The sequence below is a fragment of the Spirillospora sp. NPDC048823 genome, assembly GCF_043198445.1.
In the GTDB taxonomy this organism is placed as follows: Bacteria; Actinomycetota; Actinomycetes; order Streptosporangiales; family Streptosporangiaceae; genus Spirillospora.
The window spans coordinates 55921-168768 of the sequence record NZ_JBICUT010000004.1; the positions used below are offsets into that span (position 1 = coordinate 55921).

104 protein-coding genes, 2 tRNA genes and 1 pseudogene (2 of these 107 cut by a window edge) are annotated in these 112848 nt (G+C 70.8%); 44 read left to right on the top strand and 63 right to left on the bottom strand.

Going from position 1 to position 112848, the window contains the following annotated elements:
* From ACGFK0_RS11130 to ACGFK0_RS11160, 7 genes are all read right to left on the bottom strand, one after another.
* Positions 1–310: the 5' portion of an ATP/GTP-binding protein gene (locus ACGFK0_RS11130; protein WP_392903034.1), read on the bottom strand. It extends 308 nt beyond the left edge of the window; 310 of the gene's 618 nt are visible here — the first part of the coding sequence; it begins with the start codon at positions 308–310; the stop codon falls past the left edge of the window.
* The gene (locus tag ACGFK0_RS11135; RefSeq protein ID WP_392903037.1) at positions 300–758 is read right to left on the bottom strand and encodes a DUF742 domain-containing protein; all 459 of its coding nucleotides are present in this window, start codon (positions 756–758) and stop codon (positions 300–302) included. Before ACGFK0_RS11135 ends, ACGFK0_RS11130 begins: the two co-directional genes overlap by 11 nt.
* Positions 745–1233: a roadblock/LC7 domain-containing protein gene (locus tag ACGFK0_RS11140; protein ID WP_392903040.1), complete on the bottom strand. Its 489-nt coding sequence runs from the start codon at positions 1231–1233 to the stop codon at positions 745–747. Before ACGFK0_RS11140 ends, ACGFK0_RS11135 begins: the two co-directional genes overlap by 14 nt.
* 46 nt (positions 1234–1279) lie before the next feature.
* Positions 1280–2731 carry a sensor histidine kinase gene (locus ACGFK0_RS11145; RefSeq protein WP_392903042.1) on the bottom strand — a complete coding sequence of 484 codons (1452 nt, stop codon included), beginning with the start codon at positions 2729–2731 and terminating at the stop codon, positions 1280–1282.
* Between the two features lie 101 nt (positions 2732–2832).
* The gene (locus ACGFK0_RS11150) at positions 2833–3723 is read right to left on the bottom strand and encodes an SAM-dependent methyltransferase (RefSeq protein WP_392903045.1); all 891 of its coding nucleotides are present in this window, start codon (positions 3721–3723) and stop codon (positions 2833–2835) included.
* 61 nt (positions 3724–3784) lie between these two features.
* Complete coding sequence (locus tag ACGFK0_RS11155) at positions 3785–3922, bottom strand: hypothetical protein (RefSeq protein WP_392903047.1); 138 nt, start codon at positions 3920–3922, stop codon at positions 3785–3787.
* The gene (locus tag ACGFK0_RS11160; protein ID WP_392903050.1) at positions 3919–4146 is read right to left on the bottom strand and encodes a hypothetical protein; all 228 of its coding nucleotides are present in this window, start codon (positions 4144–4146) and stop codon (positions 3919–3921) included. The genes ACGFK0_RS11155 and ACGFK0_RS11160 overlap by 4 nt, the downstream gene beginning before the upstream one ends.
* Before the next feature lie 519 nt (positions 4147–4665).
* On the opposite strand from ACGFK0_RS11160, the gene ACGFK0_RS11165 reads away from it, so the two are divergent.
* Positions 4666–6054, top strand: a complete 1389-nt coding sequence (locus ACGFK0_RS11165; protein WP_392903052.1) for a hypothetical protein — start codon at positions 4666–4668, stop codon at positions 6052–6054.
* On the opposite strand, the gene ACGFK0_RS11170 is transcribed toward ACGFK0_RS11165, so the two are convergent.
* Entirely contained in the window at positions 5996–6571 is a 576-nt protein-coding gene (locus ACGFK0_RS11170; protein WP_392903054.1) for an NUDIX hydrolase, read from the bottom strand. The genes ACGFK0_RS11165 and ACGFK0_RS11170 overlap by 59 nt on opposite strands.
* A gap of 385 nt (positions 6572–6956) precedes the next feature.
* Here ACGFK0_RS11170 and ACGFK0_RS11175 point away from each other — a divergent pair, with 385 nt between their 5' ends.
* Positions 6957–7613 (top strand): hypothetical protein, encoded by a 657-nt coding sequence (locus ACGFK0_RS11175; RefSeq protein WP_392903057.1) that lies wholly within the window; start codon positions 6957–6959, stop codon positions 7611–7613.
* A gap of 614 nt (positions 7614–8227) precedes the next feature.
* Positions 8228–10594 (top strand): tetratricopeptide repeat protein, encoded by a 2367-nt coding sequence (locus tag ACGFK0_RS11180; RefSeq protein ID WP_392903059.1) that lies wholly within the window; start codon positions 8228–8230, stop codon positions 10592–10594.
* Positions 10595–10859: 265 nt separating this feature from the next.
* Here ACGFK0_RS11180 and ACGFK0_RS11185 read toward each other — a convergent pair whose 3' ends face one another.
* The 5 genes from ACGFK0_RS11185 to ACGFK0_RS11205 form a co-directional block, all read right to left on the bottom strand.
* Positions 10860–12041, bottom strand: coding sequence for an SMI1/KNR4 family protein (locus ACGFK0_RS11185; protein WP_392903061.1), 1182 nt, complete (start codon positions 12039–12041; stop codon positions 10860–10862).
* Positions 12042–12541: 500 nt separating this feature from the next.
* Entirely contained in the window at positions 12542–14020 is a 1479-nt protein-coding gene (locus ACGFK0_RS11190) for a hypothetical protein (RefSeq protein ID WP_392903064.1), read from the bottom strand.
* Between the two features lie 23 nt (positions 14021–14043).
* Complete coding sequence (locus tag ACGFK0_RS11195; protein ID WP_392903066.1) at positions 14044–14427, bottom strand: hypothetical protein; 384 nt, start codon at positions 14425–14427, stop codon at positions 14044–14046.
* Between the two features lie 119 nt (positions 14428–14546).
* Positions 14547–15317 carry a hypothetical protein gene (locus tag ACGFK0_RS11200; RefSeq protein WP_392903068.1) on the bottom strand — a complete coding sequence of 257 codons (771 nt, stop codon included), beginning with the start codon at positions 15315–15317 and terminating at the stop codon, positions 14547–14549.
* Positions 15318–15323: 6 nt separating this feature from the next.
* Positions 15324–15491: a hypothetical protein gene (locus tag ACGFK0_RS11205; protein ID WP_392903071.1), complete on the bottom strand. Its 168-nt coding sequence runs from the start codon at positions 15489–15491 to the stop codon at positions 15324–15326.
* A gap of 87 nt (positions 15492–15578) precedes the next feature.
* Between ACGFK0_RS11205 and ACGFK0_RS11210 the strand changes: the two genes are divergently transcribed.
* On the top strand, positions 15579–15746 hold the full coding sequence (locus ACGFK0_RS11210) for a hypothetical protein (RefSeq protein WP_392903074.1): 168 nt from the start codon (positions 15579–15581) through the stop codon (positions 15744–15746).
* Between the two features lie 126 nt (positions 15747–15872).
* Here ACGFK0_RS11210 and ACGFK0_RS11215 read toward each other — a convergent pair whose 3' ends face one another.
* Genes ACGFK0_RS11215 through ACGFK0_RS11265 form a run of 11 tightly spaced genes read right to left on the bottom strand, consistent with a single transcriptional unit; the run spans position 15873 to position 26531 of the window.
* The gene (locus tag ACGFK0_RS11215) at positions 15873–16706 is read right to left on the bottom strand and encodes a hypothetical protein (protein WP_392903076.1); all 834 of its coding nucleotides are present in this window, start codon (positions 16704–16706) and stop codon (positions 15873–15875) included.
* Between the two features lie 52 nt (positions 16707–16758).
* Positions 16759–17583 (bottom strand): hypothetical protein, encoded by an 825-nt coding sequence (locus ACGFK0_RS11220; protein WP_392903078.1) that lies wholly within the window; start codon positions 17581–17583, stop codon positions 16759–16761.
* A 38-nt stretch (positions 17584–17621) separates the two neighbouring features.
* The gene (locus tag ACGFK0_RS11225; RefSeq protein ID WP_392903080.1) at positions 17622–18431 is read right to left on the bottom strand and encodes a hypothetical protein; all 810 of its coding nucleotides are present in this window, start codon (positions 18429–18431) and stop codon (positions 17622–17624) included.
* A 40-nt stretch (positions 18432–18471) separates the two neighbouring features.
* Positions 18472–18873: a DUF4913 domain-containing protein gene (locus tag ACGFK0_RS11230; protein WP_392903083.1), complete on the bottom strand. Its 402-nt coding sequence runs from the start codon at positions 18871–18873 to the stop codon at positions 18472–18474.
* Between the two features lie 57 nt (positions 18874–18930).
* On the bottom strand, positions 18931–20736 hold the full coding sequence (locus ACGFK0_RS11235) for a type IV secretory system conjugative DNA transfer family protein (protein ID WP_392903085.1): 1806 nt from the start codon (positions 20734–20736) through the stop codon (positions 18931–18933).
* Positions 20733–22154 carry a hypothetical protein gene (locus ACGFK0_RS11240; protein WP_392903086.1) on the bottom strand — a complete coding sequence of 474 codons (1422 nt, stop codon included), beginning with the start codon at positions 22152–22154 and terminating at the stop codon, positions 20733–20735. The genes ACGFK0_RS11235 and ACGFK0_RS11240 overlap by 4 nt, the downstream gene beginning before the upstream one ends.
* 44 nt (positions 22155–22198) lie before the next feature.
* On the bottom strand, positions 22199–23674 hold the full coding sequence (locus ACGFK0_RS11245; protein WP_392903088.1) for an SCO6880 family protein: 1476 nt from the start codon (positions 23672–23674) through the stop codon (positions 22199–22201).
* Positions 23664–25061 (bottom strand): hypothetical protein, encoded by a 1398-nt coding sequence (locus ACGFK0_RS11250; protein ID WP_392903090.1) that lies wholly within the window; start codon positions 25059–25061, stop codon positions 23664–23666. The genes ACGFK0_RS11245 and ACGFK0_RS11250 overlap by 11 nt, the downstream gene beginning before the upstream one ends.
* Positions 25061–25792, bottom strand: coding sequence for a hypothetical protein (locus ACGFK0_RS11255; RefSeq protein WP_392903092.1), 732 nt, complete (start codon positions 25790–25792; stop codon positions 25061–25063). The genes ACGFK0_RS11250 and ACGFK0_RS11255 overlap by 1 nt, the downstream gene beginning before the upstream one ends.
* Positions 25789–26097, bottom strand: coding sequence for a hypothetical protein (locus ACGFK0_RS11260; protein WP_392903094.1), 309 nt, complete (start codon positions 26095–26097; stop codon positions 25789–25791). The genes ACGFK0_RS11255 and ACGFK0_RS11260 overlap by 4 nt, the downstream gene beginning before the upstream one ends.
* Positions 26094–26531, bottom strand: a complete 438-nt coding sequence (locus ACGFK0_RS11265) for a hypothetical protein (protein ID WP_392903096.1) — start codon at positions 26529–26531, stop codon at positions 26094–26096. Before ACGFK0_RS11265 ends, ACGFK0_RS11260 begins: the two co-directional genes overlap by 4 nt.
* Positions 26532–26777: 246 nt before the next feature.
* On the opposite strand from ACGFK0_RS11265, the gene ACGFK0_RS11270 reads away from it, so the two are divergent.
* From ACGFK0_RS11270 to ACGFK0_RS11295, 6 genes and pseudogenes are all read left to right on the top strand, one after another.
* Positions 26778–27086, top strand: a complete 309-nt coding sequence (locus ACGFK0_RS11270) for a helix-turn-helix domain-containing protein (RefSeq protein ID WP_392903098.1) — start codon at positions 26778–26780, stop codon at positions 27084–27086.
* 30 nt (positions 27087–27116) lie between these two features.
* Positions 27117–28094 (top strand): C40 family peptidase, encoded by a 978-nt coding sequence (locus tag ACGFK0_RS11275; RefSeq protein ID WP_392903100.1) that lies wholly within the window; start codon positions 27117–27119, stop codon positions 28092–28094.
* Positions 28095–28108: 14 nt separating this feature from the next.
* Positions 28109–29026: a phosphoadenosine phosphosulfate reductase gene (locus ACGFK0_RS11280; RefSeq protein ID WP_392903103.1), complete on the top strand. Its 918-nt coding sequence runs from the start codon at positions 28109–28111 to the stop codon at positions 29024–29026.
* Between the two features lie 144 nt (positions 29027–29170).
* The gene (locus tag ACGFK0_RS11285) at positions 29171–29377 is read left to right on the top strand and encodes a helix-turn-helix domain-containing protein (RefSeq protein WP_358464976.1); all 207 of its coding nucleotides are present in this window, start codon (positions 29171–29173) and stop codon (positions 29375–29377) included.
* Between the two features lie 175 nt (positions 29378–29552).
* The gene (locus ACGFK0_RS11290) at positions 29553–29831 is read left to right on the top strand and encodes a hypothetical protein (protein WP_392903105.1); all 279 of its coding nucleotides are present in this window, start codon (positions 29553–29555) and stop codon (positions 29829–29831) included.
* A gap of 761 nt (positions 29832–30592) precedes the next feature.
* Positions 30593–31234, top strand: a pseudogene (locus ACGFK0_RS11295) (tyrosine-type recombinase/integrase); the annotation flags it as partial.
* Between the two features lie 154 nt (positions 31235–31388).
* Here ACGFK0_RS11295 and ACGFK0_RS11300 read toward each other — a convergent pair.
* A tRNA-Ser gene (locus tag ACGFK0_RS11300) sits at positions 31389–31477 on the bottom strand.
* A gap of 150 nt (positions 31478–31627) precedes the next feature.
* A complete protein-coding gene (locus ACGFK0_RS11305; RefSeq protein WP_392903107.1) occupies positions 31628–32050 on the bottom strand; it encodes a hypothetical protein in 423 nt (140 codons plus the stop codon).
* A 189-nt stretch (positions 32051–32239) separates the two neighbouring features.
* On the opposite strand from ACGFK0_RS11305, the gene ACGFK0_RS11310 reads away from it, so the two are divergent.
* Positions 32240–32312 (top strand) — tRNA-Arg (locus ACGFK0_RS11310).
* 468 nt (positions 32313–32780) lie between these two features.
* Here the strand turns inward: ACGFK0_RS11310 and ACGFK0_RS11315 are convergent.
* The 5 genes from ACGFK0_RS11315 to ACGFK0_RS11335 form a co-directional block, all read right to left on the bottom strand.
* Positions 32781–33086: a hypothetical protein gene (locus ACGFK0_RS11315; protein ID WP_392903109.1), complete on the bottom strand. Its 306-nt coding sequence runs from the start codon at positions 33084–33086 to the stop codon at positions 32781–32783.
* Between the two features lie 205 nt (positions 33087–33291).
* On the bottom strand, positions 33292–34647 hold the full coding sequence (locus ACGFK0_RS11320; protein ID WP_392903112.1) for a sensor histidine kinase: 1356 nt from the start codon (positions 34645–34647) through the stop codon (positions 33292–33294).
* Positions 34644–35321, bottom strand: coding sequence for a response regulator transcription factor (locus ACGFK0_RS11325; protein ID WP_392903115.1), 678 nt, complete (start codon positions 35319–35321; stop codon positions 34644–34646). Before ACGFK0_RS11325 ends, ACGFK0_RS11320 begins: the two co-directional genes overlap by 4 nt.
* Positions 35322–35381: 60 nt before the next feature.
* Positions 35382–35873, bottom strand: a complete 492-nt coding sequence (locus ACGFK0_RS11330) for a DUF5666 domain-containing protein (protein ID WP_392903117.1) — start codon at positions 35871–35873, stop codon at positions 35382–35384.
* A 69-nt stretch (positions 35874–35942) separates the two neighbouring features.
* Positions 35943–36083, bottom strand: a complete 141-nt coding sequence (locus ACGFK0_RS11335) for a hypothetical protein (RefSeq protein ID WP_392903119.1) — start codon at positions 36081–36083, stop codon at positions 35943–35945.
* 43 nt (positions 36084–36126) lie between these two features.
* Between ACGFK0_RS11335 and ACGFK0_RS11340 the strand changes: the two genes are divergently transcribed.
* Both ACGFK0_RS11340 and ACGFK0_RS11345 read left to right on the top strand, forming a co-directional pair.
* Positions 36127–37470 carry a flavin monoamine oxidase family protein gene (locus tag ACGFK0_RS11340; RefSeq protein WP_392903120.1) on the top strand — a complete coding sequence of 448 codons (1344 nt, stop codon included), beginning with the start codon at positions 36127–36129 and terminating at the stop codon, positions 37468–37470.
* 59 nt (positions 37471–37529) lie between these two features.
* Positions 37530–39230 (top strand): hypothetical protein, encoded by a 1701-nt coding sequence (locus ACGFK0_RS11345; RefSeq protein ID WP_392903122.1) that lies wholly within the window; start codon positions 37530–37532, stop codon positions 39228–39230.
* A gap of 111 nt (positions 39231–39341) precedes the next feature.
* Here ACGFK0_RS11345 and recQ read toward each other — a convergent pair whose 3' ends face one another.
* Positions 39342–41198 (bottom strand): DNA helicase RecQ, encoded by a 1857-nt coding sequence (gene recQ / locus ACGFK0_RS11350; RefSeq protein ID WP_392903124.1) that lies wholly within the window; start codon positions 41196–41198, stop codon positions 39342–39344.
* Positions 41199–41243: 45 nt separating this feature from the next.
* Positions 41244–41903 carry an HAD family hydrolase gene (locus ACGFK0_RS11355; protein ID WP_392903126.1) on the bottom strand — a complete coding sequence of 220 codons (660 nt, stop codon included), beginning with the start codon at positions 41901–41903 and terminating at the stop codon, positions 41244–41246.
* A gap of 200 nt (positions 41904–42103) precedes the next feature.
* On the opposite strand from ACGFK0_RS11355, the gene ACGFK0_RS11360 reads away from it, so the two are divergent.
* Positions 42104–42574: a hypothetical protein gene (locus ACGFK0_RS11360; protein WP_392903129.1), complete on the top strand. Its 471-nt coding sequence runs from the start codon at positions 42104–42106 to the stop codon at positions 42572–42574.
* A 48-nt stretch (positions 42575–42622) separates the two neighbouring features.
* On the opposite strand, the gene ACGFK0_RS11365 is transcribed toward ACGFK0_RS11360, so the two are convergent.
* From ACGFK0_RS11365 to ACGFK0_RS11380, 4 genes are all read right to left on the bottom strand, one after another.
* Positions 42623–45304: a hypothetical protein gene (locus tag ACGFK0_RS11365; protein ID WP_392903132.1), complete on the bottom strand. Its 2682-nt coding sequence runs from the start codon at positions 45302–45304 to the stop codon at positions 42623–42625.
* Positions 45305–45385: 81 nt separating this feature from the next.
* Positions 45386–46366 carry a cation diffusion facilitator family transporter gene (locus ACGFK0_RS11370; RefSeq protein WP_392903134.1) on the bottom strand — a complete coding sequence of 327 codons (981 nt, stop codon included), beginning with the start codon at positions 46364–46366 and terminating at the stop codon, positions 45386–45388.
* 140 nt (positions 46367–46506) lie between these two features.
* Entirely contained in the window at positions 46507–47523 is a 1017-nt protein-coding gene (locus ACGFK0_RS11375) for a hemolysin family protein (RefSeq protein WP_392903137.1), read from the bottom strand.
* Entirely contained in the window at positions 47511–48947 is a 1437-nt protein-coding gene (locus ACGFK0_RS11380; RefSeq protein WP_392903140.1) for a hemolysin family protein, read from the bottom strand. The genes ACGFK0_RS11375 and ACGFK0_RS11380 overlap by 13 nt, the downstream gene beginning before the upstream one ends.
* A 342-nt stretch (positions 48948–49289) precedes the next feature.
* Between ACGFK0_RS11380 and ACGFK0_RS11385 the strand changes: the two genes are divergently transcribed.
* Genes ACGFK0_RS11385 through ACGFK0_RS11415 form a run of 7 tightly spaced genes read left to right on the top strand, consistent with a single transcriptional unit; the run spans position 49290 to position 58712 of the window.
* Positions 49290–50504 (top strand): hypothetical protein, encoded by a 1215-nt coding sequence (locus ACGFK0_RS11385; RefSeq protein WP_392903144.1) that lies wholly within the window; start codon positions 49290–49292, stop codon positions 50502–50504.
* Positions 50501–53104, top strand: a complete 2604-nt coding sequence (locus ACGFK0_RS11390) for a tetratricopeptide repeat protein (RefSeq protein ID WP_392903146.1) — start codon at positions 50501–50503, stop codon at positions 53102–53104. The genes ACGFK0_RS11385 and ACGFK0_RS11390 overlap by 4 nt, the downstream gene beginning before the upstream one ends.
* 2 nt (positions 53105–53106) lie before the next feature.
* A complete protein-coding gene (locus tag ACGFK0_RS11395; protein ID WP_392903149.1) occupies positions 53107–54219 on the top strand; it encodes a protein phosphatase 2C domain-containing protein in 1113 nt (370 codons plus the stop codon).
* Complete coding sequence (locus tag ACGFK0_RS11400) at positions 54216–55529, top strand: VWA domain-containing protein (RefSeq protein WP_392903152.1); 1314 nt, start codon at positions 54216–54218, stop codon at positions 55527–55529. The genes ACGFK0_RS11395 and ACGFK0_RS11400 overlap by 4 nt, the downstream gene beginning before the upstream one ends.
* 5 nt (positions 55530–55534) lie before the next feature.
* The gene (locus ACGFK0_RS11405; protein ID WP_392903155.1) at positions 55535–56359 is read left to right on the top strand and encodes an FHA domain-containing protein; all 825 of its coding nucleotides are present in this window, start codon (positions 55535–55537) and stop codon (positions 56357–56359) included.
* Positions 56356–57870, top strand: a complete 1515-nt coding sequence (locus ACGFK0_RS11410; RefSeq protein ID WP_392903157.1) for a hypothetical protein — start codon at positions 56356–56358, stop codon at positions 57868–57870. The genes ACGFK0_RS11405 and ACGFK0_RS11410 overlap by 4 nt, the downstream gene beginning before the upstream one ends.
* Before the next feature lie 14 nt (positions 57871–57884).
* On the top strand, positions 57885–58712 hold the full coding sequence (locus tag ACGFK0_RS11415; RefSeq protein ID WP_392903160.1) for a glutamate ABC transporter substrate-binding protein: 828 nt from the start codon (positions 57885–57887) through the stop codon (positions 58710–58712).
* A 1-nt stretch (position 58713) separates the two neighbouring features.
* Here the strand turns inward: ACGFK0_RS11415 and ACGFK0_RS11420 are convergent, their stop codons facing one another.
* Positions 58714–59103, bottom strand: coding sequence for an STAS domain-containing protein (locus tag ACGFK0_RS11420; protein WP_392903163.1), 390 nt, complete (start codon positions 59101–59103; stop codon positions 58714–58716).
* 368 nt (positions 59104–59471) lie between these two features.
* Between ACGFK0_RS11420 and ACGFK0_RS11425 the strand changes: the two genes are divergently transcribed.
* The 7 genes from ACGFK0_RS11425 to hisC all read left to right on the top strand — a co-directional run bounded on the left by ACGFK0_RS11425 (position 59472) and on the right by hisC (position 64927).
* The gene (locus ACGFK0_RS11425; protein WP_392903166.1) at positions 59472–60143 is read left to right on the top strand and encodes a lysophospholipid acyltransferase family protein; all 672 of its coding nucleotides are present in this window, start codon (positions 59472–59474) and stop codon (positions 60141–60143) included.
* 85 nt (positions 60144–60228) lie between these two features.
* Entirely contained in the window at positions 60229–60921 is a 693-nt protein-coding gene (locus ACGFK0_RS11430; RefSeq protein WP_392903169.1) for a hypothetical protein, read from the top strand.
* A 129-nt stretch (positions 60922–61050) separates the two neighbouring features.
* Positions 61051–61233 (top strand): hypothetical protein, encoded by a 183-nt coding sequence (locus ACGFK0_RS11435; RefSeq protein WP_392903172.1) that lies wholly within the window; start codon positions 61051–61053, stop codon positions 61231–61233.
* A gap of 93 nt (positions 61234–61326) precedes the next feature.
* Positions 61327–62670, top strand: a complete 1344-nt coding sequence (locus ACGFK0_RS11440; protein ID WP_392903176.1) for an SPFH domain-containing protein — start codon at positions 61327–61329, stop codon at positions 62668–62670.
* 114 nt (positions 62671–62784) lie between these two features.
* Entirely contained in the window at positions 62785–63462 is a 678-nt protein-coding gene (locus ACGFK0_RS11445; protein WP_392903180.1) for an NUDIX domain-containing protein, read from the top strand.
* A 49-nt stretch (positions 63463–63511) separates the two neighbouring features.
* Positions 63512–63793, top strand: coding sequence for a DUF6401 family natural product biosynthesis protein (locus tag ACGFK0_RS11450; protein ID WP_392903183.1), 282 nt, complete (start codon positions 63512–63514; stop codon positions 63791–63793).
* Positions 63794–63847: 54 nt separating this feature from the next.
* The gene (gene hisC, locus ACGFK0_RS11455; protein ID WP_392903186.1) at positions 63848–64927 is read left to right on the top strand and encodes a histidinol-phosphate transaminase; all 1080 of its coding nucleotides are present in this window, start codon (positions 63848–63850) and stop codon (positions 64925–64927) included.
* Between the two features lie 52 nt (positions 64928–64979).
* Here hisC and ACGFK0_RS11460 read toward each other — a convergent pair whose 3' ends face one another.
* Positions 64980–66308, bottom strand: a complete 1329-nt coding sequence (locus ACGFK0_RS11460) for a transcriptional regulator (protein WP_392903189.1) — start codon at positions 66306–66308, stop codon at positions 64980–64982.
* Between the two features lie 813 nt (positions 66309–67121).
* Positions 67122–68408, bottom strand: coding sequence for a UDP-N-acetylglucosamine 1-carboxyvinyltransferase (gene murA / locus ACGFK0_RS11465; protein ID WP_392904038.1), 1287 nt, complete (start codon positions 68406–68408; stop codon positions 67122–67124).
* 272 nt (positions 68409–68680) lie between these two features.
* On the opposite strand from murA, the gene ACGFK0_RS11470 reads away from it, so the two are divergent.
* Positions 68681–69724 carry a suppressor of fused domain protein gene (locus ACGFK0_RS11470; RefSeq protein ID WP_392903193.1) on the top strand — a complete coding sequence of 348 codons (1044 nt, stop codon included), beginning with the start codon at positions 68681–68683 and terminating at the stop codon, positions 69722–69724.
* Between the two features lies 1 nt (position 69725).
* On the opposite strand, the gene ACGFK0_RS11475 is transcribed toward ACGFK0_RS11470, so the two are convergent.
* The 4 genes from ACGFK0_RS11475 to purD are packed head-to-tail and all read right to left on the bottom strand — an operon-like array spanning position 69726 to position 74270.
* Positions 69726–70508, bottom strand: coding sequence for an MOSC domain-containing protein (locus ACGFK0_RS11475; protein ID WP_392903195.1), 783 nt, complete (start codon positions 70506–70508; stop codon positions 69726–69728).
* 28 nt (positions 70509–70536) lie between these two features.
* Positions 70537–71847, bottom strand: a complete 1311-nt coding sequence (gene purB / locus ACGFK0_RS11480) for an adenylosuccinate lyase (RefSeq protein WP_392903196.1) — start codon at positions 71845–71847, stop codon at positions 70537–70539.
* Positions 71840–72985: a low temperature requirement protein A gene (locus tag ACGFK0_RS11485; RefSeq protein ID WP_392903198.1), complete on the bottom strand. Its 1146-nt coding sequence runs from the start codon at positions 72983–72985 to the stop codon at positions 71840–71842. Before ACGFK0_RS11485 ends, purB begins: the two co-directional genes overlap by 8 nt.
* 37 nt (positions 72986–73022) lie before the next feature.
* Positions 73023–74270, bottom strand: coding sequence for a phosphoribosylamine--glycine ligase (purD, locus tag ACGFK0_RS11490; protein ID WP_392903201.1), 1248 nt, complete (start codon positions 74268–74270; stop codon positions 73023–73025).
* A gap of 324 nt (positions 74271–74594) precedes the next feature.
* Here purD and ACGFK0_RS11495 point away from each other — a divergent pair, with 324 nt between their 5' ends.
* Positions 74595–75680 (top strand): magnesium and cobalt transport protein CorA, encoded by a 1086-nt coding sequence (locus ACGFK0_RS11495; RefSeq protein WP_392903203.1) that lies wholly within the window; start codon positions 74595–74597, stop codon positions 75678–75680.
* Between the two features lie 20 nt (positions 75681–75700).
* Here ACGFK0_RS11495 and ACGFK0_RS11500 read toward each other — a convergent pair whose 3' ends face one another.
* The 6 genes from ACGFK0_RS11500 to fbaA all read right to left on the bottom strand — a co-directional run bounded on the left by ACGFK0_RS11500 (position 75701) and on the right by fbaA (position 80562).
* A complete protein-coding gene (locus ACGFK0_RS11500) occupies positions 75701–76540 on the bottom strand; it encodes a glycerophosphodiester phosphodiesterase family protein (protein ID WP_392903205.1) in 840 nt (279 codons plus the stop codon).
* Between the two features lie 5 nt (positions 76541–76545).
* Complete coding sequence (locus ACGFK0_RS11505; RefSeq protein WP_392903208.1) at positions 76546–77829, bottom strand: adenylosuccinate synthase; 1284 nt, start codon at positions 77827–77829, stop codon at positions 76546–76548.
* A gap of 126 nt (positions 77830–77955) precedes the next feature.
* The gene (locus ACGFK0_RS11510; RefSeq protein WP_392903210.1) at positions 77956–78375 is read right to left on the bottom strand and encodes a DUF3151 domain-containing protein; all 420 of its coding nucleotides are present in this window, start codon (positions 78373–78375) and stop codon (positions 77956–77958) included.
* A gap of 35 nt (positions 78376–78410) precedes the next feature.
* Positions 78411–78935, bottom strand: coding sequence for a GNAT family N-acetyltransferase (locus ACGFK0_RS11515; RefSeq protein ID WP_392903213.1), 525 nt, complete (start codon positions 78933–78935; stop codon positions 78411–78413).
* Between the two features lie 57 nt (positions 78936–78992).
* Entirely contained in the window at positions 78993–79442 is a 450-nt protein-coding gene (locus tag ACGFK0_RS11520) for a winged helix-turn-helix transcriptional regulator (RefSeq protein WP_392903217.1), read from the bottom strand.
* 97 nt (positions 79443–79539) lie between these two features.
* Positions 79540–80562, bottom strand: coding sequence for a class II fructose-bisphosphate aldolase (fbaA, locus tag ACGFK0_RS11525; protein WP_392903218.1), 1023 nt, complete (start codon positions 80560–80562; stop codon positions 79540–79542).
* 173 nt (positions 80563–80735) lie between these two features.
* Here fbaA and ACGFK0_RS11530 point away from each other — a divergent pair, with 173 nt between their 5' ends.
* Positions 80736–81461 carry a DedA family protein gene (locus ACGFK0_RS11530; RefSeq protein WP_392903221.1) on the top strand — a complete coding sequence of 242 codons (726 nt, stop codon included), beginning with the start codon at positions 80736–80738 and terminating at the stop codon, positions 81459–81461.
* A gap of 60 nt (positions 81462–81521) precedes the next feature.
* Positions 81522–81941 (top strand): RodZ domain-containing protein, encoded by a 420-nt coding sequence (locus tag ACGFK0_RS11535; protein ID WP_392903223.1) that lies wholly within the window; start codon positions 81522–81524, stop codon positions 81939–81941.
* Here ACGFK0_RS11535 and pyrE read toward each other — a convergent pair.
* A complete protein-coding gene (gene pyrE / locus ACGFK0_RS11540) occupies positions 81938–82474 on the bottom strand; it encodes an orotate phosphoribosyltransferase (RefSeq protein ID WP_392903225.1) in 537 nt (178 codons plus the stop codon). The two genes, ACGFK0_RS11535 and pyrE, sit on opposite strands and share 4 nt — an antisense overlap.
* A 138-nt stretch (positions 82475–82612) precedes the next feature.
* Here pyrE and ACGFK0_RS11545 point away from each other — a divergent pair, with 138 nt between their 5' ends.
* Entirely contained in the window at positions 82613–83140 is a 528-nt protein-coding gene (locus ACGFK0_RS11545; RefSeq protein WP_392903227.1) for a hypothetical protein, read from the top strand.
* Between the two features lie 12 nt (positions 83141–83152).
* On the opposite strand, the gene ACGFK0_RS11550 is transcribed toward ACGFK0_RS11545, so the two are convergent.
* The 4 genes from ACGFK0_RS11550 to ACGFK0_RS11565 form a co-directional block, all read right to left on the bottom strand.
* Entirely contained in the window at positions 83153–83797 is a 645-nt protein-coding gene (locus ACGFK0_RS11550; RefSeq protein WP_392903229.1) for a tol-pal system YbgF family protein, read from the bottom strand.
* 80 nt (positions 83798–83877) lie between these two features.
* Positions 83878–85305 carry an NYN domain-containing protein gene (locus ACGFK0_RS11555; RefSeq protein ID WP_392903231.1) on the bottom strand — a complete coding sequence of 476 codons (1428 nt, stop codon included), beginning with the start codon at positions 85303–85305 and terminating at the stop codon, positions 83878–83880.
* Between the two features lie 483 nt (positions 85306–85788).
* Positions 85789–87417, bottom strand: coding sequence for an alkaline phosphatase D family protein (locus ACGFK0_RS11560; protein ID WP_392903233.1), 1629 nt, complete (start codon positions 87415–87417; stop codon positions 85789–85791).
* A 73-nt stretch (positions 87418–87490) separates the two neighbouring features.
* Complete coding sequence (locus ACGFK0_RS11565; protein WP_392903235.1) at positions 87491–88474, bottom strand: NAD-dependent epimerase/dehydratase family protein; 984 nt, start codon at positions 88472–88474, stop codon at positions 87491–87493.
* Between the two features lie 106 nt (positions 88475–88580).
* On the opposite strand from ACGFK0_RS11565, the gene ACGFK0_RS11570 reads away from it, so the two are divergent.
* The gene (locus ACGFK0_RS11570) at positions 88581–89288 is read left to right on the top strand and encodes a hypothetical protein (protein WP_392903238.1); all 708 of its coding nucleotides are present in this window, start codon (positions 88581–88583) and stop codon (positions 89286–89288) included.
* Positions 89289–89336: 48 nt separating this feature from the next.
* On the opposite strand, the gene clpB is transcribed toward ACGFK0_RS11570, so the two are convergent.
* The 5 genes from clpB to dnaK all read right to left on the bottom strand — a co-directional run bounded on the left by clpB (position 89337) and on the right by dnaK (position 96248).
* A complete protein-coding gene (gene clpB, locus ACGFK0_RS11575; protein ID WP_392903241.1) occupies positions 89337–91934 on the bottom strand; it encodes an ATP-dependent chaperone ClpB in 2598 nt (865 codons plus the stop codon).
* Between the two features lie 31 nt (positions 91935–91965).
* Positions 91966–92412, bottom strand: coding sequence for a heat shock protein transcriptional repressor HspR (locus ACGFK0_RS11580; RefSeq protein ID WP_392903242.1), 447 nt, complete (start codon positions 92410–92412; stop codon positions 91966–91968).
* Positions 92413–92417: 5 nt separating this feature from the next.
* Entirely contained in the window at positions 92418–93596 is a 1179-nt protein-coding gene (dnaJ, locus tag ACGFK0_RS11585; RefSeq protein ID WP_392903246.1) for a molecular chaperone DnaJ, read from the bottom strand.
* 139 nt (positions 93597–93735) lie between these two features.
* Positions 93736–94389, bottom strand: a complete 654-nt coding sequence (gene grpE / locus ACGFK0_RS11590) for a nucleotide exchange factor GrpE (RefSeq protein WP_392904041.1) — start codon at positions 94387–94389, stop codon at positions 93736–93738.
* Positions 94383–96248 (bottom strand): molecular chaperone DnaK, encoded by a 1866-nt coding sequence (dnaK, locus tag ACGFK0_RS11595; protein WP_392903249.1) that lies wholly within the window; start codon positions 96246–96248, stop codon positions 94383–94385. Before dnaK ends, grpE begins: the two co-directional genes overlap by 7 nt.
* A 327-nt stretch (positions 96249–96575) precedes the next feature.
* Here dnaK and ACGFK0_RS11600 point away from each other — a divergent pair, with 327 nt between their 5' ends.
* The 7 genes from ACGFK0_RS11600 to ACGFK0_RS11630 all read left to right on the top strand — a co-directional run bounded on the left by ACGFK0_RS11600 (position 96576) and on the right by ACGFK0_RS11630 (position 105923).
* A complete protein-coding gene (locus ACGFK0_RS11600) occupies positions 96576–99944 on the top strand; it encodes a S8 family serine peptidase (RefSeq protein WP_392903251.1) in 3369 nt (1122 codons plus the stop codon).
* A 191-nt stretch (positions 99945–100135) separates the two neighbouring features.
* Positions 100136–100780, top strand: coding sequence for an RNA polymerase sigma factor (locus ACGFK0_RS11605; RefSeq protein ID WP_392903253.1), 645 nt, complete (start codon positions 100136–100138; stop codon positions 100778–100780).
* Positions 100777–102012, top strand: a complete 1236-nt coding sequence (locus ACGFK0_RS11610) for a hypothetical protein (RefSeq protein ID WP_392903256.1) — start codon at positions 100777–100779, stop codon at positions 102010–102012. Before ACGFK0_RS11605 ends, ACGFK0_RS11610 begins: the two co-directional genes overlap by 4 nt.
* 164 nt (positions 102013–102176) lie before the next feature.
* A complete protein-coding gene (locus ACGFK0_RS11615) occupies positions 102177–102728 on the top strand; it encodes an RNA polymerase sigma factor (protein WP_392903258.1) in 552 nt (183 codons plus the stop codon).
* Between the two features lie 16 nt (positions 102729–102744).
* Positions 102745–103965, top strand: a complete 1221-nt coding sequence (locus tag ACGFK0_RS11620) for a CU044_5270 family protein (RefSeq protein ID WP_392903260.1) — start codon at positions 102745–102747, stop codon at positions 103963–103965.
* 186 nt (positions 103966–104151) lie between these two features.
* Positions 104152–104715 carry an RNA polymerase sigma factor gene (locus ACGFK0_RS11625; protein ID WP_392903263.1) on the top strand — a complete coding sequence of 188 codons (564 nt, stop codon included), beginning with the start codon at positions 104152–104154 and terminating at the stop codon, positions 104713–104715.
* 2 nt (positions 104716–104717) lie between these two features.
* Positions 104718–105923 (top strand): hypothetical protein, encoded by a 1206-nt coding sequence (locus tag ACGFK0_RS11630; protein WP_392903265.1) that lies wholly within the window; start codon positions 104718–104720, stop codon positions 105921–105923.
* Between the two features lie 118 nt (positions 105924–106041).
* On the opposite strand, the gene ACGFK0_RS11635 is transcribed toward ACGFK0_RS11630, so the two are convergent.
* Together ACGFK0_RS11635 and ACGFK0_RS11640 are read right to left on the bottom strand one after the other, a co-directional pair.
* Complete coding sequence (locus tag ACGFK0_RS11635) at positions 106042–107619, bottom strand: 3-hydroxyacyl-CoA dehydrogenase (RefSeq protein ID WP_392903267.1); 1578 nt, start codon at positions 107617–107619, stop codon at positions 106042–106044.
* Between the two features lie 75 nt (positions 107620–107694).
* Positions 107695–107949 carry a hypothetical protein gene (locus ACGFK0_RS11640; protein WP_392903269.1) on the bottom strand — a complete coding sequence of 85 codons (255 nt, stop codon included), beginning with the start codon at positions 107947–107949 and terminating at the stop codon, positions 107695–107697.
* A 184-nt stretch (positions 107950–108133) separates the two neighbouring features.
* Between ACGFK0_RS11640 and ACGFK0_RS11645 the strand changes: the two genes are divergently transcribed.
* Positions 108134–109342, top strand: a complete 1209-nt coding sequence (locus ACGFK0_RS11645) for an acetyl-CoA C-acetyltransferase (RefSeq protein ID WP_392903272.1) — start codon at positions 108134–108136, stop codon at positions 109340–109342.
* On the opposite strand, the gene ACGFK0_RS11650 is transcribed toward ACGFK0_RS11645, so the two are convergent.
* Positions 109339–109935, bottom strand: coding sequence for a TIGR03086 family metal-binding protein (locus tag ACGFK0_RS11650; RefSeq protein ID WP_392903274.1), 597 nt, complete (start codon positions 109933–109935; stop codon positions 109339–109341). The genes ACGFK0_RS11645 and ACGFK0_RS11650 overlap by 4 nt on opposite strands.
* A 299-nt stretch (positions 109936–110234) precedes the next feature.
* On the opposite strand from ACGFK0_RS11650, the gene ACGFK0_RS11655 reads away from it, so the two are divergent.
* Both ACGFK0_RS11655 and ACGFK0_RS11660 read left to right on the top strand, forming a co-directional pair.
* Positions 110235–112382: a (Fe-S)-binding protein gene (locus tag ACGFK0_RS11655; protein ID WP_392903277.1), complete on the top strand. Its 2148-nt coding sequence runs from the start codon at positions 110235–110237 to the stop codon at positions 112380–112382.
* A 178-nt stretch (positions 112383–112560) separates the two neighbouring features.
* On the top strand, positions 112561–112848 hold the start of the coding sequence (locus tag ACGFK0_RS11660) for a ZIP family metal transporter (protein ID WP_392903279.1). The gene runs 462 nt beyond the window's last position; 288 of the gene's 750 nt are visible here — the first part of the coding sequence; its start codon is at positions 112561–112563; its stop codon lies beyond the right edge, outside the window.

Here is a 112848-nt window from a genome sequence, read left to right on the forward strand (position 1 = left end):
CGACGACCAGGTCGTCCCAGGTGAACCAGAACCGGTCCTGACCCGGTGTGCCGAACAGGTACAGCACCATCTGCTGTTCGCGGAAGGTCAGGCGGCCGAAATCCAGAGCGACGGTGGTGGTGGCCTTGCGCTCCACTCCCGCGAGAGAGTCGATTCCGTCGCTGACCGCGGTCAGGTACTCCTCGGTCGTCAGTGGCTCGATCTCGCTGGCCGCGCCGATCATCGTGGTCTTGCCGACACCGAACCCGCCACTGACGATGATCTTCACGGTGACGGGGCCGCGCCCGACGAACCGCATGTCAGGCGACATCGGACAGCCTCGTCTCCAGACCCGACCGCAACGCCTCCAGCAGCTGCAGATGGTCGGGCGCTTCGGGGCCGGGAAGTGCCATGACCAGCGCACCGGAGACGATCAGATCCGACAGGACGATCTTCGTGGCGTGGATGGGAAGGCCGATCCGGGCGGAGATCTCGGCGACCGAACATGGCTGGGTACGGCACACCTCGACGGCCTTAGCGGCCTCGGGCGCCAATCCCTTGACGCCTACAGGATCTGCGACCTCCAGCAGGGTGACCAGCCGCATCGAATGCTGTGGGCGGGTGCGGCCGCCGGTGATCGCATAGAGACTCACCTCTTCGGCGTCGTAGGTGACCCATGCCTGATCCCGGCCGGACGACCATGCCGGGTTCTCTACCGAGCGGGCTGGCGGTTGCCGTGGATCACAGCCTGCCGAGGCCGCCATGTCACCGGACGCCATCAGTGCTCTCGCCGCTACGAGTGGCGGTGACCAAATGGTCGGCCACGCTCTTCACCAGGAGGCCCATCTCGAATCCCACAGTGTTGGGGTCGGCGTCCGGGTGGGCCAGGACTCCCAGGACGCTGCCGACCAGGCCGATCCGGTCGCTCGTCTGTCCCGCCACCGCGTGGTCGGCGCTCATCACGAACACCAGGACGCCGTCGTCCTCCACGACGGCCTGCCGGAACCCGCCGGACGCCGACCCGCTGATGGGACCGGCGGACCGAGCCAAGGAGTGCAGGCTGGCCATCCACGCGGCCGCCTTGTCCGCCTGGTCGATGTCCAGACCGGAGACCGCCATCTTCAGGCCGTCCCGCGACACCAGCAGAGCGCCGCTGACCCCGGCCACGCGCTCGACGAACCTGGTCAGCAGCCATCCCAACCCGTCATCGACCGGGGCCACGGTGGCCGGCGCCAGGGGCTCGTGCATCGTCATGTCTGTCTCTCCATACGTTCGAGAAATCCGAGACCGAGGCTGCTGGTCAGTCGATCTCCGGCTCGTTGGTGTGCGGCGTGTTCTGCTGTCGGTCGTCCTTCGCGTCCCGGACACCGGCTGTGAAGGCTCCCATCAGGCCCGGCGTCGGCGGCCGGCCTGGACTCGACGCCGGACCCGTCGGCTTGTCGGCCGGCGGCTGTGCCGCAGGTTGAGCGTGACTTCGCCGAGGCAGCGCCGGCTTGTCACCTGGCGGCGGAGAAGGCGGCCGGGGAGCCGCAGGAGGTACGGATGGAGTGGCGACACGGTGGCGCCGGGGCAACTCGGCTCGGTGCGGCGGTTCGAGCGGCGCCCTCTCGGTTGGTGCCACCGGGGCGGGAGCCGGGGCCACCGCCAGCAGGCTGCGCGGCAGGACAACGACGGCCCGCGTTCCGGACGCGTCCGAGTGCAACTCGATCCCGAGGCCGTGTCGAGCGGCCAGCCGAGCGGCCACCAGCAGACCGATCTGTCCTTGCCTGACCTGCTCGCGCGGGCTGATGCGGTGCGGGACGGCCAGTATCCGCCGCAGGTCCTTCAGCTTCTCCGCCGTGAGGGGCAAACCCTGGTCGCGGACCTCGATGCTCAACCCGGCTGGTGTCCGCGCAGTGGACAGCAGCACCGTCGTGGTCGGATCGGAGAACTTGGTCGCGTTCTCGACTAGTTCGGCCAGCACGTGGATGACGTCCGGGCCTACGTATCCCGGAATCTCGACCTCGTCGTCAGGGAGTGTCAGGCGAACCCGGGTGAAATCCTCGACCTCGGCCATCGCCTGGCGCAGCACCGTGGAGATCGGCATCGGAGACTTGGCCCGACGCGCGGCGTGACCGCCGAGCACGGCCAGCTTCTCCGCCGCGCGACGCAACTGGGTGGCCAGATGGTCGATCCGGTACAGATCATCGAGAAGATCAGGGTCTTCCTGCTCCCGCTCGGTCGACTTGAGGTGCTCCAGCATCCGGCTCACCAGCGCGTGCACACGGTGCCCGACGTAGACCAGCACTTCACGGTCAGGCTCGTCTCCAAGCCCTTGATCAACGGCCGAGGCATCCGGGGCCTTGGCCGGCGACAGCGTCTCCAGGAGGTGCTCCAACTGCCCGGTGATAGCGGTGAGACGCGCATCGGCCCGTCCGGCATACTCGGCCAGCTCGCCTGTTTCCGGCCGGGTGGCCGCCGCTGATCCCGCTACGTGGCCGCGCAGCCACGCGATCTCGTTATCGGTGTGCTGCTGCTTGGCGGTCGCCTGCCGCAACGCCGTCGCGGTCTCAACGGCCTGACGCTGTAGCCACGCCACCTCACCGGCCTGGCGGCGCTGGACCCGCCTGATGACGGCCTCGTGTCGGCGTTCCAAAGCCGCAATCACCAGCATCGCTGCCCCGGCCATCCCGACGGCCAGGACGGTCAGCGCCAGGCCCTTCCCGTCCGTGCGGCCGTTGAGGGCGTACACCACAACGACGTACACCACCATGCAGGCGGGCAGGACCGCCCCGAGCGGCCAAAGCCATCGCCCTGGGGCCGGTGGTGAGGCGTGTGCCGACGCGGACGAAGCCGAAGGCGAGTTCGACGCAGTCACTGCCGCCTCCGATCTGGCCGCGCCCCTGGGACGCGGCCGACGCCGCACCACACATCGACCGGCCTTGACCGCGGCCAGGGCGATGGCTCCGGCCGCCAATGCGGAAGTGAGACCACACCCGGGTCGACCAGGTCCAGCCCGGCGAACAAGGCCCGCACGTCTGCCGGGGCGCGGTCGTTCGGTAGGCCGGCCACCCGTATGCCCTGCGCCGCGCCGAGAGTGGCCAGCCCCCGGCAGGTCGCGCCCGTCAGATTGCAGATCGCAATGCAGCTCCCCCTCGGCAAAGCCGCACACAGGACATCCAGGGCACGAGTTGCCGTGGTCTCGTTGAGACCGTCAAGGCTGTTGATCAGCAACACCCCGACCGGCTCGGCCAGATCCAGAGTTCCCTGAACGCCCTCCAGCAGCGCGGCGGGATCCTCCAGCCCTGCCTCGATGTGCTCGCAGGCGTCCGACCAAGTGGAGTTCAGCAGTGCGCGGGCGTGCGCCATGACCAACGGATCGGGATCGGCGTATGCCACGCGGACCATCGGATCGACCTGCTGGGCCACATGATGGACCTCGTCACGCAGCGGTAGATCGGTACCGGCGACCAGGAGCTGGCCGATCCCGTGCTCGCCGACCAAAGTCCGTACTACGCGGGCACGGAACGCGATCCGGTAGTGAGCCATATCCACGATCCGCGGATAGAGGGCCTCGACGCGTTCGCCGAAGCGTCGGTCGGCGAGGAAGTTGTCCTTGCCGCCGGCCCAGAAGTTCCACAACCGCGGCATGGACGGCATCGAGGTACCGAGGTCGCCGAGGTCACGGATGGCCGCCGGCCAGTCGAACTCCGGGACGGTCGGGAGAGACGGGTTCCAGCTGGAATCTGCGTCGCCGCCGGTCACGACACACTCCCGACCGCGGCGCGGGCCTCGGTGCTGCTCCGGTGATGCCGTCGGCGCACCATCACGACACGCCCTCCCGCCGGACGACGACCTGGCCGACAACACCGACGTGGACCGACGGCGACCAACTCAGCAACACGGGCTCCGAGCCGGACTGATCAAGACTGAGCGCCTCATTGCGTGCCTGGACGGCGTTCATCGAGTCGCCTTCGCGGTGACGTCCTTCAGCTGTGCGTGGAGGCCGTCCGGAGTATTGGCCTCGACTGTGTCCACTTCGTTCATGCGGTCTACGGGCAGGGGGCCGCGGAACGCCCACCAGCGGCCCTTGTCGGACTTCAGGAATCGCCAGCCCGGGAAGTCCCGCTTCAACCTGTCCTTGATCCGCTCATCGGAGCCGATGGCGGCGAGCGGCGTTGTAGCCATGGTGGATATCTCTCTGAGATGGGTGGGGAAGGCGGCAGGGCCTCGTGTCCGGCTCGGGTATCGCCGCAGTGCCGAAAGGGCTGCACGGCCCAGAAGGGACCAGCACTCTGGCTTCCGCTTCGGAGCCGTGCAGCCGGCCCCAAGGACATTGGTCCGAGGCCTAGAAAGGGCGGCAACGGTGAGGTGGGGGATCTGCACCGTCGCCAAGCCCGAATCGATGAGCATCTCGATGCCGCACTTGTCTGGGTTGTGATCGCTGCGGACACCATTGCGGCGTATCGGCGGGTCGATGTGCTCAAGCCCTGCAGCGGCGTAATTGAACCGCTCTGCTACCCAACTCCGACATGGCGTCATGCAGGTTCACCTCCCAAGGACGCAAGCGAATCGCACGCACTCGAGGTGTGGAAGGCGTGAACGAGGGGTTGGTGCGTGAAAGGGGGGCGTGCGTCGCCGACATCGACTCGGCTACTGGGAACCGCCGGTGCAAGACTGTCGGGTATTAGCCAGGGAGGTGCCGCGGTGCTGAAGGAGAAGCAGCCCAATCACCAACTCGCCAGGCTGATCACGGAAGCCGACTTCTCGAACAAGGGCTTGGCGGACCGTGTGGTCCGCCTTGGCGGACTGCGCGGTGCCCCTGACCTGCGCTACAACCACAGCTCGGTCGCCAGGTGGCTGCGCGGTGAGCAGCCACGGCACCCGGTGCCAGAGATCATCGCTGAGGTCTTCACGATCGAATTGGGTCGGCGGGTATCGGTGCCCGAGCTCGGGATGAAACCCCATCCCTTCTCCAGGAATGTCGGCTTGGAGCTGCCGACGAACCAGGCCGGGATCGCGCGTACCGCCAGCATCTTGTGGAAGGCCGATCTCGACCGGCAACGGGTCCTGGTCGATGCAGAGGTTGACTCATCAGCCTTCGCCGCCACAGCCCTGCGTTGGCTCCTCGGACCGTGGGATCCAGCGCTGGCCCCTGCCAGCGGACGCCGCGTCGGCCCAAGCGATGTGGAAGAAATCCGACAGGTCACTAAAGCATTCCGCATTCTGGATAATCGGCTCGGCGGCGGCCACGTCCGCGGCCCCGTGATCGAGTACCTGCACACCCACGTGGGGCCATTGCTGCGTGATGGCCGCTCGACCGAGGAGATCAGGCGCAGCTTGTTCGCTGCGGCCGCCGACCTGACCAAGCTGGCTGCATGGCTGTACCACGACCTGGACAAGCAGGGGCTGGCCCAGCGGTACCTCATCCAGGCACTCGCGATGGCGAAGTTCGGCGGCGATGACGGCCTCTGCGGTGAAGTTCTCGCCGCGATGAGCCAGCAAGCCCATTACGTCGCCCAGCCAGCGTACGCAGTAGACCTGGCGCGGGCGGCACAGACCGCCGCCCGTCGCGCGGACCTGCCCGTACTGATGACCGAATGCCTGGTCATGGAGGCGCACGGGTACGCCGCGCAACGTGAAGCGCGTGCGTGCACGCACGCGCTGACCCGCGCCGAGGGCGCCTACGAGCACGCAACGAGTTCGGACTTGCCCGATTGGCTGATGTACTTCGATGGCGCCTACTTTGCCGCCAAGATCGCGCATTGCTTTCGTGATCTGGGAAGAGCCTCGGAGACTGAGCAGTACGCACTCCGGTCGTTGGACATGGACCCGGCGTATCGAAGGGGCAAGACCTTCAATGTCGCGGTGCTGGCGATGGCGCTGGCCACCCAGGGCCGCCTCGATGAAGCCTGCGAGCAGGGACGCATGGCGATCGACATGGCGGCGGGCCTCACCTCCGCGCGCGTTTACCGCTACATCCGCGATCTGGCCCGCGCATTCCACCCTTACGAGTCCGAACGGGATGTGCGTGAACTCATGGACTACGCGGAGGAGAGGCTGCCCGCGCTGCGAGCGCGTGGAGAACGGCCATGACCGTCGCAGCGCCGATGATCTCGCCGCGCTGTATCCGCTGGTGGGCCTCGTCCAGCGACATCCAGCGCACGGCTTCGGCTTCATCGACGTGGGGTTCGCCGACAAGGTCGGCGCCACGGGCCAGATACAGGTCTTGCGGGGCGTCAGCAGAACCGATCATGGGCTGGAACGAGAACAGGAACTCCAGGTTCCTCGGCCGCCAGCCGGTCTCTTCTTCCGCCTCTCGTGCGGCCGCGAGGCCCGGTTCCTCGTCGGGCTCGGCGTACCCGCCCGGTACTTCCCAATCCCACTGGTCGACGATGAACCGGTGTCGCCAGATGAGAAGGATGTTCTCGCCGGCCTCGTCGAGGATGGCCGTCATGACGCATCGGGGCACCCGAAAGACGTACTGGTCGAACACCACGCCGTTGGGCAGTTCGATGTTGGCGACCGACACCCGGATGTGGCGGTTCTCGTCCACGACCCGTTCGCTGTGGACGATCCATTTGGTGCGTTCGGTGGGGCTCTCGCGCGTCACCGACCCGACGGTAGCAACCCACCCCGTCCGATCAAGAGGACGGGAGACCGCTGCTACTACTCAAACGTGCGTGCACTCACCTGGGGGTTCGAGCCAGCGTGCGGCGTTGAGATGAGGCAGCACACGAGGCCTACCGGAAAGCCAGTTCACAACGGGGAGTGCCGAGTGAGTGCGCATCTTGTCGATGGCGGAGTGCGGTTACCGGCCCAGCTGCGCGTACCGAGAGGGAGGCGGCGGTGTGAGTACAGGACCGGAAGGCACGCGCCGCGGGTCGCACGTCGGAGACGAAGGCAAGGGCTGCCGAGAGCGGACGTAGTGATGGAACATCCTCTTCTGCCGATGAGCGGGCACTTGCACCGATCCGTCGACCTGGAATCCTGAAGGCGTGGACGAAGACCTCGCGGCCGTGCTGGCGCGCCTCGACCAAGTTTTCGCGCCGTATCCCCGTCGAGCGGTGCTTGACGGCTGCCCACATTGCCGTCCTGCGACGCCGGTCGACGAGGACGACCTTTTCCCGTTGACTCTCCGCCTGAGCGGCACGGTGGGCGGCCGCGAGGATGTGAAGAGCCTGCTCCCTCTGCTGTTCGAGCGCATGGTGACGTCCGGTGAGCTCGACGGGAGCATCGTCCTGTCCACTCTGACCAAAGAACAATGGCGCCACTGGCCTTCGGCCGAGCAGCAAGCGATCGACGACTATCTCGATGCGGTCTGGCGATCCCTGCTGAGGCAGTTCCCCTCAAGGATCGGTGCGTTCTTTGACGCCGCCGCGTTCCTTCAGGCCGCTGCAACGACCGGCGACAGCATCGGAAGATACCTCGCCGTCTGGGACACCATCCCCGATCCGGCCGCAGATCGCCACCTTGCCCAGCTGGTGAACGAACACGATTTCGCTGATGCCCGTCGCAGGGGCTTGACCGCCTGGCTGTGCCGCGAGGTGACAATCGACCGGCTGATCAGCGCCTTCGAGCGTGACCACGACGCAGCGTGGGCGGACGACCTCGCCATGTCCTACGACCTCCTGTCCTGGCAACCTCGCGCATGACGACCGATCGCCCTCGGCTGGCTCCCGCTCATGCCGCAGGCCGCCTCCGGCACCTGAACCAGGGTCCCAGACAGAAACGCGCTGGTCTGCCGATGACCGGAGGGCCCGCGGGGACCCGAACTGGGATCCACCGTGGTACCCGAGACAGAGCTTGCGAGTGTTCTGCACTGCCTCTGCAATGCAGAACACTCGATGGTGGGCGGATTAGTGGTGGGTGAACCACCAGAACAGCAGACCAATGAGACCGGTCCCGGTGGCCTGAGCGGCGCCACGGACGAGGGCGAAGCCGATAGTGCGGCGGAGTCGGCGGGTGGTGGAACGATGCCGCCGAGATGGATCAGTGGTGCGGGGCGTCGGGGCGTTGGTGTGTGTCATGTCCGCAATGACATAGAGGTTGGCGATCTCGCGGAAGATATACCGGACGACTCCGGATTTGCGAGGTTACGCTGCTGGTGAGTGGCGATCCCGTTCGGTCCGTCCCGGATCGGGATGGTGGTTTGGGGCGAGGAGGCGGAACCGTGGTTGTGGTGTTTCGTCCACAGGGGTCGACATCCCATGTGTTAGCGGAGCTCGCGCGGCTCTGGGATCAGGCTTGCGCTCGCCGACCTGGCCGTGTGACCCAGAAGAAGCTCGCGTCGGCCTCGGGTGTGCCGTATTCGACGGTGAACGGGTGGGCGACAGGCGCAGCCACACCCCGCGACGTGGATCAGCTCGTAGCGGTCGGCGTTGTCTTGGCGGATTGGGCGGGGGAACGCGCTCTATCGGTGCGCGAATGGGATCGGCTGATGGCCGCGGACCGGATTCGGCCTGTCGCGACACGACCTCCCTCTGAGGCACGCGGGCAACCGCCGGCGGCGCAGATTCGGGTCGGCGTGATTCCGAGGTCGGCGGACTGCTTCCAAGATCGCGCGGTCGCCGATCGCGTGCGAGCGACGATTGATGAGGGCGGGTGGGTGGTGCAGACCCAGACCACCGCACATTCATCCACTAGGAAGTCACCGAGTCTGGTGATGGTTGGGATGGGTGGGGTCGGCAAGACCCAGTTGGCGGCCGCCTACGCGCGCTATGCCTGGGAGCAGGGGGTTGAGCTCCTGGTGTGGGTGAACGCCGCCACCCGTGACAGCGTCGTCTCGGCCTACAGTGATGCGGCGGTGCGGCTGAGCTTGCCGTTGGCAGACCGGGACGATACTGAACGGTCCGCGCGCGAGTTTGTGACGTGGGCGGAGATCACCCAGCAACGCTGGCTAGTGGTTCTGGACGATGTACAAGCCCAAGGGGATCTGCGGGGACTATGGCCTCCGGTGTCGGCTACTGGAATGACGGTGGTGACGACCCGACGCCGTGATCTAGCCCCACCCAGATCGACCACGATCAAAGTCGGGCTGTTCTCCTCTGAAGAGGCCGATGCCTACCTGCGCAGCCGACTGATTGAGCTAGCCACCGACCACCAGGAGCGGATGGCGCTTATAGAAGATCTCGACCATCTGCCGCTGGCTCTGGCCCAGGCCGCTGCCTACATGCTGCAGCAGGATATGGACTGCGGCCGCTACTGTGCGCTGTTGGCCCAACGGCTCCTCGCTGATGCTGTCCCTGCCCCCGAGGATCTCTTCGATGATCACCAAAAGATCGTCTCGGCGGTGTGGGAGATATCCATCGACCGGGCCGATCAAGCCCGGCCCGCTGGCCTCGCTCGGCAACTAATCCGATTGGCCAGTGTGCTGGACCCCCACGGCATCCCGGCTGCGGTACTCACCAGCCAAGTCGCCCGCGACTGCATCGAGCCCCTTCTCCCTAAGGCCAACGGCATCACCGGTGAAGCCATCGACCAAGCGCTGCGGCTGCTGCACCGCTACAGCCTCATCGAATACGACCGCACCGCCACCGATCGAGAGGTCCGCATCCACCAGCTGGTCCAGCGCGCCACCCGTGAAAACCTTCCCGTCCAGCCCAGCTCTGCCCCGTCCTGGGCGGCTGTGTTCGCCGCCCTCGCCGCCACCGCTCTGCTGACGGTGTGGCCCGAGGTGGAAGACGACCAGTTCGGCCACATCTTGCGCTCTAACACCATCGCCCTGCAGAAAATTGCCGGCGCCGACCTGTGGACTGTCGAGGCCGTTGAGGCCAGGGTCTACACCGTGCTCCTTCGCGCTGCGGAGAGCCTCGGTGAGACCGGGCAGGTGACCGCCGCCGTGACCGCCTACAGCGATCTGTGCGACGCCTGTCTCCGCTACCTCGGCCCCGCCCACTTTGACACACTGGCCGTCCGCCGCGCCTTGGCGTACTGGCGGGACCAGGCTGGGGATGTCGTAGGCGCGGCTGCCGCCTTCGAAGCTGTACTGGCCGACCTGGTACGTGTGGTGGGGCCCGACCATCCCGCCACCTTGCAGGTGCGCAATAACCTGGCAGTTGTGCAAGGCAAGGCCGGGGATGCTATGGGCGCGTTCGAGGCGCTCGCCGAACTGGCGGTAGATCAGGCACGGGTGCTCGGCGTTGAGCATCCCCTAACCCTCTCTACGTTCCAAAACCTGGCGAGCTGGAGTATCGAAGCCGCGGATGCTGCAACTGCGGATGCTACAACTGTAGCTGAGGCCGCTGCAGCACCAATCGCTGCCGGTGCGTTCGAGACTTTGCTCGAAATGCAGCGGAGAGCACTGGGTCCCGACCACCCCAGTAGCTTCCCCACGCGCAGCAACCAGGCGATTTGGCGAGGTAAGGCCGGGGATGCTGCGGGCGCGGCTGGTGCGCTTGCGGAATTGCTGGACGACCAGATACGTGTGCTAGGCCCCGACCACCCCGATACGTGGACCACACGAAACAACCTGGCGACCATGCGTGGTAGAGCCGGGGATGCTGCGGGCGCGGCTGACGCGCTTGTGGAATTGCTGGACGACATGCGGCGAAGACTGGGCCCGAACCACCCCATCACTTTGACCATTAGCCACAATTTGACGTACTGGCAGATGCGGGCAGCCAGCGAAGGCTAAACCGTATGCCTGCTGGCCGACGACGCCCGCCCTGGACCTTACTTCAGGCGGGGACGTCCGCACATGCCGCAGATCGGACGCTCAGGGCGGTCTGCGGTCGCCTCTGGACCTATTGAGTTGAGAGTGTCATCTCCGGACTGCCGGCCGCCGAACCTTTCGCTCGATCCGCCCCCTGGCATTGCTGGACGAGGCCTTCCGGGACGCCCCTTGCCTGGTTGGGCGAACCGATCGCCGGATGCTATTGAAGCCGACGCCGGAATCGGCGTCAGTAGCGGTTGTTCCCGCGTGGCGTGGTCACGATGGTTCGGGCGCGTTCGGGAGAGACCAGGTCGCGCAGCATCGGGTCGGTGAGCAGTACAACCGGCGCGATGCGGCACAGGGAGTCGGAGTGCCAGCCGGGTAGCGCGGCCGCAAGGACGCTCCAGGCATGGTCGGTGGCTCCGGCTTGGGCGAGCGTCCGGGCCCGTTGCAGCGCCTCCTGGAACTCGGACGGTTCTGGTAGCTGTGGTGGCACGAATGTGTCGATCCGCTCGACCTCTTCCTCGGTCAGGATCCCGGCGAAGAGTTGACGGTGTGGGGCAACCGACGATCCGGCCCGGGCCGAGCGGTACAGGAACAGCGGCACCGCCTCGGCGCGCACCTGTTCCAGACCGATCTCCTCGACCACGTGAGGGTGGCCGAGGATGCCGTTGCGGATCTCGTGGTGCGCATGGGCCGGATCAAGGAACGCATTCAAGATGACGGCGAGATAGGCGCCGGCACCCGAGCCCTTGACGGCGGCGTGCGCGAAAGCCTCCGCGGCGGCGCGGACCTCGCCCCGCAGGGCCCGTTCACGGCCCTGGGCCACCAACTCGTCGGCACCGCCGGGGTGAACCGGACGGCCATCGCGCCCACTGAGGCCTTCGAAAGACGCGCGTTCGGCATCCACCAGCGCGGCGAACGAGTCGTATCGGTCCCCAAGACCGGGATACCAGCTGGCCCAGACGTAGGCCGCCCATTCGCCGGCCGCCGACACATCACCGGGGTCGAGCAACCAGTACTGGGCGTCGCCGTCACCGGACACCAGCAACGCACGGTCGACGAGCGCGGTCTCCTCAGGCGTGGCGTTCTCCCGGAGGATCTCCCACAAACCGGCATCGGCATCACGGAGCCAGCCGACCTCGCCGCTGGTGCGCATCGTCCACATGAACGGGCCGATGTTGAGCCACCCATCAGACGCTGCGAGGAACGACCGATAGCTCTGCGGCAGCCGAACGCCCAGACGCTGCTCGAGCACAGCGAGTCGACCCTCGCCGGCGCCGTCGAAGCCCAGCCAGCCGGCGGACCGTTGCAGGTCGCTGACCTCGTGCAGTTCGTCCTCGGGGGCGACCCGCAGCACCTCGGCGCTGTACTCGGCGAGGTACCGGCGCCACTGCTCGACAGTACGTGCGCCATCAGTAGATACCATGCCGTATCCGCTCCCCGTAGAGGGCCGAGGGGCGAGGCCCCTCGATCCGAGGCCCTACACCACCATTCGGGCATCAGTTGTATCCCCGACAGCTTCGGGCATGGCCAGAAACCAAACAAACCGGACGCCTGCGGCCACGTCCTCTCATGCCGCAATTCGCGTGGCCTGGGTGGAAGATTAGTCGTCGAACTCGAAGCCGCTGGCCTTCACCGAACCCAGCCCGGCTGCCCGTCGGTAGATATGGCCGAGATCGTCGGTATGGCGGTGAGACGATCGTCCGCTTCGGCCGTCCGGCGAGGCGTGGTGGTCGATCCGCTCCCGGCCTTCCTCGGCACTGCGTCATGGTTGTCGTGGCCAGCTCCGGCGCCTGATGGGTCGAACTTGGTTCGTACGCCCGAGCAATCCGGCTTCTGGACGCAACGACATGGCACAATTCGCCAATTCCGAAGAACACTCTGATTTCGCGGCACAGATTAGGGGGCCCGTCGACCTCAGAGGTCTTAACGCTTAGAGGATTTTCTAGTGGGCGAGATCGTGGTGGGGCTAGGTGTGGCCGGCTGGTGTAGATCTCCCATGCCCTTAGCAATGAGAGCTGGGAATTCGGCCGCAGCCAGGAGGGGCTGGTCTTGATCGTTGACGGCTTTTCGATAGATCATCAAATTTGCTTCATTGAGATGGCCTTGAGATTCTGAAGGTAGGGCTCGGATTGTTTCGCCGAGTGTGGTTATCGTGTGGCGGCCTCTGATTTCTGCGGCCTCATAGGCCTTGGATAGCTGGTGTGCTGATGCTGGGACGCGTGGCGTGTGAGTTGGGTGTTTACGCTGCTTGCGAAGGATGCCCAGTACCGCCGCGTCGTTGATCGCGGCGCGGTGGTTGGCTGCGAGGGTGTTGCAGGCCTCAATGGTTTTCATGGTGACGGTTGCGATGCGGGCTGCCTGGGTGAGGTCTGGGGCTAGTTCTTCGGGTGATTTCGTTCGGTAGGAGGCGCGGGGGCTTGGTGTCCAGGCTGGGTCGGAGTGGATCAGGCGGCCGAGGCGGATGATGAGGTCGCTTGCGTCAGTTGCTGGGCCGTTGGCGGGGTGACCGTGGTGTTTTGTTTGTTCGTCCCAGCGGTGGACAATTTCTTTCCATTTCTTGCCTGTCTGTTTTGTGGCTGTGGCGGCTTTTTGAAGAGCTGACCGGTGGCCGGGTTCGTCTATCTCCTTCATGCGGTAGATGAGTTGTTGGATGGTTTTGACGTTGAGGTCGCAGGTGATGGCTGCGGCTCTGGCGAGATAGCGCCAGGTGGTGACGGACGCGATGGAGGTGGGGTTGGTGAGACGGTGAATGCTCGCGTCGATTCCGGCCAGTGCCTGAGTTTCACCTTCGCTGATCACGAGTGGGATGCGGGCCGGCGTGTGGTGGAGGCGGATGGCGGTGATGGGCGGTTGTGCCTGGTTCTCGCTGTGGATGCGGGCGACGACTGCGGCTTTGAGGAGGAGTGGGCTGGCTTGGTCGGCGGGTGGGGTGGTGCGGCTTGAGAGGTTAGCGATGGTGGCGGTGTGGGTGCTGAGCTGGCGCAGGAGGGAACGGGCGGTGTCGGGGGCTGCGATCACGACGGCGTTGGCTGACGTCGTCTGGTCGGGACCGGTGGGGAAGTGGGTGGATAGCAGGTCCAGGCCGCAGCCGAGGGCGATGGATGCGGCGCGGAGGTTCTGGGCCAGGCGGGATCGTGGGGTTTCTGTGTCGGCGGGTGGGCCGAGGAGGTGTTCGGCTTGCTTGATGAGGGTGCTGGCGCGGGCGGCGGCGTCCCGCACGCCGGTGGTCTGTGGGTGCGGGGCGCCGAAGCCGTTGGCGATCTGGTCGTGGTAGCGGCCGAGGACGTGGGCGAGGCGGGCGAGTTCGGGTCGCGTGGTGCGGCTGCGGAGGTCGCGGGTAAGGCGTTTGGTGTGGAGCTGGTGTTGCAGGTCGGTGAGGTGTTCGGTGGCGAGTGCGTTCATCTCCCCGAAGGTGACCACGGCGGCTACCGCAGGGATTCCTGGAGTCGGCCGGCGTGCAGGGCGGCTTGGAGGCAGGCCATTTTGTCGTCGGGGTCGCTGGCCAGTTCGGCGGCCCGGACGAGGCTTTGGGAGATTTTGCGGGCGAGTTCGAAGAGAACGTCGGCGGTGGCGTTGACGGCGGTGTAGTCGGTCGGGGTTGCGGCGTGGAGGGACGGCGCCTGGCGGAGGGCCTGGTGGGCTTGGGTGGCTTCGCCTTCGGCCATGCCCCAGGCGATGAATCCGTCGGGTTCCTGGGTGGCGTAGGAGGTGATGACTCGCTCGGCGTGGGCTAGGTCGTTGAGGGCGTTGTTGAGGATCTCGGTGAACCAGTTGCGCCGGACGTCATCGTGTTCGCGTTCGTGGGTCATCAGGGCGTCCTTTGGTAGGGCGTCTGCGTGGTGGGGCTGGTGCTGCCCGCGGGGCGCGGGCTGATTCGGGCATGGGGGCGATGAGGCGTGCTGTTCTTTTGCATATGAGTCCTTGGTGGTCAGGCCCTCGGAGTTGAGTTCTTGGCGGTGGAGGGCGACTGGCTTCGGTGGCCGGTGTCCGCTGTTGCGGAGGGGATGGCGTTGCCGGCGTCGGTGGACACGTCGGCGGAGGCGGCCTTGGGTGTTTGTGGTCGGCTCGTGTGGCCGGGTGTCGCGCGGGGCTTGGTGGCGAGTGCGTCGTGGAGTTGGGTTGTCGAGATGCCGCTCCACGAGCTCAGTGCGTCCAGGAGCCTATGGCCGTCCTGTTCGAGCGTTTGGCGGGTCGGCTCGGCTGTGGACAAGAGCCGGGCCGTGATGCTGATGTAGGTCTGTTCGGCCTGGTTGGCGTGGGTCACAGTGCCCAGGCTTGTTTTCGTTGGTGGGAACGGTGGGGCTGGGGCGAGGTGGGGAGCCGATTCGGCGTAGACGAAGGGGACGCCCGGAACCTCGACGAGAAAGTCCGGCTGGGCGTTGGGGGCATGGTTCCAGCCGATGATGGTGCCGCAGCGTCCGGATTGTCGGGTCAGCCGTACCTGGTCGCCGACTTCGTAGATGGTCTGGTCGGCGGCTTCTTCGGCGTTGATCGAGTGGCCGGTGCTGACTGCGCTGGCGAAGCTGATGTCGTGCTCGTTGGCGTAGTGCTCCAAGTCGCAGACCAGCGCCGTCAGGAGCGCTTCGGTGTAGAGCGGGTCGTGTTGCAGTAGGGAGGGTTCGCCGGGGAAGGCGGACTGTTCGTAGGCCTGAAGGGCCCGGGTGGCGCGGGCGATCTGATGGGCGTTGCCGTGTATCACGGGCGCCTACCTGAGAGCCGCGTGGACGTGGCCGGCGTGGTGGGCGGCTGCCAGGCAGGCCACTCGGTCGGCCGGGGCGGTGGTCTTGGACGCGGCTGTGAGGATCGCTTCGGCGACGACCATGACGAATGCGGCGATGGCCTCGGCGACCAGCTGGACGTCGGTGTCGGTCATGGAGCGTTCGGGCCAGCCGAGGGTGGGTGCTTCGGACAGGGCCCACCAGGCGTCGGTGGCCTCGGCGTGTGCCGTTTGGTGGGCGTCATGGGGCGCGGTCTGGGCGAGGACGGTCGTGGCGCGCTCGATGAGGTCAAGGCCGACGAATGCGGATGTGAGGAGTGCGGGGACGGTGTCGGCGGCCTTGATCTGGCGGGTGGCGTGATCGAAGAAGTGCTTCAGCGGGACCTCCGTGGCGTCGACGCTCAGCCCTGATAGGCGATGCGAGCGTGGTACATCAACTAAAGATGCTGAATCCGAGTGTGGTTGATCGCTAGACGGTGATCAACTGTGGTTGCCGTGTGTCGGAGTGAGTTTCTGCAGTTGAGAGGCGGTGAGCGCTCACCGGCTGCGGCGGGGCCGCTGAGGCGTGGCGTCGGTTGGGCGAGGTGTCGACGCGGTCTGCGGGTTGTAGAGGCCTTGAGGGAGCGGTGTCGGGAAGGCTTGTGCGGCGAGTTGGCCGGGGCTGAGCGGCGTGTCCGGAGTTGTCGGCGGTTGCTGTCTGTCGGGTGCGAGACGTGTCGCGACCTTGGCGAGGAGTAGGTCGGTGACGTTGTGCCGTTCCATGCCGTTCCAGGCCATGAGGGCGTTCAGTAGGGCCTGTTGATCGTTGAGGTCGTCTTTGTGGGTTTGGATGCCTTGGCTTTCGGTGCTGCCGATGCGGGCCATGGTCTCGACCAGGATCTCCTCCGCCCGTAGCGGGTCGTCGATGACGCCTTCGGCGATGGTGGTGGCGGGAAAGGGCGGGGCCGGCTCCAGGTCCGCCGCGATGGTCTTGCGGTTGTTCGTCTCGCCGAGGAAGCCCACGTAGTACTCGGTGGGACCGTAATCGGGGACGAGGATCCCGGTGATGGTGCCCCGGGTCGGCTGGCCGAGAAGGATCGCTTCATCGGCCGCCGGGCCTTCCAGTTGGACGGTCGAACCGATGGGGAAGACGCTGGGATTGTCCTGCTCGCTGAGGTAGTAGCCCTGGGCTTGGGCGAGGATGTCGTTGAATTCCAGGTCGCGGTGTTCGGCGTAGTGCATCAGGTCGATCAGCAGGTCGCCGAGCAGTTCGCGGGCGTGGTCGTCGTTGGTCCGGTGGTCGAGGTGCTCGGTCTGCTCGAAGAGGGCTTGGAAGGAGTCCAGTGCTGCGGCTCCGAACTCGGCGAACTCTTCGGCGCCGGCTTCGGCCATACAACCTCCATACGGTTCTTTCGGGTGCGTGACGTGTGGGAGCCGATGAGTTTCAGGGGCGGTGCCTGCGTGACCTCGGCGGGCCGTCCGGTTTGGGGCTGGTGGGTGCTTGGTCTCCGGATGGGGCGGGGTGTGGGCGCTGCGGGAACTCGGTGGCGGCTTGCCGGGCCGCTGCAGCGGATCCGGGGCGGCGTCGTGTCGCCGGTTTCTGGGCAGCGGCGAGGATGTCGTCGTGGAGATGACGCATGATCGCGTCGGGACGGCCACCGGACCAGGTCCCCAGCCTCATGGTCAGCTGAGCGAGGTCGGTGAGCGCCTCCTCGTCGGCGACCAGGCCGTTGTCGGCGGCGCGCTTGAGCCGGACGGCGATGTTGATGATCGTCGATTCGGCGTCCCGGGCGTCGGAGACCACCCCGGCGGTGCGGGTGGGGAGTGGCAGCAGTGAATCAGCTGGCTCCAGTTCCGATGCGGTGACGTGCAGGTTTTGGTTGATGCCCGGGACCCGCACCGTGCAGGAGGCTTCGCGATCGGGTGAGGTGGCGAGCGCGGTGATGAAGCCGCGCCACAGCGGATACCGCGGCTTTGCTCCAGTGGCGGTGCGGTCTTGGCGGAACTGGACCTCGGCGCCGAGCCGGAAGCTGTAGCTCGGTTCGTGGTCGTGGCCGCCGCGGTCGAGTCGTTGCTGGTGCAGCTCGGTGAAGGTGTCGTGGACGTCGAGGTCGTGACGGTCGGCGTAGCGGGCCAGTTGTTCGATGAGCGACCCGATCAGCGGCTGGGCCAGGATCGGGTCGGCCCGGTGGCTGGGGACGTCGTCGGGCAGGAGTTGGTGCTGGTAGGCGTCGAGTGCGGCGGCGACGGCCTCATCATGGTCGGGCATGCAGTACCTCCGAAGGGCTCGGCGGGTGATTGGTGGGATCACATCCGGCGGGGACGAGGGCTTGGGCTCGAAGGATCTGAACGGCCGGATGTCGAATGGCCGGAGGGCGACACGTCGCGCTGCTCGCCGGCCAGGCCGGCGGCGATGTCGTTCGGGAACGCGGTTGCGGCACGCCGGGCTGCCGTAGACCGGTCGTCGGGCATCGGACGGCTTTTCCTGGCCTGGTGGCGGAGATGGAGCAGTACCCGCCCGAACGTTGTGCCGGACCAGGTGGCCAGCGCGGTGGACAGCTCGATCAGGTCCGCCACCAGGTGCGGGTCAGAGTCGGATCGGGCACGCTCGTCCGGCAGGTTGCCGAGGATGTCGATGAGGGTTTCTTCGGCCTCTAGTGCAGAGAAGACGGCACCGCAGGTGCGGGTCAGCAAGGGCACCATCCGGGTCGCCGGCTCCAGCGCGGACGTGACGGTGTGCTGAAGGTCGACGATCCCGGGGATGCGCAGCACGCATTCGGCGTCCTGGCTAGGACCGGAGGACTTCAGTTCGGTGATGAAGCCCCGGTGGTCGTCGGCGGCGGCGTCACGGAATTGGACCTCGGTGTTGAGGCGGAAACCGAAGCGGGGGTTGATGAGGGCGCCGCCGCGGTCGATGCGTGCTTGGACGAGGGCGTCCAGCAGGTCGACTACGTCCAGGTGGTGGCCTTCGCCGTAGTTGATGAGGTCGATGACGAGGGAATGCAGCAGCCCTTCAGCCTCGGCGCGGTCGTGGCGGTGGCCGTTGGCCAGGTCGCCGAACAGGTGCTGTTCATAGGCGTCCAATGCCAGCGCGGCGGCTTCCATGCGGTCGGTCATGCGCGGCTCCCGTCGGCGGCTCGACCCTTGTGGAGCGGCGTCATGCGTCGACCAGGGCCGGATCGTCGGGGTCGAAGCCGAGCCACCCGGCAGGGGCGGGGTCGGTGCGGGCTTCGTGCGGGGACAGGTGTTCGTCTTCGCTGCATTGGTAGAAGGGGCCGCGCGGTCCGAGCAGGACGGGGAGCTGGTGGTCGAGGTGGTCGCGGTACCACAGCGCCATGCCGGTGGCGCCCTGCAGCCGCATCGCCTCCCAGGAGAACCACAGGGCGGTGAGGCGGGAGATCGCCTCGCCGTGGCGCCACCATTGGGCGCACCAGCGGAACTCGCCGCCGAGCGTGCGCCGGTACATGGGGACGAAGTGCCCGGTCACCCAGGTGGTGACATCCGGGTACAGCGACTCGGGACAGCTGCTGTGGGTCGTGGACGTGTCGAGGTTGCGCATTGAGCCTCCAAAGCTCTGGATTCGTGCATGTGAAGGCCCCTTTCTCGTGGACGCGGGTTACGGCGTGGACGGGTCGTTCGGGCGGTTGTAGTGACGGCGAGCGGCGTCGGCGATGGCGCTGTCGGCGGTCTTGATGGCCTGTTTGATGGGGCCGGCGTGCGGCCCCGAGTACCAGGGGCGCAGCCGGATGAGCGCTGGTTTGGTGCCGGTGGCGAGCAGCAGGGCGGTGCCGGTGGGCAGGGCGCGGATGTCGGCGGCTTCGAGGATTTCCTGGCGGCGCAGGGAGATCTGTTCGCTGGCGCGTCCGTCGTTGTAGGTGATGGAACGGACGGGGACGTCGTGCTGGCCGATGAGGGTGGCCAGGTCGCGGACCAGGCGGGGTGAGTCGATGCCGGCGCCGATGAGTTTGCGGGTCGCCGCGCCCCAGAGCGCGGCCATGCCGGGCTCGCCCCAGACGGTGACGCCCTGTTCGTAGCTTTGCAGGATGGTGACGGGGATGATGCCGCGTGAGCCGAGGTGGGAGTACAGCTGCGGCAGGTCGGCGATGCGGCAGATGTTGGCGGCCTCGTCCAGCGCGACGATCAGGGGCGGGTCGAGGCGTCCGCCGGCTTGTTCGGCGCGGCGTTCGGCGGCGCGCATGGTGGTGTCGGTGAGCGCGGCGATCAGCGGGGCGGCGGCCGACAGCGACTTCGACAGCAGGTAGAGGGTGTCGACCGAGGCGGCGAACGTGTCCGGGTCGAAGACGGGTAGGTCGCGGCCGGGGGTGACCCAGGCGAGGATCTCCTGGTCGCGGAGGGCCTTGGCGGCGGTGCGGGCCGTCTGGTAGATCCCGTCGCGGGTTTCGACGGCGCCGTTCTGCGTGCCCTTGAGGGAGGAGGCCATGAGGTGGAAACCGGCCTGTTGGAGCAGTTCGATCGGGGTTGGGACGGCGGGCTCGTCCAGCCACCGGGCCACATGATGCAGCGAGCGACCGGAGGTCGCGGCGGCCAGGAACAACGCGCACAGCAAGTCCTGGGCGGCAGGCCCCCACAGGTCCTTCTTCTGGCCGTCGTCGACGGTGAGGACGAAGTGTCCGGCCAAGCGGTGCGCGTCCTCGACGGTGGACAGCCCGGCGAGCGGATTCCACCACCAGGATTGCGGCTGGTAGGTGATGTGCTGGGGGTCGAACAACCAGATCGTCCCGCCGGTCCGTTCGGCGCGGACCGCGGCGATCGCCGACCACAGGTCCGCCTTGTTGCTGGTGGCGATGACCGGCCCCGGCGCCGATAGTACGTGCGGGATCGACTGGGTGGTCGTCTTGCCCGAACGTGGCGCCATGAACGCAACGACTGTGTCCTCGAACGAGGCGAACAGCGTCGGGCCGCTACGGTCACCTGGCAGCAGGGCGTCTCCCAGGACGAGTCCGATGTCGTCGCGCTTCAGATCCTGGGCGGCGCCTTTGGCGAGCGAGCGCCGCAGCGCGATCGCCTTCTCCGCGGTCGCGTCGTGTTGGAGCGCGGTCAGGCCGGGGTTGTCGGCGAGTGCGGCGACGGGATCCCCAGGCTGTGGAAAACGTTCCGCGACCCGCAACCAGGCCGCGCAGACCCCATACACCAGCGCGGTGATCAACAACACGAGGATCAGCAGGACCAGCGGTGTCGGCGTTCCCGGCCAGGCCACATCGGTTTCTCCCTGGACGAGGGCGACGGCGAATTCGGACCCGAACGGCATGACCGTCCCGCCTGTGGCAATGGCGCAGAGCTTCGCGGCGGCCCACACCAGCCACAACCCGACGATGGGCGTCCAGCACGCGGCAAGCACCAGCCACCCGGCACCCGCGTTGGAATGCCAGAGCGAAGCTTTCGGTCCCAGTGCCCGCGTCATGCAGTTGCCCTGATCGCCTGATCGGTGTCGTACAAGTCGACCTCGGCGCCGACGAGGGAGAGTTCCACCGGGATGCCGAGGCGTTCGCCGGTCTTGATGAGGTACTTGCCGCGTCCGGGGTGGCGGGCGCCCGGCTGCCAGGAATCGGGCGCTGACCATGAGGTGACGAGTTGCTGCTCGGGTCCGGTGAGCGGGGTGATCTCGTGGACGCGGGCCAGTTCGCGGGGTGGGAGTCCGGCCAGGACGGTGATGGCCGAGCGGTCGGCGAAGCCTTTGGCTTTGGCGCGGTCTTCCTCGGTGGCCAGGGCGTCGAGGTCGGCGAGCGAGTGGGTGATCATGATGGACGCCATGCCTTTGGCGCGGTTAAGGCGGGTGAGGGCGTCGGCGTGTTCGACCAGGCCGGGGGCGCCGCGCAGGGCGCGCCAGAGTTCGTCCATGACGCCGAGGTAGGAGCGGCGTGGCCCGGCGCCCAGGTCGGTGAGGGTGGTGGCGGCGTCGACCATGCCGAAGGCGTAAGCCCAGGTGCACAGCATCGCGGCGGTCAGGAGCTTGTCGCCGGCGGCGCGGACGCGGGAGATGTCGACGCTGATGGCGGGCGCGTCCAGGTTGAGGGGGCGGGTGGTGGCCGAGTCGAAGACACCGGCCAGGGACCCGGAGATGAGCAGGTCGAGGGTGAAGACCAAGTCGCGGGTCTGCGCGCGGTAGGCGTCGCCGGAGTCGGTGCGGGTGGCTGAGCGCAACTCCTCCGGCCCCTGCTCCAGTACGCGCAGGACGTCGACGACGGTGGGTTCGGTGGCGAGGCGGTCGTCGAGCAGGTCGATGGCGCGGCAGAGGACGACTTCCTCGGCGTTGGTGATGCGGGCTTCGCGGACCAAGGTCGCCAGTGCCAGCAGCAGCGAGAGGCGCCGTGACCGCACTTCCCACCGCAGCGTCTCGGCGTCGGCCCCGGTGATGTGTCGCCGTGCTTCATCCAGGGGGCCGGCGTCAAGGGGGTTGATGCGATCGAAGCCGCGTCCGACGCGGATGACCTGGCCGCCCAGGTACTCCACGAGCATCGTGTAGTCGGGTTTGGTGTCGCCGAGGATGATCGGTGTGGTGCCGGTGGCGACGGCGCCGGTGACCAGGCGTTTGACGAGGGTGGATTTGCCGGTGCCGGGTTGTCCGAGGACGAACATGCCGGGGTTGGTGACCAGCCCTTCGCGCAGCCAGGCGAGCGGGTCGAGGCAGACGACCTCTCCCCAGAGCTGGTGGCGTCCGACCGGGGTGCCGGCGGTGGGTGTGCCGGAGCCGGCGGTGAAGGGGTACAGGCCGCAGACCTGGCTGGTGGTGGCCTGGTACTCGGGTGCGGGTTCGATGTGCGCGGCGCGTCCGGCTCCGGGGCCGCGCCAGCCCCACGGCGGCGCGAGCGGTTCGGACATGGCTTGTGTTTCGGCGTTCGGCAAGCGCTGATTCCTCCGGCGGTTCAGTGGATGAGGCGGCGGGACAGTTCGGGTGGGCAGACGCCGCAGGGCAGGGTGGTGGCGAACCCGGCGGCTTGGCTGCCCCACAGGCGGCGCAGCCGGATCTTGGCCGAGTCCGCGGCCGTCTCGACGTGCGCGACGGCGCGGCGGAGCTGGCCCGGGTCGGTGACGGTGACGGACGCGTACAGGGAGACCAGGCAGACCCCGGCGCCCATGGCTTCCTCGGCGGCGGCCTGGCGGGCGCGGGCCGAATCCCAGCTGTCGCGGGCGGTTTCGTCGCGTCCGGTGCGGCGGCGGAATTGGGTGCGGAACGCCGCCGCGTTCACCTCCTGCTGCAGTACCCGGCTGGCCGCCGCGGCCGGAAGCGCCCGGTACTGCAGCGTGATGCGCTTGGGGAACGGCCCCGGCGCGACGAGCCGGGCCAGGACGTCGGAGCGGACATTCTGGCGAGGTGGTTCGTGCCACGCCCAGCTCACCGACTGCGCGCCGTCGTGCTCGTAATGGCCGGTGTGTTCGGTCGCGGCGACCGGTCCCGCGTCGCCCCAGGCCAGGAGCTCTTCCGAACTCGGACGGGAGAGCAGCCGGTTGACTTCGCCGCGCGCGTGCGGGTCGAACGCGGTCCGTACCGTGCCGGCGATCTCGGCGGCGCTGGCCCGCCCGAGCACGCTGACACCGCAGCCACCGAGCCGGGACGCCAGTCCGTCCAGTGTCCGGCCCAGTTCGGCGACCGCTTCGAACAGGTCTTTCGGGCGGGCCGAAGACGTTTTGGGATCGAAGGTGATCGAGACGCGGGTGTCGACGTCGGCCGCGGCGGCCGGGGCGGTGCGGACGAGTTCGCTCATGATGGTGCGCGCGGGGGCGGGTGCGGTCGCGTCGATGGCGCGGTCGACGGTGTCGGCGAGCGTGGACCCGGGTTCGGGTGCGGTGTCGACGGTGACCGTCACCCATCGGATGGCGGGCATGTGCCCGACGGAGGCGAGCCAGCCTCCCCAGCAGGCGACCCAGGTGTCGGCGTCGCTGCGGTCGGCCAGCCACGTCGAGGTCGGGACGACCCGCAGGGTGGCGGTCAGCAGCCCGGTGCGGCGGTCCCACACGATCCCGTACCGGCCGCCGTACCCGTCTTCGGCGCTGAGCAGCGTCAACGGGGCCAGCACACCCGGGAGCTGGAACGCGCGTGGATGGTCGATGACGATTCCGGCCCTGTACCGGTTGTGGCCGCGCCAGGTGGCCCACCGCCAGCGGGCTCGCGCCAGCACCAGCCGCGCCAGCGGTACACCCCCGATTCGGATGAGTCCTAGCCCGCCGCCGAGCAGGGTCGGTGCAAGCAGGTAGATCAGCAGGTGCGGGGCGGTGGCCGCAACGAGAACCAGCAGGATCGCGGCGCTGAGGGCGATGAAGGTGGAGGTGGTGTCCATGCCGAGTAGGCCGATGCCGTGCCGGCGCCGCCAGCCGCCGTAGGTGCGGATGTCACTTCCCACTGCCGTGACCCCCTTCACCGACCGCGCCGCTCGGACCGCCGGCACTGCCGGTGGCGGCCCAGCGGATCACGTCTTCGCCGCGCTGTCGTTGCTCCTCCGCCGTCCGGATGGTGGTGGGGCCGACCGGCTCACCGTGGCCGCCGTCGGGCGTCGCCCACCCGTGCCCGCCGCCTTGCGGACGCTGTTCCATACCGGACGGGTCGGTGGCCGGCCGGCCCGGCTGGCCACTTCCCGACGGGGCGCTCGGGTCGGATACCTGGTCACCAGGCGCGTCGGCCGGTGACTGCCCGTCGGGTACCTGCCCGGACGGCGTGGATGCCGGGCCTGGTTGGTCGTCGCCGGGCGCGGGGCCGCCTTGATCGCCGAGTTGCTGGTGGATGTAGTCGGCGTGCTCGCCCGCCGAACCGGGACGTCCGCCCCCGGTGCCGCCCATCGCGCCGTAGGCGCGCAGCGCACCGATCGCGGTCGCGCTGCCCATCAGCGCGCCGAGGACTCCGCCGCCGCTGCTGGACTCGGTTCCCCCGGTCGTCCAGGTGAAGAACTTCAGCAGGACGGGGAAGGCGATCAGGCTGATCAGCATCATCGCCAACCCCATGAGCAGGGCGTGCAGGTCCTGGCCTTCGCCGACGAGGGTGAACGCGGTCGCATACACCGCCGCGGCCGCGGGCTTGTAGAAGATGAGCGCGAGCATCCAGCCCGCGACCCGGGGAAACCACGCCTTGGTCGACGAGGTGACCATGCCCGCCGCCGCCAGCGGAAGCAGACCGGCCAAGATGACCAGTGCCCCTCCGCGAAACAGCAGCAGGAGCGCCTGGATGATGCCGATGAGCAGCGCGAACAGGCACAGAATCAGCACCAGCGCCGCCGGTGTCCCCGACGGGAACGTCACGATCTTGGTCATCCGCTCGGCGAAGCCCCCCTGCGAGGACGCGGTCAGCACCCAGCCGCACCACTCGTCGCCCCACTGCAGCAGCAGGTTCGGCAAGAGCGCGCCGATCGCGGTGACCGTCGCCAGCACGACCAGACCCCGGCCGGCGTCGAGCAGCGGGGTCGCCTTGTGGGTCAGCGCCATCCTCGCGGCGACGACCAGGAGCGCCATCACCGCGACCGCGACCGTCAACGGCTGGACCAGCAGCTGCAGATGCCCGATCGCGGCCTCGTTCTCCAGATCCGGTGAGGGCGTCTCGACCCACCAGGACGCGGTCTTGGAGATCAGCCAACCGACCGCCGCCTGGAACGACTCGGCCGCCTCGTCCAGCACCTTCCCGCCGATCATGCCGGGGATGTCGGGGATCGAGGGGACGAGCGGGTTGCCGCTGTCGTCGTTGTCGACCGGTTGGACGCATGCCGGATTTGTGACCGGCAAACACGGGTCGAGCGGGAACATCAGCCACCCCCGTGGGGGAAGCGGACATAACCACCCGGCGACTCGACTGGTGCCGCCGTCCCTGCCCACGTCCCGCCCGGTGGGGCGAGCACCCGCCAGTCGTTGTTGTGCCAGTGGAGCTGGATCCGGGTCGCGGCACGCACGGTCACATCGCTGTCGCCCGGACCGGCCGACACCAGATCCACGCTCGCGGCCACCGAGGAGTACCCCTGCCAGCGGAAACCCTCCAGGACCACATAGCCCCGGCCCAGCGCGGCGCCATCTGGACGATTGCCGCGGTGGCGTTCATAGGTTTCCCTCGTCGCCGCCAGCAGAGCTTCGGCGTCCGGGCCGATGACCTGGTGGTCGATCGTCGCCTCGAACACTTCCGGGCCCCACTGCATGCTCGCCCGCACCGTGATGTGGACTGCGGCCAGCAACGCCCCGCGCGGCGTCCGGGCGAAACCACGCGCCAGATCCCCGTCGATTTCCCGCGGCCCGTCCTGCGGCGAGTAGGGGAGAACGACGCCGTGGAAATCCCGCCACGACACGTCGGCCAAGGACACCTGGGGTGCGCTCACCAGCTGCCCTGGCTGCACGATTGTTCGGACGGCGGTCGGTGTGCTTTGCGGTGGCTCGGTTCTGAACGCCACGGGCACGGCCAGGCCGACCAACGTCCCACCGGCGATCACCGTCGCCGCGATGATCCGGCCCCGCCGCCACCACGCAACGTCCTCTTCGCGGCGGTTCATGAGAAGAACACCCCGACGATCGGAGCCGCCGTCGCCGCCAGGCTCAGCCCGCCGAGCACCCACGGGATGCCGGTCGCGCCGTCGGCCGCGAACGTCGACCGGTTCTTACGTCCGATGGCCATCTGGCCAGCGCAGATGAACAGGCCCGCGACGCCGCAGATGAGCACGCCCCACTTGCCCCACGCCAGCAGCGTGTTCATTTTCTGATCCAGCCCCGGCGGCGGCTCCGGAGGCGGGTCGGGCACGTCGACGTCGGCGTGCGGGAGCAGCAGTGCGAGGCCGGTGAACCAGGTCAGCAGGGTCACCACCCCCTGCCGGTCGATGTGCCGGCCAGGCGGCGGAGTTCGTCGAGGGCTTGGCGCGCCTTGCCGGGCAGGTCGACCAGGCACGGGTCGTCCACCAGCCGCAGCGCCCGCACATGCGGGACGCGCACCACACCGCCGACCCGTCCTTCCAGCAGCGCGAACCTGGCCGTCGCATCCCGCGATTCGGTGCCGCCGTCGCTGACGATCGCCAGCGCCGACACCCGCTCGTCCCAGTCCGACAGCGCACCGATCGCGGCCGTCGCGTGCTTGGCTGCGACCGCCGTGTTCCGCACGGCCAGGACCACCGGGCGACCCTTGGCCCGCAGCGGCGAGCGGCCCAGTTCCAGCAGCGGCCTGATCGGGCCCATGTCCCACGCCGCGGGCAGCAGCGCGGCCAGCGTGGACGTCCCGGCACCGCCGTGCGCGCCGGCCACGACCACGTCCAGGACCTTTCGTGTCTCCTGGGCCGGTACTGGTCCGGTTTGTCGAAGACTCACCCGCATACCCCCGAATCGATGCTCTGAGTTGCTGGATGATCACCGTACGTGGCAGAATCGTGGAGCGCAAGCATCGCCAAACAGTTTCTGAAAACGCCACCACACGTCAGAACGTGCTTCCGCGGCACCCATCCACCACACTTGGAAGGACGAACCGTGACCGCCCACCCAGGAGCCCCCGCGATGACCGAGACACCCGGCCGCGACCCCGACGTCCTCACCACCGCCGAACTCGCGACCAAACTCGGCCTGTCGCCCCAGACCGTCCGCCGGATGGCCAACGCCGGGCAGATCCCCGCCCTCAAAACCGGCAAAGACTTCCGGTACTCCTGGGAAGCAGTCCGCCAGGTGCTGCGGCAGCCCCACCACCAACCCGGGGAAGCCGCCGATGACCCAACCCACCAGCCACAACCCGCGCAGACACCCAGAAAAGGCGCCGGCTACCGCGCCCAACGCCAAGCCCGCACCGGCGCCCACAACACCACCGACTAACCGCCCCACCCCGCGCTGGCGGCCCACCCGGTGAAGGCCGCGGCCACCGCCTGCGCCGCCGCCCTCCTCCTGCTGCCGCTGGCGCTCGTCATCCTTCTCGCCGGGCAGAACTCGGCCGCAGGCATCGGCTCAGGGCTGGCCGGAGCACCCACCGCCGAAGCCAAACGCGACATCCCGGCCGCGTATCTGCGCTGGTACATGGATGCCGCCCAATCGTGCCCCGGCCTGCCCTGGAACGTCCTGGCCGCGATCGGCAAGATCGAATCCGACCACGGCCGCTCCACCATGCCCGGCGTCCACACCGGCGAAAACCACGCCGGAGCCGGCGGACCCATGCAATTCCTCGCCGCCACCTGGGCCGCCTACGGCGCCGACGGCGACCACGACGGCCGCAAAGACCGCTACAACCCCGCCGACGCCATCTACGGCGCCGCCAACTACCTGTGCGCCAACGGCGCCGGCAAAGGCAGTAAGCGCCTCAAGCAGGCGATCTGGCGCTACAACCACGCCGACTGGTACGTCCGCAAAGTCCTCGACCAAGCCACCCGCTACGCCACCCCCACCACCAGCCGACGAGGCGCCATCGCCGTCAAGGCCGCCCTGCGCTGGCTCGGCACCCCCTACTCCTGGGGCGGCGGCGGACCCTCAGGCCCCACCTACGGAATCGCCCACGGCGCCGGCACCAAAGGCTTCGACTGCTCCGGCCTCACCCAACACGCCTGGGCCAAGGCCGGTGTCCACCTACCCCGCGTCGCCGCCGCGCAGTACAACGCAGGCACCCACATCCCCCGAGCCCAACTCCAGCCCGGCGACCTGCTCTTCTTCGCCACCAACCCCGCCAACTCCGCGACCATCCACCACGTCGGCATCTACTACGGCCGCGGCCGCATGATCCACGCCCCCTACACCGGCGACGTCGTCCGCATCGCCCAATTCGCTGGCAACCCCTACCGCGAACGCCAATACACCGGCGCCACCCGCCCCACACCATCCACCACCGAACCCTGACCGGAGGCCCACGCTTGCACCCACACCACAACCCCAACCGCCGCCACGGTTCCAGCCACGCCCCTCCAACCAGGAACCAGCACCCACCACGCAGGTCTCCGACGAAGGGGACGAAGAAGAAGCCGTCCTGCGGGCCGATCCGCGCCTTCAGCTACGGCGGCGGATGGCAATCCACCGCCGCCCTCGTCCTCGCCGCCCAAGGCCGCATCAACTTCCAACGCTTCCTATTCGCCAACGTCGGCGACGACTCCGAACACCCCGCCACCCTGCGCTACATCCGCGAACACGCCGCCCCCTACGCCGCCGCCCACGGCATCGACCTCCGTGAACTCCACCGCATCCGCCGCGACGGCACCACCGAAACCCTCTACGGCCGCCTCATCCGCGAAGGGTCCCGCTCCATCCCCATCCCCGTCCGCATGAGCAACGGAGCCCCCGGCACCCGCTCCTGCACCGCCGACTTCAAAATCCGCGTCATCGGCCGCTGGCTCAAAGCCCACGGCGCCAGCCCTGCCAACCCCGCCACCATCGCCATCGGCATCAGCCTCGACGAAATCCACCGCGCCAACACCCGCCGCCACGAACCCTACGAACGCATCGTCTACCCACTCCTGGACCTGGGCATCCGCCGCACCGACTGCCCCCGCATCATCCGCTCCGCCGGCCTGCCCGTCCCACCCAAATCCGCCTGCTGGTTCTGCCCCTTCCACCGCCTCACCACCTGGCAAGACATGCGCCGCGACCAACCAGCCCTGTTCACCAAGGCCTGCCACCTCGAAGCCACCATCAACAAACGCCGCGCCCACCTGGGCAAAGACCCCGTCTACCTCACCCGCTACAACGCCTCCCTCGCCGACGTCACCCCCACCGCCGACACCCTCCCCTTCGAGAACGGCGACGGCACCTGCGATAGCGGATGGTGCTTCACCTGACACTTCCGTCAGTCCCGGACGGCACACCGTGGCAAGCATTTGCCCGAATCTCACAGGCGGCCTGACGTATCTCTGCATCGATGCGTTCGCGCGCCCGACGTGGACGCCGCGACAGGCCAGAACACCCAACCTGGAGGCAGGATCATGGAAACCCTCAAGTCCTCGGACCTGGATGAACTTCCGACCGTCGTCAGCATCGTGACTGCAGCTCGAGCCCTTGGGCTCTCCCGCACGTATGCCTACGAACTCGCCAAGCGTGGCGATTTTCCGTGCCGAGTCATCCGGATCGGCGCGGCATACCGAGTACCTACTGCCGAGCTGCTCAAGCTGCTCGGCGTAGCCCGCCAGTAATCTGGACTCTCCTCCTGCCGATTTCGCTACGGGCCGGGGCAGCCTCTGCGTCCCGGCCCGAGGTATCTGTCAACCCCAGGGTTGACATTTACGGAGAGTGATGCTCTGATCGGTCTCCGTCATGGATCCGTCAGCAGACAAACCCCTGAGCCAAGAAGCCCCTCACGACCACGCCGTGCGTACGGTCGAGTGGCTCGCCACGCGCCTAGCCCGACTCGACCGACTCGACGCGATTGGGCGCGCCAAGGAGTGCGAAGTCCTTGCCGCATCCGGCCGAGCGTTGATCGGAGAACTGGCTGCCGTGCGTAGGGCCGCGCTGCTGGAAGCTCGCAACTCAGGCATGACGCTGACGGGTATCGCCGCCGAGCTTGACGTCAGCGTCCAGGCGATCTCGAGGGCGATCAAGAACGACCGTGGATCCGGACGATCCCGACCGAAGGAGGATGACGGGTGAAGGGACGTACCTTCAAGCGGTGTGGATGCCGCAACCCAGAGACCGGCAAGAAGTACCCAGAGGGCAAGTGCCCACAGCTCAAGAAGCGAAATCACGGTGCCTGGTGGTTTCGCTACGACGCACCACGTGGCGTGGACGGTAAGAGGCGCAGACCCTTAGTAGGTCCGTTCGCCAGTGAACGAGACGCGGACAATGCGCTGGCGGAGGAACTCGCGAAGGTTGGTCACGTAGGTCATGTGACCGATCGCTCCCTGACGGTCGGAACCTACCTCGAGAAACACTGGCTGCCAGGCAAAAGAAGCCTCGCCCGCTCAACCTACGCCGACTACGAGGAGATAGTTCATCTCTACCTGAAGCCGGCGCTCGGGCATCTACGCCTGGTGGACCTTCGTGACCGGGACGTCAACAACATGTACGAGGCGATCGCCCAAATCAACCGTCCGCTCCCCGACGGTAAGAAGCCCAGCGAAGTGCTGCGAAGGCTTACGGAGGTGAGAGCCGACTCCGCAAAGAAGCAGCATCCAGACGGTGAGCCGCGCCGAAAGAAGCAGACCAAGCCGATCTCTCCGGCCCGGATCAAGAAGATCCACGCCGTTCTCTCCTCTGCCATGGGTACCGCAGTCAAGACCAAGCGGCTGACCTACAACCCTGTGGAACATGTGGAGCTGCCCCGCGTAAAGGGGCGCCGGGCCAAGCCCATCGTCTGGACGTCCGCGCGGGTCCAGCATTGGCTTCAGACGGGCAAGGTACCTGGCCCCGTGATGGTCTGGACTCCCGCTCAAACGGGCGCGTTCCTCGACTTCGCAGCCGAGGAGCGGCTCTACGCCCTCTTCCACCTGGTCGCCTTCCGCGGACTGCGCCGCGGAGAAGTTGCAGGCCTACCCTGGACGGACACCGACCTCGACGCCAGCGAGACACTCACCGTCCGGGAGACGCGTCCAGACGATGAGTACGACGACACCAAATCCGAAGCGGGCGAGCGTTCCGTGAGCCTCGATAAGACCACCCTCGCGGCGCTGCGCTCTTGGCGTACTCGCCAGAACAAGGAGGAGCTGGCAGCCGACGCCGATATCTGGGTGGCGTCGGGACGAGTGTTCACCCGCGAGGACGGTTCGCCGCTGCGGCCAGAGTGGATCTCCCAGCGCTTCGACGCCCTGATCGAACGCTACAACGCCGTCCGTAAGAGGTACTTCGAGGAGGACTGGCCCATCGAGCGCATCGCTCGGCGACACCGGATCAGCCAGGACGCGGCCATGGTCGCCATCGACAGCGGCCCTCTACCGCCGATCCGGTTCCACGACCTCCGGCACGGCGCGGCGACGCTCGGCCTGCTCGGCAAGGTCGACATGAAGGTGATCAGCGCGACCCTCGGTCACGCTCGGTCATCGTTCACGGCAGACACCTACACCTCGGTCCTGCCCGAGGTGGCCAAGGCCGCAGCCGAAGCGGTGGCCGCCGTGGTGCCGCTGCGACGTGATGGCCACACCATGGCCACACCAGACACCAAAAACGCCCCCGCCGAGGATGGTGGTCCTCAGCGGAGGCGCTGGTCAGAGGCGGAGGATCGGGGATTTGAACCCCGGATGGGCTTGCACCCAAACCGCATTAGCAGTGCGGCGCCATAGACCGGACTAGGCGAATCCTCCAGTAGCCGTCAGGCGCAGACAGGCTACCGGTTCGGCGCGCCTACCGGCAAAGTCTGGCCCGTTGGTCCCAGCAGCATAGTCCGAGACGGCATGGCTACGCTAAGACAATCAGCCGGACGATGCGCTCCCGGGGCCGCAGGAGCGCGATGGTCAGCCCAGACGGAAGGCGCTGAAACCGCAGGCCTCGGCCAGGTCGTTGCCGTGCCGTCGCATGGCGGCGGTGTTGGGCTGGCGAGGGGTCGTGTTGCCTGAGCTCATGTCCCGCAGCAGCTCCGCCGTCTCGTCCAGGTCGCCCGCGAACGCGACAGCGGCGCTCTCGACGTCGCCGCCGGCGCTCTGGCCCTCCGCGCGGATCGCGGACGCGGTGTCGGAGAACTTCCGGGCGGTGGCGTCGGCGCCGCCGGACGACGACAGGCCGCTGGTGGAGAAGCTCCGCAGCTCCTTCTCGATGTTCTCGCAGGCGGTCTTCTTCTTGCCTCCGGCGAGGGCGTCGACCGCCCCGCAACCGGTGGAGCCGAGCATCAGGCCACCGACGGCGAGGATGCCGACCAGCTTGGTGGCAGACATGCGCATGAGGATTCTCCTTCAGGGGGTTGGGCTTCGAACGGAGTCAAACCTCGCAGGTCGCTCCCGACTCGATCACCCTTTTGGCGTACCTTCACCACAAAAAGTTCCGTGACTCAGGTCACACTCCTGCTCGCAAGTCCTGCCCGAACCGATTCGCGGACGAGTCCAGGGAGCCGGTACAGTTGTCCCCGGCAGGCACCCGTAGCTCAACGGATAGAGCATCTGACTACGGATCAGAAGGTTAGGGGTTCGAATCCCTTCGGGTGCGCACACGTCAGAGGCCTCTTCCGATCATGGAAGGGGCCTCTGTCATGTGCCGTGGGGGCAACGGGTTCGTCAGGCTTCGGAGAGAGCGCCGATCTTGGCCTCAGGCTGTCGGAGGTGGAGTGTCCGGGGCTTGGCCGCGAACTGCGGAGTGAGGACCAGCGTCCGGCGTGGCTTGGGCGTTCTGAGTCCCTGATCACCAGGCACGTCCTGCGCTTGATCGTCTTGTCGTGGTTCTTGATGCGCTTCACGGTGGTGGCCGGTCACCGTGTCGAGCCGCGTTTCGCCTGGTCGATCGTGAGCGTTCGTCCCTTTCCGGCGACCACGTGGGGAGTTGGCGAACGAGCGCCTACGTTGCCCGCCATGGTGCCTTCACGCTCTGCCTGGCCGGACGCCTTCCCCGCGCATCGCGACGCGTCCGCTGGCGTCGCTCTCGCCGACCGTCACGGGGCGCGCCGCAGGCGGTTCGATCTCAGTGCGCAAGGGCGACGATCTCGTCCACGACGGTGAGCGGAATCATCAGCGCGGCATCCCACGTCTCGTCGTCCCGGCCGATCAGCATCGTTGCCTGCCCGTCTTCGGACAGCGACCAGAAGACCGGCGAGCCCGCACAGACGCCGACCTTCAGGGAGCGGCGCTCGTCCCAACGTGCCTCACGGATCCCGCTCAGCCGAGACAAGTCCGCGAGAGGCGCCCAGATATGCACCTCCCATGTTTCGGTCTGCACGATCAACAGGGGGACCGGATCAGCGTCCACATCCAACGTCACCTCAGCCATCCCGGGATGCTGGCACATGGCGGAGCGTCCCGACAGGCGGAGGACGCCTCTGGCGAGGCACTCCGGCTCTGGGGGACTCGGGGCGCGCCCCGCTTCCGGTCTTTGGTTTGAGGGGCTCCTGCGTGTGGCCGTGCGACCGCGAGGCTTGATCAGGGCGGGGACGAGTGCCTGCGCCGGACGCGCCAAGGCAGGGGGTCTTGGCGGCCTAGGTGTGGGTTTCCGGTTCGGGTGCTGTTGGGAGGGTGAGGCGGACTGTTGTTCCGTTGGAGGGGGTGGAGAACAGTTCTGTGCGGCCGCCGTGGGCGGCGGCTATGGCGGCGACTATGGGGAGGCCCAGGCCGGTTCCGGTGGTGCCCTGGCCGGCGCGGTGGAAGCGTTCGAAGGCGCGGGCGGCGTCGGAGGCGGACATGCCGGGGCCTTCGTCGCGGACTTCGATGACTCCCGGTGCGAGGCGGATGGTCGCCGGGGTTCCGGGGGGTGTGTGGGCGCGGACGTTGGCCAGGAGGTTGGTGAGGACCTGGCGGATGCGTGCCTCGTCGACGGTCGCGATGAGGGTTTCCGGGGCGTCCAGTTCGATGGGGTGGTCGGGGGCCGTGGCGGTCGCGTCGGCGACGGCGTCGCGGGCCAGGACGACCAGGTCGGTGGGGACGGGTTCCAGGGACGCCTCGCGGTCCAGGCGGGCCAGTTCCAGGAGGTCGGTGACCAGGCGGTTCATGCGGCGCGCCTCGTCCTCGATGCGGCGCATGGCGTCGGGGAGCTCGCGGGGGCCGAGTGCGCCGTGCCGGTACAGCTCCGCGTAACCCTGGATGGCGGTGAGGGGCGTGCGGAGTTCGTGGGAGGCGTCGGCGGCGAATGCGCGGACGCGGGCCTCGGAGCGGCTGCGGGCCCAGAACGCCTGCTCGATCCGTTCCAGCATCACGTTGATGGCGGCGGCGAGGCGGGCGGTTTCGGTGCGGTGGCCGGGGTCGGGCATGCGGGCGCGCAGGTCGCCGCCGGCGGTGATGGCGTCGGCGGTGGCGGCCATCCGGCCGAGCGGGCGCAGGCCGCGGCCGATCAGCCTGCGGCCGAGCAGGGCGAGTATCGCGACGAGGATGAGGCCGGTGGCGATCTCGGAGAGCACCAGGTTGCGTACGGCCGAGTGGATCTCGCCGAGGGGGGACGCCACGATGATGACGCTGCTGCGTCTGGGGCGGGCCACGGCGCGCAGGCCCGGGAGGGAGAACGGTTCGCGGGTGCGGGCGTGGGCGTCCAGCTCGGCTCGGGGGAGGCGTTCCACTTCGGTGACGGCCTGTTCGGGGTTCGGTGCGTCGCCGCTGAGGACGCGTACCTGGTTCGCGGGGCCGACGACCAAAACCACGAACTGGGCCGGGGCGACGCCTCGTTCGGGCAGTCCGGGTCGGAGGAGGCGTGCCACGGCGCGGTCCGGGACGGCTTGGAGTTGCTCGTCCACCCGGTGCATCAGGTAGCCGTTCAGGACGAGGGCGCTCACCAGGCCCATGACCGCCAGGCCCGCGAGGGTGATGGCGAGGAGGCCGGTGAGCAGCCGGGCGTTGAGCGTCATGGCCGCAGCGCGTAGCCGACCCCGCGCTGGGTGTGGATGAGGGGCGTGCCGAGCGGGTCCAGTTTGCGGCGCAGGTAGCTGATGTAGGTCTCGACGACCTGCGGGCTGCCGTGGTCCCAGCCCCACACGCCCTCCAGGAGCTGGCCGCGCGACAGGACCCTGCCCGCGTTGCGCATGAGGTAGGCCAGGAGGCGGAACTCGGTCGGGGACAGGTCCACGGTGACGCCGCCGCGCCGGACCGTCCAGTGCGCCTCGTCCAGTTCCAGGTCGGCGACGCGCAGCACGGCGTCGGACGGGGGCGGGGCCGCCCGGCGCAGGACGGCCCGCACCCGTGCGATCAGGGCCTCGATGGAGAACGGTTTGCTGACGTAGTCGTCGCCGCCGAGGGTGAGGCCCGTGACGGTGTCGGACGGGGTGTCCCGCGCGGTCAGGAAGATCACCGGGACCTGGTCGCCGTCGGCGCGGAGCCGCCGGCAGACTTCGAAGCCGTCGACGTCGGGCAGCATGACGTCGAGCAGGACGAGGTCGGGCCGCTCGCGGGCGGCGGCCCGCAGCGCCTCGTCGCCGGTCTCCGCGGTGACGGTCGTGAAGCCGTGGAAGCGCAGCGCGACCTCGATCAGGTCACGGATGTTGGCCTCGTCGTCCACGACGAGGACCCGCCTGCCCTCGCTCATCGGCTCCCGCGCATCGTCGTCCCCTGCTCTGAAAATACCGCGCGTGCGAGCCGCCGGGGGTCAGCCGGCCTTCGGGACGCGGATGAGCTTCGCGGTGCGGGTGCCGCCGGAGCGCTCGCCCGCGACCAGGATCTTGTCGCCGTCGGCGAGGTCCTTGACGGCGGCCTTCTCCCGGTCCTTGCGGACGCGGGTGTCGGCGTTGGTCGTCCAGGTCCAGGAGACGCCGTCGGCGCTCTTGACGGTCAGCGTCGTCGACGACAGGGCGGTGATCTCGCCGCGCTGCCAGGTGGCGAGGCGGAACCCGTCGTCGCGTTGGACGGTGGCCTCGCCGTGGACGCCGTGCCCGCCCAAGCGGTGACCGGGCAGGCCGTGGCCGCGCCGGAACGGGCGGTCTTCGCCGGGACGGTCCCAGCGGGGATGTTTCGGCTCGGCCGTGGGGGACGCGGACGGGGAGGGGTCGTCGGCGAAGGCGGGGACGGCGAGGTAGAGGCCCAGGCCGAGGAGGCCCGCGACGCCCACGCCGGCGGCGGCGGTCGTGTGTCTGGTTCGCATGGAGATCATGTAACCCGGTGCCGCTGGCATTAGTCCGCGCGGATCCTGGGAGAACCCTGGGAATCGTCTTCAGCTCAGGCCGTCGAGCATGGCGCCGACCAGGCGGACGGCCTCGTCTCGGGCCTGCGGCGGGTCCGCGGCGTCGGCGATGGAGAGGGCCAGTTCGGTCAGCGCGCCGTAGAACGCGGCCGTGGTGAGGACGTAACACATACATGATGTATGTCGGATGCGGTCTGCATGAGGGAGCGGTGACATGGTCGATGTCGCGATCGTCGGGGCCGGGACGGCGGGGCTGGTCGCCGCCCGCGACCTCGTCCGGGACGGGCACGAGGTGGTCGTCCTGGAGGCCCGGGACCGGGTCGGCGGACGGCTGCTGAACGGAGAACTGCCCGGCGGAGAGCCGATCGAGGTCGGCGGCCAGTGGGTCGGGCCCGGCCAGGACAGGGTGCTCGCCCTGATCGGCGAACTCGGGCTGTCCACCTACCCGACCTACGACCAGGGCAGGCACATCGCCGAGATCGGCAGGACCCGCGGCGAGTACACCGGCCGCATCCCCCGCCTCTCACCCGTCACGCTCGCCGACATCGCGCAGGGGCAGGTGCGGGTCGAGCGCATGATGCGCGGCATCCCGGCGGACGCGCCGTGGACCGCCCGGCACGCGGCGAGGCTCGACGCCCAGACGTTCGAGACGTGGATCCGCCGGAACCTGCACACCGGCGGGGGACGCGCGTTCATGCGCCTGATCACGCAGGCGGTCTTCTCCGCCGAGGCCGAGGACATGTCGGCGCTGTGGGCGGGTTTCTACATGTCCGCCGCCGGCGGCCTGGACCCGCTGATCGACACGACCGGCGGTGCCCAGCAGGACCGGGTCTCCGGCGGGTCCCAGCGGATCGCGCTCGCGCTGGCGGACGGGCTGGGCGACCGCATCTCCCTGAACTCCCCGGTCACCGAGATCGACTGGGCGGACGACTCCGTGCGGCTCCGCACGCCGGGCGGGGAGATCCGGGCCCGCCGCGCGATCATCGCCGTCCCGCCGCCGCTGGCCGGACGCATCCGCTACACCCCCGGCCTGCCCGGTGACCGGGACCAGCTCGTCCAGCGGATGCCGATGGGACGCGTCATCAAGGTCAACGTCGTGTACGACGAGCCGTTCTGGCGCGGGGACGGGTTCAGCGGCCAGGTCACCAGCGCGCGGCGGCCGTTCGGCATCACGTTCGACAACACGCCGGAGAGCGGTGCGCCGGGCGTGCTGGTCGGGTTCCTGGAGGGGCGGCACGCCGACATCGCCGCCCGCCTGACCGAAGCGGAGCGCCGCGCCCAGGTCCTCGCCGACCTCGCCGGATACTTCGGGCCGCGGGCGAGGAAACCGGTCGCGTACATCGAGCGGGACTGGGGCGAGGAGGAGTACTCGCGCGGCTGCTACGGCGCGTTCGCCACGCCCGGGACGCTGACCCGTTTCGGCCCGGCGCTGCGCGAACCCGTGGGGCCGCTGCGCTGGGCCGGCACCGAGACGGCGACCAGGTGGGCCGGATACATCGACGGCGCCGTCGAATCGGGGCAGCGCGCCGCCCGGGAGGCCAGGCTCAGAACGCCCTGAGCGGCGCCTCCACCCGGCCGTTACCGAGCGCTGCGCACAATGCGTGTGGGAGGTGCCCGGTGCGAACGGTGGACCGCGAGCACTACGCCGCCCTTGTGCGGCTCGCGTACCTGGTGCTGGACGACGGCGACGCCCCGCTCATGAGCGCGCGCCGGATCGCCGCCCGCGCGGCCCGGGTGCGGAAGGGCGGTTACCCGGCCATGCGGGCGCGGCTCGTCGCGATCCTGCTCACCGACCCGCCCACCGGGCGGCACCGGTTGCACCGCGTTCTCCTGGAGCCCGCGCCGGCGCCGCGGGGGCCGGTCCGGGCGGCGCTGCTGGAGCTGGCGCCGCGCGAGCGTCTCGCGTTCCTGCTGCGCCGTGACGGTCTCACCGCACCCGAGGTCGCCGCCGAGCTGGGCGTCCACGGCCAGGCGGACTTCCGGGACGTGGACCGGGCCACCGCCGCCGTGGACGCCCGGACGGGGCTGGACGAGGCCGCGCAGCGCGCCGAGATCGAGGCGTTCGAGCCCGACCTCGTACGGCTCCGCACGCCCCGCGCCGCCCGGCCCGTCTGGCGCGCCGCCGTGGCGGCCGGGCTCGCGGCCGCGCTGCTGTGCGCGGGGTTCATTCTCACCGGGCCGGACGAGGAGCCCGGCGAGCCCGCCGCGATCGACCCGCGGGCGTGGCGGACGACCCGCACGCCGACCATCGATGAATGGCCCGCCCAGGGCGGGCTGCGGCACGACGCCCGGCTGCTGCGCCGGGCCGCCGGCGCGTGGCGGGCCCACCACCGGCACCCGCCGCTCGGCCGCATCGTCGTCCTGTACGCCGGGACGGTGGACGGCGCGTCCCTCGTCGTTCTGCGCGACTCCCCCGGCCCGCGGGACACCCCCAGCGTGGCGCAGTACTTCGAGCGGCGCCTGTCGCGCGGCGTGGAGTCGGTCCGCAGGCTCGGGACGGGCGATGGGCAGCTCATCATGCTGGGCATGACGTGGCGTTACCTCGTCCCGCCGTGGCTGCGGGACGTGCGGGCGGCGGTGCCGTCCGGGCGCTCCCCGGACTGGACGCCGGTGGCGGTCCGGGACGGGCTGAGCGATCCGCTGCCGTGGGACTGGTTCACGCGACCCTGCCAGAACTATGTGGCGTTCCAGATGACGTTCCGGCCGGCCGCAGGCGGGTCGCCGCGGACGGTCACGCAGCTCGCCTCGCACGACCCGCACGCCGCGGCGCCGCGGGTGTGGTTCCGTGACCCGCCGGAGGAGGCGGAGCGGTTCCGCTGGGCGGCGCTGCACGCCGTCGCCTGCGAGGCGGCGACGTCGCTGAGCGAGTCGGGCGACCTGCGGCTGGGGCATCTGTGGAGCGGCGACCTGCCCGACGGCGGCGGCCGGGCGACGCTGCTGACGGTGGACGCGTCGTCGCCGTGGGCCGCCCCGGGCAGCTCGATCCTGATCTCCGGCGGCGGGCGGGCTCTGTCCGAGCGGGGCGGGACGAACAGCGACACCACCTCCGCCGCCGCGACGGTGGCCGCCGCCGTGTGGTGGCGGTCGCCCCGGCGCTGGCATCTGGTGGCGGCGGGAGGCCCGGGCGTCACGCGGCTGAGGACGGCCGGCGAGCTGGGCTCCCACGAGAAGGGGGCGGACCGGCGGGACGGGACGCCCCTGCTGGTGGTGCCGGGCCCGCGCACCAGCGGGGCGCGCGCGGAGAGGGCCGGCCTCCCGGTCGTCCACGTCGTGGCCTACGAGAGGGACGGGGACCGCACGGTCATCAGCCCTTCGTGACATGCGGGGCCGATGCCGGGGGCGGGGTCGGCTCGGCGGTCGTCGCGGGGTGCCGGCCGCTGCGGACTACGGGGGGGTCGTGCGAGGGAATCGGGGGCGAGGCTCGTGCGGTCATTCCTCGTCTGAGGCGGAGGCGGCGAGGGTTTCCAGGACCTGGTCGCCGTACTTGGCGAGCTTGTTCTCGCCGACGCCGTTCACGCGGCCCAGTTCGGTGAGGGACGACGGGAGGGCGGTCGCGATCTCCCGCAGTGTCGCGTCGTGGAAGATGACGTAGGCGGGGACACCCTGTTCCTTGGCGGCGGCGGCGCGCCAGGCGCGGAGACGTTCGAAGATCGGCATGGACTCGGCGGGCAGCTCGACGGGAGCCTTGCGGTCCTTGGCGGTCTTCGCGGCCTTCGTTGCGGGACGTTCGGGTTCGCGGCGCATCATCACCTTGCGCTCCCCGCGCAGGACGTCGGCGCTCGCGTCGGTCTGGAGCAGTGTGCCGTGGTTGCTCTCGACGGCGATCAGGCCCTGGGCGAGGAGCTGCCGGACGACGCCGCGCCATTCGGCCTCGCGCAGGTCGGCGCCGACCCCGAAGGGCTTCAGGGAGTCGTGGTCGAACTGGATGACCTTGGCGCTCTTCTTGCCGAGCAGGATGTCGATGATGTGCCCGGCGCCGAACTTCTGCCGCCGTTCCCGGTCGAGCCGCACGATCACCGACAGGACCTTCTGCGCGGGGACGGTCGCGTCCCACGTCTCGGGCGGTGTCAGGCACGTGTCGCAGTTGCCGCACGGCTCGCCGGACTGGCCGAAGTAGTTCAGCAGCTGGACGCGGCGGCATTCGACGGTCTCGCAGAGGGCGAGCATGGAGTCGAGGTGCATGGCCTGGCGGCGGCGGAACGCGGCGTCGCCCTCGCCGCCGTCGATCATCTTGCGGAGGTTGACGACGTCCTGAAGGCCGTAGGCGAGCCAGGCGGTGGACGGGAGGCCGTCGCGTCCGGCGCGCCCGGTCTCCTGGTAGTAGCCCTCGACGGACTTGGGCAGGTCGAGGTGGGCGACGAAGCGGACGTCGGGCTTGTCGATGCCCATGCCGAACGCGATCGTCGCGACGATGACGAGGCCGTCCTCGCGGAGGAAACGCGACTGGTTGGCGGCGCGGATCCGCGCGTCAAGGCCGGCGTGGTACGGGAGGGCCTCGATGCCGTTCTCGGTGAGGAACGCGGCGTGCTTCTCCACCGAGTTGCGGGACAGGCAGTACACGATGCCCGCGTCGCCCTTGTGCTCGGTCTGGAGGAGGCGCAGGAGCTGGCGCTTGGCGTCGGTCTTCGGCTCGATCCGGTACTGGATGTTGGGTCGGTCGAAGCTCGCGACGTAATGGCGTGTCTTCGCCCCCGGGCCGACCTCAAGCCGGAGGCGGGACGCGATCTCGCCCCGGGTCGCCTCGGTGGCGGTCGCGGTGAGGGCGATGCGGGGGATGTCGGGCCAGCGTTCGTGCAGGCCGGACAGCATCAGGTAGTCGGGGCGGAAGTCGTGCCCCCACTGGGACACGCAGTGCGCCTCGTCGATCGCGAACAGCGAGACCGTCCCGCGGTCGAGCAGCTCGACGGTCGAGGCGAGATTCAGCCGCTCGGGCGCCAGGTACAGCAGGTCGAGTTCGCCGGCGACGAACTGCGCCTCGGTGACGCGGCGCTCGTCGAGGTCCTGGGTGGAGTTGAGGAAGCCCGCCTGGACGCCGAGGGCCCGCAGCGCGTCCACCTGGTCCTGCATGAGGGCGATGAGCGGCGAGATGACGATGCCGGTGCCTTTGCGGACGAGCGCGGGGATCTGGTAGCACAGCGACTTCCCGCCGCCGGTCGGCATCAGGACCAGGGCGTCCCCGCCGGAGACCACATGCTCGATGATCTCGCGCTGGCCGTCCCGGAACGCGTCGTACCCGAACACGCGCCGCAGGGTGTCGAGGGTCTCCGGAGTCTCGGGGGAAGCCATCGGCCCATACTATGAGCGCCCGCCGACGCCCGCCCCCGGGAACGCTCAGCTGTGGATGACCTCCACCAGCTCCGGGGTCACCTCGTCCAGGTCACCGGCGACGTGCGCGGCGAGTTCCAGCGCGTCGGACGCGGGCGGGTGCGCCGGACGCGGGATGGCGATCACCGTCATCCCCGCGGCGTGCGCCGACCGGAGCCCGTTGCTGGAGTCCTCGATGGCGACGCAGGCGCTCGCGGGCACCTCCATCCGTGCGGCCACGGTCAGGTACCCGTCCGGGGCGGGCTTGCCGCGGTCGACCTCCTCGGTCGAGATGGTGGCGAGGAACCGCCCGTACACCCCGAGCTTGCCGAGCACCAGGTCGATGAGGGCGCGCGGGGACGAGCTGGCGAGGCCGAGCGGACGGTACCCGGACATCCGGTGGACGGCGTCCTCCGCCCCCGGCAGCAGCGGCAGCCCGGCCTCGTACCGCTGAAGCATCCGGTCGATCACCTCGTAGGCGACCTCCTCCGCCGTGACGCCGTCGATGAGGTCGGTGGCGAGGTAGCGGGCCCACTCTTCGGTGCTCATGCCCATGAGGCGGTCCTGGGTGTCGGGCAGCCAGCGTCCGCCGTGTTCGGCGACGTACGCGCGCCGCACCTCCTCCCACACCGGCTCCGAGTCGATCAGGACGCCGTCCAGATCGAAGACGATGGCCTCGACGGGCATGGGTTCCTCCCGGGTTCGTCGGTGCGCCCTCCCGGCAACGGGCACTACCCGGTGAGGTCGGGAGGGAACCTTCCGCATCGGTTCGGACGAATGCCCTCTGACCTGTATTTATCCGACGAATGCGACACGACCCGGTTGCAGTCTGGCATGGTGGAGAACCTCCGTACCCCCTCCGGAGTCACTGCAGAGGAGATCTGCCCATGGTGTTCCTCGGTTTCCTGCTCGTCGCGGCCGCCGTCGCCGCAGGAGTCGGCGTCGTCCTCGACAACACCGACGCCGCGAACCTCGTCGTTTTCGGCCAGTCCGTTCCCGGCGTGAACGAGCAATGGCAGGTCTTCCTCGCCGGCGCGGCCGTGGCCATCGTCTTCTTCAGCGGGATGCTGCTCACCTTCGCAGGCGCCGGCCGCCGCCTGCGCACCCGACGCGACCTGCGCGACCTGCGCGAGGAACACGAGGAGTCGCTCACCTCCCTGGTCGCGGAGAAGCGCCGCCTGGAGCGCGAACTCGCCCAGGTTCGGCAGGGCCCCCGCCCCGTCCGGGCCCCGTCCGGGCCGTCCGGCAACACCGGACCGGTTCCGCGGCGCGAGCCGGCCGCCGCCGTCCAGGGCGCCCACGTCGCACCCCGCGCGAAGAACCCCGGCGCCTCGCCGTTCTTCACCCGGAACGACTGACGGGCTCCGGGCCGCGGCGGCGCCCCCCGCGCGGAGCCGACCGGCCGCTCAGCCGCCGAGCAGGTGGGGGGCCGCGGTCGCGGCGCGTCCGAACGGGCCGTCCTCCAGCCTGCCGGACGGGGCCCCGGCGTACTCCCGGTACGACGGCGGACGGGAGCCCGCCGCGCCCAGAAGCACCCAGCGCCGGGCCCGGACGGCGCCGATGAGGAACTCGCCGTCGGTGACCTCCCCCGCGTCCGCGACGATCAACGCGTCGAACTCCTCGTCGCGGGCGGTCAGCGCGACACCCGCCGGGGTCCCGATGACGAGGTCGGCGGTACGGAGCAGCACCTCGCTCCCCGCGGCCAGCCCGCCCTCCAGGTAGCCGGTGAGCTGCTCGATGCGGGCCATCGCGCGCCGCTGATGCGCGGGGACGACCTCGGGGTCGGCGGCGGGATCCGAGCCGCAGACCTCCACGACGTTCTCCCGCGAACGGGCCTCGGTGCGCTGCGCGGTCTCCAGATCGGCCTCACGGCGGGACATCTCCTCGGCCGCCTCGGCGGTGCGGCGTTCGAGCGCCGCCTCCGCCTCCGCGGCCCGGGCCGTGGCGGTCTCCGCGTCCGACCGGGCCCGTCCCGCCGCCGCGAGGGCCCGTTCGCGGGACGTCCGGGCGGCGTTCACCCGGTCCTCGATCTCCTGCGCGGCCTGCCGCGCGGTGCGCGCCCGGACGGCCGCCTGCGTGGCCCGCTCCACCGACTCCGACGCCAGCCGCGCCTGCTCCTCATGCTCGGCGCCCGCGGTCTCCCGCTCCGACGCCAGCCAGGTCAGCTCCGTCCCCAGGCGTTCCTGCGCCTCCTGCGCCGCCTTGAGCCGCGCTCCGCCCTCCGACACGAACGACGCCAGGCCCCGCCGGATCCGCTCCGCGTTCTCCGCCGCGTCCTTGGCCTCACGCGCCCGCCGCGCGGCCTCGTCCGCCTCCCGCGTCTTGGCCTTGACCTCCGCGCGCAGGCCCTTCCAGTTTGACGGCGGCGCCGCCACATGCAGCCGCTGCCCGAACGACATCTTCCGGCGTACCGCGGACAGCGCCGACTCCGCCGAGACGAGCCGGTAGTAGGCGGCGTGGCCCTCGGCCGCCGCGTCCGCGTCCGCCGCCGTCAGCCGGTGGGCCTCCTCCGCCGCGCCGGGCAGAGCCCCCCGCGCCTGCGCCAGCTCGTCGGTCAGGGACGCCTCCGCCTGCCGCGCCGCCTGCAACTCCGCCTGTGCGGTCTTGGCGCGCTCGTCCATCTGGACGCAGCGCGCGTAGGTGGCGTCGGCCGTCCGGGTCAGGGCGTTCGCCTCCGCCGCCGCCTCGTCCGCGATCGTCTGGAGCCGCTCCGCCTCCGCGCGCGGGCCCGTCAGCTCCTCCTCCGCCTCCTCCTGGACTGTGGCGAGCCGCTCCGCCTCCGCCTCGGCCTCCTCGGCGGCCCGCCCGGCGCCCTCCGCCGCGTTCCGGGACTCCTCGATCGTGTGCGCCAAGGCCGCCTGCTCGGCCTCCAGCTCCTCGCCCCTCCGCAGATGCTCCGCCTGGACGGACTTCAGCGTCGCCGCGTCCCTGGGCCACTGCTCCAGCCACATCAGCCCGCGACGCAGCAGACGTGTCTCGGTGTCCCACGAATGCCGCCACGCCTCCCCGACCGGACGCAGCGCCGCCGACCGCACCCGAGTCTCCGGCGCGGACGGCCCCTCCTCCGGGACGGCGGGCTCCGCCTCCGGGACCGCGGGCTCCGCCTCCGGGACCGCGGGCTCCGCCCCGGGCCGCACGGGCAGCGGCTCGGCCCTGGTGACCGCCGACGAGTTCTCCTCCGGCTCCGGTTCGGGCCGCCCCGTCACGGGCCTGAACTCGACCGTCCCACCGGAACCGGGCTCCCGCATCGGCGGTGCCTCGACGGCCTCCTCGTCCACCGGCGGCATGGCCCGCGTCGCCACCGAACGGGCCTCCGCCGTCGCCGGGCGGGTCTCGATCAGCAGAGAGAAGACCTCGGGATCGTTCTCCAGGCCCCGCAGCAGGTCGGCGGCCCGTTCCGGCGTGGGAGCGACCAGCAGCGCCCGGCCGTCCGCCGCCGCCAGTTCCTTCACGATCTCCCGGACGACCTCGTCTCCGCGTTCCGCCTGGACGAGCCGGACCTCCTCCGTCCCCGCCTCCAGCGAACCGGGCGCGACGAGGAACCGCGCGAGCACCTCCCAGTCCCCCGTGACCCGTCCCTCCCGCAACGCCCGGAGGGCCGCGATGTGCGGCGCCCAGCCGACCGGCGGGACGTCCTCGGGTACCTCCCGCAGCCGCGCGTCGAGTCGCTCGTAGAACCCGGTCAGCGGCCCGTACACGCTTTCGACCAGCTCACGCCCGCCCCACCCGTCCTCGGCGGCCTCCGTCCCGAGCGGCGGTGTCGGCTCACGCCCTTCCTCGACCTCGTCGAGCGGCATGGTCTCGAACGCCGCCCGGGGGTCCAGCCCGGCCGGATCTTCCCCGGTCCGCTCTTCGTCGGCCGGCTCTTCGGGCGGAGCGGGCACCGGGACGTCCTCGGGAGCGTCGTCCGCCGGGGAGGCGGGTGTGGGCTCAAGGTCGTCCGCCGCGTTGCCGAAGGTGCTCTTCGGGCGGGGGGCGACGACGGTGGGGACGTCGGAGGGCGGGACGTAGGCAGGCGTGGTGTTCTCGTCTCCGAGGGTTTCCGGGCTCTCTTCGTCAGGCCCGTTGGTTTCTGATGGCTGATTCACCGACGACATCCCGTCCCAGATCGACCGCCCGGGGCCGTAATTTCCCGTTCTGCGCCGGACTAACGTCTCACAGGTCGATGATCATCGGTGTCCGGCCAGCGCGGCGTGATGATCTTCACCGTGGCGGGCCTCCGGGTCGGGGTGGACGACGGCGCCGGACAGGCGGGGGAGCGCGTGCAGGAGGCTGTGCTCGGCCTCGACGGCGACCTGGTGGGCGCGGACGACGGTCGAGGCGGGGTCGACGACGACGTCGCATTCGGCGCGGAGATGGTGGCCGATCCAGCGGAGGCGGACGTCGCCCACGGCGAGGACGCCCGGCGTGGAGGACAGGGCGGCCTCGGCGCGGTCGACGAGGACGGGGTCCACGGCGTCCATGAGGCGGCGCCAGACCTCGCGGGCCGTCTGCCACAGGACGGCCAGGATCGCGACGGTGATGAGAAGGCCGACGACGGGGTCGGCCCAGGGTGCGCCCAGGGCGAGCCCTCCGGCGCCCAGCAGGACGGCGAGGGACGCGAAGCCGTCCGTGCGGGCGTGGAGGCCGTCGGCGACGAGGGCGGCCGAGCCGATGCGGCGGCCCACGCGGACGCGGTAGCGGGCCACGAGTTCGTTGCCGGCGAAGCCGATGAGGGCGGCGCCCGCGACGGCGGCCAGGTGTTCCACAGGCTGTGGATGGGCGAGCCGCTGCACGGCCGCGTACCCGGCGGCCAGCGCCGATGCGGCGATGGCCAGGACGATGACGACGCCCGCGAGGTCCTCGGCGCGTCCGTATCCGTAGGTGTAGCGGCGGGTCGGCGGGCGCCTGCCGAGGAGGAACGCGATTCCCAGCGGGACGGCGGTCAGGGCGTCGGCGGCGTTGTGGAGCGTGTCGCCCAGCAGCGCCACCGAGCCGGTGAACGCGTACACGACGGCCTGGAGAACGGTGGTCGCGCCGAGGCCGGCGAGAGAGATCCACAGGGCGCGCATGCCCTGGGCACTGGCCTCCATCGCGGAGTCCACCTTGTCGGCCGCCTCGTGCGAGTGGGGCCGCAGGAGGTGGAGCAACCGGCGCTTGAGCGATCGCACACGACCGTGTCCGTGCCCGTGCCCCTGTGTTTGCCCGTGCCCATGACCGTGACCGTGTCCGCTCATATGGCCAGGATGACCCGGATATCCCGTTGCAGCACCTCGACACCTGCGCCGTCGTCGCAGGTGCGCGGCGTGCGTCAGTGCGGGTTCGTGGCCAGAAGCTCCGCCAGGAGGTCGTCCAGCGTGACGATGCCCGCGAACTCGCCCCGCTCGTCGTTGATGACGGCGAGCGGGGCCCGGGCGCGGCGCATGCGGCTGACCGCGTCCAGGACCGTCGTCTCCGCCGTGAGGACGGTCGCCGGGTGGGCCATCTCGTCCGCGCGGCGTTCGCCGTCCGGTTCGGTGATGGCCGCCCGGACGTGCACGATCCCGGTCATCGCGCCGTCGCGGTCGCGGACGAGCAGCCGGTTGTGGCCACTGGCGGTGGCGGTCCGGCGGATCTGCGCCGCGGTCGCGTCCGCGCCGATCGCGGTCACGGACGTCGCCGGCACCACCAGATGCCCGACGGTGGCCTCCCGCGCCGAGATCGCCCGGCGGAGCAGCTCGTGGTCACGGCGTCCGATGAGGCCGAGGCGGCGGGACTCGCCGACCAGGTGGCTGAGCCGGGCCGGGTCGGTGTGGCTGTCCAGCTCGTCCTTCGGCGTGACGCGGAAGAGCCGCAGCAGCGCGTTCGTCGTCGAGTTCAGCGCCGACAGGATCGGCCTGGACACCTTCGCGAACGCGCGGAACGGCAGCGCGAGGATCAGCGCCGAGCGTTCCGGGTGCGTGATCGCCCACGACTTCGGCGCCATCTCCCCGATGACCATGTGCAGGAACGTGACGACGGCGAGGGCGGTGCCGAGCGCGATGGCCTTCGTCCCGGCGTCGGGGACGCCGAGCGCGTGCAGCGGCGGTTCCAGGAGGTGCTCGAACGCGGGCTCGGTGACGATCGCGAGGCCCAGCGAGCACATCGTGATGCCGAACTGGGCGCCGGCGAGCATCAGCGACAGTTCCCGGACGCCGGCGAGCGCGGCGACGGCGGGCCGGCTGCCCGTGGCGGCGGCGCGTTCGAGCTGGGGGCGGTTCGCCGCGACCAGCGCGAACTCGGCAGCGACGAAGAACCCGTTCCCGACCAGCAGCAGAACGGTGATCAGCAGCGTGGTCAGCGGGTCCACGACGCCTCCGAACCGGACGGGACCGTGTCGTCCTCGGCGGCGGCAGCCGGAGCCGGCACCTCGGACGCCTCGGACGGCTCGGACGGCTCGGCGGAGCCCCGCGGGCGTTCCGCCGGGACGGCCGACGGCGCCTTGATCAGGATCTTCTCGGCGACGCGGCGGGCCACGCTCACGACCTCCAGCTCGACCGAGCCGGCCTCCACGTCGACGGTGAGGCGGTCCCCGGGGGACGGCAGCCGGCGCAGCTCCGCCATGACCAGCCCCCCGAGGGTGTCGTAGGCGTCGCCCTCGGGCAGGTCGAGCTTGGTCAGCCGGCCGACCTCGTCGATGCGCATGCCCGCGTCGACGAGCCAGGACCCGTCGGGCCCGGAGGTCGGAATCTCCTCCTGCGCGTCGGTCTCGTCCGCGATCTCCCCGACGAGCTCCTCGGCGACGTCCTCGAAGGTGAGGATGCCGGCGAGGCCGCCGTACTCGTCGACGACGCAGGCGAACTCCTCGCCGGAGTCGCGCATGTGCTCGATCACCCCGTACAGCGGCTGGCTGCCGGGGACGAGCAGCGCCGGCCGCGCGACGCGGCCGACGGGGGTGGCGGGGTCGAGGGTGTCGTCGGCGACCTCGCGGACGCCCGCGACGCCGATCACGTCGTCGACCTCCTGGCCGTAGACGGGGTAGGCGCTGTGCCCGGTCTCGCGGATCAGCGCGACGAGGTCGGCGACGGGCGCGGTGGCCGGCAGCGTCCGGACCTGCGGCCTGGGCACCATGACCTCGTCGGCCGTGAGGTCGCCGAACGACAGCGCCCGGTCCAGCAGGCCGGACAGGTCGGCGGGCAGGTGCCCGGAACTGTGCGACTTGCCGATGATGTCGCCGAGCTCCTCAAGCGTCGCGCCGCTGTGCAGCTCCTCGACGGGCTCGACGCCGACGGCGCGCAGCAGGCGCTCGGCGGAACTGTCGAACAGCCGGATCAGCGGCCCCGCGATCGTCAGGTAGATCAGGGTGGACGCGGCCAGCGCGCGCGCCAGCGACTCGGCGCGCGCGAGCGCGAGGTTCTTGGGGAACAGCTCGCCCAGCAGCATCTGGATGAGCGTCGCCAGGACGAATCCGGTGGCGAGCGCGATCGCGCCCGTCGCGCCCATGGGGACTCCCGCGACCTCCAGCAGCGGCTGGATCAGCTCTGCGAGGGCGGGTTTGGCGATGAAGCCGACGACCAGGGTCGTCATCGTGATGCCGAGCTGCGCGCCCGACAGCATGAACGAAACCCTGCCGATGACCTTCAGTGCCCGTTTCGCGGGAATGTCGCCACGTTCGGCGGCCTGTTCCAGAGTCGCGCGGTCAGCGGCGACGTAGGCGAACTCCTGGGCGACGAAGTATCCGGTGGCGGCGGTGAGAAGGATCACCGCCAGCACCCCCAGCACCGCGGTCAGCATGGGGCACCGGGTCTATGACTGGGGTCCGGCACTGCGGACTCACCACTCCTCTCGTAGACGTGCTACCTCTCGTAACGTCACCTATGACAACGAGGTTCCCGGTCCACAGGGTACGGGTCGGCGGCCGGACGGTCCCGGCCGGACGCGCCCGGTGTGGCCCGTCCGCGGGAGAAAGACGCTTGTTTCGGCTAGTGTCACGGATCACACTTGTATGAGAGCGTACGTCCGATAGTGGACCGGTCCGCGCTCCCAGACCGGTGCGCCGGGCATGCTCGGGGGGACCATAGGAGAGCGATCGCGGGGCAGACGTTGGACCAGAGCGGGGCCGGGGCCGCCGCGCCCATGAGTCGTGAAGGCGTCGACCATGCCCTGCGGACCCTCCGGCGGGAGCGCGACCGCATCTCGGCGTCGCTTCTCGAACTCGACGGCCACGACGGCAGCCGGCTTCTGGAGGGCGCCCGCCTCACCGGCGAGACGTGGCGCCGCTGGGAGGAGGCGAAGGCCGTCATGGCGGGGCTGTGGGCGCTGTTCGACGCCTACCAGCGCGTCCTGGACACCGCGTCGGAGCTGCGCGGACGGTCGTCGCGTCCCGACATGGCGACGCTGGTCGAGCTGTCCGGGCTGCTGTCGGGAACGTCGGTCGAACTGCCCGGCGGGGAGACCCCGCTGCGCGACCGCACGCTGCTCGGCCCGCAGGAGCGGCGGGTGACGCTGAACGACGCGGTCGCGATGATGTGCGGCGCGTACGAGTCCGTCGCGGGCGAGGTCGCCGCCGCCGACGCGGCCTGGACGGCGCTGCTGCTGCCGCTCGAAGAGGTGGAGGAGGGCTGGCGGGAGACGGCCCGGCTGGCGCACTCCCTCGACGGCACCCGGCATCCCGAGCTGGACCGGGTCGGGCGTGAGCTGACCGCGCTCGGCCGCGTCATCCGCACCGACCCGCTGTCGCTCGTCCGGGACGGCCGCGCCGACACCGGCCGCCTCGACCGCGTCCGCGGCGCCCTGACCTCGCTGGACGACGAGCTGGCCGGTGTCGCCCGGATGCGCGACGACTACGCGGACCACGTCGCGCGGGTCACCGCGTCCATCGAGGAGATCGAGCGGACGGAGCAGCGTGCCTGCGAGGCGCACGCGACGGCCCTCATCAAGATCCTTTCGCCGAATCTTCCCGAACCGTCGCGGGGGCTGGGCATCGCGCTCCGCGACCGGCTCACGGCCCTGGAGCGGCTCCGCGAGGCGGGCCGGTGGGTGGAGATGGCCGGACGGTTCGCCGAGCTCGAACGCGCCGCCGTCGAGGCGCTGGAACGGGCGCGCGGTGATCTGCGTCTCAGTGCCGGCCTGCTCGACCGGCGGAGCGAGCTGCGCGGACGCCTGGAGGCGTACCTGGCCAAGGCCGCACGGCTGGGCCTGGTCGAGGACGAGCGGCTCACCGCGCTGTACGGGGAGGCCCGTGATGTGCTGTGGACGGCGCCCTGCGACCTGCGGAGGGCGACCATGGTGCTCGGGGAGTACCAGCGAGCGATCAGGGCGTGCGAGAGCGAGACGGGGACCCGGCGATGAACCGATGCACCCAGCCCGGCTGCACCGGCGAGGTGGAGGCCGACGGCTTCTGCGACGTCTGCGGGATGGCCCCGGTCGCGGCCCCCGCGCCCGCCCCGGCCGCCCAACCGGCGCAGCCCGCGCAACCGGCACAGCCCGCGGCGCAGCCTGTGCAGACGTCGCAGCCCGTGCGGCCTCCGCAGGCGCCGCGGCCCGGCGCCCCGGCTCCGCAGCCCGCCCGGTCGGCGCCGCCCGCGCGGCCGTCCGCGCCGTCCGGTCCCTACCCGGCCCCGCCGACCCCGCCGGCCCCCGCCGTGCCGCCTCGGCCGGGTGCCGCGGTGACGACGCGGACGCCGGCCGCGCCCCCGACCACCAGGCAGCCGGGTTCGTCAGGCTCGTCCGGTCCGTCCGCCTCGTCCGGTCCGTCCGCCCCGTCGCACCCGAGCGGCCCCGGCTCGGCGTCCGCCGGCACGGCGGGCAGCGGACGGGGCACGGTCGGGTCCGGGCGGACGGCGTCGCGCGGCGGCACCCGGGGGACGGGCTCCAGCGGCGCCAGCAGGCGCGGGATGCTCGGCGCCGGGCTCGTCGAGGTGCCGCCCGTCCCCGCCCGCGACCCCGCCTCCGCGATCATGGAGACGCCGGAGGTGCCGGAGAACCGGCGCTACTGCAGCCGGTGCGACGAGAAGGTCGGGCGGAGCCGGGGCGGGCGCCCGGGCCGTACCGAGGGGTTCTGCCGCAACTGCGGGCACCCGTTCTCGTTCACGCCGAAGCTGCGCGCCGGCGAGGTGCTCGGCGGCCAGTACGAGGTGCTCGGCTGCCTCGCGCACGGCGGGCTCGGCTGGGTCTACCTGGCCCGCGACCACAACGTCAGCGAACGGTGGGTCGTCCTCAAGGGCCTGCTGGACACCGGGGACGCCGACTCGCTGGCCGCCGCGACCGCCGAGCGCGCGTTCCTCGCCGAGGTCGAGCACCCCAACATCGTCAAGATCTACAACTTCGTCCGGCATGACGACTCCGGCTACATCGTGATGGAGTACGTCGGCGGCCGGTCGCTGAAGGACATCCTGCTCAGCACCCGCCAGGACCACGGCGACCAGGCGGCGCTCCCGCTCCCCCAGGTGATCGCGTACGGGCTCGAGGTGCTGAGCGCCCTCGGCTACCTGCACGGCGTCGGCCTGCTGTACTGCGACTTCAAGCCGGACAACGCGATCCAGTCCGAGGAGCAGCTCAAGCTGATCGACCTCGGCGGGGTGCGCCGCGCGTTCGACATCGACAGCCCGATCTTCGGTACCCCCGGCTACCAGGCCCCCGAGATCGGCTCGCAGGGCCCGTCGGTCACGTCCGACCTGTACACCGTGGGCCGGACGCTGGCGGTGCTGAGCTTCCCGTTCCGCGGCTACACCGGACGGCATCTGCGGAGCCTGCCGCCCCGCGAAGAGGTACCGCTGTTCCAGCGGCACGAGTCGTACCACCGGCTGCTGCGCCGCGCCACGCACCCGGACCCGGCCCGCCGCTTCCAGAGCGCCGCCGAGATGGCCGAGCAGCTCACCGGCGTCCTGCGCGAGGTGCTGTCGGCCGAGGACGGGCGCCCGCGGCCCGCGCCGTCGCCGCTGTTCGGCGCCGAGCAGCACACCGCCGGCGCCGAGATCATCGGGTTGGCCGACCGGGGCGGCGACCGGGTGAACGGCGCCGCCCCGCCCATCCTCGCGCCGCTGGAGCCGCCGGCCGCCGCGGCGGCGCTGCCCGTCCCGCTGGTGTACGGCTCGGACGCGGCCGCCGCGTTCCTGGCCGGGCTCACCGCCCGCGACCCGGGCGACCTGGCGGCCGCGCTGAGCGCCGCGCCGGTCGCGTCCCGGGAGGTCCGGCTCGCGCTGGTCCGGGTCCGGATCGAGCTGGACGACCTGGACGGCGCCCGGCGGCTCATCGAGGAGATCGCCGCCGAGGCCCCCGACGACTGGCGCGTCGACTGGTACCGCGGTGTCCGCGCCCTCGCGGGCGGGCGCGGCGCGGAGGCCGCCGCCGTCTTCAACGACCTGTACGACCTCGCGCCGGGTGAGCAGGCGCCGAAGCTGGCGCTCGCCTTCTGCCACGAGATCCTGGGCGACATGGCGAACGCCGACCGCTTCTACGAGACGGTCTGGCGCACCGACCCCACCCACGTGAGCGCCGTGTTCGGGCTGGCCCGCGCCCGTATCGCCGCCGGTGACCGGCAGGCCGCCGAACGCGTGCTGGATTCGGTCCCCCGCGTCTCCAGCCACTACCTCGCCGCGCAGCTCGCCGCCATCGCCACCGCCGTCCGGGGCCGCCGCCCCGGTGAGCTGAACGCCGCCACGCTCGTCGAGGCCGGCCGGCGCCTGTCGTCCCTGCGCCTCGACACCGAGCGCACCGCCGCGTTCGCCGCCGAGGTGCTGGAGGCCGCCCTGACCTGGGTCCGCGCCGACCGCACCCCGGCGCCGCCGGGCTCCCGCATGCAGATCCTCGGCACCGACCTGGACGAGGCGTCCCTGCGCGCGAAGCTGGAGGAGACCTACCGCGTCCTCGCCAAGCTCGCGGACGGCACCGAGCACCGGCACGCGATGGTCAAACGGGCCAACGCGATACGCCCGAGGACGCTGTTCTGACGATGAACGCGGACCAGCACACCCACATCGGGCTCTGCCGAACCTGCGGCGAGCCCGTCCACGAGGACGACCGCTTCTGCGAGAGATGCGGCCGCCCCGACCCGACGACCGGCGACTGGTCCCCGCCCCCCGAGACCACGGTGCCCCCGGACTCCGCGCCCGGCGCAGGCGCCGCGCTCGCAGCGGACCCTGAGGCCGGGCATGCGGCCGGGAAGGGCGTGTGCACGGATTGCGGGGACGGGGCCGTCGGGACGGACGGGTACTGCGAGCAGTGCGGGTTCCGGCAGCCGAGCGGGCGGGAGCACGTCGAGGCGGAGCTGGGCGGGTTCGCGGCGGCGGTGAGCGACCTCGGGCTGCGGCGCGGCCGGAACGAGGACGCGTTCGCGCTCGCGGCGCTGCCCGCCGGTGCGTGCGCGGTGGTGTGCGACGGCGTCGCGAGCGCGCCGGGGTCGGAGGAGGCGTCGCGGGTGGCCGCCGATGCCGCGGCCGCCGTCCTGGCGGGACGCGTCTCGCTGGGCATGGACCCGCGGGACGCCACCCGCGGCGCGGCGGCGCGGGCGGGCGAGGTCGTGACGGGGCTCGCCAAGAACCCCGAGTCCGCGCCCGCGTGCACGTTCGTCTCGGCCGTCGTCGACGGGCCGGACGTCACCATCGGGTGGATCGGGGACAGCCGGGCGTACTGGCTGTCGGCCGCCGGCTCGTGGCCGCTCACGCGGGACGACTCGTGGGCGGCGCAGATGGTCGAGCGCGGTGAGATGGGCGCGGCGGACGCGTGGGCGGACCGGCGGGCGCATCTGCTGACGGCATGGCTGGGCGCGGACGCGGGCGCGGCCGAGCCGCGGCTCGCGGCGTTCCGGCCCGCCGCCCCGGGCTTCGTGGTGCTCTGCAGCGACGGGCTGTGGAACGACCTGCCCGAGGCCGCCGACCTCGCGGCCGTGGCACTGGGCGGCGCGGACGGGCCGGGCGGGCCGAACGGGCCAAGCGGGCCGGACGGGCCGCTCGGCGTGGCGCGGCGGCTGCTGCGGGCGGCGCTCGACGCGGGCGGGCACGACAACGTCACGGTGGCGGTGCTCCCCTGTCCGCCGCCAGAACCGAGCAGGGAGCCGGGCAGATGAGCGATTTCCCCGAGTTCACGGTCCGCGTGGACCAGAACCCCTACCTCCCGGACGGCGGACGGGAGATGCACGCGATCGTGACCGTGGAGGCGCGCTCGTCCGGCGGTGGCGGCGGGGGTACGGGCACCGGGCGGGCGCCCGCGGCGGAGATCATCATCATCGACACCTCGGGGTCGATGTCCTACCGGGGCAAGATGGCCGCCGCGAAACGGGCGGCGCGGGCCGCGGTGAACGTGCTGCGCGACGGGGTGCGGTTCGCCGTCGTCGCGGGCGCGAACCAGCCCCGCATGATCTACCCGCAGGGGGAGCGGCTCGCCGAGGCCAACGACACGTCCCGGCGGAGCGCCGCGCAGGCGGTGGGACGGCTGGAGGCGGCCGGCGGGACGGCGATCGGGTCGTGGCTGCGGCTCGCCGACCGGCTGTTCACCGGCTACGAGGACGCCGTCAAGCACACGATTCTGCTGACCGACGGCAAGAACCAGCACGAGTCGGCCGAGGATCTGGGCGCGGCGCTGGAGCAGTGCTCGGGGCACTTCCAGTGCGACGCGCGCGGCGTCGGCACCGACTGGGACGTCGCCGAGGTCCGCAAGATCACCTCCGCGCTGCTGGGCGGGTTCCTCGACGTCCCCGACCCGGCGGACCTGGAGGCCGACTTCCTCGCGATGACGCAGACCGCGATGAGCAAGGAGGTCGCGGACGTGTCGCTGCGCGTGTGGACGCCGCAGCAGGCGGAACTGCGGTTCGTCAAGCAGATGGTGCCCACCGTGGAGGATCTGACCGGCAGGCGCGTCGAGTCCGGGAAGCAGACGGCCGACTATCCGCTGGGCGCGTGGGGCGACGAGAACCGCGAGTACCACGTGTGCGTGGAGGTCGAGCCCGGCGATGTGGGGCGGCAGATGCGGGCCGCGTGGGTGAAGCTCATCGCCGGTGACGAGGTCCTCGCGTCCGGGAACGTCCTGGCCGAGTGGACCGACGACGAGGCCAGGTCGACGCGGATCAACGGGCGGGTCGCCCACCACACCGGGCAGTCGGAACTGGCCGACGCCATCCAGGAGGGCCTGGAGGCGAGGCGGGAGGGCGACGAGGACACCGCGACGACCAGGCTCGGGCGGGCGGTCGTCCTGGCGCGGGAGGTCGGCAACGAGCAGATCTCCGGCCTGCTGGACCGGGTCGTCGACGTCATCGACCCGGTGCGCGGCACGGTACGGCTGAAGCGGGAGGTGTCCAAGGCGGACGAGATGTCGCTCGACACCCGTTCCGTGCGGACTGTGCGGACCCGCCACGGCGACGAGGCGCGAGGAGGAGGCTGAGGCTCATGCCGGTCTGCCCGAGCGGGCACACGTCCGAGGCCGCCGACTACTGCGACGTGTGCGGCGATCTCATGGACGGCGCGCAGCGCGCCGAGTTCGCCGCGCCCGCACCCGTACCCGCCCCCGCGCCGAAGGCGGACGTGGAGGAAGGGCCGGACGCGGGGCCGGACGCGGGGCCGGACGCGGGGCCGGACGCGGGGCCGGACGCGGGGCCGGACGCGGGGCCGGACGCGGGGCCGGACAAGGCCGCCTCCCCGGCATGCCCGCACTGCGGCACGCCCCGCTCCGGACGTTTCTGCGAGGTCGACGGGTACGACTTCGAGACCGGCGCCCTCCGCACCGCCCAGCCGCCCGCCCCCCGGCCGAGGCCGCTGGTGCCGTCGCAGCGGACGAGCAGCCCGCGGCTCACCCCGCCCGGCCCGTCGGCGCTGATCGCCGCCGACCGCGCCTACTTCGACACGGTGATCGCGCAGATGGGGCCGGACGCGGCGGGGCTGACGTTCCCGCCGTACAGCCCGGAGCGCCGCGTCCCGCTGATCGGCGACCAGGTCCGGATCGGGCGGCGCAGCACGTCCCGCGCGCTCCTCCCGGAGATCGACCTGAGCGCGCCCCCCGAGGACCCCGGCGTCTCGCACCTGCACGCCGTCCTGCTCGCCCAGCCGGACGGAACCTGGAACCTGGTCGACCCCGGTTCGACCAACGGCACCACGGTGAACGGCGGAGCGGACCCGATCGGGGTGAACACGCCGGTGCGGATGGCCGACGGCGACCGCATCCACGTCGGCGCCTGGACGACGATCACGCTGTCCCTGCAGGAAGGCCCGCCATGACGATGACTCCGCCCCGAAGTCCATCGGCCGGCCCGCCCTCCCCGGCGTCCAGGCCGCCGGCGGACACCGTGCGGCCCCGCGCGGGACGCCTGCGGACGTTCGTGCGCGGACGCTGGCTCCGGACGATCCCGGGCCGCGTCGGCATCCACGTGGTGCTGTGCCTGGCCGCCATCCTGGCACTGCTGGCCGTCCTGACCCTGGCGATCGGGAACGCGCGCGACTCCGTCCAGACGATCGGCAGGGACGCGGGCCCGCAGGTCGTCGCGACCGGCACCCTGTACTTCGCGCTCAGCGACATGGACGCGCAGGTCTCCAACATCCTGCTCATCGGCCGCGACCACGACCTCGGCATCGGCTACGACGAGTCGCTGAAGGTGTACGAGCGGCGCCGCGCGGAGGCCGACGCGGCCGCGGTGCAGGCCGCGCAGCTCGCCGGCCGCGACCCGGCGCTGCGGCGCACCGTCCAGGAGGTGCTGGACGGCCTCGGCAAGTACGAGCGGCTCGTCGGGCGCGCCATGGAACTCGACGCGCAGGCCGACCATCCGCCGGGCGAGCTGCCGCAGGAGGTCGTCGACGCCTACCGGCAGGCGACCGACCTGATGAAGCTCCAGCTCCTGCCCAAGGCGTACAACATCACGCTCGACACGGGCGCGCAGGTCCGGCAGCAGTACGAGACGAAACGCTCGGCGGTGCTGGCGGGACGCACGTGGGTCGCCGTGACCGGCCTGATCGTGCTGCTGTTCCTGATCGCCACCCAGCTCTACCTCGGACGGACGTTCCGCCGCGTCCTGAACGTCCCGCTGGTGCTGGCGACGCTCGCCACGCTGGCCCTCACCGCCGTGGGCGTGGGCCTCCTGACGGCCCATGCCGGGCACATGCGGAAGGCCAAGGAGGACGGCTTCGACTCGATCCTGCAGCTGTCCCGGGCCCGCGCGATCAGCCACAGCGCGTTCGCCGACGAAAGCCGCTACCTCCTCGACCCGGGACGCGCCGACACCTACGAGCAGACCTACCTCGACAAGTCGCTGTCGGTGATCTACCCGGACCTCGGGGACAAGCCGATGAACCTGGAGAACTACTACGCGGGGCTCGAGGGGACGCTCGGCTCCTTCAAGTCCGGCCAGGACGACGTCCCGTTCCTCGGCTTCTTCGGCGACGAGGCGCGCACGGTGGAACCGGGCCGCGAGGCGGACGCACTGCAGAAGACGCTCCAGGCGTACCGGGCCGTCCAGCGCAACGACGCGCGGATGCGGCAGCTCGCGGCGGCCGGAAACCGGGCCGGGGCCGTCGACGTGCGGATGGGCCGGACGTCCAACGCGATCAACGACTTCGGCGCCTACGACAAGGCGCTGAGCGAGCTGACGGCCGTCCACCAGGACGCGTTCGACGAGGCGATCGACGACGCCGACGGCGGGCTGCGCGGCTGGGACGCCGTCCCGGCGGGCGGCGCCGCCGTCATCGCCCTGCTGATCCTCGCGGGGGTCCGCCCCCGGCTGGCCGAGTTCCGCTGAAAAGGGAGACGAGCATGCGCGCCACCCGTGCCATCGCCGCGGCCGCCGCGTTCCTGGCCGCCGCGGCAGCGCTGTCGGCCTGCGGCCTCGGCGGCGCCGAGGAGGAGACCGTCGCCGGCAAGGACTCCCTCGTCATCGGCGTGAAGGAGGACCAGCCCGCCCTCGGCGTGAAACGCCCGGACGGCACGTACGAGGGCTTCGACGTCGACGTCGCCACCTACATCGCGGGCAAGCTGGGCGTCCCGGAGGACCGCGTCACGTTCCGGACGACGAACTCGTCGGTCCGGGAGGAGGCGCTGGCCGACGGCACCGTCGACATGATCGTCGCGACGTACTCGATCACGGCGCGGCGCAAGATGAAGGTGACCTTCGCCGGCCCGTACTACGTCGCGCACCAGGACACCTTCGTCCGCGCGGACGCCGCGTCCATCAACGACGTGCGGGACCTGAAGGGCAAGCGGATCTGCGAGGTGACCGGCTCCAACTCCTGGCGCCGCGTCATCGAGGAGCGCAAGGTCGCCGCGAAGCCGGTCACCGTCGGCACCTACGGGGCCTGCATGGACGCGCTCGCCGCCGGGAGACTCGACGCCGTGTCGACCGACGACCTGATCCTCGCCGGGTTCGCCGCCGGCCGCCCCGGCCGCATGATCAACGCGCCGTTCACGGACGAGAAGTACGGCGTCGGCCTCAAGAAGGGCGACCTGAAGGGCTGCGAGGCCGTCAACCGCGCCATCACCGGCATGTACCAGGACGGCACTGCCGCGCGCCTGCTGACGAAGTGGTTCGGTGACTCGGGCCTGAAACTGAACACCCACGTCCCCCAGTTCGAGGGCTGTACCTGAGTCAGGGCCTGGTGGTGGTGGGGAGGGCGACGATGGCTTCGCGGAGCGTGTCGTAGATCGGGATGAACTTGTCGATCCCGGTGATGCGGAAGACCCGCTGGACGCGCGGCGGCAGCGCGACGAGGGCGACGGACGTGCCGCGCTCACCGGCGCGGCGGTTGGCGGCGACGAGCGCGTTCAGGCCGGTCGAGTCGCAGAACGTGACCTCGCGCATGTCGACGACGAGGGGTTCGCCCGAGTCCACGACCTCGAACAGGGTCTCCTCGAAGCGGGCGCGGGACACCACGTCGATGTCTCCGTGCACGCGCACGAGAGTGCACCGGTCGTCGCGCATCAGGTTGATGTCGAAGTCCATGGTCACCTCACGCCCCATCCGGTGGTACCCGGCCATCTCAGGTGACTCCTCAGGATTGCGCACCCGTGCCCGCATTCCAAGCACTTCCCGGGAAAAGGACCAGGTCGCCCGGCGGTGCCCCGGACCGTAACCTGCCCGAGACGGCCGTCCGGTCTCCGCTCTAGACCCTACCCGACGGATCGTCCGGACCGTCCGGGCGCGTCCCGGACCTCCCGGAAACGGGCCAATAACTTACCGGACAGAAACTTACTATACGGTAAGAAATGGCGGATAAGGGCGGCCAGGCCAGCCTTGACCTGCGGATGGGCAATTCCTGACCCGACCGGCGGACGGAAAGGCGGGCGCTGACTCGGGCCCGGATCGGCGCAGACGTTACAGTGTCGGTGGCGAATTCGGGAGGCTGGATGTTCTACACGTTCATGACGCGCGTGGTGCGTCCGATCCTCTGGCTGCTTTTCCGTCCGCGGGTCGTGGGCGGGGAGAACGTGCCGAGTTACGGGCCGCTCATCGTGGCCAGCAACCACCTGTCGTTCATCGACAGCTTCATCATCCCCCTGGCGGTGCCGCGGCCGGTCACCTACATCGCCAAGGCGGACTACTTCGAGGGCGGCGGGCTCAAGAAGCGCTTCGTCCGCTGGTTCCTCACCAACCTCGGCCACGTCCCGGTCCGGCGCGGCGCCCGGCGCGCCGCGATGGGCGCGCTGGAGCAGGCCGCCGAGGTCCTCGACAACGCCGGCGCCTTCGCGATCTACCCGGAGGGCACCCGCTCCCCCGACGGACGGCTGTACCGCGGCCGCACCGGCGTCGGCTGGCTGGTCCTGGAGTCCGGCGCCCGCGTCCTGCCCGTCGCGCTGGAGGGCACCGAGAAGATCCAGCCGCTCGGCGCGTCCCTGCCGCGCGTCTTCGGCCCCCGCCCCACCGTGCGGATCGGCCCCCCGATGGACTTCTCCCACTACGGCGACCTGCCGCCCGCCAAGGCCCGCCGCGCCATCACCGACGAGATCGTCGAGACGATCCAGAAGCTGTCCGGCCAGGACTACGCCGCCGAGTACAACGAACGAGCCGAGCAGAGCTGAGCCGGCCCGGATGTTCGGGCCCGGTTCGCCCCGAACGCGTGTCGTCCGGGGCGACTCGCACCCTCTGCGCCGTAAGGTCACCGCCATGGCGCACAGGCTCCTCCCGATCATGCTGCTGTCGACGGCCGCCGCGGTGTCCGCATGCGGCGGCGCCGGAGAACGCGCCCGCCCCGTCAACGGTACCGCCCCCGCCGAGGTGGCCGGCGTCGGCTACACCTCCGACCAGCTCGCCCAGGCCCTCCTCACCGAGGTCCCCGGCTACCAGAAGGCCGGAGAGCCCGACTCGGGCTCCTACGGCACGCTCACGGCCATCCAGAACGCCACCAGGCTCCAGCGCGCCGCCGAACTGGACAAACCCCGCTGCGGGACGGGCCGCCCCGGCGGCGCGGTGCCCGGCGACGTCCCCGCGGCGCTCGTCACCTTCGCCAAACGCGGGCAGACCGTCACCGAGACCCTGATGGGCATGCCGGCCGCCGACGCCGAAAAGCAGGTCAACGCCCGCATCCCCGCCGGCTGCCTGAAGTTCCGCACCAAGGTCGGCTCCCAATGGTCACAGCACCGCGTGGTGGAGTCACCGAAGGGCGACATAGGCGAAGGCTCCCGCACCGTCGGCGTCGTCACCACCACCGGAAACACCAAGACCCGGACCTGGTACGTGGTCTTCCGAGGCCGCCACTACCTGGCGACCCTCACCGTCTACGGCCCCCAGGCCACCCGTACAGAAGCCGAACGCCTAGCCCGCGACACCCTCGCCCAGGCCGACCGCATCCTCCCGTAGTCCACGGCCGGGGGACGTGGGTCGCTATCCGTCTCATCCAGGGGCTAACGTTCGCTTTACGTGCGCGGAGCGCGGCTTCGAGCATTCCAGTCCAGCGTGGGGGTGCATTTGATCGGCAGAGAGGGCCGGGTGACCGGCAAGATCGGGCCGGGGCTGGTCGGGGAGGTGATGATCCCGATCCGCGGCGGGGTGGAGGCGTTCTACGCCCATCCCGTGGACCCCCGCGACGAGTTCGGTGTCGGCGTGATCGTCATCGTGGTCGAGTATCAGCCGCCCCGCACGGTGTACGTGGCGGCCGCTCTAGGCCAGTGATGAACCGAACGCCCGTTTCCCGCGTCTACTGGGAAACTCTGCGGCGCCCGCCCTGAAGGGGCGCGGCAGCCCCATAAATGAAGAGGAGGCCGTATGCCCGTGCTCGCCGTGGCCATCGCAGCCGTCGTCGCCGTCATCTTGCTGATCATCTTGTTCAAACTGGTCTGGCGGGTCGCCGAGCCGAACGAGGCGCTGATCATTTCCGGGCTCGGCGCCAGGTCCAAGCCGATCGACGGCATGGACAGCCTCGGATTCAAGATCGTGACGGGCAAGGGGACGGCCGTCCTGCCCGGCTTCCAGGTGTCCCGGCGGCTGCAGCTCGACAGCCGTGCCGCCAACCTCGAGGTGAGCTGCGTGACGCAGCAGGGCATCCCGGTCAAGGTCCGCGGCGTGGTCATCTACAAGGTCGGGGACGACCTGGTCTCGATCGCGAACGCGGCCCGGCGCTTCCTGGAGCAGCAGGCCTCGATGGACGGCGCGATCCACGAGCTGTTCACCGGCCACCTGCGCTCCATCATCGGCAACCTCACCGTCGAGGACCTCATCCTCAACCGCGAGCGTCTCACCAGCGAGACCCGCAGTTCCGCCGCCGACGAGATGAGCAAGCTCGGCCTGGTCGTCGACTCACTGCAGATCCAGGAGATCGACGACGAGACGGACTACATCACCAACCTCGGCCGTCCGCACGCCGCCAAGGTCGCCGCCGCCGCCCGCATCGCCGAGGCCGAGCGCAACCAGGAGGCCACCGAGCGCGAGCAGGAGACCGAGCGGCAGAACGCCGCCGTCATCCGCGACACCGAGATGAAGAAGGCCGAGTACGAGGGCCAGGTGCAGCAGGCCGCGCAGCAGGCCCGCCAGGAGGTCATCCTCAAGGAGACCCGCAACGCCGAGCTGGAGGCCGAGCGCACCGAGAAGCGGCTGGAGAGCGAGATCCGCAAGCCCGCGGACGCCAAGGCGTACGAGCAGGTCAAGCTGGCCGAGGCGGAGCGCGAGGAGCGCATCTCCTACGCCCAGGCCGCGGCGACCGAGGTCCAGCTGAAGGCGCAGCGGGAGTCGGAGGCCATCCGGCTCCTCGGTGAGGCCGAAGCCGACGCGACCCGCCAGAAGGGCCTCGCCGAGGCCGAGGCGATCAAGGCCCGCGCGGTGGCGCTGGCCGAGAACACCGACGCCGTCATCGCCCAGCAGCTCGCCGAGCAGTGGCCGCAGATCGTCGAGGCGGGCGCCGGCGTGTTCGGCAACGTCGACAACATGGTCGTGCTCAACGGCGCCCAGGGCATCGAGGACATGCTCGCCAAGGCCCTCACGCTGGGCGGCACCGGCCTCGGCGTCGCCCGCCAGCTCCTCGGCAACCTGAACGCCCAGAACGGGCACGCCGGCCAGAACGGCTCCGCCCCGGCAGCTCCCCCCGTCCCCGTGGAAGCCCCCAAGGAGGACTGACGTTCCGTCGCGAGCGCGAGGCCCGGCCGGAATCCGGCCGGGCCTTCGTGATCTTTGCGGACGGTGTGGCGGTCCGGGCGCTAGCGGTGGGCCACTCGGGCTAGGTTCGTTCTCATGTCCGTGCCGCGGCTTGCCGTTTCCGTCGACCTTGTCGTGCTCACCGTGCGGGAGCAGCGTCTGTGCGCGTTGCGGTGGCGGCGTGACCGGGCGCCGTACGAGGGAGCGTGGTCGCTGCCGGGCGGGTTCATCCAGCTCGACGAGGATCTGCCGGCCGCGGCGTCCCGGCTGATGGCGGAGCGGGCGGGTCTCGCGGACGTGCGGATCCACCTGGAGCAGCTCGCCACCTACGGGTATCCCGACCGTGACCCCCGGCAGCGGGTGGTCAGCGTCGCCTACCTGGGGCTAGCGCCGGATCTGCCCGCGTCGAGCCGCGCGCAGGTGCTGTGGACGGCCGTGGACGATCTCGTCCACCATGACCGGGCGGCGTTCGACCACCGGCGGATCCTGTGCGACGGGATGGAGCGGGCGCGCGCCAAGCTGGAGTACACATCGCTGGCCGCCGCGTTCTGCCCGCCCGAGTTCACCGTCGCGGAGCTGCGCCGCGTCTACGAGATCGTGTGGGGGACGAGCCTGGACCCGCGGAACTTCCACCGGAAGGTCACCGGCGCGGACAGGTTCCTGATCCCCACCGAGCGGACGACGACGCGGGACGGCGGCCGCCCCGCACGGCTGTACAGGCGCGGCGACGCGGAGCAGCTGCGTCCGCCGATGCTGCGTCCCCGGGTTCCTTGACCAGGGGTGATTTCACGCCGTCGCGGGACGGTTGCTAGTTTCGCACCCTATGGACGGTGACTCCCCCGAAGTGCTCGGCCTGCTCGTCAGGGACATCGGCGAGGCCGGCGTCGCCGAGATGGCCGGTTCCCCGGGCCTTGCGGCGGCCGTCGACCAGCATGTCGCCAGCCTCCGGGAGGAACTCGGGCATCCCGGCGAGAAAGAGCTGATGGGGTATCTGCGGAGATTCGCCGAGGACGCGTTCCATCGGGGCTGGTGGCCGGACGACACGCACGACTGGGAGTTCGTCCGCATCGTGGCGGTTTGCTGGATGATGCGGCGTACCGCGTGATGAGGGGCGCTGCGTAGGCTGGGCGCAATACCCCTGTGCAACTGGAGGACAACGGTGTCCGAGGCAACCACTCCGCGCTTCCGCTCCGTCCTCGACCGGTTCGTGGCTTACAAGCCCGGCAAGGTCGTGGTGTCGCCCGAGGGCCGCTCGTTCAAGCTGTCGTCGAACGAGTCGCCGCACGGGCCGCTCCCGTCGGTCGTGGACGCGATCGGCGAGGCGGCGCGCAACGTCAACCGCTATCCCGACAACAACGCCACCGCGCTGACCGAGGCGATCGCGTCGTTCTGCGGCGTCCCCGCCGACCATGTCGCGGTGGGCTGCGGCTCGGTCGGGGTGACCCAGATGCTCCTGGAGGCCGTCGCCGAGCCGGGCGCCGAGGTCGTGTACGCGTGGCGGTCGTTCGAGGCGTACCCGCTGCTGGTGTCGCTGTCGGGCGCGACGGGCGTCCAGGTGCCGCTGCGGGACGAGACGCACGACCTCGCCGCGATGGCCGACGCGATCACCGACCGGACGCGGCTGATCTTCGTCTGCAACCCGAACAACCCGACGGGCACCGTCGTCCGCCGCGCGGAACTGGAGGCGTTCCTGGACCGCGTCCCCGCCGACTGCCTGGTCGTGCTGGACGAGGCGTACCGCGAGTACATCCGCGACGACGAGGTTCCCGACGGGCTCACGCTGTACGGCGACCGCCCGAACCTGGTGATCCTGCGGACGTTCTCCAAGGCGTACGGGCTCGCCGGTCTGCGCATCGGGTTCCTCGTGGCGCACCCGCTGGTGGCCGGCACGATCCGCAAGACGTTCCTGCCGTTCAGCGTGAACTCCGTCGCGCAGGCGGCGGGCATCGCGTCGCTGAAGGCGACGGACGAGCTGCTGGAGCGCGTCGAGGGGACGGTGAAGGAACGCGACCGCGTTCGCGGCGCCCTCCTCGCGGCCGGCTGGACGGTCCCGCCGACGGAGGCCAACTTCGTCTGGCTGCGCCTCGGCGACCGGACGATGGAGTTCTCCGGAGCCTGCGACGCCCAGGGAGTGAGCGTCCGCCCGTTCGACGGTGAGGGCGCCCGAGTCTCCATCGGCTCCCCCGAGGAGAACGACGCCTTCCTGGCCGTGGCCAAGAGCGTCCCCTACCGGAACTGAGGCCCGCCCCGCCCCCGGACCGGTGTACGCGTCCGGGGGCTCTGACGGCCTGTCAGCTGGTCTTCGCGGGCCCCAGCTTCTCGACGATGAGGCGGTAGAGCTGGCGGGGGCGGCCGGGTTGCGGGGTCCGGTTCGGGGGCAGTGGCCAGGCCAGGCCCTCCTCGACGAGGGTACGCAGGAGGCGGCGGGCGGTGCGGGGGGTGACGCCGAGCATCTTGCCGGCGTTCTCCGCGTCCACGATCAGAGGCTGCTCCTGGTCGCCGAGCTTGTCGGCGAGGCGTGCGAGGATCTCCAGGCCCTTGGGCTTGGCCTGCGGCGGTGTGCGCGGCGGTGTGCGCGGCGCGGGGACGAGGGCCCGGCCGTCGCGGTCCAGGGCGAAGCCCTGTGCCCGCTGGGAGGTCTGCGAGCGGGCCAGCGCCGCCCGGGCATGGTTCTCCGCCTCGTGCGCGGTGCGTCCCATGCCGATGCCGACCTCGATCGCGAGGCCGAGTTCCTCGCGGACGCGTTCGACGAACGGAGGCGTCCGGAACCCCTCGGTGGACGCGGTGACCGAGCCGCGCGTCGCGATGACGAGGTAGCTGTGGTCGTCCAGCGGCCACACCGACGCGTTCATCCGGTGCGCCTCCTGAAGCAGCACCCGGTGCAGTGCGAGCTTCAGTTCGTCCCGCCAGTAGCGCGGGGTGACGCGGCGCGGTGTCTCGCGCAGCGTCGGCACGTCCACCAGCACCACGACGAGCTGCGACTCCTCCAGCCGGTGGTGGGCGCCGAGCAGCGCCGCCGTCTGCAGGGAGCTTCGGATGGCCGCGCCGGTGGGGCGGACGCGGAGGGTCGGCACGCCGGCCATCTCCATCCGCTCCGCGGTGGCGTGCACGCAGGTCATCGCGACCGTCGTCGCGCCGCGCCGCCACAGCCGCTCGTGGAAGGCGGCGAGCGTGCCGGGGCCCGCCGCCTCTTCGCGCAGATGCACCTGCTCGGTGCCCAGGCTGATCTCGGAGTACGCCTCCTCGACCTCGGCGCGGCCGAGCACGTCGATGCTCACCCTGGCCGGGTCGAAGCGTTCGTCGAGTGAGGCCCGCAGCAGCGCGCCCTGCAGGGCGGCGCCGTTCAGCGGGACGTACGTCGCGGGCATGGTGAGCACGCCCGCCTTGCGTGCGAAGTCGTAGGGGACTGGGCTGGCGAACAGGCACACGTCCACGCCCGAGCCCAGGCGCACGACCTTGTCGGCCGCCTCCTGTTCGTCTCGGTAGGCGGCAGCGACCAGCCGGCTCGGTACAGGTGTGGGGCCGTGGCCCATGAGCATGACCCTTTCGACCAGGTCATGCGGGCCTACGACACCGATCGTGAGGTCGGGGCTCACCGACCCCGTTCGTGCGGCCGTCATCGATGATCGCTCGCTTCCGGTCCGTCCTCTCGGCGGGGGTCCGACCCCGACCACGCGTTCGCGCACGCTCCGCCCAACGGTTGACTCATGGCTTGTCGCCCTGCCTTCTGACCCGGCACCGCAGTTCCCGTGCGATTCGCCTTCCCGCAGCCCCCCACCGCCACCCAGAAGCGGAAGAGAACCTCCTCCTGCAGCCCCACTCACCCGGAGCCCCTTCTGCTAGCAGATCGGGTCAAGGCGGCGATGTGTGACGCCCAGACGCGGAATCGAATCAAGAGTGCGGCGAAAAAGTAACCTACGGGACCCCCTGGTCAGTAATTTGTCACCATTCGGCCAGCCTTGATCCTGCATCTTCGGGCGTCCGAAGTTGAAAAACAAGACCCGAAAACACGTCTGGGGGCCTCTCCTGACGCCGTCGCGCACTGGAAAGACCCCTGGGGCGTCCGTTTGGTTTACACGCGGGCCGAAACTTGTCCGCCCCGCTGTCAGCCCTCCTGGAAGGACGAGCGATCCGGCCTTTCGGCTCCGATGATCGAGGCCGGTGATTTTTTACCGGGTTACGGCCCGGCCGAAGCGGACCGTTCCAGCTGTTTTCTGCCCAGCTCAGCGGGTGATCGCAGGCGGGCAGGCGGGCAGGCGGGCAAAGCGGCCCAGCGGCCCGTAGTCGACTCGTCACACATTGCTGAACCACTTTCGGGGTTCGGCGTAACAGTGCCCGTCAGATGCCACTCCGGAGTTGGTCAGGACGGGGCCACAATCGGCCGGACCACCCCGCCCCGGACGGACCACACCGCCCCGGACGGCCGCCGTCGCCTAGTCGGCCTCGCGGACGATCTCGGCGCCGAGCTGGGACAGGCGCTCGGCGGTGTGCGCGTGACCGCGGTCCAGGTAGTAGGCCGAGGTGATCGTCGTCTCGCCCTCGGCCGCGAGGCCCGCCAGGACGAGGGCGCTGCCGCACCGCAGGTCGTGTGCCTCGACCTCGGCGCCGCGCAGGGCCCGCGGCCCGTTCACCTTGGCGCGGTTGCCGTCCACCTCGATGTCGGCGCCCATCTTGCCGAGTTCGTCCGCCAGCTTGAACCGGCCGTCGAAGATCCGCTCGTAGACGTAGGACGGGCCGTCGGCCAGGCAGGACAGCGCCATGATCGGCGACTGCAGGTCGGTGGCGAAGCCCGGGTACTCGTCGGTGATGACGTTGATCGGACGCAGCGTCCGTTCGCGGCGGACCTGGAGCACCGCGCCCTGCTGGTGGAACTCCACGCCCATCTGCTCCAGCTTGTCGGCGGCGACGCCGAGATGCTCCAGGCTGGCGCCGACGAGGCTGAGGTCGCCGCCGGTGATCGCGGCGGCCATCACGAACACGCCGGCGTCGATCCGGTCGGGCATCACGGTGTGCTCGACGGCGGTCAGCTCGTCCACGCCCTCGACGGTGACGAACCCGGTGCCGCCGCCGCTGATCCTGGCTCCCATCGCCTGCAGGATCGCGATGTTGTCCAGGACCTCGGGCTCCAGCGCCGCGTTCTTGATCAGCGTGGTGCCGGACGCCAGCGCCGCCGCCATGATCAGGTTCTCGGTGCCGGTGTGCGACGGGGTGTCGCAGTAGAGCGTTCCGCCGCGCAGGTCGCCGGCCTTGATGTGGATGATGCCGTCGCCGTTGTCGGCCACGTGCTCGGTGACCGTGGCGCCCATCCGCTTGAAGCCGTTGTAGTGGAAGTCGAGGTTGCGGCTGCCGAGATTGCAGCCGCCTACGCCCTCGATGACCGCCTCGCCGAGCCGGTGCAGCAGCGCGGGGACGAACAGGAACGAGCCGCGGAACCGGGAGGCGATCTCCGCGGGCAGCACCGGGCTGCTCAGCGACGACGCGTCGATCACGAGGGTGCGCTCGGTCTCGTGCAGCTCGGCCTTCGCCCCGATGGCCCGCGCGAGCTCCACCGCCCGCCGTACGTCCTCGATGATCGGGACGTTGCGCAGGACGGTCCGTCCCTTGGAGGCCATCAGCGAGGCGCCGATCATCGGCAGGACGGCGTTCTTGGCCCCCTGGACGAAAACCGTGCCGTGCAGCTGCCTGCCGCCGCGCACGCGATAGCGAACCTCGTGGCCCATGCTCATGCCGCCATACTCCTTCTCGGATGCCGGTTACGTACCTGCAAGTGGGAGCACGAGGGCCGAGCGCGCCGAACGGTGTCCCCCTCTGCGCCAACGCGACCCCAGTAAACCATCGGCCCGGGTGTGTGATGTCCGGCCCGCGCCACCGTGGCGTCGGTTCTGTTCGTTGAGACACCCGAAGTACCCCGAAGGTTCGCCTCCTACGGGAAAATTACAAGGTGAGCGAAGTGTCGGCGCGGTGTCCGCGGTCAAGTCTATGGTGATCATCCATGGACGAATCACCCGGATGGGACGCCATCGACAACGCCCTGCGCCCCCTCTACGGGGACGCGAATCCGCTCCACCTGGCAACGATCCTCAAATGGTCGCTGGGGGGCTCCGACCCGCTCGACGGCATCAGCGCCTACCCCCGTACGGATCCCGTCCCGCACTGGCATTTCGTCTCGTACGGCATGAGCGAGCTGTACACGAAGGAGTCCCAGAACCCGGAAGAGTCGGGCTGGGGTTTCGAGTTCACCTTCCGTGTCGCCCGTGACCCGGCGGACGAGGCGCCGCCGATGTGGGCGCCGAACCTGCTGCAGAACCTCGGCCGGTACGTGTTCAAGTCGGGCAACTGGTTCGAGCCCGGCCACCACATGAACGCCAACGGGCCGATCAACGCCGACCGGCACGACTCGCAGATCCGCGCGGTCACGTTCATCGCCGACCCCGAGCTCGGCGAGATCTCGACGCCGCACGGCCGGGTCCTCTTCCTCCAGGTCGTCGGGCTGGCCGAGGACGAGTACGAGGCGCTGCGCCAGTGGAACGCCGACGAGCTGATGAAGATCCTCGCGCCGCACCTGCCGCTGTTCGTCACCGACATCGACCGGCCGTCGCTGATGGCCCGCCCCGACGTCGCCCGGGCCGTCGAGGAGGGCAGCGCGCGGGACGGTTCCAGCGGCGGCCTGCTGCACATCCCCAAGGTGGAGTGGGAGCGCGCCGCCGGATCGACGACGCTGCGGATCGGCGCGCACCAGGCCCCGCATGTCGCGGACTCGCTCCGCGGGCGGCTCCCGTTCGGGCGCGATCTGATCCTGGAGGCCGACGACGCCAGGCTCACGTTCCGTCCCGCCGACGCCTACGCCGTCGAGGAGCCGCGGGAGGGCGTCCTGGACGTGCACGTCCCGCTGACCGCCCTGGACGACCTCACGGCCGTTCTGCGTCCCGTGGCGGGCAGCAGCGCCGTCGCCTCGCTTCCCGGCCTCACCGTGGAGATCGTCCCGACCGTCATCAAGGACCGCTACGGCAACGACACCGACCAGGTCGTCGGCTGACTCAGCGTGCTTCCAGGACCTCGACCGGGTCGCCGAGCGCGAGGGTGCCGAGCGTGCGGGGCACGCAGTTCTGGCCGAACTGGATGCCGCGGTCGCGGCTGCGATAGGCGGCGAGCGTCCGCAGCGGCTCACGGCCGCGTTCGGCGGTCTCCTGGTCGGTGGTGGTGATGACGCAGCGGCTGCACGGCTTGACCGCCTCGATGACGGTCTCGCCGACGCGCAGGAGACGCGCGGTGTCCTCGGCGAACGCGCCGAGGCCCTCGATGACGAGGCTCGGCCGGAACCGGTTCATCGGCAGCGGCACGTCCAGGCGCGCGTTGAGGTCGGCGAGGGATTCGGCGGAGATGAGCAGCAGCGGGTAGCCGTCGGCGAACATCACCTCGCCGCCGCCCCGCGACGTGGGCCGGTGGCCGGTGAAGCGCACGAGCCGGCAGTCCTGGCCGAGCAGCGACGAGAACCACGCGGCCGCCTCGTCGCCCTGGTCGACGCCCTGGCATTCCTTCCGCTGGACGACCACGTCCAGGACCTCGCCGTCGCCCGCGGCCTTGTGGACGAGCGGTGCGGCGTCCGGGACGTCCACCGTGAGGATCTCGCCGTCGTAGGACGGCCGCATCAGCGCCATCTCCGCGAGATCCCGCTGCGACAGGAAACGGCCCTCGGGGGTGACGAGCATGAACTCGCGGTCGAGCGGCAGACCCGTGGCGGTCAGCTCGGCGCTCTCCAGCGAGGTTCCGCCGCCGCTCTTGAGCGGGTAGGTGTTCAGCTCGATCAGGGTCGCGGTCAAGGCCCCTCCCGCCGGGCCGGTGGAGGAGTCATCGGAGTTGCGCCAGGCGGCCGAAGACCGGGCCCAGGCGTTCGACGAAACGCTCCGGACGGCACACTTCGTCCAGGCGCGCCTCGTCGAGCGCCAGGTCCGCCTCCGTCGCGTGCTTGCGCAGCGTCTCGCGGAACGGCGTGCCGCTCTCCCACGTCTCCATCGCGGCCTTCTGGACGAGCGGGTACGCCTCGTCGTCGCGCGACATGCCCGCCTCGACCAGCTCCAGCAGCACGGTCGAGGTGTAGATCAGGCCGCCGGTCGACTCCAGGTTGGCCCTCATCTGCGCCTCGTCCACGACGAGTCCGGACATGAGGCGGTTCGTCAGATTCAGCATGTAGTCGAGGGCGACGGACGCGTCCGGCAGCGCGATCCGCTCCGTGGACGAATGCGAGATGTCGCGCTCGTGCCACAGCGGGATGCCCTCCAGAACCGGGACGATCTGCGCACGCACGATCCGCGCCATCCCCGCCAGCCGCTCCGAGATGATCGGGTTCTTCTTGTGCGGCATCGCCGACGAGCCCTTCTGGCCCTTGCCGAACGGCTCCCACAGCTCCCGGACCTCGGTGCGCTGGCCGTGCCTGACCTCCAGCGCGATCGCCTCGCACACCGTCGCCATGATCGCCAGGGACGAGACCCACTCGCTGATGCCGTCCCGCATCACGACCTGCGTCGACACGTCCGCGCTCTGCAGGCCCAGCTTCCGCGCCACATGCAGCTCGACGGCCGGGTCGATGTTGGAGTACGTCCCGACCGCACCGGAGATCGCCATCACCCCGACGGCCTCCCGGGCGCGCCGCAGCCGGTCCCGCGACCGGGCCATCGCGAACGCGAAGTCGGCGACGCGGTGCCCCCACACGTCCGGCTCGCCGTGGATGCCGTGCGTCCGCCCGACCCGCAGCGTCCCCCGGTGCGCGAGAGCGTGGTCGCGCAGCGTCCCGACGAGCGCGTCCGCCTTCTCCAGCAGGATGTCGGTGGCCTCGACCAGCTGCAGCGCCAACGCCGTGTCGAGCAGGTCGGACGACGTCATGCCGAAGTGGACGTACCGGGCGGCCTCGCGGGGCTCGGTGTTGTCCGCCCACGCGGACAGAAAGGCGATCACGTCATGCTGCGTGACCGCCTCGATCGCGTGCACCGCCTCCGGCGTCGGCGGCGGCGCCTTGCGAACCGGCTCCACCACCTCCGGCGGGATCGTGCCGGCCTCGGCGTGGGCCTCGACGACGAGGACCTCCACCTGGCACCACAGCTCGTACTTGTGCGCGTCACTCCAGACGCGTCCCATCTCCGGAAGGGTGTAGCGCTCAATCACCCGACGATTGTCCCAGGCCGGGCGCCACCGCGTCCGCCCGGGGCACTCGCGCTTCCAGGACGAGCACCGCGACGATCACCAGCACCAGCCCGGCGATCTCGGCGGCGGCCACCCACAGCCCGACCGGGGCGGCCGCGAGCGCGGCCGCCGCGCCGCCGAGCCGGGCGCGCGACGGCCCGATCCGCATGATCCCGCGGAACGCGGCATTTCCCGCCAGGTAGAGCGCGACCCCGCCCGCGAGGGCCAGCGCGGGCCCGACGGAAAGGTGGTCCCAGGCGTGCCCGACGGCCTTCTTCATCCCGGCCGCTATGACGATCACACCGATGATCATCGGCATGTGCGCATAGAAGTAGCCGAACATCGTCATCTGCGTCCGGTGGACGTCGTCGGCGGCGGCCAGCGACTCCTCGGCACGCGCGTCGTCGCCGGTGAAGTAGCTCCACCAGATCGCCGCCGCCAGCGCCAGCCCGAGCAGTACCGCGACGACCAGACCGGCGTCGAGATGGGCGTTCACGGCGCCCGACCCCGCGGAGATGATCGACTCACCAATCGTGATCATGACGAGTAGCCCATGCCGCTCGACGATGTGCGCGGGCCGGATGGTGAACAGCCCGCCCGCCGGGACGATGTAGGGCTGGGCGATCGGCACGATGAGCGCTGCCGTCCACAACGCGTAGACCGCCGGCCCGGGGGTGAGCAGACCGGCGACGATGATGAGCGCGGCCGCGAGGAGGTTCGCCGGCAGAACGCGCAGAATGTGCTTGTTGTCCTGCGCGTACAGCGTCGCGTGCGCCAGGACGAGGACCAGGTAGCCGAGCCCCCACACGACCCCGCCGTCCTCGAACGTCGTCGGGGTGGCGATCGCGACCATGAGGAAGCCGCCCATCCCGACCAGGATGATCAGCCGCCGCGCCGTCGTGGTCGGAGCGAGGGTGTTGGTCAGCCACGCGTACCCGCCGTACATCCACCACAGGACGCCGAACATCAGCACGATCCGGAAGAACCCGAGCGGGGTCAGCTCGTCGACCAGGACGTGGCTGAGCTGGATCAGCGTGAAGACGAAGACCAGATCGAAGAAGAGCTCCAGCGTCGTGACGCGGTAGACCTCCCCGCCTGGCGCCATGGGGGAGGACGTCATGGAACCTCGCTTATGGGGGTGTAATCAAGTAATCATCTCATATGCGGGAGGCGTTGAGGGCGATGTCGGTGCGGTGGTGGGAGCCGCGGAGGGTGATCCTGGAGACGGCCTCGTAGGCGGCTCCGCGGGCGGTGGGCAGGTCGGGGCCGGTGCCGACGATGTTGAGGACGCGGCCGCCGTTCGTGACGAGACGCCCGTCCGCGTCGAGCTTCGTGCCCGCGTGCAGGACGTAGGCTCCCTCGACCTTGGCGGCCTCGTCCAGGCCGGTGATCTCGTCGCCCTTCACCGGGGCGGCCGGATACCCCTCGGCGGACACGACCACCGTGACGGCCGCACCCGGATGCCACTCGGGGCGGAACTCCGGGTCCAGGCCGCCGATCGCGCACGCTTGCAGGAGTGTCGCGATCGGGGTGGCGAGGCGGTCCAGGACCACCTGGGTCTCGGGGTCGCCGAAACGCGCGTTGAACTCCACCACGCGCACGCCCCTGGACGTCAGCGCCAGCCCCGCGTACAGGACGCCGACGTAGGGGATCTCGCGGCGGCGCAGTTCGTCCACGGCGGGCTGGACGACCGTGGACATGACCTCGTCCACGAGCTCGGGCGGCGCCCACGGAAGCGGGGTGTACGCGCCCATCCCGCCCGTGTTGGGGCCCCCGTCGCCGTCGTACGCGCGCTTGAAGTCCTGCGCGGGCAGCAGCGGGACGGCGTGCTCACCGTCGCACAGGGCGAACAGGGAGACTTCGGGGCCGTCCAGGAACTCCTCGATCACGACACGTCCGCAGGCGGCGGCGTGTCCGGCCGCGGCCGCCCGGTCCTCGGTGACGACGACGCCCTTGCCCGCCGCGAGACCGTCGTCCTTCACCACGTAGGGCGGGCCGAAGGCGTCCAGCGCCTCCTCCGCCTCGGCGGCCGTCTCACAGACCCGCGCGTCGGCGGTCGGGACTCCCGCCGCCGCCATGATCTCCTTCGCGAACGCCTTGGACGCCTCGATGCGGGCGGCGTCGCGGTCGGGCCCGAAGCACGGGAACCCGGCCTTGCGCAGCGCGTCGCCGACGCCGGCCACCAGGACCGCCTCCGGGCCCACGACCACGAGGTCCGCGCGCAGCCGCCCGGCCAGCTCCGTCACCGCCACCGGATCGGTGGGGTCGAGCTGATGGTTGTCCGCAATCCCGGCCGTGCCCGGATTGCCCGGAGCGCAGTGGAGGGCGGTGACGGCAGGGTCACGATGCAGGGCGCGGGCGAGCGCATGCTCGCGGCCACCCGATCCAAGGACGAGTACTCGCACGTGACGCGAGCTTACTGGGCACCGTGAGGGGAAGGAGGCACGAGACGGGCATCACATCGGCGGACGTGAACGCGACCGTTGCGGGCGGCGTCCTTAATGTCGGCTGGTACGCTTCCACAGGCTTTGCCGAGGTGTGAAAGGAGGTGGTCGGGATGAGTCCTGGTGATCCTTGCAGTTCGCCGGAGAACCCTCACAGTCCGGACGGAACTGTCCGACCGTCCGCCTCCATCTGGCGTCCGGCCACCGCCCTCGCGCGCTCCCCTCGCTGACCGGCACGGGTCGAGCGCGCCCCTGCGTGCGTGGCCGGCGGGTTAGGAGCACCCCATGGCCATGACACGAGTCCGCCCCGGCCGCGTCCTGTTCAAGACGCGCGGCCGTCCCACCGGCGTCCAGGCGCCGCACCGAGGCTCCGCCGTCATCGACTGGGCCGCCTACATCGACGGCCACCGTGTCTCCACCGACACCGTCGCCGACGCCGTCCGCCTCATCCGCGACGGCCGCCTCACCCCGGACGGCGACAGCGCCGGCTTCGTCTGGGTCGGCCTCCACGAGCCGTCCGCCACCGAACTCTCCGAACTCGCCGAGGTCTTCGGCCTGCACCCGCTCGCCGTCGAGGACGCCATCCACGCCCACCAGCGGCCCAAGCTGGAGCGCTACGACGACGTCCACTTCGTCGTCATGAAGACCGTCGGCTACGTCGCCAGCGGCCCCGGCGGCGCCGAGATCGTGGAGACCGGCGAGATCATGCTCTTCTGCGGCCCCGACTTCGTCGTCACCGTCCGGCACGGCACCCACGGCGAACTCGGACCCGTCCGCCGCGACCTGGAGAAGGACCCGGCCCGCCTTGCCCTCGGGCCCGCGGCCGTCCTGCACGCCGTCGCCGACCGCGTCGTCGACGGCTACGTCGGCGTCGCCGACGCCGTCATGGAGGACATCGACGAAGTCGAGGAAGCCGTCTTCTCTCCCGAGCGCACCGACGAGTCCCGCCGCATCTACCGCCTCAAGCGCGAGGTCATCCAGCTCAAGCGCGCCGTCGGCCCGCTCGCCGGCCCGCTCCGCAGCCTGTCGGGCCGCCGCTTCGTCCCGGCCGAGATCAAGGAGTACCTCCGCGACGTCGAGGACCACCTCACCCGCGTCCGCGAGCAGGTCGAGTCCTACGACGAGCTCCTCAACCCCATCCTCCAGGCCCACATGACCCAGGTCACCGTGGCCGACAACAAGGACATGCGCAAGATCTCCGCCTGGGGCGCCATCTTCATGGTCCCCACCGCCATCGCCGGCGTCTACGGCATGAACTTCGACTTCATGCCCGAAACCCGCTGGCGCTTCGGCTACCCCATGATCCTCTGCGTCATCGCCCTCGCCTGCTTCTCCCTCTACCGGGGCTTCCGCCGCAACGGCTGGTTGTAGGGATCGCGTGGTCGCAGGAATTACACGGCCGCGAGGACGGTGCGCACGCGGTCCGGGTAGTCGGTCACCAGGGCGTCCGCGCCGTATTTGATGAAGCGGACCATGTCTTCGGGGGCGTTGACCGTCCAGACGGCGACACGGAGGCCGCGGTCGTGGGCCTCTTCGATCAGGCCAGGGGTCGTGACGGCGTGTTCGGGGGACAGGTAGGCGGCGCCGATCTCCGCGGCGGCGGCCACCGGGTCGCCCGGCGGGAGGCCCGCGAGCCAGGGGGTGTCCGCGACGAGGGTCTTGCGCTCGACCAGGGCCACACGCGGGAACTCCGGGTGACGGCGGCGGGCCTCCGTCAGGACGCGCCAGTCGAAGGCCAGGAGGCGCGACCGGCCGTTCAGGCCGGCGGACGCCAGGACCTCCACTACGGCGTCCGTGAGGCGTTCAATGTCGTCGGCCGGCCAGCCGGGGTCGGTCTTGAGCTCCACGGCGATCTCCACGTCCGTGGGGGCCAGCAGGGCGCATGCCTCGGCGAGGGTCGGGATCCCGGCGCCGGGGACGGGGGTCTGCGTGAACGCCTCGTGTCGCCGGGCACCCGCGTCCACGGTGCGGAGCTGGGCGAGGGTCAGCTCCCGGATCGGTCTGCCGACGTAGGGGAAGGCGGGGTCGCCGGGCCACGCGGGGGCGGTGTCGGTGAGGTTCACCGGCGAGAGGGCCTGGTCGTGGTTGAGGACGACCACGCCGTCGGCGGACATGCCCACGTCGAGTTCGATCGCGTCCACGCCCAGTTCGAGGGCGTGGACGAACCCGGGGAGCGTGTTCTCCGGGCGCAGGCCGCGCGCTCCCCGGTGGCCGTGGACCTCGACGGCCACGTGCCTCAGACCAGCGACCGCAGGGACAGCGTCTGGTCGCGTCCCGGGCCGACGCCGATCGCGGAGATCCGGCAGCCGGACATCTCCTCCAGGGACCGGACGTACGCCTGCGCGGTCGCGGGGAGGTCGTCGAACGTCTTGGCGCCGGTGATGTCCTCCTGCCAGCCGTCCAGGTACTCCAGGACGGGCTTGGCGTGGTGGAACTCGGTCTGCGTCGTGGGGATCTCGTCCACGCGCACGCCGTCGATCTCGTAGGCGACGCACACCGGGACGCGCTCCAGCCCCGACAGGACGTCCAGCTTCGTGAGGAAGTAGTCGGTGATGCCGTTGACGCGGGTGGCGTAGCGGGCGATGACGGCGTCGAACCAGCCGCAGCGGCGGTCGCGCCCGGTCGTCACGCCGTACTCGCCGCCGGTCTTGCGCAGGTACTCGCCCTGCTCGTCCAGCAGCTCGGTGGGGAACGGTCCAGAGCCAACCCGCGTCGTGTACGCCTTGATGATGCCGATCACGCGGCTGATCTTCGTGGGGCCGAGGCCGGAGCCCGCGCACGCGCCGCCCGCCGTCGGGCTGGACGACGTCACGAACGGGTAGGTGCCGTGGTCGATGTCCAGCAGCGTGCCCTGGGCGCCCTCCAGCAGCACGAGCTTGTCGTCGTCCAGCGCCTTGTTGAGGATGAGCTCGGTGTCGGCGACGAACGGACGCATCCGCTCCCCGTAGGCCAGGTACTCCTGGACGATCGGGCCCGTGTCGATGCGGCGCCGGTTGTAGACCTTGGTGAGGACCTGGTTCTTCTCGCGCAGCGCCAGGTCGAGCTTCTGCGTGAGGATGTTCGGGTCGAACAGGTCCTGGACGCGGATGCCCATCCGGTTGATCTTGTCGGCGTAGGCGGGGCCGATACCGCGGCCGGTGGTGCCGATCCGGGCCTTGCCGAGGTACCGCTCGGTGACTTTGTCGAGGGCCCGGTGGTGCGGCATGATCAGGTGCGCGTTCGCCGAGATCAGCAGGCGGTCGCAGCCGATCCCGCGGTCCCGCAGGCCGTCGATCTCCCCGAGCAGCACCGCCGGGTCGATCACCACGCCGTTCCCGATCACGGGGACGACGTCGGGTGACAGCACCCCGGACGGCAGCAGGTGGAGCGCGTAGCTCTTGTCCCCGATGACCACGGTGTGGCCGGCGTTGTTGCCGCCTTGGTAGCGGACCACGTAGTCGACGTCCCCGCCGAGCAGGTCCGTGGCCTTGCCCTTGCCTTCATCTCCCCACTGCGCCCCGACAAGAACGATGGCAGGCATGCCACTTTCCCTTCCCACGACGAAGGCCCCGGTCGCCGCAAGTAGCGATGGGGCCTCTTGCGATCGAAGCCTACCTTTCCCAGCAGATCGAGGAAACCGCACCTCACCGCCGGGGGCGGGGCACGATCAGTTCGCCAGGGTGTCGGCGGCGGTGGGGCTGCTGTCGCGGAGGAAGGTCTTGCAGCGGTCGGCCTCGTGGTCCTCGCCGATGGCGGCGGCGGCGCGGCCCAGGGCGTGGAGGCAGCGGAGGAAACCGCGGTTGGCCTCGTGCTCCCACGGGACGGGGCCTTGGCCCTTCCAGCCGGCGCGGCGGAGCATGTCGAGGCCGCGGTGGTAGCCGGTGCGGGCGAACGCGTAGGAGTCGATGACGCTGCCGCCCGCGAACGCACGGTCGGCCAGTTCGGCCCAAGCGCCGGGGTAGTCGGGGTGGCGCGCGGCGACTTCGAACGGGTCGACGCCGTTCTCCAGGGCCGTGCGGGCCTCGGTGTTGTCCGGCAGTTCGGTCGGAGGAGGACCGCCGAGCAGGTTCTGGGTCATGCGGGTCATCGTAAGCAGGGCTGCCGGGCTCCGACCAACCCGGGTCAGCCCGCCGTGGGGAGCGGCAGGCGGAAGTGCGCGGAGCCGCCCTCGCTGGTCGGGCGGACCGCGGGCCAGCCGTGCTGGACGAATCGGACCGCGTTCCGGTTGCCGAGGATGACGTCGGCGTCGAACTCGGTGATGCCGCGCCGTGCGGCGAGCTGGGCCAGGCAGGCGACCAGGACGCTGCCGAGGCCGCGTCGCTGCCAGGGGTCGGTGATGAGGACGGCGAGGTCGGCGCACCAGGGCCGCCCGGTGCCGCGGACGTACTCGGCGATGCCGACGATCTCGTCGCCGTCGAGCGCGACCATGGCCTCGCGGTCCCAGTGGTCGAGGCGGCCGAGCATGCCGGTGTAGTGGTCGGGGATCCGCGGGGTGCCGGAGAAGAAGCGCATGTAGAGGCTCGCGGCGGACAGCCGGGCCGACATCCGGTGGACGCGGTCGTGGTCGGTGAGGCCGTACGGGCGGATCCGGACGTCGTTCAGCGCCGGGTCAATGTGGGCGGCGGTGCGCACATCGAGTTTCGTCATGCAACTCATTGGACCGCATAAAGTTGCGTGAAGCAACTCCAAGAGGGGCGGCCGGCGTCAGGCGCTCGGGCCCGGGCGGGGTTCCACGTTGGACGGGCCGAGGGGGGCGCCGCAGAAGTCGCAGGTGAACTGCTGGGTCAGGGCGCCGTCGCAGCCGCGGTGTCCGATGATCAGCGGCGGGCCCTCGGGCGCGTAGTGGCGGTCGCCCCACATCAGCAGGGTCATCATCGCGGGCCACAACTCGACGCCCTTGCGGGTCAGCCGGTACTCGTGCCGCTCCGGCCGCTCCTGGTACGGGACGCGGCGCATGATGCCCTCGTCGCACAACCGGTTGAGCCGGTCGGTGAGGACGTTGCGGGCCACGCCCAGCGCGTCCTGGAAGTCGTCGAAGCGCCGCACGCCCTCGAGCGCGCTGCGGATCACCAGCAGCGTCCACCGATCGCCGATGACCTCCAGCGACCGGGCGATCGAGCAGTTCTGCGACTCGTAGGTGCGGGGCAGTGCCACGCCACCGAGCCTACCGGAGTTTCGTCAAACAACGCGCAGGCCGGACGGCCCGGGTTCTCGACGTCGAGCCCGGCCGCCCGGCCTGTACCGCTTCGGGTTACTTCAGCCGCTGCCCGGCGGACTGGAGGTTCTCGGCCGCCTGCACGATGCGGGCGGCCATCGCCGCCTCGGCCGCCTTGCCCCACGAGCGCGGGTCGTACTGCTTCTTGTTGCCGACCTCGCCGTCGACCTTCAGCACGCCGTCGTAGTTGCGGAACATGTGCTCGGCGACAGGGCGGGTGAACGCGTACTGCGTGTCGGTGTCGATGTTCATCTTGATGACGCCGTACGACACCGCCTCCCGGATCTCCTCCAGCGACGAACCGGAGCCGCCGTGGAACACCAGGTCGAACGGCTTGTCCTTGCCGTGCTTGGCGCCGACCGCGTCCTGGATGTCCTTGAGCACCTCGGGACGCAGCTTGACCGAGCCCGGCTTGTAGACGCCGTGCACGTTCCCGAACGTCGCCGCGAGGATGTAGCGGCCCTTCTCGCCCACGCCGACGGCCTCGGCGGTCGCGAGCGCGTCGCCGGGCGTCGTGTAGAGCTTCTCGTTGATCTCGTTGGCGACGCCGTCCTCCTCGCCGCCGACGACGCCGATCTCCATCTCCATGATGATCCGCGCCTTGGCGCACTGGTCCAGGAGTTCCTCGGCGATCCGCAGGTTCTCGTGCAGCTCGACCGCCGACCCGTCCCACATGTGCGACTGGAACAGCGGCTCCTCACCGCGCGCCACCCGCTCCTGCGAGATCTTCACCAGCGGGCGCATGAAGCCGTCCAGCTTGTCCTTCGGGCAGTGGTCGGTGTGCAGCGCGATGTTCACCGGGTACTTGGCGGCCACGACCCGGGCGTACTCGGCGAGGGCGGTCGAGCCGATGACCATGTCCTTGACCGTGGAGCCGGACAGGTACTCCGCCCCACCGGTGGACACCTGCACGATCCCGTCGCTCTCGGCCTCGGCGAAGCCGCGCAGCGCGGCGTTCAGCGTCTGGCTGGACGTCACGTTGATCGCGGGGAAGGCGAAACCGTCCTGCTTCGCACGGTCGAGCATCTCCGCGTAGACCTCGGGCGTTGCGATGGGCATTGATCAGCGTCCTTTCATACTGGTCGGTGCCGCCGGGCATCCGGCCGGGCGGTAGCACCCGGTGGTCCAGGTACCCGGGTGTGGGCCCAGGTCACCCGGTCTCCCGGGTCGGGCATGCCGTCCACCCTCAGTATCCCGCCTAATCGGAGCGTGTGGAAAGGTACGCTCGCTGTGTGGATCTCACTGCCCTTCCCCTCAGCATCACCGAGTGGCTGCACCCGACCGCATGGCTGCAGCTCTTCGGCACGTTCGCGACGATCGGCGTAATCGCCATCATCTTCGCCGAAACCGGACTGCTGTTCGGCTGCCTGCTTCCCGGTGACTCGCTGCTCTTCACCGCGGGGATCCTCACGGCGGTCACGACCGTCAACGGGCAGGAGTTCCAGCCGCTCTCGCTGCCGGTGCTGATGATCGGCGGCCCGATCGCGGCGATCGCCGGCGCGCAGACGGGCCACTGGCTCGGCGCGCGCTACGGCCGCAGGCTCTTCGACCGCCCCGACTCCAGAATCTTCAAACACGAGTGGGTGGAGAAGGCCGAGTATTACTTCAACCGGTTCGGCCCGGCCCGAGCGGTCGTGCTGGCCCGGTTCATCCCGATCGTGCGGACGTTCCTCAACCCGCTCGCCGGGATGCTCGGCATGGACTCCCGCAAGTTCCTGATCTGGAACGCCGTCGGCGGGATCCTCTGGACGGAGACGCTCTTCCTGGTCGGCCACTTCCTCGGCTCCCAGGTCCCGGACATCGAGAAGTACATCCTTCCGGGCGTCGCGGTCATCGTCCTTCTGTCCCTGATTCCGATCGTCCGGGAGATGATGAAGGGGCGTAAACCGGACCAGGGTCCGAATAAGAATGGCCCCGAAGAGTCACGTCCGTCGCTCAGCGGTGACAGTTATCGCTAACCTCCCCATGTGGGACGTCATCGGTCGGACCCTAGGGGTCTCGCGCGCATACTGATCGCGGTGCTTGCCGTGATGGCCGCCCTGGCCCTTCTGGTCGTGGGCGGCATGGCACTGGTCAACGCCCTTTCCGGCGAGCCCGAACAGAAGGGTCCCGTCACGCCCACGCCCGCGACCGCGTCCGCCGACGCGTCCCCCAGCGAAAGCCAGGCACCGAAGTCGCCGGCGGCCGCCGTCCCCCTGGTCATCCGCGTGACGGGGCAGCCCACCAACGTCGTCGTCCGGGTCGCGGACGCCCAGGGCAAGGTGCTCACCAACGGCACGCTCGGCACCGGCGACACGCTCCAGTACGACGAGGCCCCCCTCCAGGTCGTCGCCACCAACGGCGGCTCCCTGCAGGTCACCATCTACGGCGAGGTGCAGCCGGCGAAGCCGAACGGCCAGCGCGGCCAGTGGTTCGTCGGCGAAGCGCCGGCGACCTAGCTCAGGCCGAGGTCCGCGACGCCGTACGGATGCCGGTACGCGAGGCCCTCCTCGGCGATGCGTCCCGCCGCGCCGCGCTCCAGGATCGTCGCGACCGCCACGACCTCCGCCCCCGCCTCCCGCAGCGCCTCCACCGCGGTGAGGACGGACCCGCCCGTGGTCGAGGTGTCCTCGACGGCGAGGACCCGGCGCCCCGCCACGTCCGGCCCCTCGATGCGCCGCTGCAACCCGTGCGCCTTTCCCGCCTTCCGCACGACGAACGCGTCCAGCGTGCGTCCGCGGGCCGCCGCCGCGTGCAGCATCGCCGCGGCCACCGGGTCGGCGCCCAGCGTGAGCCCGCCGACGGCGTCGTAGTCGAGGCCGGCGGTCTCGTCCAGCATGACCCGCCCCACCAGCGGCGCCGCGACCCCGTCCAGCGTCACCCGGCGCAGGTCCACGTACCAGGACGCCCGCCTGCCCGACGACAGCACGACGTCCCCGTGCACCACGGCCTTGTCCTTGATCATCTGCAGCAGCTCTTCGCGATCGCTCACCCGACGAAGCCTATTCACCGGTCTCCAGCCCCCACCCACCGCCATTCAATCGACGAGCTCCGCTCGACCCCCATCTGCCCGTTCACCCCGTGCACGGCCCCCGCCGCCGCCGTGTACGGTGCCCGGGAGGGGGACGAGATGACGCCGGGAACGCTGATCCTGCTGCACGCGCCGAACGCCGACGCGGCCGCCTGGGGCGACCTGCCGGAGATGCTGCGCTCGTACGGCCTGGACGTGGTCGCACCGGACGTCCCGGACGGCACGGGCCACCGCTACATCGCCCGCGTCTCCCTGATCATCACGGCGACCGATCCGGTGGCCCCGCTCGTCCTGGCCGCACACGGCGCCGCCGGGCCCCTGCTGCCCGGCATAGCCCTCGCCCAGCGCGCCGCGCACCGTCCCGTGGGCGGCTACGTGTTCGTCGACGCCGACCTCCCGCGCCCCCTGCACCTGCACGGTGAGGGCTCGCCCCACGATGACCTCCCCATGCCCCCAGATTGGCCGGAGGCGCCCTGCGGGTACCTCCGCACCCATTCGGACCGCTCCGGCTCCTCCGAGCACGAGGAGGCCGTCAGAGAGGCGCGCCTACGCGGCTGGCCCGTGACCGAACACGACCCTCCGAAGGCCGTGGCCCAATCCCTGAGCGAACTGGTGGCCACCCTGTAGCCGGGTGGAGCCCTACCCGTTCTTCAGGAGGTCGTCCAGGAGGGCGTCGTAATCGTCTTCGCCGCGGCCGAGGTCGATGCGGGCGCGGTAGCGGAGGCGGAGGAGGGCTTCGAGGCTGTCCTCGGCGAGGGCGACGTCGTCCGGGCCCGGTGTGAGGGTGTCGGCCCCGGGGACCGGGGGCTCGTCGGGGCCGCCGATGCCGGTGCCCACGGCGCGGTCGCGCAGGGCGAGGACGACGTCGGCGCCGCTGGTGGCCCACTCGTGGGCGCCGGTCGCGTCGCCCTGGGCGTAGAGCACCTCGGCGACGGCGCGGTACACCTCGGGGTCGCGCGGCTTGTCGTCGCGGATCTGGTCCAGGAGCGTGCGGGCCTCGTCGGGGCGTTCGAGTTCGAAGAGCGCGTCGGCGAGGTAGGCGCGCGGGTCGCCGTAGGTTTCGCCGCCGTCGTCCAGGGCCCTGCGGTACAGCTCGGCGGCCTTGCCGTGGTCGCCGGCATGCTGCCACTGCTCACCCGCGCGCAGCAGAACGTTGGCGCGTGACACCCCGCCGGACACCGACTCGGCCAGCTCGGCGAGCCGGCGGGCCGCCGAGATGTGATCGCCGGTGCGCAGGGTGTCGAACTCCAGGTCGTCGAGATCGTCTTCCGTCACATGCGTCACGCTTCAACGCTACCCGTCGCCGCGCGGCCGAAGCGGCCGAATCGGTGATGATCGCGCAATACCGGTGCGTACCTGGCGGCTTACCTGCGGGAACGTTCTAGAGCGTCCCAGAATCCGCGGCGCAGCGCGTGCCGCACCTCGTCGTGCAGAAGGAAGTCGATGGGCAGCGAGGAGCCCTGCAGGAGCCGCGCCTCCAGGTCGGACGGCATGCGCGGTTTGCGGGCGAGGACGGCCTCCAGCCACAGGGCGGGCGCGTCCCTGGCGACGGACTCGCCGAAGTCCTGGCCTTCCTGGTGGGCGGCCTTGACCGCGTCCGCCAGCGTCGGGGCGTTCTGCTGCACCGGCACGGGCGAGACCTGCTGCGGGCCCGTGTACGGGCCGTTCTGGCCGCCCGACTGCATCGTCTGCGGTGGCGGCGGCGGGGACGGTGCCGGGATCGGCGACGAGGTGTACTGCGGCCCCGGGTTCGGCGGCTGCGCGGGCGGCGCCTGGGACGGCGGGGCCTGCGCGGAGGGCGGCCCGGACGTCGGCGCGGCCTGCAGCGGGACCTGCTGCCCGCCGGTGCCGTAGGACGACCCGCCACCGGACCCGTACGACGATCCCCCGCCGGACCCGTAGGACGACCCGCCGCCTGAACTGCCTGAACTGCCTGAACTGTAGGACGATCCGCCGCCGGAGCCGTACGACGATCCCCCGTGCCCGTCCGACGAGCCGGGCAGCGGCATCGGGCCGGTGCCGTGGCCGCCGGTCGAGCCGGGGCCGTTCAGCCCGGTGTTGCCGGTCATGGCCGGGCCGAGGTCGCGGACGGCCGGGGCGGGCGTCGCCGGCGGCCGGCTGAGCGGGGACGCGGGCGGCGGCCCGTTGTGCGAGGTGGTCTGGAGGGGGCCGAGTGAGCTGCCGTGGCCGTTGGAGCCGTGGCCGTTGGACAGCGGGCTCGCCCCGAGGGAGGAGGAGCCGGCGGTGCCGTCCATGCCGGCGAGCAGGTTGACGTAGGGCCGCAGGTGGCCGGAGCCGATCTCGATGAGGTCGTCGCACTCCTGCCGCAGCACGCGGGAGATCGTCCAGTTGCCGTCGACGGCGACGTGCACGATGGTGACGCGGACGCCGAGGTCCTGGGCGTCGGTGACGACCTGGGCGAGGTCCTCGTCGCCGCTGACCAGGACGGCGTCGGTGAGCGCACCGTTGCGGGCGAGGGTCATCAGGTCGCGGTGGATCTCGGAGTCGACGCCCTCGCGGCGGCCGGGGCGGATGCGGCCGAGTCTCAGCTTGAGTCCGGGCAGGTCGGCGAGCGCGTCGTGCTCGGGGGAGCGGCGGCCCTCGACCGTCGCCTCGTACCAGTAGCAGCGCAGCAGCGGCATTCCGGTGCGTTCTCTGGCGAGATTGCCCAGGAGCTGCAGGAGGCCGCCGAAGTCCCACGAGACGGTTTCGCGATGACGTGTGCCATGCACCGACATCGCGCCGTCGGCCAGCAGGTAGCCGGCGTCTACGAACAGCGCGCAGCGATCCATGCGACACCGCCCTTCCTCAAACACGGGAGCTCACAGCATGCCCATCCGGCGTAGTGTCCTCGGGCGCCTATAGCGTAGTGAAGCGCGTAAGCCCGGTAGGCCAATACGGCGTTTCGCCACTCTTTCATGGCAGGCCGCCGGTTGGCGACTCCCCGGTAACAAAGAAATCAGAAGCCGCGGCGGACGCTACCAGCCGATTCGGGCCGGCCCTGTAGTTCCCCATGATCTTTACGGGAAGAAGCAGGTCGCGGGTTCAATCCCGGGATCCCCGCGACCCGCGCTTAAACCGCCCATGGTGAGCGGCAGCGTGAGCGACCGGTGAGCGGCGCGCCCGGGGGTTGTTCCGCGGCTTTTCATGCGAGCCCGAGTGGAGCACGCCGTTTCATGCTCGCAAATTGTGATGGCTTGACCACTGGTTGTTGCCTCATTCTGACCGTGCCGGCGGATTTTCACGGAACGCGTCCCCCGCCGGCCGGATACCCGTCAGCCCGTAATTTCCGCGCTGCCCATCTCGGTGAGCCTGCCGCCGTCGCGCGGTGTCTCCCAGCGAACGTCGCAGCTGCGCCCCGACAGTTCGACGGTGGCGATGGCGTTGTCGAACCAGGGGCCGTCGGTCATGCGCCACCGGATCGGCGGGACGGGCACCTTCGCCAGTTTCGCCAGGGCGCGGAACGGTCCGCCGACCGCCCGCGAGTACGCGAGGTGGTTGGCCCAGCGGAACACCCCGGCCAGAGGGTTGCGCAGGGGCGAGCAGACGATCTGCGTGATCTTCGACTGGGTACCGGGCTCGGTGACCCGCGCCAGGTACGAGTAGTGGATGTCGCCGGACAGGAAGGAGATGCTCGCCGGGGCGGGGCCGCGCTCACCGCGTCCGACGGCGACGACGGCGGCGGCCAGGGTGCGGAACGACCGCTCGAACGCCGCCCAGTGCTCCAGGTCGGCGGCCTGCCGGACCTTCTCCCCGAACTTGGCTCCGGCCTTGCCCCAGGCGCCCCCGGCGATGGCCTCGTTCCACGACTCCGCATGGTGGATCGCCCTGGGCAGCAGGTAGGGGAGGGAACTCGCGATGAGGAGATGGTCCACGCCGCCCTGGCACTTGCCGTCCAGCCACTGGAACTCCTCGTCGTCGAGCATGCCGCGGCGGTCGGCGGTGAGGAGCCTGGAGCATCGGCTGTCGACGACGATCAGGCGGGTTCCGCCCCAGTCGTGCGCGTAGCTCCAGCGCGTGCTGGCCGGTTCCTTGTCGGCCTTCTCCGCGAGCTCGTCGAGGACGGCGCCCGCGTCGCCGGTGCTGTCGGACGCCGCCCGCACCGCCTTGAAGACGGCATCGGACGCGCGGTCCTGCGGCGACATGTTCCCGAGGTGCTGGTAGACCCAGTACGAGCCGATCCCGCCGGTGATGCGGGCCTTCCACCAGGGCTGCGACCACATCTCCTGGCGCCACGCATAGGAGGTGTTCCAGTCGTCCCTGATGTCGTGGTCATCGAAGATGGTGAAGGTCGGGACGGTGGACAGCAGCCACCGCACCGCCGGATCGTCGTGCCACGCCAGCTTGTAGAGGTGGGTGTACTCCTCGTAGTCGGCGACCTCGTCGATGGGCGGCTCTTCCGGTTCGCGGCGGCTCCCGATGAACTCGCGCATCTCGTCGGTCAGCTCGTCGGCGTAGATCTGGTCGCCGACCATGAGCAGGATGTCCGGCCAGGTGACCGAGTCGCCGCCCGCGCGGAGCCGGTCCGCGAACGCGGCGAGCGCGTCGTACCCGAACTGCTCGACGGTGCCCGGCGAGCGGCGGCAGGACCCGAACGAGATCCGCAGGGCGCCCTCCGGGTCGAGCGTCCTGATCCGGGACGGCGGGAACCCGGTGCCGGCTTCGGGCCAGACGGTCTCGCCGTCGGCCTGCACCTCGTAAGGGATCCGCGCGCCCGGCGCGAGCCCCTCGATCTCGACGAGCGCGTAGTGGTGGCCGTGCGCGGTGAACGTCCGGGCGTTCGCGTCCACGCCGTGCTCCTGGCTGACGACCCGAACCTCGCACGGACGGTCGGTCTCCACCCAGATCGTCGCGGTGTGGTGACTCACGTGCCGGAGATGGGGCCCCAGTACCAAAGCGGTCATGTGAGCCTCTCTAGCCGACCGGGGCCTGTCGCGTCCACTGAAGCGGCATCCGGGTTAGGGCAGAGCGGCCTCGTCAGGAGCGCAGGACCTTCGTTTCGGTCTCGGCGTTCAGGCCGACCACCGGGCGGTCGGGACGCTGCGGCGCCCGGCCTCCGATGGCTCGGAGCCACTCCCACGTGTCCGCGACCGTTTCCTGGACGGTTCTGCAGTGCAGGCCCGCGGAAACCGCTTTGGTCACGCTTGCGCGGTGCATCGTGTCGTACGCCTCGCCGGGTGGAATCCAGATCGGAAGGTCCGTCCAAGGCTGGATGCCCGCTTCAAGGATCTTTTCCGGGGACGTCCAGACGAGGTCGGCGTCAGAGCCCGTCGCCTGGATGCACGCTTCGAGCAACTCGCCCATCGTCGTGTGATCTGGTGGGCTGACGAGGTTGAACGCCCCGCCGGTTCCGTTTTCGATGGCGTCCAGGGTCCACTTGGCAAGGTCCCGGGCGTCGATGTACTGCAGACCCGCGTCGCGTGGGCCGGGCGCCAGAACCTCACCGCCCTGGGAGATCCGCGTCAGCCACCATGGCAGGCGCCCGATGTTCTCGTAGGGGCCGATGATGAGCCCGGCCCGCACCAGCAGCGCCCTGTCGCCGAACACGTCCGTCGCCGCGAGCTCTCCCCCGCGCTTGGCCGACGCGTAGTCGACCTCGCCGTCGTCGGGGGAGCCGTCCACCACGGCGGCGGTTTCGCCGAGCCCGGCCGGCGTGGGATAGCGGTAGACCGAACGGCTGGAGATGTAGGCGTACCGTGCGACCCGCCCGTCCAGGAGCCGCGCGGCGTCCCGTACGGCAGACGGTGCGCCCGACCAGGTGTCGACGACCGCGTCCCACTGCCCGCCGGCGAGGGCTTTGAGACCGTCCTCGGCGGTGCGGTCGCCGTGCAACGACACGACGCCCTGAGGCGGCTCGTGGCGGCCCCTGTGGAAGACGGTCACGTCCCATCCGCGGGCGACCGCGTCTTCGGTGACGGCTCGTCCGACGAACTCCGTCCCGCCCAGCATCAGAAGCTTCATGGGGAAGACTCTGCCTTCTGTACGTTCTGTACGGAACGGTTCCACGCTCACAGCAGAACCGGTCATCGGCCGACGGACGGGCGATGACCGGAGTAGCTTCCCGAACGTGACCGATTCGTTCGACCTTGTCCGGGATCTCCCGTCCGCGCTGCGCGACCGGTCGGCGGCCTGGACGTACATCCGGGGTTTCGCCGCGACCTGGCGCACACCGCTGACTCCGGAGGACGGGACGCCGGAAGCCGAACTGACGGCGGCCGAAGAACACCTCGGCATGCGCCTGCCCGCCGCCCTCCGCGAGGCGTACACGCTCTTCGGGCGCCGCGCCGACCTGCACAGCACCATGCACTCACTGCTGCGCCCGGACGAGTTCTACGTGGACGACCGCAAGGAAGCCCTGGTCTTCCGCGAAGAGAACCAGGGAGCCGCGTCGTGGGGCGTCCTCCTCACCGACCTGGACAAGGCCGACCCGCCCGTCCGCATGCGCCGGGACCTCCAGGACAAGGAGGCGGAGCGCTGGGAGGGCTGGCTGGACGCCTTCTCCGTGTCCTGCATCGAGATCGTCCTGTCCGAGGCACTCCAGGCGGACGAGCCCGTCTGCGACCACGGCGACTTCGAGGACGACGGCGAACTGGACCGCCGCTTCACCCGCCTGCCCTTCCCCGCCCACCCCGAAGGCGAGGACGGACAGGCCTTCTACGCCGGCCCGGGCGTGCTCCTCTGCGACGGCGGAGGCTGGCTCTCCGTCCGCACCCGCGACGAGGAGACCCTCGACCGCCTCCGCGACGACATCCCCGCCGACTGGCTCACCGCCTGACACGCGGGCACCCGCCGGCCCAGAAAGGGTGGCGGGCACACAGGCGCCCTACTTCGTGAGGTTCAGGCCGCGGGTGGGTTCGACGGTGAGGCGGTCGGCGGGCTCGTCGAGGTCGACGACCACCTCGTCGCCGTCGAGGACGCCGCCGGACAGGAGTTCGCGGGCGAGCTGGTCGCCGATCGCCGTCTGGACGAGGCGGCGCAGCGGGCGCGCCCCGTACAGCGGGTCGTAGCCGGTCATCGCCAGCCACTCGCGGGCCGCGTCGGTCACCTTCAGCGTGAGCTGCCGTTCCGCGAGACGCTCGGCCAGCTTGGCGACCTGCAGGTCCACGATCCGGGTCAGCTCGGCGGTGGACAGCGCGTCGAACAGGATCACGTCGTCCAGGCGGTTGAGGAACTCCGGCTTGAACGAGTTCCGGACGGCGTTCCAGACCGCCTCGCGCTTCGCGCCGTTCTCCAGCGTCGGGTCGACGAGGAACTGCGACCCGATGTTGGACGTCAGGATCAGGATCGCGTTGCGGAAGTCGACCGTGCGGCCCTGCCCGTCGGTGAGCCGGCCGTCGTCGAGGACCTGGAGGAGGATGTCGAACACCTCGGGGTGGGCCTTCTCCACCTCGTCCAGCAGCACCGCCGAGTACGGGCGGCGCCGGACGGCCTCGGTGAGCTGCCCACCCTCCTCGTAGCCGACGTACCCGGGCGGGGCGCCGACGAGCCGGGCGACGCTGTGCTTCTCGGAGTACTCGCTCATGTCGATGCGGGTCATCGCCCGCTCGTCGTCGAACAGGAACTCCGCGAGGGCCTTCGCCAGCTCCGTCTTGCCGACCCCGGTCGGGCCGAGGAACAGGAACGATCCGGTCGGGCGGTCCGGGTCGGAGATGCCGGCGCGGGCGCGGCGGACCGCGTCCGACACCGTGCGGACCGCGGCCGCCTGGCCGATCAGGCGCTTGCCGAGCTCGTCCTCCATGCGCAGCAGCTTCTCCGTCTCCCCTTCGAGGAGACGCCCGGCGGGGATGCCCGTCCAGGACGCGACCACGTCGGCGACGTCGTCCGGGCCGACCTCCTCCTTGACCATCGCGTCGCGGTTGTCGGCGGCCTCCGACGCCTCCTCCAGCTGCTTCTCCAGCTCCGGGATCTCGCCGTAGGTGAGCCGCGCGGACGTCTCCAGGTCGCCGTCGCGCTGGGCGCGCTCCGCCTCGCCGTGGAGCTGGTCGATCCGCTCCTTGATCTCACCGACGCGGTTCAGGCCGGCCTTCTCCTTGTCCCAGCGGGCGACGAGGCCGGTCAGATGCTCCTGCTTGTCCGCCAGGTCGGCGCGGAGCCGGTCGAGACGCTGCCGGGACGCCTCGTCGGTCTCCTTGGACAGGTTCATCTCCTCCATCTTGAGGCGGTCGACGGTGCGCTGGAGTTCGTCGATCTCCACCGGACGGGAGTCGATCTCCATGCGCAGCCGCGACGCGGCCTCGTCGACGAGGTCGATCGCCTTGTCCGGCAGGTACCGGGACGTGATGTAGCGGTCCGACAGCGCCGCCGCCGACACCAGCGCCGAGTCGTTGATCTGCACCTTGTGGTGGGCCTCGTAGCGGCCCTTCAACCCGCGCAGGATCGCGATCGTGTCCTCCACGGTCGGCTCGCCGACGAAGACCTGCTGGAACCGGCGCTCCAGCGCCGCGTCCTTCTCGATCCGCTCGCGGTACTCGTCCAGCGTCGTCGCGCCGATCATCCGCAGCTCGCCGCGGGCCAGCATCGGCTTCAGCATGTTGCCGGCGTCCATCGCGCCCTCGGCCGCGCCCGCGCCGACCATGGTGTGCAGCTCGTCGATGAACGTGACGATCCGCCCGTCGCTCTCCTTGATCTCGTTCAGGACGGCCTTCAGCCGCTCCTCGAACTCGCCGCGGTACTTCGCGCCCGCGACCATGGCGCTGAGGTCCAGCGAGACGAGCTTCTTGCCGCGCAGCGACTCGGGGACGTCCCCCGCGACGATGCGCTGCGCCAGGCCCTCCACGACGGCGGTCTTGCCGACGCCGGGCTCACCGATGAGCACCGGGTTGTTCTTCGTCCGCCGCGACAGCACCTGCACGACCCGGCGGATCTCCGAGTCCCGCCCGATCACCGGGTCGAGCCGGCCGTCGCGGGCCGCCGCCGTCAGGTCGACGCCGTACTTCTCCAGCGACTGGTAGGTGCCCTCGGGGTTCTCGGTGGTGACGCGGGCGTGGCCGCGCACCTTCTCGAACGCGTCCAGCAGCGCCTGCGGCGTCGCACCGAACTCCTTGAGCAGGCCCGCCGCCGGGCCCCCGTCCGCGGCGAGCCCGACCAGCAGATGCTCGGTCGAGACGTAGTCGTCCTCCAGTTGCTGGGCCCGGTTCGCCGCCGTGTTGACCGACCGCTGCAGCTGACCCGACAGGCGCGGCGTCGCCACCGTCGAGCCCTGCGCCTTCGGCTTCGCCGCGAGCTGCTCCTCGGCGCGGCGCCTGATCGCCTGCCAGTCCGCGCCGACGGCCTCCAGCAGCGGCACCGCCGTGCCGTCCGCCAGGGCGATCAGCGCGACCAGCAGATGCTGGGGCTCCACCTCGGGGTGCCCCTCGGCCGCGGCCCTCCGGACCGCGACCGACACCGCCTCCTGGCTCTTCTGCGTCAGCTTGTAGTCCATGTCCCAGACCCCCCGTCAACCACCTGATGTCCTAGTCCCGGTTCCGCTCGTGCCAGACCACGACGCTCGTGTGCCTGATGGGCACCAGGTCGGAGCCGGGGGTACCGCCCTGTTCACCGTGCCGCCGCTGCTGCGCCAGCCGCGCCGCGACGGAACGCGTCGATTCGAGTTCGTTGGCGAGGTCCTCCAGCGCCGCGTGCGCCTTGAGGAGCTCCTCGCGGAGCCGCACGTTGTCGCGCTGCAGCTCCAGGATGTGCTTGATGCCGGACAGGTTGATGCCCTCCTCCTGCGAGAGCCGCTGGATCTCGCGGAGCATCACGATGTCGCGCATCGAGTAGCGGCGGCCCCGTCCCGCCGTCCGGCCGGGAGACACCAGCCCCATCCGGTCATAGGTCCGCAGCGTCTGCGGATGCAGCCCGGACAGCTGCGCCGCCACCGAGATCACATAAACCGGTGTGTCATCGCCGAACGGATCCACCCAACTCACTCCTGTCGTGCCTGCTGGAGGAGGTCGGCGCGCAGGTCGTCGCCGGTGCCCGCGGCGCGGAGCCGGGCGAGGGCCTCGCGTGCCTGGTCGTCGAGCTTCTGAGGGACCTGGACGTCGACGGTGACGAGCAGGTCGCCCTTGGTGCCGTCGCGCCGGGGGGCGCCGCGGCCCTTGACGCGGAACGTGCGGCCGTTCGGCGTGGACTCGGGCAGGCGCAGCGTGACGGGCTGGCCCTGGAACGTCGGCACCCTGATCTCCGCGCCCAGCGCGGCCTCGGGGAACGTGACCGGGACGGTCAGCGTGAGGTTCTCGCCGGTGCGGCCGAACACCCGGTGCGGCTGCACCTTGATGTTGACGTAGAGGTCGCCTTGCGGGCCGCCGTTCTCGCCCGGCGCGCCCTTGCCCTTGAGCCGGATCTTCTGGCCGTCGGCGACGCCCGCCGGGATGCGCGCCTGGATGGTGCGGGTGCCGGTGGCGCGACCGCTGCCGTGGCAGATCGGGCACGGGTCGTCGACGACGAGGCCGCGGCCGTGGCAGTCCTTGCACGGCTCCTGGAAGCCGAAGTTCCCGAGGTTGCGGGTCTCGTGGCCGGTGCCCTCGCAGTTCGGGCACACCCGCGGCACGGTGCCGGCCTTGGCGCCGGTCCCGCGGCAGCCGTTGCAGGGGGCCTCGCTGGTCAGCTTGATCGGGACGGTCACGCCGTTCATCGCGCGTCCGAACGACAGCGTCACCTCGGTCTCGACGTCCGCGCCGCGGCGCGCACGCCGCGTCGTGCCCGTCGTGCGGGTGCCGCCGCCGCCCCGCCCGAACAGGCCGCCGAACAGGTCGCCGATGCGCTCCCCGGCGCCGCCCGCCTGCGTTCCGCCGCCGCTGCCGGGCTGCCCGAACAGGTCGCCGAAGTCGAAGGGGAAGCCGCCGCCCTGCTGGCCGCGGAAACCGCCCGGCATCGACCGGACCGCGTCGTACTCCTTGCGGCGCTTGTCGTCCGACAGGACGTCGTAGGCCTCGGAGACCTCCTTGAAACGGTCCTCGGCGTCGGTGTCGCCCTTGTTGGCGTCCGGATGGTACTTGCGCGCCAGCTTCCGGTAGGACTTCTTGATCTCCTCCTGGGAAGCCGTCTTCGCGACACCGAGGACCTTGTAGTAGTCCTTCTCCAGGTAGTCCTTGGTGCTCACGGCGCCCCGCCTTCTGCTATCGCCACTTGCCACATGTCTTCACGTGCCCCGGCGGCCCCGCCCCGGCCGTCGCGGCCGGGACGGGACACCGGGTCCTTCCGGGGGGCGACCCCCGGACCCCTCGGCGCCGGGCCGGGGGTCACTCGCCGTCGTCACCCGCCTCGTCGCCGGGCTCTCCGGCGGCGTCGGGCTCGGGATCGGCCACCGCGACGCGTGCGGCGCGCAGTATCCGCTCGCCGATGCGGTAACCGGGCTGGAGGACGTCCACGACACTCGTCTCGGTCACATCCGGGGAGAACGAATGCATGAGCGCCTCGTGCACGGTCGGGTCGAAGGGCTCACCCTTCTCGCCGTACCGCACCAGGCCGAGCTTGCCGGTGACCGCCTCCAGGCTCTCGGCGACGGACTTGAAGCCGCCGGTGAGCTCGTCGTGGTCACGGGCACGCCCGATGTCGTCCAGGACCGGGAGCAGTTCGGACAGGACCTGCCCGACGGCCTGCTCCCGGACCGCGACCCGGTCGCGGTCGACGCGCCTGCGGTAGTTGTCGTACTCGGCCTTCAGCCGCTGGAGGTCCGCGAGACGCTCCACCAGCTGTGTCTTCAACGAGGAGACCTCCTCGCCCGTAACCTCGGCGCCCCCGTTGGCCGGGGCCTCCGGGGCCGGTGGCCGCGCCGCCTGCGCGCCGGACTCACCGGTCCCCCGGACCTCCCCCGTTTCGGGATCGATGCGCCGCTTGTCGCGGATCACCGGGCCCTCCTTCTCCTCGCCCTCGTCGGGAGAGGACGTCACGATGCATCACCCTTCGGCTTGTCCTCGTCGACGATCTCGGCGTCGACGACCTCGTCGTCCTGCTGGTCGCCGCCCTGCGCGTCGGCCGTCGGGCCGGCGTCCTCGCCGCCCGGCTGCGCGCCCTCCGGGTTCTGCGCGTACATGGCCGCGCCCATCTTCTGGCTGACCTGCGCCAGCTTCTCGGCGCTGCCCTTGATCGCGTCGACGTCGGTGCCCTCCAGAGCCTTCTTGACCTCGGCGACCGCGTCGCTCACCTCGGTCTTCATCTCGTCGGGGACCTTCTCGTCGTTCTCCCGCAGGAACTTCTCGGTCGAGTACGCGAGGGTGTCGGCCTGGTTGCGGACCTCGGCCTCCTCGCGGCGCTTGCGGTCCTCCTCGGCGTAGTCCTCGGCGTCGCGCATCATCTTCTCGATGTCGTCCTTCGGCAGCGCGCTGCCGCCGGTGATGACCATCGACTGCTCGCGGCCGGTGCCCTGGTCCTTCGCGCTGACGTTCACGATGCCGTTGGCGTCGATGTCGAAGGTGACCTCGATCTGCGGGACGCCGCGCGGCGCCGGCGGCAGACCGGTGAGCTGGAAGGTGCCGAGCTTCTTGTTGTACGCGGCGATCTCGCGCTCGCCCTGGTAGACCTGGATCTCCACGGACGGCTGGTTGTCGTCGGCGGTGGTGAACGTCTCCGACCGCTTGGTCGGGATCGTGGTGTTCCGCTCGATGATCTTGGTGAAGATGCCGCCCTTGGTCTCGATGCCGAGGCTCAGCGGGGTCACGTCCAGCAGCAGGACGTCCTTGACCTCGCCCTTGAGCACGCCGGCCTGGAGGCTGGCGCCGATCGCGACGACCTCGTCGGGGTTGACGCCCTTGTTGGGCTCCTTGCCGCCGGTCAGCTCCTTGACCAGGTCCGACACCGCGGGCATCCGGGTCGAGCCGCCGACCAGGACGACCTGGTCGATCTTGTCGACGCCGATGCCGGCGTCCTTCAGCACCGAGTGGAACGGCGCCTTGGTCCGGTCGAGCAGGTCGGAGGTCATCCGCTGGAACTCGCCACGGGTGAGCTTCTCGTCCAGGTGCAGCGGGCCCTCGGCCGACGCGGTGATGTAGGGCAGGTTGATCTGCGTCTCGGACGAACCGGACAGCTCGATCTTCGCCTTCTCCGCGGCCTCACGCAGCCGCTGGAGGGCCATCTTGTCCTTGCCCAGGTCGACGCCGTTGGCGTTCTTGAACTTCTCGACCAGCCAGTCGACGACCTTCTGGTCCCAGTCGTCGCCGCCCAGGTGGTTGTCGCCGCTGGTGGCCTTGACCTCGACGACCCCGTCGCCGACCTCCAGCAGGGACACGTCGAACGTGCCGCCGCCCAGGTCGAAGACCAGGATGGTGGCCTCGTTCTCCTTCTCCAGGTGGTACGCCAGCGCGGCCGAGGTCGGCTCGTTGATGATGCGCAGGACGTTCAGGCCCGCGATCTGGCCGGCCTCCTTGGTGGCCTGCCGCTGGTGGTCGGAGAAGTAGGCGGGAACCGTGACGACCGCGTCGGTGACGGTCTCGCCCAGGTAGGCCTCCGCGTCGCGCTTCAGCTTCTGCAGCACGAACGCGCTCATCTGCTGCGGGTTGAAGTCCTTGTCGTCGATCTTGGTCTTCCAGTCGGTGCCCATCTCGCGCTTGACCGAACGGATCGTCCGGTCCACGTTGGTCACCGCCTGTCGCTTGGCGACCTCTCCGACCAGAACCTCACCGTTCTTGGCGAACGCGACGACGGACGGCGTGGTCCGCGACCCCTCCGCGTTCGCGATGACGGTGGGCTCGCCGCCCTCCAGAATCGCGACGACCGAGTTGGTCGTCCCGAGGTCGATGCCGACCGCACGTGCCATGTTCTCGTCCTCCGTCGTTTCCGGTGTACCGGTTCCGGTGTCTGCCGCAGTTCGGGTGTTCTGCCGCGGTTCCGGTTGTTATCGCGCCCCGGTCGCCCCCCGGGGTGCGGCCGGTTCGGTTGCTGTTCGCAAGGGTGCCCGGACCTCCCCATGTTGTCAAATGACTTGAGTCGACCGGACTCAACTTTGCTGACGTCTTCATTAACAGGACGTCTGAGCCAGGTATTCCAGTTCCCCATCTCCTGAAAGAAACCGGGATCCGTCGACACCTCCGCCGTGAAGTCGATCACCCACATCGGGTGATCACTTGTGAGGAGAGGAGACTCGATGACCCCCAGAAGCCGGAGCCGGGCACTGCTCGGCATCCTGCTGGCGGCGGGCGCGCTCACCGCGACGCCCGCGCCGGCCCAAGCCGACCCGCCGCCACCCCCCACGGGCGGCCTGCCCTCGGGCAAGGCATGGAAGGTCACCCTGCTGACCGGTGACGTGGTCCAGGTTCGGACGGTCGAGGGCAAGCCACCGATGGTCTCGGTGACCCCCGCACCAGGCCGCGAGAAGCGCTCGTTCCGCAAGGAGATCCGCCCGGACGGGCACGTCGTGGTCACTCCGCTCGACATCGCGCCGCTGGCCGGCCGGGTCATCGACCGCGAACTGTTCGACGTCACCGCCCTGATCTCGCAGGGCTACGACGACGCCCGCAGCAAGGACCTGCCCTTGATCGTCCAGCGCGACAAGGGCGTCCACGCCATGTCGGCGCTCGGCGGCGCCCTCGACAAGACGCGAGACCTGCCGAGCATCGACGCCGTCGCCGTCCGGCAGTCCAAGGACGACGCGCGCACCCTCGGCGACGCACTCGCCGGGATGCGCGGCCCGTCCGCCAAGGCCACGGGCGGCATCCGGCGCATCTGGCTGGACGGCAGGGTCAAGGCGAACTTCGCCCCCACCGCCCCCACCGCACGCCGGTTCGACCGGAACCTGCGCCAGGTCGGCGCCCCGAAGGCGTGGCGGGCCGGATACACCGGCAAGGGAGCGGAGGTCGCCGTTCTCGACACCGGCGTCGATGCCGGGCACCCGGACCTCAAGGGCCGCATCGCCGCGACGAAGAACTTCTCCGAATCGCCCGGCACCGCCGACCGCCTCGGCCACGGCACGCACGTCGCCGCGACGATCGCCGGGACCGGTGCCGCGTCGGGCGGCGAGCGCAAGGGCATGGCCCCGGACGCGGACCTGCTGATCGGCAAGGTCCTCGACGACCGGGGCTACGGCACCGATTCCGGCGTGATCGCCGGGATGCAGTGGGCCGCACCGCGCGCCGACGTCGTCAACATGAGCCTCGGCGGTTTCCCCACCGACGGCACCGACCCCCTTTCCGTGGCGCTGGACAACCTCACCGCCGAGCACGGCACGCTGTTCGTCGTGGCCGCGGGCAACGACGGTGCGATCCAGTCGGTCGGCGCGCCGGGCACGGCCAAGGCCGCGCTCACGGTCGGCGCGGTCGACGCCCACGACGCACTCGCGGAGTTCTCCAGCCGGGGCCCGGTCGGCCATACCGCCAAACCGGAGATCGTCGCACCCGGCGTCGAGATCGTCGCCGCGCGCGCCGAGGGCACCGCGCTGGGCACCCCGATCGGGGCGAACTACACGAAGATGTCCGGCACGTCGATGGCGGCACCGCACGTCGCCGGCGCCGCGGCGCTGCTCGCCGCGAAGCACCCCCGCTGGAAGCCCGCCCGGCTCAAGGCCGCCCTCGTCGGCACCGGCGACCCCGCCACCGGCGGTGACGCCTACGAGCGCGGGGCCGGACGGCTCGACGCCGGCGATGCCGCACGCGCCCCCGTCCTCACCGCCCAGAGCATCGTCGACCTCGGGACGTCGCAGTACCCGGACCACGGCGCCCTGTCCACGGAGCTCGGCTGGACGTCCAACGCCTCCCGCCCCGTCCACATGAGGCTGAGCGTCGAGGTCGTCGACCGGCAGGGCCGCACGGCGCACGGCGCGGCGAGCGTCCCCGCCCGGGTCGAGATCCCGGCGGGCGCCACCGCGTCCGCCGAACTGGAGATCGACGCCTCGAAGCTCGCCGGACGTCCCGGCCTGTACACGGCGGTCGTGACCGCGAAGGGCGCCGGCGCGACCCTCGAAACGCCGGTGACCTTCTACGTCGAACCCCCGACGCACACGCTCACCGTCAAGGCGACTCCCCTGCCCGGCACGGACGCCGCGGACCTGTACGCCTACGCGACCGTGACCCACCTGACCGACATCGTCGAGCTCTCCACGATCGTCGAAGTCCTGGACGGCACGACCGAGATCCGTGTCCCGGAAGGCCGGTATGCCGTCCTCGGGTCCGTCCAGCACGGCGGAACGGGCGGGAACGACTGGCGCTACGCCCTCGCCGGCACCCCCGAGGTCCTCGTCGACCATGACATGACCGTCACGCTCGACGGCGCGAAGGCCCGTCCGGCCACGGTGAGCGTCGAGGGCACCCGGACGAAGGCGCTCTCGAACTACGCGGCCGTCGTCCGCTCCACCAGGCAGGGCATCTGGACGATGCTCGTCACTTCCGGCGACGCCGAGACGTCACCCATGATGCTCCAGCCGATGGACGCCCCCGAGACCGGCGGGTTCCGGGCCTACACGGCACACCGGCTCAGCGGGCCCGAGGGGTTCTACGACGTGCTGCGTCCTCTGGGCGGCGGGATCCCCGCGGATCCGTCCCACGTCATCACCACCGCCGCCCAGGCGAGGATGGCCCGCGTCCACCAGCGGTTCGCCGCATTCGGCGGGAACGAGAGCGAACTCATCAGCGACAAGCGCTATGGGCTCACCCCCGAGGGCCTGCTGCTCTTCGATGGACTGGCGTCCGACACACCGGCCGGGACGACCCGTACGGATCACGTGTCGACCGGCGGAGGCGTCCGCTGGCTGGCCTGGGGGTCCCCGCAGGGCATTCCTGACGGATGGGTCGACCAGAGCACGTTCCTCGAACTCCGGCCGGGCCGGCGTGTCGAGCACACATGGGGACGTCAGCCGCTGCGCCCCGGCCCATACTCCGCCACCGGTGTCTCCCCGAGCATCTGCACGCCCGCCCCCACGACCCGCACGCGCGGCAACCTGCACGTCCAGCTGGTCGACCTGCAGACCCGTCCGGACGGGTTCGACTGCGGCGTGAACGGGATAAAGGGCAAGCTCACGCTGTTCGCCGGAGACGAGAAGCTCGGCGAGAAGGAGGGGCCGGCCGGCGACTTCCTCATCCCGTCCGGCCGCAGGGAGTACCGGCTGACGTACCGGAACGACGCGTCGGCGATCCTGCCGGTGTCGACCCGCACCTCCACGTCCTGGACGTTCCGCTCGCCCGCGCCGCGCGGGAATGAGAGCGTCCGCGTCCCGCTGCTGACCGTCGACTACGACCTCGGCCTCGACCTGCGCAATCAGCCGACGGGCAAGCCCGCCGTCCTGACGGTCGCGCGAGTCGCCGGCACCGGCGGCGCCAAGGTCACCGGCCTGCGCTTCTGGACGTCCCTGGACGATGGGAAGACCTGGCAGGCCGCCGCCGTGAAGCCGCTGGGCGAGGGCCGCTTCAGCGCGCCGCTCCCACCGGCGGCAGGCGGCCGGTCCGTGTCGGTCCGCGTCACGGCCGCCGACGCGGGCGGCAGCGGCATCGACCAGCAGATCATCCGGGCCTACCGCATCCGCTGATCCGAGGCGGTGCCGGATTCACCGCTCACCAGAGGTCTTCGCCCTTCCCGGGCTCCCTGCGGGAAGGGCGAAGGCGTTTCCGCGGGGAGGGGGGACGACGCCCGAGACCGCGCCGTCCGCCGTCCGCCGTCCGCCATGAGCAGGATGAGGCATGTGCGTGAAGGCGGAGCGGGGCATCGGTTGAGAACCGGGTGACCGAGCACTTCCCCCCCGACAGCGAGGATCACCTCATGGCCCATCCCGACCCACCGGATCCCGGTGCGGACGCGCCCGACGCGGTGGCGATCGTCCGCTCGCGGCGCGATCCCGCCGCGTTCGCGGAGATCTTCCACCGCCATTTCGCCGCGATCCACGGGTACGCGGCGCGGCGCCTCGGCGTGGACGCGGCGGACGACATCGCCGCCGAGACGTTCCTCACCGCGTTCCGCAAGCGCGGCCGTTTCGACCCGGAGCGCGGCACGGTCCGTCCCTGGCTGTACGGCATCGCGACCCGGCTGATCGGGCTGCACCGGCGTGCGGAGAGCCGCCGCTACCGGGCCCTCGCACGCACGCCCGCCGAGCACACCGAGGACGGCCACGAGGACGTCATCGCGGCGCGCGTCACCGCCGGCGGCGTGGGCGCCGACCTCGGGGACGCGCTGGCCCGCCTGCCGCGCGGGGACCGGGACGTCCTGCTGCTGATCGCGCTGGCCGACCTGTCCTACGAGGAGGTCGGGCAGGCACTCGGCCTGAAGACCGGCACGGTCGCGTCCCGGCTCCACCGTGCCCGCCGCCGCCTGAGGGAGTCGCTCGGCGGAGTCAACCCCACCCTGATCATTGAGGAGACGCCCGCGTGAACGACATCGACGCGAACGAGACGGACCGGATCCGGCGGCTGCTGCGCGAGCCGCCGCCCCCGTCGGCCGAGGCCGCGGCGAAGGCGCTGACCATGCTGGAGGCAGAGATGGCGCCGGGCGGGAAGCGCTTCAGGGCTTCCCGAGCGGGACGGCGGCGGTTCGGCTGGCGGCTCAAGGCCGGTGCCGGTGTGGCCGCCTTGGGTGCCGGGGCCGCGGTCGCGATCGTGGCCGTGGGGCCGGGTGCGGGGTTGGAGGCGCCCGGCGCGCCCACGTCCCCGGGCTCGGTGGACCTGGGCAAGCGGGCGGTGCTGGCGGCGGCGGAGAACGCCGAGGCGCAGCCGGCCGGCAAGTACTGGTACACCGACGTCGTCAGCGGCCAGTCCTACGTCGTACGGTCCAAGTCCGGCGCCGCGTACGCGATCGTCGGCGCGCACAGCGAGCTGTTCGGCTGGCACGGCGTGAAGCCCGGCATGGGCGGGATGTACTACGGCCGCGACCTCCCGGCCCGCCCGCTGACCGCCCGGGACGGGGAACTGTGGCGCAAGGACGGGTCGCCGTCGAGTTTCCGCGTCTGGTCGGGCGACAAGCACCTCACCTTCACCACCGAGGCGACGACGTGGCGCTCGGACGTGCCGGGCACGGGCCCGGACCCCGTGGGCGCCGGGAAGGTCGCCTTGGGCAAGTCGGCCGAGGAGCTTCAGAACCTGCCCACCGACCCGGCCGAGCTCACCACGATGTTCCTTGAGGGGCCGGCGGATCTGGAGAGGCTGCGGTCCTTGGGGAGGACGCCCCCGCCCATCGCCCCGCGGGTGCTGCCCAACGTCCAGATCCGGAACGTGGGGGAGCTGCTGGGCGGCCCGACGCCGCCGAAGGTCCGGGCCGGTCTCATCCGGGCGCTGACAGCCCGGCCGGGCGTCCATGCGATCGGCCAGGTCACCGACCCGATGGGCCGCCAGGGTGTCGCGCTGGCCGGATATTCCCTCCCCAGCACGGACGACGGCGAGTCCGGCACGCCGAAGAGCGAGCAGGGGACCTACCGCTCCCGCAACGTGATCGTCTTCGACGAGCGCAGCGGCGCACTGCTGTCCCTGCACGAGGAGCTGACCGACCCCGGCGGCCCGTACCGGACGCGGAAGCCCGGCTTCGTCATCAACTACGAGGTCTTCCGCAGCACCGGCTGGACGGACACCAAGCCCTCGCCGCCGGCGGAACAGCCCTTCCGGCTGCGCTGACCCGCAGGCCGGGCCCGGTTCCGGGGTCCCGCACCGGCCGGTCTCCGTCCTTCCACCGGACCGAGACCGGCCGTTCCGTTCCAGGTACTCCGGATGCTTCGGTAAGAAGCGGCGGGCCCGGACCACTACCCGGGTGACGAACCCCCGGACGAAGGGCTCGAACCTTGTCGGACCCCGAAGACATCGCCCGGTTCACGGCGGTCTACGACGCGTACCATCCGCGCGTCCACGCCTATGTCGTGAGCCGGGTCGGCGGGCAGGCCGCCGAAGAGATCACGAGTGAGGCGTTCTGCGTCGCGTGGCGGCGCATCCGCGACCTACCGGACGAGCCGCTGCCCTGGCTGTTCGGCATCGCGCGCAACCTGCTGCGCGAGTCGTACCGGGTGCGGGAACGGCGGGACGCGCTGACCCGCGAGCTGCGGACCTGGGCGGCGGGGCAGCCGCCCGCCGGTGACGTCGCGGAGGCGGTGGCCGAGCGCGCCGGGGTGCTGCGCGCGCTGGCGGACCTGTCCGACGGCGACCGCGAGCTGCTGACGCTGGTCGCCTGGCACGCGCTGTCACCGGACGAGGCGGCGAAGGTCGTCGGATGCTCGAAGGCCGCGCTCTACGTGCGGCTGCACCGCGCCCGGCGGCGGCTGGAGCGCGCGTTGACCGCGCAGTCGCGGATACCGGACCCCGACGTGTCCGCGCGCGGCGCCGTCCCGAATCACTCCTGAGAGGAAAAGCAGTCCGATGAAGCATGACGTGATGAAGGCGCTGTCCGCGGCACGGCCCGGGCAGCTCGACCCCTCGGCGGACCCGGCCGCCGCCGGCGCGCGCCGGGAACGTGACCTGGAGCGGGCGCTCCGGGCGGCCCCGGAGGCGGCGCCGCCCGCGGGACGGGCACGGGGGCGCCGTCCCGTCCGCTGGGGGGCGTTCGGGCTGGGCGCCCTCGCCGCCGGCGCCGCGGCCGCCGTCGCCGTCGCGGCCATCGGCTCCGGCTCCGGCTCCCCGGCGACGCCGGGCACTCCCGCCAGTGTCGACCTGGGCAAGCGGGCGGTGCTGGCGGCGGCGGAGAACGCCGAGGCGCAGCCGACCGGCGAGTACTGGTACAGCGACATCGTCAGCGGCCGGGCGGCCGTCGTGCGCGCCCCGACCGGGGCCTACGCGATCACCGTTTCGCACGGCGAGTCGTTCAGCTGGCACGGCGCGAAGTCCGGGATGGGCTCGGCGTACTTCCAGCGCGACCTGCCCGCCCGCCCGCAGACCGCACGGGACCGGGAGCTGTGGCGGAAGGCCGGGTCGCCGGCGAGTTTCCGCGTCCCGACCGACGGCGGCGACGTCACGTTCACCACCAAGGCGGCGCCGTGGCGGTCGGAGGGGCCGGAGGCCGGCCACGACGCGGGCGGCGGCGGCGATTTCCTGGACGGCAAGTCGGCGGAGGATCTGCGGAACCTGCCGACCGACCCGGCCGAGCTCGCCGCCATGTTCCTCAGTCCGGAGGACGAGGGGGCGGCCGCCGGTCTCCAGCCGGGCGCGCGGGCGAAGGGCCCCGCCTTCCGGCGGGCCGTGCCGCACAGCAAGATCATGAGGGTGGCGTCCCTGCTGATGAACAACCCGCTCCCGCCGAAGGTGCGGGCGGGCCTGATGCGGGCGCTGGCCGCTCAGGAGGGGGTCCGGCCGATCGGCCGCGTCACCGATCCGCTGGGCCGGCCGGGCGTCGCCCTGGCCGCCGCCGACCGCGCCACGACGATCACCGACGGGCCGGAGGCCGGCCGGGGGACGTGGCACTCCCGCCCGGTGATCATCTTCGATGAGCGCACGGGCGCGCTGCTGTCCCGGCAGGAGCAGCTGACCAGGCCCGGCGGCGAGTACGCCGGGATGAAGCCCGGCTTCGTCGTCGAGCACCAGACCGTCCGGTCGGCGACGTGGACCGACGGCAAGCCGAAGCCGCCGGCGAAGCTGCCTCACTGACCCCGGGGCTCCCGTCCCGCAGGCCCTCCGCCCCCGACCCGGGGCGGGGGGCCTGCTTGCGTGGATCATTCGGAAAACGGCCGGCGAATCACCGAAAGCGGAACGGGGCGGTGACGGAGTAAGGGGTGAGGACAATCCCCCCTGGAGGTGTGTGATGACCGATGGATCCGGCACACGGACGGTCGCGTGACCACCGCGCACGAGATCGACGACACCGCGATCGTCGCCGCGTCCCTGGACGACCCCGAGCGGTTCACCGCCGTGTACGACCGGCATTTCCCGGCCGTGTACCGGTACGTGGCCGGACGCCTCGGCGCGCAGGCGGCGGACGACGTCGTCGCCGAGACGTTCCTCGCCGCGTTCCGCCGCCGCGCCGCGTTCGATCCCGCCCGGGGGGACGTCCGGCCCTGGCTGTTCGGCATCGCGACCACGCTCGTCGCGCAGCACCGCCGCGTCGAGACCCGCCGCTACCGGGCGCTCGCCCGGCTCGGCGCCGAACCGGACATCGGCGGCCATGAGGACCGCGTCGTGGGCGCCGTGACGGCCGCCGGGAGGCGTCCGGACCTGGCGCGGGCGCTGACCCGGCTGTCGCGCAAGGAACGCGACGTCGTGCTGCTGGTGGCGCTCGCCGACCTCAAGCACGAGGAGATCGCCGCCGTGCTCGGCGTCCCGTCCGGAACGGTCGGCTCCCGCCTGAACCGCGCACGCCGGAAGCTGCGTGCGGCCCTCTCTCTCACCGACGGAGACTGACCATGGACGAAATGCAGATGATCGCCGAGATGCTGGACGAGCGGCCGGCCGAGGCCGCCGCCGACACGGGCCGCCGGCGCCTGCGCAAGGAGATCGCCGCCCCGGCGCGCCGCACACCGTCGTGGTTCGGGCTGCGGTTCAAGGCCGGGCTCGGCGTGGTCGCGGCGGGCACGGCGGCCGCCGTCGCCATCACCGCCGTCGGTTCGGGGGCGCCCGCACCACCGGGGTCGCCGTCTCAGGTGGAGCTGGCCGACCGGGCGGTGCTGGCGGCGGCGGACAAGGCCGCCGCGCAGCCGATCGGCAAGTACTGGTCCTCCGGCTGGATCTCGGGCCAGTCCTACATCGTGCGGGCCGAGACCGGTGATTACGCGATCGTCGGCGCGCAGACCGAGTTCTTCAGATGGTCGGGCGCCAAGTCGGGCATGGGCGAGGCGTTCTACGGACGCGAACTGCCGGCCAGGCTCCACACGGCGCGGGACAAGGAGCTGTGGAAGAAGGCCGGGTCGCCGCCGGAGTTCAGGGTCTGGTCGAACGACCACTACTACACCTACGGCCGGAAGGCGACGGAGTGGGAGGTGGACGACCCGGACCCGGCGGGCGGCGGGAACTGGCTGGGCGGCAGGACCGTCGAGGACTTCCAGCGGCTGCCGACCGACCCGGAGAAGCTCGCCGCCATGTTCTTCGTGCCCCGCGGGTCGCGCGAGATCACGGACCCGCGAAAGCTCCGCCAGGCCGAGAAGCGGGTCGGGGAGCACAGCGGGAAGCTGCGGACGCCGCCCCCGATGACCGCCTTCCACAAGCTCTTTCTGGTCGAGAACATGCTGCAGGACGCGCCCGTGCCGCCGGCGGTCCGGGCCGGGCTCATGCGGGCGCTCGCCGCGCAGCCGGGGGTGAGGTCGGTGGGTGAGCGGACCGACCCGCTGGGACGTGAGGGCGTCGCGCTGGCAGCCGACCGGGAGACCAGCCGCATCACCGGGGAGTGGGGCGCGCCGGAGGCCGAACGCGGCGAGTACGGCAGCCGGGCGGAGCTGATCTTCGACCGGGAGACCGGCGAGATGCTGGCCGCGCAGAACGTGCTGACCAGGCCCGGAGGACCGTACCGGGACCGCGAGCCCGGGTTCGTGATCGACTACTCGGTCGTCCGCGACTCCGGCTGGACCGACACCAGGCCGAAGCCGGCCGAGAAGCTCCCTTCCTGGCCTCTGTGACCCGGGGCTCCCACCCGGCAGGCCCCCGTCCGGCACCCGGGCGGGGGCCTGCCGGGCGGGGGCCTGCCGGGCCGGGGCCTGCCGGACCGGCCTGCCGGACGGGCGTACCCGGTCGCCGTCAGGACGTGAGGTCGGACGTGAGGTCGGACGTGAGGTCGGACGGGACGGTGCCGGTCGCGGTGAGGGGGAGGCCGAGCGCCACCCGTTCGGCCAGCCAGGCGCTCGGACGGTAGCGCGGGTCCCCGGTGGAGGCGTGCAGGCCGCGCAGGACCTCTAGGACGCGGCCGGCCCCGGCGTCCTCACCCCACTCCAGCGGACCGCGCGGGTAGCCGAGCCCGAGCCGGACGGCCGTGTCGATGTCCTCGGGACGGGCGAGCCTCTGCTCCGCAATCCCGCAGCCCACATTCACGATCGACGCGACAAGCCGCTGAGCGACGGGCGCGGGGGCGTCCCGGACGACGGTGACGGGGCGTCCCGGGGCGGCGAGGGCCGCGAGACCGGCGCGACCGGTCTCCTTGTCGACACCCGGGTGCACGGACACGGCGAGACGGCTGAAGAACCCGCCGAACGGGTCGACGCCCAAGGTGCGCTCTAGGGGGAGGCCTTCGGTGCGGGCGGTGTCGACGGTGCTGCGCCCGAGCGGTGCGACGAGCACGACGGCCCGGCTGGACGGCTCGTCCCCCGCCTCGACCTCGACTCCGGCCGTCGACAGCAGCGCGCCCAGCTCCTCACGGACGTCGCCGTGCACCCAGACAGGGCGGGCCTCCACGGCCGGTGCCGTGACCTCGGGCGGCTCCTGCTTGGACCCGTCCACGTACTTGTAAAAGCCTTCGCCCGTCTTGCGTCCGAGCAGGCCCGCCTCCATCCGCGCCCGCCCGAGCCGGGACGGACGGAACCGCGGCTCCGTGTAGAAGCCCGTCCAGATGGACTCCATGACGGGGTGCGAAACGTCCATCCCGGTGAGGTCGAGCAGTTCGCAGGGGCCCATCTTGAGGCCCAGGACGTCCCGTGCGACCCGGTCGATGTCGACGGGCTCGGCGGCACCTTCCGACAGGATCTGCAGAGCCTCCGTCACCAGGCCGCGCCCAGCATGGTTGACCAGGAAGCCGGGTGCGTCCGGCGCGAGCACCGGTTCGTGCCCGAGACGCTGGACGAGTTCGGCGAGCGCCCCCGGGATCCACTCGGCCGTCCGCGCGCCCGGAATCACCTCGACGAGCCGCATCAACGGCACCGGGTTGAAGAAATGCAGCCCCGCGACCCTGGACGGGTCCTTCAGAGCCGCCGCGATCGCCGTCACCGGCAGAGAACTGGTGTTCGTCACGAGGATCGTGTGCTCGGGGCAGGCCTTCTCCAGGGCCGAGAACAGTTCCCGCTTGGTATCCAGGTCTTCGCGCACAGCCTCGATGACGAGATCGCACTCCTGGAACGGCGTGAGCGGCTCACCCACCGGCCGCAGCCTGCCCTTGGCGGCCTCCGCCTCACCCTCGGCCATCCGTCCCTTGCCGACGAGCTTGTCGAACATTCCGGAGACGTACTCGACCGCGTCGACCACGGCCTCCGCCCGGACGTCCGCCAGTTCCACCGTCAGCCCGCCCGCCGCCGCGAACTGCGCGATGCCGCGCCCCATCGCCCCGGCGCCGATCACCCGGATCGTGCGCACGTCCCGCGCCCAGTGCTCCACCGTGCCGCTCCGCAATGCCGCCTCCCGCGTCCGTCGGCAGGATAGTGGGGGCGTTCCGGACGCCCACGGTGCCGGGTGCCCGCTCGCGGGTCAGTCGTCGTCGCCGCCCCCGCCGTCTTCGTTCTCCCGGTCGCCGCCGTCCTCGTTCTCCCGGTCGCCGCCGTCCTCGTCACCGCCGCCGCCGTCGCCGTCCTCGTCACCACCGCCGCCGCCGCAGCCGGCCGTCACCGCGGCCGTGGCCCCCAGAACCCCGGCCACCGCCATCGCGGTCGGGACCGACGCCGGCGTCAGGGCCAGCACCGCGGCGATCAACGTCTTGAGCATCTTCATCGGCAGCCTCGCCATGACGTCCTCCCAGATCCTGATGAGCGTCCCAGGGCGGGACGCTCCACGCCGGGGCTACCCGGGCGCGGTCCGCCCCAACGTCCGAGCGGTGTCCTCCACTGGGCGGAAGCCCGCCGACACCCTGCCCGGAGCCGGGCCGTAACCTTCGAAGCGCCGCCGTCGGCACCCGAGTTGAGGAGCGAACATGCGTGAAGCGGTCATCTGCGAGCCGCTGCGTACCCCGATCGGCCGGTTCGGCGGGGTGCTGAAGACCGTCCCGCCCGTCGAGCTCGCCGCCACCGTCATCCGCGCGCTCGCCGAACGCACCGGCCTGCCCGGCGACGCGGTCGACGAGGTCGTCCTCGGCCACTGCTACCCCACCGCCGACGCCCCCGCCATCGGACGCGTCGCCGCGCTCGACGCCGGGCTCCCCATCGAGGTCGGCGGCACCCAGATCGACCGGCGCTGCGGATCGGGGCTCCAGGCCGTCCTGGACGCCGCCATGCAGATCCAGCTCGGCGTCAGCGACGTGATCATCGCGGGCGGGGCGGAGAGCATGAGCAACGCGCCGTTCTACACGACGCAGGCGCGCTGGGGCGTCCGCGGCCCGTCCCTCGAACTGCACGACGCGCTCGCCCAGGGCCGCGTCACCGCCGGCGGCGTCAACCACCCCGTACCCGGCGGGATGCTGGAGACCGCGGAGAACCTGCGGCGCGAGTACGGCATCGGGCGCGAGGAGCAGGACGAGCTGTCCGCGCGTTCGCACCGGCGCGCCGTCGCGGCCCAGGAGTCGGGGGTGTTCGCCGAGGAGATCGTCCCGGTGACCGTCCGGGGGCGTAAGGGCGACACGGTCGTCGACACCGACGAGCACCCGCGTCCCGGCACGACCGCCGAGGGGCTGGCGAAGCTGCGTCCCGTCCTCGGCAGGTCCGACGACCAGGCCACCGTCACCGCCGGCAACGCCAGCGGCCAGAACGACGCGGCCGCCGCCTGCGTCGTCACCACCTCCGAACGCGCCGCCGAGCTGGGGCTGCGGCCGCTCGTCCGGCTCGTGTCGTGGGCCCGCGCCGGCGTGCCGCCCCGCACGATGGGCCTCGGCCCCGTCCCCGCCACCGCGAAGGCCCTGGACAGGGCCGGGCTCACCCTCGCCGACATCGACCTCGTCGAGCTGAACGAGGCGTTCGCCGCGCAGGTCCTCGCCGTCGCCCGCGAGTGGGGCCTCAAGGACGCCGACTGGGACCGCGTCAACGTCCACGGCTCCGGCATCTCCCTCGGCCACCCCGTCGGCGCGACCGGCGCCCGCATCCTCGCGACCCTCTCCCGCGAGATGCACCGCCGCGAGGCCCGCTACGGCCTGGAGACGATGTGCATCGGCGGCGGCCAGGGCCTCGCCGCGGTCTTCGAAAGGGTCTAGGACGCCGCGGTCCAGGACGGGTCGCGGCCGGTGAGGGCCACGAGGCGGTCCACGGCGGGCGCGTCGCCGGGGATCTCGACGGCGGGACCGAAGAGGCCCTCGACGCCCTTGCCTCCGCTCTGCTCGACGGTCGGCGCGACGAAGGCGAGGCAGGCCTCGATCTCCTCCTCGCCGGCGTCGTAGGGCTGGCCGCTGGCGCGGGCGATGTCCCAGCCGTGCACGACCAGCTCGTTCATCGCGACATGGCCGGCGTCGTCGCCGGGCAGGTCGATGCCGCCGGCCTTGGTCATGCCCTGCCAGGCGTCCGGGGAGCGCCAGGCGGCGGCGAGCGCGTCGAGCTGCTCGGGGATGCGGGCGCGCCAGTCCGGGGGCAGGGCGGACGCGTCGGCGGACGGCGGCGGCGACGCGCCGTCCGGGAAGTCCTTCGTGGCCGCCCACGTGAAGGCGAGGGTCAGTCCGTTGACGTGGTCGATGAGCGCGGCGAGCGAGGTGCCGGTGCACGGCGTCGGCGCGGTGAGCTGGTGGTCGCGGACGCCCGCGAGCAGGCCGGCCAGGCGCTGCGCGGCGGGTGTGAGGTCGGGCATCGCGGTCATTCGAATCCTCCTGGAACGGTTCGGTGCGTACCGCTGGACGGGATGCCGGCTGGACGGCCGCCGCCCGGTGATATGGACTCGGGAACCGCCCGATACTCATCGCCGCATGAAATCCATAAGGTATGGGGATGCGTGACACCAGGGCGGTGCGTGAAATGGCCTCGTACGGCCGTAGCGTGGGTGACCTGCGCATGTGACGCATAAGCTACTACCGAGTAGTATTCGGGCCCCGGATGAAGCGCAGTCCGTCGCGAGCCCTACGCTGACTGCCATCGCCCGTACCCCAGGAGGACGGAACAGTGTTCTGGATCACGTTGGTCATTGGGCTCGCCGGAACGGCGGTCGCTCTGGCGCTCGCCGGTCGGCGGGTGCTGTTCCTGTACCAGATCGCCAAGAGCGGCCAGCCCGACCCTGAGCGGACGCTGCAGGTCAAGCGGGAGCCCAAGAAGGCCCTCGAAGGCCAGGCCGTCGAGGTCCTCGGCCAGCGCAAGCTGCTGAAATGGACGATCGCCGGCGCCGCGCACTTCGCCGTCATGTGGGCCTTCTTCCTGCTCGCCACCGTCTACGGGGAAGCGGCCGTCCAGCTGCTGTTCGGGCTTGAGGCGCACATCCCCGTCCTGCAGACCTGGGGTCCGATCGGCTTCGTCCAGGACACCATCGCCCTCGCCTGCCTCACCGGCCTGGTCGTCTTCACCCTCATCCGGTTCAAGAACTCGCCGAAGCGGCTGGGCCGCCAGTCCCGGTTCAAGGGCTCGCACCTGTCCGGCGCCTGGATCACGCTCTTCATGATCTTCAACGTGATCTGGACGATGTTCTTCTTCCGGGGCGTCGAGGTCGCCCGCGGCAACTTCGGCTACAACAAGGCCGCCTACTTCTCCCACCTGACCGGCAAGCTGTTCGAGGGCATGAGCGACGACACCCTCGAAATCCTCGAATCGGCCGGGCTCCTCCTGCACATCGGCGTCGCGCTCGTCTTCCTGGTCTTCGTCGTCCACTCCAAGCACCTGCACATCTTCCTGGCACCGCTGAACGTCATGTTCAAGCGCCGCCCCGACGGCCTCGGCGCCGTCCAGCCGATGATGTCGGACGGCAAGCCGCTCGACTTCGAAGAGGCCGACCCCGACGAGGACATCTTCGGCCGCGGCAAGATCGAGGACTTCACCTGGAAGGGCTTCCTCGACATGGCGACCTGCACCGAGTGCGGCCGCTGCCAGTCGCAGTGCCCCGCCTGGAACACCGGCAAGCCGCTGTCGCCGAAGATGCTCATCCTGGAACTGCGCGACCACGCGCTCGCCAAGGCGCCCTACATGACCGCCTCGGAAGAGGAGCGGGAGAAGTTCACCGACGAGCAGAAGCTCGCCATGCAGGTGGACAAGGAACTCGTCGCCGACGACGGCGTCATCCACCCCGACGTCCTGTGGTCGTGCACCAACTGCGGCGCGTGCGTCGAGCAGTGCCCGGTCGACATCGAGCACATCGACCACATCCTGGACATGCGCCGCTTCCAGGTCATGATCGAGTCCTCGTTCCCGTCCGAGGCCGGCGTCATGCTGAAGAACCTCGAGAACAAGGGCAACCCGTGGGGCATGTCCGAGATGAAGCGCCTCGAATGGATCGAGGAGCTGGACTTCGAGGTCGAGGTCGTCGACGACAAGCTCCCCGAGGACACCGAGTACCTGTTCTGGGTCGGCTGCGCCGGCGCCCTGGAGGACCGCGCCAAGAAGACCACCAAGGCCGTCGCCGAACTCCTGCACATCGCGGGCGTCAAGTTCGCCGTCCTCGGCCCCATGGAGGCGTGCACCGGTGACCCGGCCCGCCGCCTGGGCATGGAGTTCGTCTTCCAGATGCTCGGCCAGCAGAACGTCGAGACGCTGAACGACGCGGGCGCCAAGAAGATCGTCGCGACCTGCCCGCACTGCTTCAACACCCTGGCCAACGAGTACCCGCAGATCGGCGGGAACTACGAGGTCGTCCACCACACGCAGCTGCTCGCGCACCTGGTGGAGACAGGGAAGCTCACCCCGGTCACCCCGATCGAGGAGAACATCACCTACCACGACCCCTGCTTCCTCGGCCGCCACAACAAGGTCTACAAGCAGCCGCGCGACATCATGGCGACCGTCCCAGGCGTCAAGACCCAGGAGATGCACCGCCACAAGGACCGCGGCTTCTGCTGCGGCGCCGGCGGCGCGCGGATGTGGATGGAAGAGCGCATCGGCAAGCGCATCAACACCGAGCGCGTGGACGAGGCCCTGGAGACCAACCCCGACACCGTCTCCACCGCCTGCCCGTTCTGCCTCGTCATGCTGGGCGACGCCATCAACGAGAAGAAGAACACCGGCGATGCCAAGGAGTCCCTGGAAGTCGTCGACGTCTCCCAGCTCCTGATCCGCTCCATCAAGGGCGAAGGCTCCGCCCCGGAGAAGGAGCCCGTGGCCGCCGAGTAGCGGACACCGAACGAAGGAAGGACCCCCGGCCGCCGCCTCGGCCGGGGGTCCTTCTCGTCGCCCGTCTTTCAGAGGCCCTGGACGGGAGGCGCCTGCGGTATGCCCCGCACCAGGGCCTCTGCCGCGTTTCAGGGCGCCGGGAGCGGTTCCGGACGGGTCGGCCTGGTAGAACCCAGGGATGGCCGTCCTCGTGTCCCTCGTCGCGTTCCTGATGACGCTCGTCGGGGGCGTCGCGGCGATGCGGGTACGCGACAACCGGCACCTCGTCCTCGGACTGGCCGGCGGGCTGATGCTCGGCGTCGTCGCGTTCGACCTGATCCCCGAGTCGCTGGAGATGACGCGGCACCGCCCGTTCGGCGTCCCCGCCCCCATGATCGGCTTCGCGGCCGGGTTCCTGCTGCTGCACGTCGTGGAGCAGGCCGTCGCGATCCACCGGGCCCACGAGCACGAGTACGCCCCGCACGTG

What these genes read in the sequence shown, in the direction of transcription:
- ACGFK0_RS11135 (WP_392903037.1), bottom strand. Translation starts at nt 758, where the DNA reads ATGGCGTCCGGTGACATGGCGGCCTCGGCAGGCTGTGATCCACGGCAA.
- ACGFK0_RS11140 (WP_392903040.1), bottom strand. Translation starts at nt 1,233, where the DNA reads ATGACGATGCACGAGCCCCTGGCGCCGGCCACCGTGGCCCCGGTCGAT.
- ACGFK0_RS11145 (WP_392903042.1), bottom strand. Translation starts at nt 2,731, where the DNA reads ATGGTGGTGTACGTCGTTGTGGTGTACGCCCTCAACGGCCGCACGGAC.
- ACGFK0_RS11155 (WP_392903047.1), bottom strand. Translation starts at nt 3,922, where the DNA reads ATGAACGCCGTCCAGGCACGCAATGAGGCGCTCAGTCTTGATCAGTCC.
- ACGFK0_RS11160 (WP_392903050.1), bottom strand. Translation starts at nt 4,146, where the DNA reads ATGGCTACAACGCCGCTCGCCGCCATCGGCTCCGATGAGCGGATCAAG.
- ACGFK0_RS11185 (WP_392903061.1), bottom strand. Translation starts at nt 12,041, where the DNA reads ATGGTATCTACTGATGGCGCACGTACTGTCGAGCAGTGGCGCCGGTAC.
- ACGFK0_RS11190 (WP_392903064.1), bottom strand. Translation starts at nt 14,020, where the DNA reads ATGAACGCACTCGCCACCGAACACCTCACCGACCTGCAACACCAGCTC.
- ACGFK0_RS11195 (WP_392903066.1), bottom strand. Translation starts at nt 14,427, where the DNA reads ATGACCCACGAACGCGAACACGATGACGTCCGGCGCAACTGGTTCACC.
- ACGFK0_RS11205 (WP_392903071.1), bottom strand. Translation starts at nt 15,491, where the DNA reads ATGACCGACACCGACGTCCAGCTGGTCGCCGAGGCCATCGCCGCATTC.
- ACGFK0_RS11210 (WP_392903074.1), top strand. Translation starts at nt 15,579, where the DNA reads ATGGGGCGCGGTCTGGGCGAGGACGGTCGTGGCGCGCTCGATGAGGTC.
- ACGFK0_RS11215 (WP_392903076.1), bottom strand. Translation starts at nt 16,706, where the DNA reads ATGGCCGAAGCCGGCGCCGAAGAGTTCGCCGAGTTCGGAGCCGCAGCA.
- ACGFK0_RS11220 (WP_392903078.1), bottom strand. Translation starts at nt 17,583, where the DNA reads ATGCCCGACCATGATGAGGCCGTCGCCGCCGCACTCGACGCCTACCAG.
- ACGFK0_RS11225 (WP_392903080.1), bottom strand. Translation starts at nt 18,431, where the DNA reads ATGACCGACCGCATGGAAGCCGCCGCGCTGGCATTGGACGCCTATGAA.
- ACGFK0_RS11230 (WP_392903083.1), bottom strand. Translation starts at nt 18,873, where the DNA reads ATGCGCAACCTCGACACGTCCACGACCCACAGCAGCTGTCCCGAGTCG.
- ACGFK0_RS11235 (WP_392903085.1), bottom strand. Translation starts at nt 20,736, where the DNA reads ATGACGCGGGCACTGGGACCGAAAGCTTCGCTCTGGCATTCCAACGCG.
- ACGFK0_RS11240 (WP_392903086.1), bottom strand. Translation starts at nt 22,154, where the DNA reads ATGTCCGAACCGCTCGCGCCGCCGTGGGGCTGGCGCGGCCCCGGAGCC.
- ACGFK0_RS11250 (WP_392903090.1), bottom strand. Translation starts at nt 25,061, where the DNA reads ATGTTCCCGCTCGACCCGTGTTTGCCGGTCACAAATCCGGCATGCGTC.
- ACGFK0_RS11255 (WP_392903092.1), bottom strand. Translation starts at nt 25,792, where the DNA reads ATGAACCGCCGCGAAGAGGACGTTGCGTGGTGGCGGCGGGGCCGGATC.
- ACGFK0_RS11270 (WP_392903098.1), top strand. Translation starts at nt 26,778, where the DNA reads ATGACCGAGACACCCGGCCGCGACCCCGACGTCCTCACCACCGCCGAA.
- ACGFK0_RS11285 (WP_358464976.1), top strand. Translation starts at nt 29,171, where the DNA reads ATGGAAACCCTCAAGTCCTCGGACCTGGATGAACTTCCGACCGTCGTC.
- ACGFK0_RS11305 (WP_392903107.1), bottom strand. Translation starts at nt 32,050, where the DNA reads ATGCGCATGTCTGCCACCAAGCTGGTCGGCATCCTCGCCGTCGGTGGC.
- ACGFK0_RS11315 (WP_392903109.1), bottom strand. Translation starts at nt 33,086, where the DNA reads ATGGCTGAGGTGACGTTGGATGTGGACGCTGATCCGGTCCCCCTGTTG.
- ACGFK0_RS11320 (WP_392903112.1), bottom strand. Translation starts at nt 34,647, where the DNA reads ATGACGCTCAACGCCCGGCTGCTCACCGGCCTCCTCGCCATCACCCTC.
- ACGFK0_RS11325 (WP_392903115.1), bottom strand. Translation starts at nt 35,321, where the DNA reads ATGAGCGAGGGCAGGCGGGTCCTCGTCGTGGACGACGAGGCCAACATC.
- ACGFK0_RS11330 (WP_392903117.1), bottom strand. Translation starts at nt 35,873, where the DNA reads ATGCGAACCAGACACACGACCGCCGCCGCCGGCGTGGGCGTCGCGGGC.
- ACGFK0_RS11335 (WP_392903119.1), bottom strand. Translation starts at nt 36,083, where the DNA reads ATGTGTTACGTCCTCACCACGGCCGCGTTCTACGGCGCGCTGACCGAA.
- ACGFK0_RS11340 (WP_392903120.1), top strand. Translation starts at nt 36,127, where the DNA reads ATGGTCGATGTCGCGATCGTCGGGGCCGGGACGGCGGGGCTGGTCGCC.
- recQ (WP_392903124.1), bottom strand. Translation starts at nt 41,198, where the DNA reads ATGGCTTCCCCCGAGACTCCGGAGACCCTCGACACCCTGCGGCGCGTG.
- ACGFK0_RS11355 (WP_392903126.1), bottom strand. Translation starts at nt 41,903, where the DNA reads ATGCCCGTCGAGGCCATCGTCTTCGATCTGGACGGCGTCCTGATCGAC.
- ACGFK0_RS11360 (WP_392903129.1), top strand. Translation starts at nt 42,104, where the DNA reads ATGGTGTTCCTCGGTTTCCTGCTCGTCGCGGCCGCCGTCGCCGCAGGA.
- ACGFK0_RS11380 (WP_392903140.1), bottom strand. Translation starts at nt 48,947, where the DNA reads ATGCTGACCGCGGTGCTGGGGGTGCTGGCGGTGATCCTTCTCACCGCC.
- ACGFK0_RS11385 (WP_392903144.1), top strand. Translation starts at nt 49,290, where the DNA reads ATGAGTCGTGAAGGCGTCGACCATGCCCTGCGGACCCTCCGGCGGGAG.
- ACGFK0_RS11390 (WP_392903146.1), top strand. Translation starts at nt 50,501, where the DNA reads ATGAACCGATGCACCCAGCCCGGCTGCACCGGCGAGGTGGAGGCCGAC.
- ACGFK0_RS11395 (WP_392903149.1), top strand. Translation starts at nt 53,107, where the DNA reads ATGAACGCGGACCAGCACACCCACATCGGGCTCTGCCGAACCTGCGGC.
- ACGFK0_RS11400 (WP_392903152.1), top strand. Translation starts at nt 54,216, where the DNA reads ATGAGCGATTTCCCCGAGTTCACGGTCCGCGTGGACCAGAACCCCTAC.
- ACGFK0_RS11405 (WP_392903155.1), top strand. Translation starts at nt 55,535, where the DNA reads ATGCCGGTCTGCCCGAGCGGGCACACGTCCGAGGCCGCCGACTACTGC.
- ACGFK0_RS11410 (WP_392903157.1), top strand. Translation starts at nt 56,356, where the DNA reads ATGACGATGACTCCGCCCCGAAGTCCATCGGCCGGCCCGCCCTCCCCG.
- ACGFK0_RS11415 (WP_392903160.1), top strand. Translation starts at nt 57,885, where the DNA reads ATGCGCGCCACCCGTGCCATCGCCGCGGCCGCCGCGTTCCTGGCCGCC.
- ACGFK0_RS11420 (WP_392903163.1), bottom strand. Translation starts at nt 59,103, where the DNA reads ATGGCCGGGTACCACCGGATGGGGCGTGAGGTGACCATGGACTTCGAC.
- ACGFK0_RS11425 (WP_392903166.1), top strand. Translation starts at nt 59,472, where the DNA reads ATGTTCTACACGTTCATGACGCGCGTGGTGCGTCCGATCCTCTGGCTG.
- ACGFK0_RS11430 (WP_392903169.1), top strand. Translation starts at nt 60,229, where the DNA reads ATGGCGCACAGGCTCCTCCCGATCATGCTGCTGTCGACGGCCGCCGCG.
- ACGFK0_RS11440 (WP_392903176.1), top strand. Translation starts at nt 61,327, where the DNA reads ATGCCCGTGCTCGCCGTGGCCATCGCAGCCGTCGTCGCCGTCATCTTG.
- ACGFK0_RS11445 (WP_392903180.1), top strand. Translation starts at nt 62,785, where the DNA reads ATGTCCGTGCCGCGGCTTGCCGTTTCCGTCGACCTTGTCGTGCTCACC.
- ACGFK0_RS11450 (WP_392903183.1), top strand. Translation starts at nt 63,512, where the DNA reads ATGGACGGTGACTCCCCCGAAGTGCTCGGCCTGCTCGTCAGGGACATC.
- ACGFK0_RS11460 (WP_392903189.1), bottom strand. Translation starts at nt 66,308, where the DNA reads ATGACGGCCGCACGAACGGGGTCGGTGAGCCCCGACCTCACGATCGGT.
- murA (WP_392904038.1), bottom strand. Translation starts at nt 68,408, where the DNA reads ATGGGCCACGAGGTTCGCTATCGCGTGCGCGGCGGCAGGCAGCTGCAC.
- ACGFK0_RS11470 (WP_392903193.1), top strand. Translation starts at nt 68,681, where the DNA reads ATGGACGAATCACCCGGATGGGACGCCATCGACAACGCCCTGCGCCCC.
- ACGFK0_RS11485 (WP_392903198.1), bottom strand. Translation starts at nt 72,985, where the DNA reads ATGACGTCCTCCCCCATGGCGCCAGGCGGGGAGGTCTACCGCGTCACG.
- ACGFK0_RS11495 (WP_392903203.1), top strand. Translation starts at nt 74,595, where the DNA reads ATGGCCATGACACGAGTCCGCCCCGGCCGCGTCCTGTTCAAGACGCGC.
- ACGFK0_RS11505 (WP_392903208.1), bottom strand. Translation starts at nt 77,829, where the DNA reads ATGCCTGCCATCGTTCTTGTCGGGGCGCAGTGGGGAGATGAAGGCAAG.
- ACGFK0_RS11510 (WP_392903210.1), bottom strand. Translation starts at nt 78,375, where the DNA reads ATGACCCGCATGACCCAGAACCTGCTCGGCGGTCCTCCTCCGACCGAA.
- ACGFK0_RS11515 (WP_392903213.1), bottom strand. Translation starts at nt 78,935, where the DNA reads ATGACGAAACTCGATGTGCGCACCGCCGCCCACATTGACCCGGCGCTG.
- fbaA (WP_392903218.1), bottom strand. Translation starts at nt 80,562, where the DNA reads ATGCCCATCGCAACGCCCGAGGTCTACGCGGAGATGCTCGACCGTGCG.
- ACGFK0_RS11545 (WP_392903227.1), top strand. Translation starts at nt 82,613, where the DNA reads ATGACGCCGGGAACGCTGATCCTGCTGCACGCGCCGAACGCCGACGCG.
- ACGFK0_RS11555 (WP_392903231.1), bottom strand. Translation starts at nt 85,305, where the DNA reads ATGGATCGCTGCGCGCTGTTCGTAGACGCCGGCTACCTGCTGGCCGAC.
- ACGFK0_RS11560 (WP_392903233.1), bottom strand. Translation starts at nt 87,417, where the DNA reads ATGACCGCTTTGGTACTGGGGCCCCATCTCCGGCACGTGAGTCACCAC.
- ACGFK0_RS11565 (WP_392903235.1), bottom strand. Translation starts at nt 88,474, where the DNA reads ATGAAGCTTCTGATGCTGGGCGGGACGGAGTTCGTCGGACGAGCCGTC.
- clpB (WP_392903241.1), bottom strand. Translation starts at nt 91,934, where the DNA reads ATGGACTACAAGCTGACGCAGAAGAGCCAGGAGGCGGTGTCGGTCGCG.
- dnaK (WP_392903249.1), bottom strand. Translation starts at nt 96,248, where the DNA reads ATGGCACGTGCGGTCGGCATCGACCTCGGGACGACCAACTCGGTCGTC.
- ACGFK0_RS11600 (WP_392903251.1), top strand. Translation starts at nt 96,576, where the DNA reads ATGACCCCCAGAAGCCGGAGCCGGGCACTGCTCGGCATCCTGCTGGCG.
- ACGFK0_RS11620 (WP_392903260.1), top strand. Translation starts at nt 102,745, where the DNA reads ATGAAGCATGACGTGATGAAGGCGCTGTCCGCGGCACGGCCCGGGCAG.
- ACGFK0_RS11630 (WP_392903265.1), top strand. Translation starts at nt 104,718, where the DNA reads ATGGACGAAATGCAGATGATCGCCGAGATGCTGGACGAGCGGCCGGCC.
- ACGFK0_RS11640 (WP_392903269.1), bottom strand. Translation starts at nt 107,949, where the DNA reads ATGGCGAGGCTGCCGATGAAGATGCTCAAGACGTTGATCGCCGCGGTG.
- ACGFK0_RS11645 (WP_392903272.1), top strand. Translation starts at nt 108,134, where the DNA reads ATGCGTGAAGCGGTCATCTGCGAGCCGCTGCGTACCCCGATCGGCCGG.
- ACGFK0_RS11650 (WP_392903274.1), bottom strand. Translation starts at nt 109,935, where the DNA reads ATGACCGCGATGCCCGACCTCACACCCGCCGCGCAGCGCCTGGCCGGC.